Origin of the sequence: Nonomuraea glycinis, from assembly GCF_014646515.1 — a bacterium.
Classification (GTDB): Bacteria; Actinomycetota; Actinomycetes; order Streptosporangiales; family Streptosporangiaceae; genus Nonomuraea; species Nonomuraea glycinis.
The window spans coordinates 621,014-736,356 of record NZ_BMNK01000001.1 but is presented as its reverse complement, the minus strand read 5'-3'; the positions used below and the strand labels follow the sequence as shown (position 1 = coordinate 736,356).

Sequence of the window (115,343 nt, the reverse complement as noted above, 5' to 3'; positions counted from 1 at the left end):
TGGTCGGCGGAAACCCGTCCTGGAACACCGGCGTGGACTACGCGAAGCAGCTGCGCCTGGCCGATCCCGCCCTCCGGCGTGCCGTCGGGGAGCTGTACAAGGCGGCGGGCCTGGCACTCGCGGCCGACTTGAAGGACCTGGCCGCCGCGCCGCGCATCGCGGCGAACCCGGACGCCGTCAAGCGGTTCTCTCGCGGCATCGTCCTGGACGGCGACCTGCGGATCCCCGTGCTGACCTTGTCCGGCACCGGTGACCAGATCTCCACCGTCGCCCAGCAGCAGTCGTACGGGGAGAAGGTGCGCCGGGCGGGAGCGAACCTCCTGCTGCGCCAGACGTACACCGAGACCGTCGGCCACTGCGACTTCTCACCGGCGGAGCAGCAGGCGGCGCTGGCGACGATGCTCGACCGGCTGCGGAGCGGTCACTGGCCCGCGACGTCCGCCTCGGCGATGAACGCCCGGACGACGGCGCTGGGGGCCGGCCCCGTCCCTCGGTATGTCTCGTTCACCCCGCCCCGGTTCAACCGGCCCTACCCGGGCTGAGCCGTACGGGCCGCTGCCGGGGTCGCGTGGTCCAGGCAGCGGCCCACCCCGTCCACCGGCGCGGCTCGGTCAGGAGGTGAGTTCCACCCCGTCGATCTCAGGGCCGTTCGGCGGCTTCTGGTAGCCGTGCGCGGTCATGCGGGTCTCGGGCATCTTCTCGCACGGCACGCAGTCGGGCCAGAAACGCTCCGGCGTGCGACCGCTCACCGGATTGCGGTAGTGGAACCACATCGGCAGAATGGCGGGCCACTCGACGAACGTGCCCGTCCCCCCGCGGAACCCCTCCTGACGCCAGCCCAGGTCAGTGAGCGGGATGTCCGGCGGGTACGTGCTCAGCAGGCGGCTCGGCGGTGGCGGTGGCGCGCCTTCCGGTCGGGCCACCGCGGACGCCCAGCCGCCCTTCCAGTCGGGCGAGGCGAAGTAGTGTTCGTCGATGGTCAGGCTCCACAGCCGCCAGATGCCGTCCTCCAGCACGGCCTGATCGTTCGGATACATCCCGGAGTGCAGGCCGCCCATGTAGAAGGCGGTCGACGAGCTGTCCGGTTCCTTCGACGTCCGGGGCTGGAACAGCCGGGTGCGCAGGTTCGCCGACCGGCCGTCCTGCGACACGTGGATCACGGGCTGGGTGCGCCAGTGGAACGAGATCGCGGCACGGCGTGCGGGAGACGGGCCCCAGCTCGCGCCGGCCGCGCCGATGATCCGGTCGCGACCGACGAAGTAGCCCGCGAACGGCGACTGCTTGTGGCCGTCGACCGCGAAGATCGCCGCCATGTCGGACCATTGGAAATCGTCGAGGTAGTAGCCGTAGGCGGACGAGACGTTCTCGACCCCGTCGTACGCCTGGGAGCGGGCGAGCCGGCGCGCGAGGTCGGCCGGATCGAGCGGGGCTTCGTCCGGCCGGCGCGCGAGGTCGGCCAGATCGAGCGGGGCTTCGTCCGGCCGGCTCGGGGGCGTTTCGCCGGACAGCGCACCGGACGCCGCGTCGAGAAACGCTGGAATGTCGCCGTCCGGGGTGGACGGCTGTTCCGGGCCGTGGCCGCTCGGCGGCGCGATGCCGCCGTTGCCCCACCCCTCGGCGTAGTCGGCGCGAAGCAGCGGCGTCAGCGATACCTCCTTGAGTTTCCACAGGCCACCCTCCTTGACGAAGCGGTTGCGGAACACGGAGAACTCCCAGAAGCCCACGCGCTTCGCCGCATCGCCCACAAGCCCCAGCTCGATCCCCCGGCTCAACGCCTCCCGGCCCCCGGGCAGTACCTCGACGACGAGATCGAAGATCAGCCGCTCGTTGAGCAGGCCGTGGGCGAGGCCCTCCGGGCCCATCCGTTCCATGGCCCGGCGAACGCCGGCGCGTCCCGGGTGATCGCCCACACCGGCGACCGTGACGATCCCGTCCTCGGCGAAGAGATCGACGACATCGCTCCACATCCGGCGATCGACGTAGTATCCGTAGGCGTTCTGGAGGTTGCGAATCGCGTCCTCGTCGTTCAGCCTGCGGATCCTGCCGGCCAGTTCTTCGAGGGTCGCGCCGCTGCGCGGGGCGGCGCCGACCGGCGCCGGGATCGGCACCCCCGTCTCATCGCTGGTGAAGTGCTTCGGCACGATCGGCAGATCCTGGCCGCCGACGTTGGCCCAGCCGTCGTGATAGTCGCCTTCGAACTGGGGGTGGTAACGCATGCTCGCGATGAGCCAGCGCCCGTCCTGCACGACATAGTCGTTCTCGTAGATCCCCCCTTCGATGCGCGCCGTTCCTCTGCCGTCGCCGAGGAAGCGCATGGTCATCCACCGGGCCTGGGCCGTGCGCGCGTCGACCGAGAGGTTCGCCAGCGGCTCGTCGATGATCTCGGTGTGCAGCGAGCCCGGTGCGCGGCCGTTCATGTCTCCCGCACGGGCTTCCAGCCATGCCCTGATCGCCTCGCGGCCGGTCACGGTCTCCTCGCCCCACCGCAGGGTGCCGTCATCGGCGAAGAGCGCGGCCATCGCATGCCACTGCCCGAACTGACCGTGCTGCGCGTAGCCGCGCTGCACGTTCTTGACGGCGCGCAGCGACTCGACCCGCGCGACATCGCGCGCGAGCTCATCGATCGCCCGCCGCTCCTGCGTGCTCATCCCTGCTCGCTCCTCCTCCCTCTCACTCACTCAGCGACAAAGCTGCTGCGGGCGATATGACGGACACCGCCATTGGCCTGTACGGCATCGTCGCGGCTGTTGAAGTAATAGATCGCGCCGATCCGGCCCGGCTCGACCTCGAAGGCGTTCGGATAGCCCAGGTCCCAGCTGCCGCCGTCATCGCGGACGATGATCTCAGGACCCCAGCTCCTGCCTTCGTCCTCGCTCACCACGGCGCGGATGCCGTAGGGCTTGAGGCGGTATCCGTAGACGACGACCAGCCGTCCGTCCGCCATGGCGACCAGGCTGCCCGGCGCTCCGTAGTCGTTGACCCGCGACAGGAACTGCCACGTCAGGCCGCCGTCGTCGCTGGCGAACAGCTCCGTCCACATGACGCCGGTGGGGTCGCGCTGGGAGCGCAGCGTGCACAAAATGCGGCCGCTCGGCAGCATCACCGCGCGGGGATAGAACCAGCGGTGACCGCCGAAGCGATAAGTGCTCTTCCAGTCCCCTTCCGCCGAGGCGAAGGGATCCTGCTTGGGCGTGATGAAGGACAGGAAATGGAACTCCGTGCCGTCGTCGGTGCCGGCGTACACCACCGGCCGGCGGTTCCACCCGTCCTCGCTGATCAGGGTCAGGAACAGCAGACAGCGGCCGTCGGGTCTCACCAGCGCCGAGTTGATCGCCGACAGCGAGTGCAGGCCGTCCAGCGGCAGCTCGACGGGCGGCGTCCAACTGTGTCCCGCGTCCGTCGAGACGCGAACGAAGGAACGGCTCTCCGGCTTGCCGAAATCGATGCTGCTGTTGCCCACCAGGACGTCGCGATCCAGGAAGTCGAAGGGCCCCCACTGGGAAAGATCCCGAGGGCTGCCTTCCGCCGCCGGGGTCGGACGCGCGTAGACATCGAACGCGGGATCCCCCCACGTGCGTCCGCGATCGGCCGACCGCATCGTCACCAACCGGCTCCCGCGACCGCCACGCTCGCCGAGCTGATCATGGCTGATCTTGGCGGGGTCGCTGTAGTCGGCGTCCAGTGACATGAAATTGGCGACGAACTCGCCCGATGCCGTCTCCCAGAAGCCCATCGTATAGGGCCATGCGCAGAACTCCCCGTCGCGGCGATAGACGACCGCGTGATCCACGTCCTTGGCCGCGCGCGGCGGGCTGAATCTCCTCATCATCTTCCCTCCTCTCAGGCGTTCTTCGAATAGACGCGGGCGGCGTTGTCATGGAGGAACTTGCGCGCTTCTTCCGCCGTCAGGAAATCGGCCGCCCCACGGGCCATGGCCGCTTTCTCGGTGTAGTTCCAGAGCATGCTCTGGCCCACGTCGGAGCCCCACACGAGGCGGTCGGGGCCGAAGCTGTCGACCATCCGCCGCACGATGTGCGCCGGCCGCACGTCCTCCGCGACCAGCCGCTCCATGTTGATCTCGGTGATCTTGAAATGTACGTTCGGCACGTCGTCGAAGATGTCGATCGTCTGGTCGATCCCGAAATGCGGCGGGCCGGGCAGATGCACCTCCTCGCCCGCTTCCTGGGCGAGCCGGACCTCGTACTGCGTCATCCCGAACGGCATGCCGCCATGGTCGAGCAGGATCGGCAGGTCGGGGAACTGACGCGCGATGATCTTGATGAGCGGCAGCAGGTACGGGAGCTGCTTCATGAACAGGATCAGGGTCATCGGCGTCCCGAGCTCAGCGCACGTCCGCCACACCTCCATCGCCTGCGGCGAGCTCAGCCATGCGGTGTCCAGGATCCACGGCCGGGTATGCGCCATGCGGAATCCGCGGACGTGGTCGTTCTTGACCATTTCCCGATAACGCTCGGGAGTGGCCGGGTCCTGGGGGTCGAGTATCACCACCGGATGCAGTCGGCCAGGAAACTTCCGAGCCGATTCGAGAATATAACTGTTGTCATGACCGTAGAGATGACCGCGTTGCACGAGACACGCTTCGTTGACGCCGTGTTCGTCCATCATCGCGATCAGCGCTTCGGCCGTCACGGTGAAGTCGGTGCGCTTCGGTGTCGGCAGATCGGGCCTCAGGGCCTTGGGCCGGTACGTATCCCAATCGTCAGAGATCAGATGCGCGTGCGTATCGAAAAGCGGCGAGACCATGTTGCTCCGTTTCACTCGGATGGCTGGAACTGCGGACCGGATGACGCCGTGACCTGAATCGCGGGAGCGTCACTTCTTCGGCGACATCGTCAGCCAGGCCTTACGCTCCGGCGGCGATTGCGGCTTGTCATGCCCCTGCCAGCGCGCGGTGCTGATCGTCGAGAAGGAGCCGTTGAACCACGCGAGCGGCGCGTGGAACATCAGCTTCGCCGCCTTGGCCTGCATCTTCTTGAACGCCTCGGCCCGCTTGGCCTTGTCGTTGGTGTTGAGCGCGGCGGCAGCGGCGGCGTCGATCTCCGGATCGCAGACGCCGGACGGGTTCGCCGCGGCCGTCTTCTTCTCGTTGCACTCGTACCAGCGAGTGATGCCGATGCTCGGATCGGCCCCGAGGTTGGTCCGCAAGAAGGAGAGGTCGAAGTCGCCCTCGGTGTACATCTTCTCGTTGTAGACCGCGCCCGAGGTGCCGACGAGTTCGGTGCCGATGCCGACCTCCGCCAGCATGGACTTCGCCATCTCGGCCGTCTTGGCGACCTCGCTCAGCGGGGTGATGTAGCGCACCTTCAAGGTGAACCTCGTGCCGTCGGACCCTCGTTCGAAGCCGGCCGCGTCGAGGGTCTTGTTGATCGCGTCGAGATCGCGCGGGAAGTCCCTGCCGAAGTCGACGTCCGGGTTGATCGCCCAGTCCAGCGACTTCGGGAAGAACCCCTCGGTGGGAGTCCCCAGCCCCGACAGCGCCGTCTTGGCGATGGCGTCGCGATCGAGTGCCGCGAACACCGCGGCCCGCACGGCCGGGTCCTTGAGGTGCTCGCTCCGCGTGTTCTGCATCATGATGACCACCTGGGGGAACATCCCGTGCGTGAGCAGCTGGGCGTTCTCGTCGGTGGAGACCCGGCCCTGCTGCGACGGATCCAGCACGGCCTCGTCGATCTCGCCGGCGAACAGGGCCTCCGCCCGGCTGTTGGGATCGGCCATGACGGTGAAGACGGCGCGGTCGACCCGCACCTCGCCCTCCCAGAAGTCCGGGTTCTTCAGGAGCACGACCTCCTGACCCGGGGTGTAGGAGCCGAACTTCATCGGGCCGGTGCCGATCGGCTTCTTGTTCGCCTCGTTCGTGACGTAGTCGGTCCCGGCGTAGACGTGCTTGGGCAGCATGAACTGCTGCGCGACCGTTTCCAGCAGCGGGCCGTAGGGCTTGTCGAGGTGCACCACGACCGTGGACGCGCCGGTGATCTCGACCGACTTGATCCGCTTGGCGAGCAGCGCGCCGAAGGTCTGCAGCGGCACGATCTCCTCGAAGTTGAACTTCACGTCCTCGGCGGTGAACGGCTTGCCGTCGTGCCACTTCACGCCCTCGCGCAGGTGCAACGTCAGGTCCAGCCCGTCCGGGCTGACCTGCCACTCCTTCGCCAGGCCGGGCGAGATCTGGTAGTCGTCGGAGATCCGGATCAGGGGATCCATGATCTGCGAGCTGAACAGCAGCGAGATCGGGGCGCTGACGAACTGCGCGTTCAGCCCCAGGGTCATGGGGTCGCCGCCGACCGCCTGCACGTACACGCTGCCGTCCGCGCCGCTCTGTCCGGCGCACGCGCTCATCGTGAGCACGCCCGCCATCAGGGCCGCCGCGAGCGCTCCGCCGCGTCTGGTCCTCTTCGTCTTCAGCATCTGCACGAGCTCCTGTCCGTCTTACCGAGCCGGCGTCATCTTCGACCAGGGCAGGCGCTCCGCCATCACCCGCGGTGCGTCCTGTCCCTGCCAGCGCGTGGTGCTGATCGTCGGGAAGGCGCCGTTGAACCAGGCGAGCGGCGCGTAGTACATCAGCTCCGCCGCCCGGGCCTGCATCTTCTTGAGCGCCTCGGCCCGCTTGGCCTTGTCGTTGGTGTCGAGGGCGGCGGCAGCGGCGGCGTCGATCTCCGGATCGCAGATGTGGGTGGGGTTGGAGCCCGGGTTCCGCTTCTTGTTGCACTGGTACCAGTTGGCGATGCCGAGGCTCGGGTCGGGCCCGGTGGTCATCCGGACGAAGGCGAGATCGAATTCGCTCTTCTTGTACAGCTTCTCGCTGTACACCGCGCCGCCCGCGCTGGTGATCTTGGTGGCGATGCCGAGCTCCTTGAGCATCGACTGCGCCATCTGGACGGTCGCGCCGACCTCGGTCAGCGTGAAGATGTAGAGGATGTTCAGGGTGAATCTCGTGCCGTCGGGCCCTCGTTCGAAGCCGGCGTCATCGAGGGTCTTGTTGATCGCGTCGAGATCGCGCGGGAAGTCCTTGTCGAAGTCGACCTCGGGGCTGACCGCCCAATCGAAGGAGGGCGGGACGAAGCCGGTCGCGGTCTTCCCGATCCCGGACATCGCCGTCTTCGCGAAGGCGTCACGGTCGAGCGCCGCGAACAGGGCGGCGCGGACGGCCTGGTCCTTGAGGTACGTGCTCTGCGTGTTGAACATCATCGACACCATCTGCGGGAACATCCCGTGCGTGAGCAGCTCGGTGTTCTCGTCGGTGGAGATCCGCCCCTGCTGCGACGGGTCCAGCACGGCGCCATCGATCTCACCGGCGACCAGTGCCTCCGCCCGGCTGTTGGGATCGGCCATGACCGTGTAGACGGCCCGGTCCACCTGGGACTTCTCGCCCCAGTAGTCCGGATTCTTGACGAGCGAGACCTCCTGGCCCGGGGTGTAGGAGCCGTACTTCATCGGGCCGGTGCCGATCGGCTTCTTGTTCGCCTCGTTGGTGATGTAGTCGGTTCCCGCATAGATGTGCTTGGGCAGCATGAACTGCTGGGAGACCGTTTCCAGCAGCGGGCCGTAGGGCTTGTCGAGGTGCACCACGACCGTGGACGCGCCGGTGATCTCCACCGACTTGATCCGCTTGGCGAGCAGCGCGCCGAAGGTCTGCAGCGGCACGATCTCCTCGAAGTTGAACTTCACGTCCTCGGCGGTGAACGGCTTGCCGTCGTGCCACTTCACGCCCTCACGCAGGTGCAACGTCAGGTCCAGCCCGTCCGGGCTCACCTGCCACTCCTTCGCCAGACCGGGCGACATCTTGTAGTCGTCCGAGAGGAAGATCAGGGTGTCCTCCAGCTGCGCGCTGAACAGGATGGGGTACGTACCGCCCGTTAACTGAGCGTTCAAACCCGTGGTCATGGGGTCGCCATTGACCGCGTACACGTACACCTTGTCCTCCGCGCCGCCGCTCTCTCCGGCGCATGCGCTGATCGCGAGCACGCCCGCCATCAGGGCGGCGAGCACTCTGCCGCGTCTTGTCCTCTTCGTTCTCACGCTCTTCTGCCTCTCTGCCCGGTCCTCAGACCTCGCGGGCCGTGCTGTCCAGTGATCGATCGGAGCGCGCCCGGTGCAGGACCGGCGCGGCTGCCAGCAAGGTCTGGGTGTACGGGTGCGACGGGTCGGCGAAGATGGCCTCCTTGGCGCCCTCTTCGACGATCTCGCCCGATCGCATGACATAGACGTAGTCGGCCACCTTCCGCACGACCGGGAGGTCGTGGGTGATGAAGACGTAGCCGACGCCGAGCCGGTCCTTCAGGTCGGCCATGACCCGCAGCACGCCGGCCTTCACCGACGCGTCGAGCGCGGAAACGGCTTCGTCGGCCACGATGATCTGCGGATTCAGCGCGACGGCCCTGGCGATGAGCACGCGCTGGCGCTGACCACCGCTGAGCTCGTGGGGGAAGCGGTCGAGGAACTCCTCGGCGGGGTTCAGGCCGACCAGGTGCAGCGCCTCGCGAACCTTCTCGCGCACCTGTACGCGGGTCGTGGCGATGCGGTGCAACCGGATCACCTCGCCGACGGTCTGCTCGACGCGCTTGCGGGGGTTCAGCGACCCCGCGGGGTCCTGCAGCACCGCCTGCACGTGGCGCCGGTACTGGACGCGCTCCTTCTTCGTCATCGCCGAGATCGGCACTCCGTCCAGCTCGACCCCGCCGGAGCTGGGTGGGATCAGGTCGAGCAGGATGCGGGCCAGCGTGCTCTTGCCGCTGCCGCTCTCCCCCACGATCGCCACGAAGTCGCCCGGCCTGGCGCGCAGCGTGGCGTCCCGGACGGCGTGCACCGTCTCCGTTCCCCGTCCCGACCGGAAGGTCTTCGAGACGTTCTTGGCCTCAAGAAGCATCGACGGCCTCCTCGGCCAGTTGTCGCCGCAGCTCGGGCGATATGGAGTAGAGCTCCACGCCGTCATCTGTCAGGCTGCGCACGCTGCGCAACAGGGCTTGGGTGTAGGCGTGCCGTGGCTCGTGCAGCACCTGCTCGGTGGCGCCCTCCTCGACGACGCGGCCGCCGTACATGACGTAGATGCGGTCGGTCATGTTCGCGACGACGGCGAGGTCGTGCGAGATCAGCATCAAGGAGGTGCCCAGGTCGGCGACCGTGGTGTCGAGGGTCTTCAGCACGCGCTGCTGGACGGTGACGTCGAGGGCCGTCGTCGGCTCGTCGGCGATGATCAGAGCAGGGAGCTTGGCGATCGCGATCGCGATCAGCACGCGCTGGCGCATCCCGCCGCTCAGTTCGTGCGGAAACCTGGCGGCGACCTGCTCGGGCCGCTCCAGACCCGCCTGCTCCAGGAACCGGTGCACCGCCCGGGTCCGAGCGGAGCCGTCGCCTTCCCGGCCCGGCGGGATGGACTCGGCGACCTGCCTGCCGACCCGCATCGTCGGGTTCAGGAACGTCAGCGGGTCCTGGAAGATCATGCCCACGCGGCTGCGCCGGATCTCGTCCCACGCCGCGGGCGGCGCGCCGACCATCTCCTGCCCCGAGATGCGGATCGATCCGTTCACCCGTACCCGCGGTGAGGTCGGCAGCAGTCCGGCGATGGATCGTCCCGTGACGGACTTCCCCGATCCGGACTCCCCGACGACACCGACCCGTTCACCGTCCCTGATCACCAGGTCCACGCGCCGGACCGCCTCGACCTCGCTGCGCTCCCCTGTCGGAAGTACGACCTGGAGCCCTTCCACCGAAACCAGCGGCGCCTCGTCTTGAGGAGCGTTCACTTGACCCTCCCGATCGTCGGGTTGAACGCGTCGTTGAGCGCGTCGCCGAGCATGTTGACGGCGAGCACGACGAGGAAGATGCAGGTGCCGGGCAGGAGAGCGAGCCACCAGCTGTCCCGCATGTAGGACTGCGCCTCGTTCAGCAGTCCGCCCCAGCTCGGGTTGCTCGGGTCGCCGACCCCGATGTACGCCAGACCGGACTCGATCAGGATCGCGCGCCCCACGGTCATGGTCGTGGCCACGAGCACGGGAGGCATGGCGTTCGGGATCACGTCGGACCAGAGGATGCGCAGGCTGTGGAAACCGGCCGCCTTCTGCGACTCGACGTAGCCGAGCTTCGAGATCCGCATCGCCTCGGCCCGCACGATGCGGCCGACGCCGGGCCACATCGTGATCGCCAGCAGCGCGCCGACGATGACGATGTTGGAGCCGAGCACCGCCGCCGCGACCAGCGCGAGCACGAGGCCGGGGAGCACCTGGAAGAACTCGGCGATCTTGACCATGGCGGTGTCGATCCAGCCGCCGAAGTATCCCGCCAGGCCGCCGACGATCAGCCCGAACGTCATGCACAGCACCGCGACGCTGAAGCCCACCAGCAGCGAGATCTGCCCGCCGTAGACGACGCGCGCGAGGTAGTCGCGGCCGAGCATGTCGGTGCCGAACGGGTGCTCCGCGCTGGGCGGGAGCAGCTTCGGGAAGCTGGTCGCCACCGGGTCGGTCACGAAGAACGGACCGATCACCGCGACGAGCACGAAGATGATCACGAGCGGGAGGAACACCAGGGTGGAGGGCCGGCGCAGGAACGCGCGCCAGGCCGCGCCCTGCCCGCCATGGGAACGTTCCCGCACGGCGAGCGGGGCGGTGCGCGCGTCCGGCGCCGGCGAGGACGGCCCTGTCGTACGTGTCTCCTGACGGGTCATGTCGTCACCTCCTGCTTGGGCGCGAGCCGGGCGCGGAGCCGGGGGTCGACGATCCCGTAGATCACGTCAGTGATGATGTTGACGATGATGATCGTGATGGTGAGCATGATCGTGATCCCGAGCACGACCATGTTGTTCTTCCGTTCAATGGCGTCGACGAACAGCAACCCCATCCCCGGCCAGCCGAACACCCGCTCGACGAGCACGGAGCCCGCCAGGATGAACCCCAGGCTGTAGCCCGAGACCGTGACCAGCGGCAGCAGGCCGTTCGGCAGCGCGTGCCGCCACAGCACCCGCCGCGACGACAGTCCCTTCGACCGCGCCGTGTCGATGTAGTCCTGCCCCAGCGACTCGATCACCGCCGAACGCGCGATCCGGGCCTTGTACGCCAGCTCGGTGGTGGCCATCGTGATGATCGGTAGCACCATGTACTCCCAGTAGATGCCTGGCTGGCCGTACGGGCTCTTGCCATGCGTCGGCAGCCAGCCGAGCGTGATCGAGAACACCATGATCAGCAACATGCCGAACCAGAAGTTCGGAATGGAGAACAGGCCGACTGCGATGCCCGAGATGCCGCCGTCGAGCCAGCGCTTCCGCGTGCGGGCCGCGATCGATCCCAGCACGATCCCGCCCAGGGTGGACAGGATGAAGGAGGGCATCGCGATGGCGAGCGTGTTGCCCGCACGACTGAGGATAATGTCCAGGACCGGCTCGGCGTTGGTGGCGAACGAATATCCGAGGTCACCCCTGAGCACGTTGCCGAGGTAGATCAGGTAACGCTCCCAGAGCGGCTTGTCCAGGCCGTAGGCCGCCATGATGCGCTCGCGGAACTCCTCGGTGAGCGGCACGTCGCCCACGAGAGCCTGAACCGGGTCGCCGGGTGCGAGTTCGAGCAGGAAGAACAGCACCGTGATGACGACGATGAAAAGAATGAACGACGACAGCAGCAATCTGCCGTAATGGAGAAGCCCTGCCTTCATCGGTGACTCCTTGCGCTCTAGTGCGTTGTCGCGCCGAGGCCGGCACCTCGAGGGACGGTCAACGCGATGTGCTTCTACTCGCCGGGCTCGATGCTGTCGTCGGCTTCTGGCGGGGGATCGCTCCTCATCGCATCTCCACGAGGTTCCGTATTTTTGTTCATTTCACGATCTCACTGCGCGGAATACGAACATAAAGTGACGGAGCATCGACGTCAAGAGCGAGTCCCATCACGACGTCGCACCTCTCTCCAGGCCTATGACCACGGATGTAAGCCTCTTGCAGGCGTTCTCGACGAGGCGGTGAATAAACTCTGATTATTCTTCCGTATGGCGAAAGGAGGGTTGCATATGTCGAACACAGAGAGATCTTCGACTGGCACGCTCGCCTGACATCGGATGCCGAACGACGCGAGGGGGCATCGCACCGACGCTCAGGGTGGGTCTTACCCGTGCCTCGGCGGCTACGGAGCGCAAGAAGGCGGCGTTGACCAGGGACGATCCACGACCCGCCGGCCCGCCGACGCCTATCGGCGGCCTCACTCGATCGTAGACAGGGGCGTTGACGTTACGTATGATGAACAAAGAGTTCACATTGCGTACTATGAGACATGGCCGCGCCGCGCCCAGGCTCAGCTGCCCGCGCACCTTCCCGTAGGCGGTTCACGCCGCCGCATCGGTTGACCTCTCCACTGTTAGCGCTAACGAACCGCCGACCGGCCGAGCCCCCTTCGGGCCTGGCGCCGGTAGAAGCGGCGGAAACGTACTGTCAAGAGCTCCTTAACATGCAGCCGGTCGGCGGCGGTGGCGCCCCGGCGCGCTCATCTCGGATCATCGGGTCGAAACGCGGCCGATCAGCGGGAACGTCAGCCTGAAACTTTCATGCAAGCCTTGGCTCGGCAAACTCGGCCGAAAGTTTCAAGCTGTCAAGCCGGGTGCCTGGCCTGCATACGTGGCATAGCCGGATAGGACGGCACCGAAACTTTTCATTACATCCTTGACAATTTTCGGTGGGATTCCCACACTAAGGGCCCGAGGTGATCTCCCCTACCGGCTCGGTGGTGCCACGGGGGGACTGCCGCCCCGACGCGATGTGCGTCCCCACCGGGGCGTGACTTCGGTCTGCGGGTGTGTCCCGCGCACTCCTGTCCCCATGATTCGCTTACGGAGGCTCGAACATGCGTGTCAACGCCACGTCCCCACCCACCGCCCGACGGCCGCTCGGGGCGCGCCGGGCGCTGATCACCGGCGCGCTCGGCGCACTCAGCCTGATCACGGCACTGGCGACCGCGATTCCGGCCGATGCCGCGGCGAGCACGCTCGGCGCGGCCGCCGCCCAGAGCGGCCGCTACTTCGGCACCGCCATCGCCTCCGGCAAGCTCGGCGACTCCGCCTACACGACGATCGCCAACCGCGAGTTCGACATGGTGACGGCCGAGAACGAGATGAAGATCGACGCCACCGAGCCCAACCGGGGGCAGTTCAACTTCAGCGCCGGCGACCGGGTCTACAACTGGGCCGTGCAGAACGGCAAGCGGGTGCGCGGGCACACCCTGGCCTGGCACAACCAGCAGCCGGGCTGGATGCAGTCGATGTCGGGCGGCTCGCTGCGCCAGGCGATGATCGACCACATCAACGGCGTGATGAACCACTACAAGGGCAAGATCTACGCCTGGGACGTGGTCAACGAGGCCTACGCCGACGGCAACTCCGGCGGCCGGCGCGACTCCAACCTCCAGCGCACCGGCAACGACTGGATCGAGGTCGCCTTCCGCACCGCACGCGCCGCCGACCCGGCCGCCAAGCTCTGCTACAACGACTACAACATCGACAACTGGTCCTGGGCCAAGACCCAGGGCGTCTACAACATGGTCCGCGACTTCAAGTCGCGCGGCGTGCCGATCGACTGCGTCGGCCTGCAGTCGCACTTCAACGGCAACAGCCCCTACACCAGCAACTACCGCACCACCATCCAGAGCTTCGCCGCCCTCGGCGTCGACGTACAGATCACCGAGCTGGACATCCAGGGCGGCTCGGCGACCACCTACGCCAACGTGACCAACGACTGCCTGGCCGTCCCCCGCTGCACGGGCATCACCGTGTGGGGCGTCCGCGACAGCGACTCCTGGCTGGGCGAGAACACCAGCCCCCTGCTCTTCGACCGCAACGGCAACAAGAAGGCCGCCTACACCTCGGTCCTCAACGCGCTCAACGCCGCGGACCCGAACCCGGACCCCGACCCGGATCCGGACCCGACGCCCACCCCCGGCAACGGGCAGATCACGAGCACGGCCTCCGGCCGCTGTGTGGACGTGCCCGGCGCCGGCACCACCGACGGCACCGCGGTGCAACTGTGGGACTGCAACGGCCAGAGCAACCAGCAGTGGACGCGGACCTCGGCAGGGGAGCTGAAGGTGTACGGCAACAAGTGCCTGGACGCCGCGGGCACGGCCAACGGCGCCAGGGTCCAGATCTACTCCTGCTGGGGTGGCGACAACCAGAAGTGGCGCGTCAACTCCGACGGCACGATCGTGGGCGTACAGTCCGGGCTGTGCCTCGACGCCGTCGGCGCCGGCACCGGCAACGGCACGGGGCTGCAGCTGTACAGCTGCTGGGGCGGCAACAACCAGAAGTGGACCTACAACGCGAGCACCGCGTGAGCTTCACCTCCCGTGCGCCCGACGCCTGAGCCCCGGCCGCACCACGGTGTCACCTTCCCTCGGCCCCGCGAAAGGCCGAGGGAAGGCCCGTTCGGAACGTGAAAGCAGGCCCGTTCGGAGCTTGAATGTTAGCGCTAACGCGCCTTGTTTCCTGACCATGAACAGTGAATCGGAGAACACGGTGAAATCCAGACCCCTTGCCGTCCTCGCGACGGTGGCCGCCTTACTGGCGAGCCTGTTCGTCGCCCTTCAGGCGCAGTCCGCCCATGCGGCCACCATCGACACCAACGCCTGGTACGTCCTGGTCAACCGCAACAGCGGCAAGGCCCTGGACGTGTACAACCTGTCCACCGCCGACGGCGGCCGCATCACCCAGTGGACCAGGAACGACCAGAACCAGCAGCAATGGCGGTTCGTCGACGCCGGCGGCGGCTATTACCGCATCGCGTCCCGCCACTCCGGCAAGGTGCTGGACGTACATAACTTCTCCACCGCCAACGGCGGCGCGATCGTGCAATGGGCCGACCTCAACGGCACCAACCAGCAGTGGCGGCCGGCCGACAGCTCGGACGGCCATGTACGGCTCATCTCGCGCCACAGCAACAAGGCCCTGGAGGTCCAGGGCGCCTCCACCGCCGACGGCGCCAACATCGTCCAGTATGACGACTGGGGCGGCGCCAACCAGCAATGGCGACTCGTCCAGGTCGGCGGCGGCGGCGACCCCGGTGCGTGCGATCTGCCGTCGACGTACCGCTGGACGTCCACCGGCCCGCTGGCGAACCCGAAGTCGGGCTGGGTCTCGCTCAAGGACTTCACCGTCGCCCCCTACAACGGCAGGCATCTCGTCTACGCCACGACGCACGACACGGGCACGCGATGGGGTTCGATGAACTTCAGCCCCTTCACCAACTGGTCCGACATGGGCTCGGCCGGCCAGAACACGATGTCCGCCTCCACCGTCGCGCCCACGCTCTTCTACTTCGCCCCGAGGAACCTCTGGGTGCTCGCCTACCAGTGGGGCGGCACCGCCTTCTCCTACCGGACCTCCAGCGACCCCACCAACGCGAACGGCTGGTCATCGGAGCAGGTGCTCTTCTCCGGAAGCATCTCCGGCTCCGGGACGGGACCCATCGACCAGACCCTCATCGGTGACGGCACGAACATGTACCTGTTCTTCGCCGGGGACAACGGCAAGATCTACCGGGCCAGTATGCCCATCGGGAATTTCCCGGGCAGCTTCGGCACGACCTCGACGGTGATCATGAGCGATTCGACGAACAACCTGTTCGAAGGAGTTCAGGTCTACAAGCTCCAGGGCCAGAACCGCTACCTCATGCTCGTCGAGGCGATCGGCGCGCAGGGCCGCTACTTCCGCTCGTTCACGGCCACCAGCCTGAACGGTTCGTGGACCCCGCAGGCCGCGACGGAGAGCAATCCCTTCGCCGGCAAGGCCAACAGCGGCGCCACCTGGACCAACGACATCAGCCACGGCGAACTGGTCCGCAGCAACGCCGATCAGACCATGACCGTCGATCCCTGCAACCTGCAGTTGCTCTACCAGGGACGCAACCCCGGCTCCGGCGGCGACTACGGCCTCCTGCCCTACCGGCCGGGCGTGCTGACGCTGCAGCGCTGACGGCGTGACACGGGTCCGGCTCGGACACCGTTTCGGGGCGGCCCCGGCATTGCGGGCCGCCCCACACCGCGTGACTAGACTGCCGCCATGACCACGGAGTCGTCCCGTCTCACCATTGCTCAGCTCGCCGAGCTGGCCGGCGTTTCCACCGCGACGGTCTCCAAGGTCGTGAACGGCCGGTCCGAGGTCTCATCCGAAACCCGCGCCGCCGTGGAGGAGCTCATCCGCCGGCACGGCTACCGCCGCCAGCGCCGCCGCTCCACGCCGACGGCCCTGGTGGAGCTGGTCTTCCACGCGCTGGAGGGCGAGTATCCCGTCGAGATCACCAAAGGGGTGGCGCAGGTCGCGCGTGAGCACGACCTCACGGTGGGGTTATCGGATCTGCGCCGCGACCGCGCCGCCGCGGACGCCTGGCTGGAGCGCGTGCTGCGGCACCGCCCGAGCGGTGTGATAGCCGTGTTCTCCGGCCTGACCGAGCCCCAGCACGAACAGCTCGCCCGCGCGGAGATCCCACTGGTCCTGCTGGATCCGGCCGGCGCCCCCGCGCGGAACATCCCGTCGGTCGGCGCCGGCAACTGGAACGGCGGGCTCACGGCCACCCGCCACCTCCTGGAGCTCGGGCACCGCCGCATCGCCATCATCACCGGGCCCGACTCCGCGCTGGCCAGCCGGGCCCGGCTCGACGGTTACCGGACCGCCCTCGACATGGCCGGCCTGCCCGTCGACCCCGAGCTGATCGGCCGAGGGGACTTCTTCATCGAGCGCGGGCTGGCCGAGTCCCACCGCATGCTCCGCCTGCCCGACCGGCCGACCGCGATCTTCGCCACGAACGACGGCCAGGCCATCGGCGCCTACCACGCGGCCCATCAGCTCGGCCTGCGCATCCCGGACGATCTCAGCGTGGTCGGCTTCGACGACCTGCCGACGGTACGGTGGGCCATCCCGCCGCTGACCACCATCCGCCAGCCCTTCACCGAGATGGCCGCCGCGGCCACCTCGATGCTGCTGACGCTGAGCCAGGGCGAGCCGCTGTCCCAGAGCCGCGTCGAGCTGGCCACCGAACTCATCGTCCGCGAGAGCACCGCACCTCCCAGCCTCCCACCCGCCTGAGCCGAGGCGCGGCCCCGAAGCGTGGTGTCCGCCGTGCACGTGAACGGTCAGACGGCCCCTTTCCGAACAGGGCGGCCAGGAGCGCGGTGGTCCGGCGGCCCTATCCGGACAGGGCGGCCAGGAGTGCGGTGGTCCGGGCCTGTTCCTCTTCGGAACCGAGCAGCACCGCCACGAGCTCGGTCGCGCCGGCGTCGAACAACCGGCGGATCTGACGTTCGACAACGGCCTCGTCGCCGATGATCACCGTGTCCTGAGGGCCGGCGGCATGACCGCGGTCGAGCATGGCACGGTAGACGGGCAGCTGCCCGACCATCGCGAAGTTCTCGGTCACCCACGCCCGGTGATCGTCCTCGCGGGAGGTGACACAGACCACGGTGCTGGCCACCACGCGAGGCGTCCTTGCGCCCGCCGCCTTGGTGATCACCGGCACGACGTGCTCGGCGAGCGCGGACGCGGTGGCCCAGGTCGTGACGGTGCCATCGGCCAGCTCACCGGCCACCCGCAACATCGCCGGACCGAGCGCCCCGACCAGCACCGACGGCGGGGCCACCGCCACGTCGACCGCACCCACGGCCGTGAGCGTCTCGCTCCCGTAGGAGACGCTCTCCCCCCGCAACAGCGGAACCAGCACGGACAGATACTCACGAAGGTGACGGGCGGGCCGGTCGAAGGAATACCCGTACTGCTCCTCGATGATGTGCCGGTGGCTGACCCCCAGACCCAGACTGAGCCGCCCGCCCACGACCTCCTGCACGGTCAGCGCCTGCGCCGCCAGAACCAGAGGGTGCCGGGGATAGGTAGGCACCACCGCCGTACCGAGCTCGACCCCCGGCGTCCGGCACCCGGCCACAGCCAGGGTCGTCAGCGCGTCCCGGCCGGTGCGCTGACCCACCCACACCCCCGCGAAGCCCGCCTTGGCCGCGCCCTGAAACTGATCGACGACCGCCTCCAGCGACGGCCCCATCTCATCTACGAACACTGAAATACGCATCAAATCACCCCAAGGTTGTCGACAGTGAACTTCCTGGCCGTTGTCAGCCGACGTGGGCGATGTCCAGCTCCCTTTCCCGGATGGACCTGTTGTTGCTTCGCAGGGAGCGCAGGCCGTTACCGATCACCGGGAGCTGGAGGCCGCGCGCGATGAGGGGCCGCAGGGCGATCTGCCGCTGGTTGCCCGGGGTGAAGAAATGCCGCTGTTCGACACCGTTGGCCTGGTAGTAGGACATGTGCGGGCGGAGCTGTGCCTCCCAGGCGTGCAGCGCGCCGCGGATGTCGCCGGCGTGACGGTGCAGCATGGTGCCGAGCAGGTCGGCTCCGGCGAGCCCGGCGGAGATCCCCATGGCGGCGTACAGGCTGGGGCACCAGGCGGAGTCGCCGACCAGCACGACCCGGCCGTGCGACCAGGTGTCCATGCGGGGCTGCTCCACCGAGTCGAACAGGAACGCGTCGGTGGCGTCGAGCGCGTCGAGCGCCTCGCCGAGCAGCCGGCCCGTGAGCTGGGGCCCGTACGCGGCGCGGACCCGTTCGGCGGGCGGGCCGATGAACTCGGCGTCGACGTCGTCGGTGCGGTAGGAGAAGAGCACGGTGGGCGGGTGGTCGGCGAACGGAAAGACCCACGTGGCCCGGCCCGTCTCGAGAAGACAGGCCCCCTCGTGCGGGGAGAGCCCGCCGACCGGGCCAGGCAGCGTCGTCGCCGCGATCATGTAGCCGAGCCGGTGCAGAAATCTGTCGTGCGGGCCGAAGACGAGACGCCGGACCGTGGACCGCAGCCCGTCGGCGCCCACGACGAGGTCGTATCGCTCGGTCACGGATCCACCGTCGTGTTCGAGCGTCACCTCGGCGCCGGCGGCGTCCTGCTCGATGTGGGTGGGGGTCGTCGCGTAGCGGATCTCCACGTCGTCCGGGAGCGCGGCGAACGCGGCCCGTTCCACGTCGCCGCGGAGCATCATGCGCGGCGAGACCGGCAGATCCCCGAACCCCAGGCCGGGTCGGCGGACGTCGTGGCGATCCACCGTGTAGGTGATGCAGCCGGACGGCGATCGGTCGGGGAGTGCGTCGAGAATGCCGAGTCGCCGCGCCGCGGCCTGGCCGGCGCCGAACAACATGACGAAGTAACCGCCCGATCGACGGCCCGGCGCTCTTTCCACGATCACCGGTTCCCAGCCGATGCGCCGGAGGCCGATCGCCGTGGCGATGCCGCTGACGCCGAGCCCCACGACCAGGGCCCGCTTCCTGCTGCTGCTCAACGAAGTCATGGCTTCCTCCATTCGGATGGGCCGGCTAGGGGACGAAGACGATGCGGTCGTCGGTCTCGGCGGTCCACGCCCGCGCGACCTCTGCGAGGGGTACGGCGCGGGCTCGTACGTCGATCGAGCCCGCGGCCACCGCCGAGGCCAGCTCCGGCAACTCGGCGAGGATGTCGCGGGCGGGGACCGAGCCGATGCCGCTGCCGACGATCTGCACGCGGGCGGAGCGCAGGGCCGCGGAGGGGATCGGCGCGGTCTGGCCGGCGATCGATCCGATCTGGATCCAGGCCAGCGGGGCGGTGCGGTCGGCACGGAGGGTGAGCATCGGGATCAGGGCGCCGGCGGCGGGGTCACCCCACAGGTAGTCGATGACCACGTCGACGTCGGCCGCGCGGCCGATCTGGTCGAAGGTGATCGTCTCGTCGGCGCCGAGCGCGGCCAGCGCCTTCAGTCGGGTGGTGTCGCGGCCGGCGGCGATGACGTGGGCGGCGCCGAACAGTTTGGCGATCTGGACGGCCATCCGTCCGGCGTTGCCGGTGGCGCCGAGGACGAGGACGCGCTGACCGGCGTGGAAGTCGACGCGGCGGCGCAGCGCGATCCAGGACGACATGGCGGGGTTCATCGCGGCGGCGATCCGCACGGGGTCGATGCCGTCGGGCAGGATCACGCTGCGGCGAGGGTCGATGAGGGTCCGGTCGGCGAACGTCCCCAGAGCGGTGTCGTCGAGGACCACGTAGCGGAGGTTGCCCTCCTCGTCGCGTACCACGCCGTCGACGCCGGGGACGAGGGGTCGGGGTGGTCGCGGTAGACGGGCGTCGCGTCAGGGGCGGGGATGACAGCAGCGTGCATGGTGAACTCCGGAAATTGGTTTGTTTTGCCAACCACTTCATAATGGTTGGCAATGCAAACCATGTCAACCGGCACCGCACGATCACTCCCGGAGGGTCACGCGGAACCGGTGCACCGAGGGGTCGTTGACGCGGAAGGCCGGTCTGCCGGAGAGAGCGTTGACGAGCTCGACGGCGGCCTCGCGCCCGGCGGCCTCACGCGCCTCCACCGTCTGGCCGGCCATGTGCGAGTACACCGTGATGCCCTCGACACAGCGCAGCACGCTGTCCTGCGGGAGCGGCTCGACCTCGCACACGTCGAGGGCGGCACCGGCGATGGCCCCGTTGCGGACGGCCGCGGCCAGCGCGTTCTCGTCGACGATCGCCCCGCGTGCGGTGTTGACGAGCAGTGCGGCCGGCTTCATCAGGCTCAGGGCCCGGGCATCGATCAGGTGGCGGGTGGCGGGTGTCAGTGCGGTGTGGACGGACACGACGTCAGAGCGGGAGAGCAGGGTGTCGAGGTCGACGAACTCCACGTCAGGTGCTGGCGCGCCGGGGTCCGGTGCGATCGCGGTGCGGCACAGCACGGTCATCCCGAACGCGCGTGCCAGCGGCACCACCGCGCGTGCCGCCGCGCCGAACCCGACCAGGCCGAGTGTCGATCCCCGCAGCTCGTGTCCGTCCGTACGGGGCCAGCGGCCTTCGGCGACGCCCACGGCCAGCTCGACCAGACGCCTTGACGAGGCCAGGATCGCCCCCATCGTGAACTCCGCGACGGCGTTCGCGTTGATGCCCGGCAGGTTGCTGACCAGGATCCCCAGCTCCGAGGCTGCGGCGACGTCGACCGAGTCGTAGCCCACCCCCGACCGTACGACGGCCTTCAAGGTCGGCGCCGCGGCGAGGACGTCGGCCGTCATGGGCTCGTTGGCGATGAGCGCGCCGTCGACACCGTCGAGCAGTCCGACCAGCTCGTCGCGATCGCGACGCCCGCGCAGCGGCGCGTGCACCGTCTCGTGCCCATGCTCGCGCACGTACACGTCGACCGGATCGCCCGGCTTGAGGTAGTCGGTGGTGATGAGGATGCGGGACATCGGTCGAGCACTCACTTTCGGCGAAGACAGCGGAGGCAGCGGAAGCGGAGGTAGCGGAAGCGGAGGCGGAGGCGGAGGTAGCGGAAGCAGCGGAAGCGGCGGAGACGAAGGCAGCGGTCGCCGGCGTGGCCGTGACGGCACTCGCAGAAATGTAATGGCGGGACCTCGACGGGATAACCCCCGCCGGCGAAAGGTCACCTTTCACCAGATCGAGCTCAGCCCAGCCGCTCAGGCAGTCGTTCACTCATGAAGTCCAGGACCGCCGTCACCCGTGCGGGGACATGATCGGTGTCGGTGTGGAGCGCGTACACGTCCGCGGCGGGGGTGGGCACGTCCGCCAGCACCCGCACGAGCCGCCCGTCCTTCAGCAAGGGGGCCACCTGCCAGGTGGAGCGCATGATGAGGCCGCGGCCCTCAAGTGCCCAGCCGGTCACGATGTCGCCGTCGTTGCTGGACAACGTGCCGTTGACCCGGACGCGGAACTCCTCCGAGCCGCGGCCGAAACGCCACAGCGCGTAGTCACCGTAGTTCTCGCGAAGCAGGATGCAGTTGTGGTCGGCGAGCTCGTCCACCGTGCTGGGCGCGCCGTGCTCACGCACATATGCCGGGGACGCGCACACCACGCGCCGATTCTCCGCGAGCCGCCTGATCCGCAGGGTCGAGTCGGGCAGCGGACCCACGTGAATCGCCACGTCGAACTCCCGCCGATGCGGGCTGACCGGAAGGGGCGTCGTGGTCAGCTGCACGTCGAGATGCGGATGATGCGCGCCGAACTCCCCCAGCAGCGGGCCGACATGCGCCCGTCCGAACCCGAGGGTCGACTCCACGACCAACGACCCCCGCAGGTCCCCCGAGCCGCCGGAGATCTCCTCCTCCAGCCGCTGGACATCGGCGAGGATCGGGCCGATCCCCTTCGCGAGAACGGCTCCTTCGGACGTGAGCGCCAGCTTACGGGTGCCACGACGAACGAGCTGCACACCGAGGCGCTGCTCCATCGCGGCGAGACGCTTGCTCACCACAGGGAGGGAACACCCCAGCCCGCGTGCGGCCGCCGTCAGCGTCTCGCTCGCGGCGACGACCGTGAAGAATCTCAGGTCGTCGACAGACTCCGGCACAGCCGACCTCCGCCACCCGTCTTTCCTGGAGCGAAAGCCTACCTTCCTCGATGGACCCTAGGTCCGAGGTGACGACCTGCGTACGGTGATGATCCAGGCCGGTCAGGTGACCGGCGGTGACCCCCATCAGCGAAGAAGGTACGGATCCATGTCTCGCAGTTATCGCATCGCCGTCATCCCGGGTGACGGGATCGGCGTCGAAGTCGTGCCGGAGGGCCTGCGTGTCCTGCGCCGGACGGCGGAGCTCTACGGTTTCACCGTCGAGACCGAGCAGTTCGACTTCGCCAGCGCCGCGTATTACCAGGCGCACGGCGAGATGCTTCCCCCGGATTGGCACGAGACCCTCGTGGGGTTCGACGCGATCTTCTTCGGCGCGGTCGGCTGGCCCGAGGTGGTCCCCGATCACGTCTCGCTGTGGGGAAGTCTGCTGAAGTTCCGGCGTGAGTTCGACCAGTACGTCAATCTCCGGCCGGTACGCCTGCTGCACGGGGTGGTCAGCCCGTTGCGCGATCGAACGCCGGAGGAGGTCGACTTCTACGTCGTGCGGGAGAACACCGAAGGTGAGTACTCCAGCATCGGCGGACGGATCTTCGAGGGAACCGACCGGGAGACCGTGCTCCAGGAGACCGTGATGACACGGATAGGCGTGGATCGCGTCCTCCGATACGCCTTCGAGCTCGCACGACAGCGCGAGAAGAAGCATCTCACCTGGGCGACGAAGAGCAACGGGATCTCGATCTCGATGCCCTACTGGGACGAACGCGCGGAGACGATGGCCGGGCAGTATCCGGAAATTCGTGCGGACAAGTATCACATCGACATTCTCACCGCGAATTTCGTCCTCCACCCCGACCTTTTCGACGTCGTCGTGGCCAGCAATCTGTTCGGCGACATTCTCTCCGACCTCGGTCCGGCCTGTGCCGGCACGATCGGCATCGCGCCCAGTGCCAATATCAATCCAGAAAGGACTTTCCCCAGCCTTTTCGAGCCCGTACACGGCTCGGCGCCCGACATCGCGGGCCGCGGCATCGCGAACCCGATCGGCCAGATCTGGAGCGCCGCGATGATGCTCGACCACCTCGGGGAGCACGCCGCCGGCGAAGCCATCGTCGCCGCGATCGAGGACATTCTCGTGGACGGGTCGGTGGCGAAGACCCCTGACCTGGGCGGCAGCGCCACCACCGGCCAACTGGGAACCGCGATCGCGGAACGCCTCCAGGCCCCCTGAGCCGTCGGGCGGCGGCCCGACCGCCATCGCCACGCCCAACGAGTTGGTGGTCAGGGCTCCTCGCCGGGCCGGCCGGATGAGGACGATCCGGCGGCCGGCGGCGACCGTGACACAACCATGACACGGCGCTGACGAGGCGGGGACACGATCGGCCGACAGTGAAGGGCGTTGACCGGCGCCTGTGCCCCAGCGGCGGGTCCGGCTGTCTCCGCGCCACTGAGGAAGGCTGATCGATCGTGACTGAACGCATGCGCGTGGCCGTGCTGGCGGGAGGGCCGTCCGCCGAGCACGAGGTGTCGCTGCAGTCTGCGCAGGCGGTGCTCGACGCTCTGCCGAAGGACCGGTACGAGCCCGTCCCCGTCATCATCGACCGGCAGGGCAGGTGGCCGGTGGAGCTGCGGCGCGATCTGGCGGACGTGGTCTTCCCCGTGCTGCACGGGCCGTTCGGCGAGGACGGCGTCGTCCAGGGTCACCTGGAGACGCTGGGGATCCCGTACGTGGGCTGCGGCGTGCTCGCCTCGGCCGTGGCCATGGACAAGGTCGCGATGCGGCGCGCGTTCCTGGCGGAGGACATTCCTGTCACCCCGCATGTGTGGTTCACCGAGCAGGAATGGCACGCCACCACCGACCCCTGGAGTCTGGTGAAGCCGCTCGACTGGCCGATGTACGTCAAACCGGCCGCCATGGGCTCCTCCATCGGCATCTCGCGGGTCACCTCCATGGAGGACCTGTGCGCGGCCGTGGACCTGGCGCTGACCTACGGCCGGGTGGTCATCGTCGAGCAGGAGGTGATCGCGCGCGAGCTCATCTGCGGCGTGCTCGGCGGCTATGACACTCCGGACGCCTCGGTGCCCGGCGAGCTCATCGTGCCCGGGGACTGGCTGGACTATGAGGCCAAATACCTCAGCCCTGCCGAGATCGCCACCATCCCCGCCGTGCTGCCGGAGCGTGTGGCCGAGGACGTACGCGAGCTGGCCCTGCGCGCGTTCCGGGCGATCGGCGGCTACGGCCTGTCCCGCGTCGACTTCCTGTACGAGCAGGACACGGGACGCCTGTACGTGCTGGAGATCAACACGATGCCCGGTTTCACCTCCCGTTCCGTCTACGCCAGGGCCTGGGCCGCCAGCGGTGTCCCGTACCCGGACCTGCTGCGCCGCCTCATCGACCTGGCGCTCACCAGGAGCGGCTCGTGACCCCCATGACGCTGAGCGAGATCGCGCGGGTCGTCGGCGCGAGCCCGCACGACGTGCGCGACCCGCGGGCCCTGGTGACGGCGCCCTCGGCGGTCGACTCCCGCGAGGTGGTGCCCGGCGGCCTGTTCGTCGCGACGGCCGGCGCCCGCGTCGACGGGCACGCCTACGCGGCGGCCGCCGTCGCGGACGGCGCCGTCGCCGTGCTCGCCTCAAGGCCCACCGGCGTGCCCACCCTCGTGGTCGAGGACGTCCAGCTCGCGATCGGCCTGCTGGCCAAGCACGTGCTCGAACGGATCGGGCCGACCGTGATCGGCCTGACCGGCTCCGTGGGCAAGACCACGACCAAGGACCTGCTGGCCCAGGTGCTCGAACGGCACGCGGCGACGGTCGCCACCGACAGGTCGTTCAACAACGAACTCGGGCTGCCGCTCACCGTGCTGCGGGCCGACGCCGGCACCCGCTACCTGGTGCTGGAGATGGGCGCGGGCCGGAAGGGCGACCTGACGTATCTGACCGGGATCGCCCCGCCCCAGGTCGGGCTGGTGCTCAATGTCGGCACGGCGCACGTGGAGCGGATGGGCGGCGGGCAGGCCGACGTGGCCGAAGCCAAGGGCGAGTTGGTCGCGGCGGTCGCGGCGGACGGGTTCGCCCTGCTCAACGCCGACGACCCGTACGTCATGGGGATGGCCGGCCGCACCAAGGCCCAGATCTTGTTGTACGGCAGGTCGGCGAAGGCGCCGGTGCGCGCCGAAGACGTGCGGCTGGACGGGCGGGCGCGACCCGCGTTCGAGCTGGTGACGCCCGCCGGCCGCGCCCCGGTCGAGCTCGACCTCATCGGCGAGCACCAGGTGAGCAACGCCCTGGCCGCCGCCGCGGTCGCCACCGCGCTCGGCCTCGGCGTCGCCGAGATCGCCGATGGGCTGAACGCCGCGCGGCGGCGCTCCGGCGGCCGTCTGGAGATCGTCGAACGACCTGACGGCATCACCGTCGTCAACGACGCCTACAACGCCAACCCCGAGTCCATGCGGGCCGGACTGCGGGCGGTCAAGGCCCTGGCCGGCGCTCGTCGTACCGTCGCCGTGCTCGGCGCGATGGGGCAGCAGGCGGAGGCTTCGCGCGCCCGGCACGCGGACGTGGGCCGGCTCGTCGCCGACCTGCGCTTCGACGTGCTGATCGCGGTCGGAGCCGGAGATCCGCTCGCGATGGCGAGAGCGGCGGAGTCCGCGGGCCAGGGCGTGGCGGTCCATGCCGTCGAAGACGTGGCGGGGGCCATCGAGCTGGCCACCGCGCTCGTCGAGCCGGGAGACGTGGTGCTCGTCAAGGCCTCCAGCGAGATCGGGCTCAGCGCCTGCGCCCGTGCGCTGGCCGGCGCCTGACCGCCTGACCACCTGACCGCCTGACCGCCTGACCGTCGGCGCGTCGGCGCGTCGGCGCGTAACACCTACATCCGGTCCGGAGAAGACCCTGGCCGCCGGCGCGCGGGACCTGACCACGACCTATGCCCACATGCTGACGAAACGGAGTTCCATGCGCACCATCGGCCTCATCGGCGGGTTGAGCTGGGAATCGACGGTGATCTACTACCAGATCATCAACCAGCGGGTGCGCGAGCACCTCGGCGGCAGCCATTCCGCCGACAGTCTCATCTGGTCGGTCGACTACACGACCGTCGAGGACCTCATCTTCGCCGACCGCTGGGACGAGGTGAGTGCGTTGCTGACGGGCGCGGGCGGGAAACTGGAGGAGCTCGGCGCCGAGGTCCTGCTCATCTGCAGCAACACCTTCAGCCGGGTGAGCGACGACGTGGCGCGGGCCGCGAGCGTGCCCGTGCTGCACATCGCCGACGCCGTGGGCGCGGAGGTCCGCGCCAGGGGGATGCGCAGGGTCGGCCTGCTGGGCACCCGCTTCACCATGGAGCAGTCCTTCTACCGGGACCGGCTGGCCGCCCACGGCTTCGACGTGGTCGTCCCGGGGCGGGAGCAGCGGGAGCTGGTCCATCGCGTGATCTTCGACGAGCTGGTGCGCGGGGTGATCCGGGAATCGTCCAGGGACGCGTACGCCCGGATCGTCGCCGATCTCGCGGACGACGGGGCCGAAGGCGTCATCCTCGGCTGCACGGAGATCGAGCTCCTGATCAGTGAGAAGGACACCGCCATCCCGCTGCTGCCGAGCGCCCGGCTGCACGCGGAGGCGGCGGCCGGCTTCGCGCTGGCCGACTGACGCGCCCCCGGTCGCGGCACGACGACGTCCCTATCTCTGGTCCCCGTTCTCGCTCGCCTGGCCCACGCCAGGGTGGGGTCGTCGTCGTGGTGGCGTGCCGCCGTTGCCCGGACGGTACTCGAAGTGCCACCACTCGTTGTCGTAGATGCGGTAGAGGTCGTGGCACGCGCCGTGCTCCTCCAGCCAGCGCGCGCCTTCATGGGGGCGTACGTCCAGCGCGATGCCCTTGACGTGGTTGGACTCCGCCGGTGGGAGCACGAGCATGCGTGCCGAGGCCGGGGAGCCGGACCGTCGTACCTCCTCTTCGAACATCCGTAGTTGGACGAGGGGGTCGCGGTATCCCGAGGTGAGGCCGATGAGCTGGCCGTGCCGCCAGAGCGCCTCCGTGCGCGCCGCGGTGAACGCCGCCATGGCCCCGGCGGTCAGCCCGGTGAGGTCCTCGGCGGGGAACCGCATCCCCAGCGCCCAGCGGCAGGCCGTCTCGCGGGCCCGGCCAGGATGGCGGACGTACGCCGCGGGCAGCAGGAGCACGGCGAGCACCAGCGTGACCGCGGCGTACAGCCGGTCACGGGGCCGAGGTGGGATGGTGCGTGGTTCGTTCATGACGAACTACGATTGGCGTCCAATATGCGTGCGTTGTCCGCCGCAGGTCACCGTTTCTCGATGGTGGCCACCGCCGGCGCGACCGTGACACAACCATGACACGGCGCGGACGAGGCGGAGACACGGCCGGTCGACAGTGGACGTGTGGACCGGCGGGCGAGTTACGGAGCGTGCTGTTGATACTCGGCGGCGTGTCGCGAGTGTTGTTGATCGAGGACGACCCGGCCGTGCGGGAGGGCCTTGAGCTGGCCCTGACCCGGCACGGGCACCGGGTGCGCGCGGTGGAGTCCGGCGAACAAGGGCTGGACCGGCTGCGTACGGACCTTCCCGACGTCGTCGTGCTCGATCTGATGTTGCCGGGCATCGACGGGTTCGAGGTCTGCCGCCGCATCCGGGCCGCCAGGGAGCTGCCGATCATCATGCTGACCGCGCGCGGCGACGACATGGACGTGGTGGCCGGGCTGGAGGCGGGCGCCGACGACTACGTGGTCAAGCCGGTGCAGCCCAGGGTGCTCGACGCGCGCATTCGCGCGGTGCTCCGGCGGCTCGGCCGGGACCAGGCGGAGCTGGAGCGGCACGGGGACCTGACCATCGATCGGGCCAGCCTGGTGGTCGTCAGGCACGGCGTGCCGGTCAGCCTCGCCCCGACCGAGCTGCGCCTGCTGCTCGAGCTCTCCGGCACGCCGGGCCGGGTGCACAGCCGCCAGCAACTGCTGGAGTCGGTGTGGGAGCACGGGTACTTCGGCGACTCGCGGCTCGTGGACGCGTGCGTGCAGCGGTTGCGCGCGAAGATCGAGGACGATTCGGCGGCGCCCGTCTACGTGCAGACGGTGCGTGGGTTCGGATACCGGTTCGGGCCGGTGTGAGCCGCCGGTGTGAGCCGCCGGTGATACCTCGGCCGAGCCTGGGGCTGCGTGCCCGGTTGTTGTTCGCGTTCGCGCTGCTGTCCGTGGTCACCGCGGCGGCGGTGGCCGGCGGGATCTACGTTCAGGCCCGCAATGACATCCTGCAGCGAACCCAGGATGCCGCGGTGCAGGCGATGACGAGCCGACTGGAGACGCTCTTCCCGTTGCGGACCGCGACACCGGGCCCGGCCGAGCTCGGCGAGATCGCCGCCACCGTGACCGATGGGGACAACTCGGCGATCGCCGTCTACCACGGGATGCACTCGCTGCTCCGTCCGCGGCCGGGGGCGCCCGACCCACCACCGGGGGGCCTCAGGCCGGGCGGGGCCGCGCGGATCCTGGATCCCGGGGCGATTCCACCGGCGCTGCGGCGGGCCGTGGCCGGCGGTGACCTCGCGTGGAAACGTGTGGTCTGGCAGGGCGAGCCCATCCTGCTCATCGGCACGCCGTTGCTGATCGTCGAGCGGGACCGGACGGCGCGGATGTCCGGCATCGAGGTCTACAGCGCGCGCAGCCTGCTTCCCGAACAGCGCAGCATCGACGGGCTCGCCACCTCCGCCTGGCTCACCGGCGGGGCGGCCTTGGCGTTCGCGATCGTCCTCGCGCTGCTGGCCACCCGTGGCGTGCTGCGCCCGGTGCGCGAGCTCGGCCGGGCGGCATGCCTGCTGGGCCAGGGCGAGATGCGGACCAGGATCGCGGTCCGCGGCACCGACGAGCTGGCCGCCGTGGCACACACGTTCAACCACACCGCCGCGGAGCTGGAACGGCACGTCGAGCAGCTCCGCGAGATGGAGGCCGACGCCCGCCGGTTCGTGGCCGACGTGTCCCACGAGCTGCGCACCCCGCTGGCCGCGCTCGCCGCGGTCGCCGACATCCTCGACGAGGAGGCGGCCCGGCTGCCCGAGCCGGCCGGCCGGGCCGCCAGGCTGGTCAGCCAGGAGACGCTCAACCTCACCGGGCTGGTGAACGACCTCATCGAGATCAGCAGGTTCGACTCCGGCGTCGCGGCCCTCGTGCCGAACGAGGTCGACGTGGCCGAGCTGGTGCGCTCGACCCTGCGGACCCGGGGCTGGTCGGAGCAGGTGCGTACCGAGCTTCCCGCCGCAGTGACGGCACGGCTGGACCCGCGCCGGGTGGACGTCATCCTCGCTAACCTGGTCGGCAACGCCCTGCGGCACGGCGAGCCACCGGTGTCGGTACGGCTTTCCGACGACCCGCACTGGATCACCCTCAAGGTCCGCGACCACGGACCGGGCCTGGACGAAGTGGTGCTGCCGCACGTGTTCGACCGGTTCTACAAGGCCGACGCGACCAGGGCCAGGTCCGAGGGCAGCGGGCTCGGCCTCGCCATCGCGCGGGAGAACGCGCGCCTGCACCGAGGCGACCTCACCGTCGCCAACGCCCCGGACGGCGGCGCCGAGTTCACCCTGCGCCTGCCACGCCGGACACCCGATCCGGACGGAGGCCCCGCGTGAGAGCCGAGCTCACCCGCCGCCTGTTCACCCGCCGCCTGTTCACCCGCCGGGTGCTCGCGTGGCGGGTGCTCGCCGTGGGCCTCGTGTCGCTCGTCGCCGTGGCCGGCTGCGGCGTGCAGCCCAGCGACGTCATCCGGGCCGGCGACCCGCCGCGCGGACACGTCGTGCCGGCCATGACGATCACCCTCTATCTGGTGAGGAACGACCGGCTCAGCGCGGTGACGCGGCCCGGGGATCGTCCGATGTTCCCGGCGGACATGCTCGCGCTGCTGGCAGCCGGACCCACCGCGAGGGAACGGGCGCGCGGGCTCACCACCGAAGTCCCGCCCGAAGCCGGCCCGTTCGAGGCGACCGCCGACCCGGCCGGCCACCTGGTGGTGACCTTGTCCGTTCCGGCCGGCGAGCTGTCCGCACTGGCCGTCGAGCAGATCGTGTGCACGGCCGCCGTGACGGCGCCGGTAAGCCCCGCCCAGGTCACCGTCGTCGGCGCAGGACAGAGCGTCGGCCCCCGGACCTGCCCAGGGTGACGGCAGCGGCATCGCCATGGCCTTGGGCACCTTGCCGCGGTCGGGCCGATGTGGGTCCTGGACATCTTGCCGCGGTCCGGCCGATCTGGGGCTTGGGCACCTTGCCGCGGTCCGGCCGAGGTGCTCAGCGGGTCCTGGTGGCGAAGGGGCCGCCGTCGCCGAACGCGAGCCGCCCGAAGTTCTCGCCGATAAGGCGGTGCGCCGCGGGGTCGGGATGGACCTCGTCGGGCAGCGGGAACGCGGCGTAGTCCTTCTCGCCGTACAGGTCGCGGCCGTCGAGGTAGTGCAGGTTCGGGTCGTCGGCCGCCCGCTGCTCGACGATGCGGGCGAGCTCGTCCCGGATGACGTTGAGCGTCAGCCGCCCGGCGGCGCGATCGGCCGGATCGCCCGTGGCCTTGAACCGCAGGGTCCGGCCGTCGAAGTCGGGCATGAGCGGGCCGGGGGTGTCCTCCTGGATCGGGCACAGGATGGGTGACACGACCAGCAGCGGGGTGGTCGGATGCCCCTCGCGGACGGTGTCCAGGAAGCCGTGCGCCGCAGGGGTGAAGGCGCGCAGGCGCATCACGTCGCCGTTGACGACATTGATGCCGATCTTCAGGCTGATCAGGTCCGCAGGGGTGTCCCGGATCGCACGGGCGGTGAACGGGTCCAGCAGCGCGCTGCCGCCGAACCCCAGGTTGACCAGCTCCACCCCGCCCTGGGCGGCTGCCAGGGCCGGCCAGATGGCGCTCGGGTGGGTGGCGTTCGAGCCGTGGCTGATGGAGCTGCCGTGGTGCAGCCACACCTTGCGCCCCCGGTCCGGCGCCGGCTCGATGGGGGCATCGGTGCGCAGGGCGATCAGCTCGGTGATCTCCGTGTGCGGCAGCCAGATCTCGACGTCCTTGTCCCGCGCCGGCAGGCCGGTGAACCGGGCGGTGCCGGCGAGCCCCTCGGTCAGCTCGGCGGTCTGCGTGACCATGTCGATGATCGTGCGCACGTTTCCGCCGGCCACCGTGGCCTGGGCGGCGAGACGGCCGTCGACCAGCAGGTCGTACACGCCGTCCGCCGGGGCCGGGAACCCCCGGTAGACCCGCTTGGTCGGCAGCGTGTCCAGCTCGATGGTCGTGGCCCGGGTGCGGAAAGCCAGCCGCACGCCGGAGGGCTGGGCCTCGGCCACGGCCAGTTGGTCGTCCGGGATCTGCCGGCGAGCTCGGGCGGGCAGCCGATGCGGCAGCAGCCCGTGCGCGGTCGCCTCCACGTCGAGGTGACCGCGCAGGATGTCCACGGTGACAGGTGTGGTGATCCAGTCTTGCTCGGGGTTCATTGCCTCAGCCTCTGTCAAGATCTCCGCTATCAGACTAATATTATTATGCATTTACCTAATACTTTTAGGCAAATCGGCCTGCGTCGCGTAGTGCCAGAAGGGCCGGACGGCGATGGCCGCGATGAGGACGATCACGAGGCCGAGGATGGCCGTTCCCGACCATGCGATGGTGAGGCCCATGGCCGAGGCCATGATTCCGGCTCGGAGGTCGCCCATGCCGGGGCCGCCGGCGACAACGACGGTGTAGACGCCTTGCATACGCCCGCGCATGTGGTCGGGCACGTAGGTCTGCAGGATGGTCTGCCGGTAGACGGCGCTGACGAGGTCGGCTCCGCCGGCGAGGACGAGCAGCGGGACGGTGAACCAGAGGGTGTGGGTGATTCCGGCGAAGGCGATGGCGGCGGACCACAGGGCCACGGCGATGGTGAGTGCGACACCCTGGCGTCGCACTCGGCCGATCCATCCGCTGACGAGCCCGGCGAGCAGCGATCCGGTGGCGATCGACGCGTACAGGAGGCCGACGCCGCCATGGAAACGCGTGGCGGCGGCTTCGGGGAAGAGCGCCTCCGGCATGGCGAACAGCATGGCGATGATGTCGACCATGAACGCCATGAGCAGAACGGGCTTGCCACCGAGGAAGCGCAGGCCGTCGATGACGGCTCGGATGCCGATGCGCCCCCCGGGTGCGAGCGCGGCTCGGGGCAGCGGTGGCAGCCGGAAGACGGCGTAGAGCGCTGCGGTGAACAGCAGCGCATCGATGCCGTAGGCGTACGCGAAGCCGTTCGGAAGCATGATCAGCGCACCGGCGATGAGCGGGCCGAGGACCTGCCCGACGTTGCCGGCGGTGTAGGTGAGTGCGTTGGCCGCCGGGATCAGCTCGACAGGCACGAGCGCGGGGATGATGGCGCCGCGAACGGACGCGGAGACCGCGAAACCGGCGGATTGGACGGCGACCAGCACGAGGATCAGCCCCACGGACTGCACGCCGAGAGCGGCCTGCGGCAGCAGAGCGAGCGTTCCGGCCCAGGTCAGGGCGGACGAGCAGAGGTAGAGCAGCCGCCGGTCGGCCAGGTCGGCGAGAGCTCCGCCGTAGAGACCGAAGACGACCATCGGGACGAGCATCGCCAAACCCACGAGGCCGACGTCCAGGGACGAACCCGAGATCGAATAGACCTGGACGGGGACGGCGACCCGCGTCACCGTCGTTCCGATGACGGCCGCCGCCTGCCCGAGGAAGGTGCGGCGGTAAGCCGGAAAAGCCAGGGGCCGCGTGTCGACGATCGCCTGCCGAAGGCTCCCGAAACGGTTCATGCATTGACGTTCTCGCCCGCGGGGAGGGTTGCGCTTCCGATAATCTGACTAGATATGTTGCAAAGCCGCCATCATCACGTGCCCGGGGAAGTGATCCACGGGCATCGGCATGACGACCACCAGCTCATCTACGTCGCTCGTGGAGTCCTCGCCGTACAGACCGAGCATGGGGCGTGGGTGGCTTGCGCGGATCGCGCGGTCTGGGTCCCCGCCGCCGCCTGGCATGAGCACCAGGCCTACGGCGACACCATCGCCCACACGCTGATGTTCCCGGTCCAGGACCCTCCGCTCCCCGGTGATTCGCCGACCGTCGTCGCCGTCTCGGCCCTGCTGCGTGAGCTCCTCATCGCCTGCACCGAACCGGAGCTCACCGCCGGGGAGATCCATCGCATTCGTGCCGTGCTCGGCGATCGGTTGCGCCGAGCCGACGTCCGCGCCCTCACCCTGCCCAGCGCCCACGATCCGCGACTCGCGTACGCCTGCCGCCTCGTCCTCGACGACCTCAGCCGGCCCCGGACCATCGCCTGGCTGTCCCGGCAGGTCAATGCCAGCGAACGCACCCTCGCGCGCCTGTTCCGCACCGAATTCGGAACTACCTACCCTCAATGGCGTACGAACGCGCGCATCATCCACGCGATGATCCGCCTCGCCGAGGGCGCCACCGTCACCGAGACAGCGCACCTCTGCGGATGGGCCACGACCAGTGCCTTCGTCGACATCTTCGCCCGCACCATGGGCCAGACTCCCGGCTCCTACCGCTCCACCTCGGCCTCCTAGCCACGCTTCGCCGCGCCGTAGCGCAGCCCGTCGTACAGGATCGTGACGATGCGCAGCGCGTCGTCCTTCCAGCCTTTGGCGCGCAGGCCGCAGATGCCGCCGAGGGCGCGCAGCACGACGCGCCCGCTCATGCCGCCGCGGACGAGGCCGGCCGCGACGCCTGCGGCGAGAAGTTCGTCGAGGGCGCGGGCCATCTCGTCGCGCGCGTCGTCGAAGACCGGCGAATCGGTCGCCATGATGCTCTCCAGCGCCTCACCCATCCCTCTGCCCACGGCCGCATGCTCCACGAGCAGCAGCAGGAAGGTGCGCAGCGCTTCGTCCGGGGCGTGTCGCGTGAGCAGCCGGGCGGGGGTCGCGCAGAGCTCGGCGACCTCCTGGCGGTACACCTCCGCGACGAGCGCCTCACGCGTCTCGAAATGGCGGTACAGCGTGCCGACGGCCACACCGGCTCGCCGGGCGATCTCCTCCACGTGGGCATCCTCGTCGGCGAGGAGCGCCTCACGCGCCGCGACCAGGAGTGCTTCGCGGTTGCGGCGGGCATCGGCGCGCAGTGGACGTGATGACGACAACGGTCCTCCATAAGGTGAATCGGACTCCGTTTGTGTGTACAGTTACCGGAGTCGGGTTCACCTTACCGAAGGAGTACAACCATGACGATCGAGCACGAGAAGCTTCCCGGCCTGCGAGTGCTGGTGACCGGCGGCAGCCGGGGGCTCGGGGAGGCGACGGCTCGCCGCTTCGCCGCCGCCGGCGCCACCGTGCTGACGGCCTCGCGAACACCGCCCCCGGCGGACCTGCCCGCCACCTTCATCCCCGCCGACCTGCGCTCCGAGGAGGGGGCGGCGGAGCTCGGCCGGCGCGTGGTGGACAGCGTCGGAGGCATCGACGTCCTGGTCGACAACGCCGGAGCCGCGACCGCACCGATGCCCACCCTGAAACGGTCGGACGCGTCCTGGCTCGCCGACCTGGAGATGAACCTGCTCAGCGCGGTCCGGCTCGACCGGGCCCTGGTTCCCGGGATGGTCGAGCGTGGCTCCGGCGTCGTGGTGCACGTCTCCTCCATCGCCAGCCACCTCCCTCAGTCCGCCGAGGCGTCGTACGCGGCATCGAAGGCGGCGCTCAACGCCTACAGCCGCGAGCTGGCGACGGCGGTGGGCGAGTACGGCGTACGCGTGGTGTGCGTTCTGCCGGGCTTCGTCGTCACCGAGGGCGCGGTCGACCATCTTCAGCAGCTGGCCGACCTCCAAGGCGTGGGCGTCGACGAGGTCAAGCAGCAGATCGTGGACCATCTGAAGGTGCCGATGGGGCGCCCCGGCGAACCCGAGGACGTCGCGGAGATGATCGCGTTCCTCGCTTCCGGGCGCGCCAAATGGCTCACCGGGGCTCAGTTCCGGGTCGACGGCGGCATCATCCCCGTGGTCTGAGCCGCCCCCGTACGCGCTTCGAGGAGAACCCACGGAAGGGGCCTGCGCGGGGTTCTCCCAAGCCCCGCCTCTCGGAAAGGAGGCGTGGCCGGTCAGGACTTCGGCGAAGCGAACGGATTGGCGTCGGCGTGGTGGTGTCCCCAGACGTCCGAGACCCCGAAGTCGTGCGGCGTCCAGTCCTCGCCCACGTCGATTCCGCCGCAGCCGATCTCGAGATGGAACCCGCTGGGGTTGCGCACGTAGAACGAGATCGCCTTGTCGTTCATGTGCCGGCCGAGGCTGATCGAGATCGGCACCCCGTTGGACTTGGCCCGGTCGTACGCGCGCCCGACGTCGTCGATCGAGCCGTGTTCGAACTCGAGGTGGTGGATCGACGGCGCGTCCGCCTTCGCGAGCGCGATGCTGTGGTGGGTGGGGTTGCAGCGGAAGAAGAACAGGCCGGGGGCCCGGTAATCGGTCAGTTTGAACTCGAGCACCGACTCGTAGAGCTCGCGGAGCTCGTCGAGCTTCGGGCTGGCCAGGACGAAGTGGCCGAGACCGGTCGTGCCGTGAAGCGGACCGTCCCGGCGCGCCTTGGCCTCACCGACCGCCAGTTCCACGCGGTAACCGACCGGGTCGGTGAACCAGCGGAGACGGGTGGCGCCGCGCAGCTCCACCTCTTCCGGGGAGCCGTCCTCGACGGCGAAGCCGGCGTCCGTCAGCCGTTGGCTGAGCCTGTCGAGCTCGCGCGGCGAATCGACGATCCAGCCCAGCTCGTGCGGGCTGTCCTGGGTGGACGGGTAAAGGGCCACGCGGTATTTGAACTCGTCGAGTTCCGCCAGAGCGACTTCGTCCGTGCCGAACTTCACTCGGGTGACACCGATGCCCAGGGTGCGCCCGAGCAGGTCGGTCCAGGCGTCGACGTCTGTGACGTTGAGTCCGACGTAACCCAGCTTGCGGATACCCACGGTGTCATCCCTCCGATGGGGCGGCGGCTGCTCCGCCCTGCAGAAACTCGCGAACAATGTGGTTGAACTCGGGTGCGCGCTCGTACTGCACCCAGTGCCGGCAGTGCGGCAGCACGCGGAGCTCCGCGTTGGGTATGCCCTCAAGGATCTTGGGCGCCCAGGTCAGCGGAACGGTCTGGTCCTCCCGCCCCCAGACGAGCAGCGTGGGGGCGGCGATGAGGGCCAGGTCCGGGGTCAGGTCGCCGAAGTTCGGGGGAATCGGCAGTTCGGGGTGGGCCCGGAGGCTCGACTCGTACCGCTCGTCGATGAGGGACTCGGTCGCCAGGGTCTCGTCGAACACCATCAGCCGCACGAACTCGGCCATCGCGGCACGCGACGGCTTCTCGGCCGCCATATAGGCGAAGAGGCGGTCGAGCCCGATCGGCCACGCCGGCGCGTCCACCGGGAGAACTCCGCCCGGGGCCATGAGGACGAGCCGGTCCACCCGGTCGGGATGGCGCATCGCCATGCGCATCGCGACGGCGCCGCCGTAGGAGTTCCCCACCAGGTGGGCGCGTTCGATCCCGAGAGCCGTCAGCGCGCGGCTCACCCGTTCCGCCGCGTGGAAGATCAGCGGCTCGTCCGTCGCGGGCCGCGGGGAGCTTCCCCACCCAGGGAGGTCCACCACGATGTTCCGATAATCCTCGAAGGCCGGCAGGTTGCCGCCGAAATTGCTCATGCCCGTGGCCCCCGGCCCCGAGCCGTGCAGCCACACGACCGGGGTGCCCGACCCGACGTCGGTGTAGGCCAGCCGCGCGTCCCCAACATCCAACGTGCTCATCGCTCTGACGCCTCCTGTGTATGTAACGCTCACTATACAGAGGTCGGCGGCGTCGGGCCAGGGGCGCGGGCTCAGCTGCCCGCGTTCGTCGGAAGCCGGCGAGCGCGGAACAGGCACTCAGCCCGGCCGGTCAGCGGCCGTAGGCTTCCAGCAGCCGCAGCCAGACCTCGCTGACCGTGGGATAGGCCGGGACCGCGTGCCACAGCCGGTCCAGGGGCACCTCGCCGACCACGGCGATCGTCGCCGCGTGCAGCAGCTCCGCGACGTCCGGGCCGGCGAGCGTGAAGCCGACGATCACCTTCCGGTCCTCGTCGACGACCATCCGGGCGTCGCCCCGGTATCCGTCGGCGTGCAGGGCGGCGCCGGCGATGGCGCCCAGGTCGTAGTCGATGACCCGGATCCGCAGTCCGGCGGCCTCGGCGGCCGCGGCGGTCAGTCCCACCGAAGCGATCTCCGGCTCGGTGAAGACCACCTGAGGGACCGCGCGCTCGTCGGCCGTCGCCGCGTGCCGGCCCCACCGGCCATCCTCGACCGCTTCGCCCTTCGCGCGCGCCACGATGACGTCCCCCACGGCCCGAGCCTGGTATTTGCCCTGGTGGGTGAGCAGCACGCGCCGGTTCACGTCCCCGGCGGCGTAGAGCCACCCGTCATCGATCGGCGCGCCGTCCGGCCCGACGACCCGCATCGTGTCGTCGACCGCGAGCCAGGCGCCCGGCGTCAGGCCGACGTGGTCCAGCCCGATGTCCTGGGTGTTCGGGGTACGGCCGACCGCGACGAGGAGTTCGTCGGCCTCGATCTGCCCGCCGTCGGTGAGGGTGACGTGCACCGTGCCGTCGTCGTCGCGCTGCACGGATCCGGCCTCCGCGCCGAGCCGGACCGAGACACCCGCGTCGCGCAGCGACTCGATGACCCGTTCGCCGGCGAACGGCTCCGCCAGGGGCAGCACACCGTCACGAGCCAGCATCGTCACCGAGGCGCCGAGCGCGGCGAACGCGGTCGCCATCTCGGCCGCCACCACGCCACCGCCGATGATGGCGAGCCTGCGGGGAACCGCGGTCGCGGCGACCGCCTCCCGGCTCGTCCACGGCGCCGCCTCGCGCAGACCGGCGAGGTCCGGGACCAGCGCGCCGCTTCCGGTCGCGATGACGACGGCGTGCCGCGCGGTCAGGGTGGTCTTGACGGCGTTGTCGCCGGTCACCTCGACGGTCCGGGCGGACGTGATCCGCCCCTGTCCGCGGTGAAGCGGAATCCCCACCTGCTCCAGCCAGGCGACCTGCCCGTCGTCCTTCCACTGTGAGGCGAAGGAGTCGCGACGGTGGAGGACGGCGGCCACGTCCAGGTCACCCGTGACCGCCTCGCGTGCGCCGGGCACCTGCCGGGCCGCCCGGAGCGCCGCCGCGCTCCGCAGTAACGCCTTGGTCGGCATGCACGCCCAGTAGGAGCACTCACCTCCGACCAGCTCCCGCTCGACGATGGCGGCGCTCAGACCGCCCTGCACCACCCGGTCGGCGACGTTCTCCCCGACCGGGCCCGCACCGATGACGATGACGTCGTACGTAGTGGCGTCCATGTCACTTTCCCTTGGCGGCGCGGCCGAGGCGCAGCGCCGAGACGAGGAAGAAGATGCCGCCGAGGACCGCGTAGCCGGCCACGTTGGTCAGCATCGGATTCGGCGCGGAGGCGCCCAGGTAGAACGACGACCCGGCCAGCACGGAGATGCCGCCACTGAGGATCATCGGCCACTGGCCGCCCATCGAGCGCCGGCTGACACCCACGATCAGCTGAACGATCCCGGAGACGATCGCCCAGACGCCCCACACCCGCAGGACCCCCGGCACCCCGGAGGTGCCGGCGACGGCCAGGCCGGCGGCGGCGAGAAGGCTGACCGCGATGTTCACGTACAGTCCGCGGGCCGGGCCGGTGGTGCGGGACGAGCGCGCGTCCACGACCGCCGCGGCGACGTCGAACAAGGGGTAGAGGACGATCAGGGCGATACCGAGCGGCCCGAGCTGCGACGCGGTGACGACCAGCAAGGCCGCCCAGACGATGGCGAACCCGAACCGCACGAAGTACAGCCGGCGCAGAGCCTGCGCGATCCCGCTGGTAGCGGGTGAGTCAACGGTGGTCACGATGATCCTTTCAACGGTGGGGCGAGGGGGAAGAACGCTCGGCGTCGGGCGCGAGAGTCCCGGTGCTGCGAAAGCCGCCAAAGCCCCCTACAAGACCGAACGTTCTATCTTGTTTGAGTATGGCACGTTCATGCGCGCTGTCAAGACAGAACGTTCTCTCTTGTCCGTTGGGCACCACGGAACGCCGCCGAGAGGATCACGGTCCTCAGGACTGTGATCCTCTCGGCGGGCACAGGTCACCCACTGGCCCCCGCTGACAAGCGCGTCGTGTCTCAGGCCCAGCTTCGGTAGTCGTCGGCGGGAAGGGGGTGGTCGACGGGGACGACGCGGGAGTTGACCGCGGTCAGGCAGCCGGGGCAGAACAGCTGACGGAAGACGATCTCCGCGTCGACGTACTCGGACGGGTCGTGCCAGATGTGCGGTCCCGCTTCCGTCGGGGCAGCGTCACGACGCGCCAGCGCCGCCATGAACGCCCCACCGGCGAGCGGGCCGATCTGGGTGCCGCAATGCAGACACACGACGGTCCCGCCCTCCGGCGACTCCAGGACGGCGAGGTTGTCGTCGAGACGGCGCGCCCCGGCGAGCTCCGGAGCACCGATCCCGGCAAGGTCCGGAGCGCCGACCCCGGCGAGGCGCGCCTCGGACAGGCCGGCGCCGGAAGCGCGCCGGCGTCGCAGCTCCGCACGGGTCTCGCCGGTCGCGACCGCGTCCACGTCGCCGTCCGCGCCGAGCACGACGCCGTAGACGTCCGTCGCGGCCTCCGGCGAGACGCGGGCTTGCCGTACGTCTTCGCGTACGTTCCCGGCTGGCCGCAGCAGGGGGTCGCCGTACCCGCCGCCCGCCTGCCAGTGCAGGTAGAGGGCATCGCCGGGGCCGAGATCCGACTCACCCTCGCAGGGCAGGACCTCGATGTCCCCGCCGAGCTCGCCCAGGTCAGCGGGGATGGCAGCCGCCTGGACCAACTGCGGGTCGCTGATGCCGCGCACCACCAGGTCGAGCTGGGAGTTGCCCGGATAACCGCCGGCCAGTCCGACGTTCTGGTTCGCGACCTTGCCGGTCCCGGAAACGATCAGCGACATCGTCCCCTTCTGGTCCGGGTGCTGCACGTAGCAGACCGAGCCGCTCATCCCGCCCCGCTGCCGGCCGGGCCCGCCGGAGTCGGTCTGCTCGCGGCGCCACAGCGCGACGAGGGGGTAGAGGTACTCGGTCATCTCGACGTCCGGTGCCCGCGCGGAGGGGATGATGAGCCGGCCGCCGGTGTCGACGCCGTCGTGGTAGACCTGAGCGCCGTAACCACCGGCCATGACGTCGAACACCGGGGACACGAAGCCCTTGCTGCCACCGCCGCGCACATCGACCCCGGACACCACGCAGAGGTCGGTGGTGCCGTTGCAGATCGACTGCACGTCGCCGCGGCGGTCGGGTTCGGCGTCCAGCATCCTGGCGATCACTTCGGCGACCAGGTTGCCCGATCCCCAGGCCGGCCCGAAGGGCCCCTTGCCGACCGCGGCCGGGAAGGACGCGTTGGTGATGGTGTCCTCGTCGGTGATGATCTCGAAGCAGCGCATCAGCCCGCCCGCCGCCCACGGGATGTCCCCGGCCAGCAGGGGCAGCATCGTGAAGACGATCCCGGCCCGCAGGCCCGGGTAGGGGCAGTTGATGATGCCGGTCTGCTCGGCGGTCCCCCGGAAGTCGAAGACGAGCCGGTCGGCTTCCTTGGTCATCGCGACCTTGATCGCGTGCAGGCCGCGGTCGCCGGTCCGCGACTGCTCCTGGTAGCCGACCGCGGTCCAGGTCCCGTCGGGCAGGGTCTTGAGCTTGGCGCGCAGCCGGCGTTCGGCGTCGTCCATCATCCGGTGCATCACGACCTTGACGGTGTCGGCGCCGTACTTGGTGATGAGCCGGAGGATCTGCTCGGCCGCGTTCTTGTTGGCGGCGATCTTGGCGCGGAGGTCGAGTCCCACCAGGTGCGGGAGCCGCGACCGCCGGACCCAGGCGTCGGCGACGTCGCGCTGCAGCACTCCCCCGCGGACGACCTTCATCGGCGGCGTGGGGACCGCCTCGCCGAACACGTCCTGGGCCGACGGGCTGAAGGAGCCCGGCCGCGGCCCGCCCAGGTCGATCTGGTGGGCGATGGCCGTCGTCCAGCCGAACAGCTTGCCCTCGTGGAAGATCGGCGCCAGGATCGCGGCGTCGTTCTGGTGCAGCCCGCCGCCGATCCACGGGTCGTTGCACAGGAACATGTCGCCCTCGGCGATGCCGGGGTTGTCGCTGCGGTGGCGCAGCGTCCAGACGATGGCCAGGTCCATCGAGCCGATGAGGCCCACGTTGTAGGTGCCGACCTGGACCTGCTCGCCGAGCTCGTCGCAGATGGAGAAGTTGAAGTCGTTGGACTCGGTGACGACGTGCGAGCCCGACATCCGCCGCAGCGTCTCCCCCATCTCCTGGGTGATCGCCCAGAGCCGGTGCCGGACGACCTCGTAGGTCAGGGCGTCGACCTGCTCCGCCTGCTCATCGTCGACCTGGTGCAGCGGCAGGGCCGGTGAGATCTGCCGCAGCAGTTCCGCGCGGGGAAGGGGACGGCTGGTGAACTCGTCCGCCCCGGGGATCCTGGATGTCATGGACGCTCTCCTCACTGGTAGCTCAGCACGAGGTTGCCGAGGCGGTCGACGCGGCCGGTGACCCCGGCGGGGACCACGACCACCGTGGTCGGCACCTCGACGATCGCCGGCCCGACGAGTTCGTGGCCCGCGTGCAGCCGGGCGTAGTCGTAGACGGGGGTCGGCACGAAGCCGAGCCGCGCGTCGAGGCAGACGGAGCGTTCCCCGACGAGAGCCGCCGCCGGGTCCGGGCCGGTGGCCTCCGGGATGTCCGGCAGCACGACCGGGAAGCCGAGGCTCGCCTTGACCCGCATCCGGTAGGTGATCGCCTGTACGCCGGCCTCGCGGTATCCGGCGCCGCTGCCGTTGATGCGCTCGTACTGTTCCTCGAAGCGCTCGAGGATCTCCTCGCCGGTGCTCTCGGTGAACTTCTCGTCCGGGACGGCCGTGGCGAGCTCGGTGACCTGCATCGAGTAACGCAGGTCGACCTCGCGCTGCAGCGTCACGTCGTGGAACTTCACCTTCTGCCGGTCGAGCGCACGCTGCAGGTCGGCCTCGAGCCGGGCGTAGTGGGCCTCCAGCACCGTGTGGTCGACCGGGAAGGAGGAGGGATCGGAGAGCTCGGCGCTCAGCATGACGTCCGAAGCCGCGAGCCCGTAGGCCGAAAAGGCGGACGCGACAGGGCCGAGCGGCACGACGACCTCGCGTACGCCCAGGTCCTGGCAGTAGCCGGCGCAGTGGGCGGGCCCGGCGCCGCCGAAGGCGTAGACGACGAAGTCGCGGGAGTCGTACCCGGCCTGTACGACGGCGCGGCGGAGGAGGTCGCCCGCCTGCGCGTTCTGCACCTCGTAGATCGCGACCGCGGCTTGTTCGACGGTGAGGCCGAGCGGCTCGGCCACGTGCTCGCGGATGGCTTGTCTGGCCAGGTCGAGGCGGAGCGGCTTGCGGCCGCCGAGCAGTCCGCGCTCGCTCAGGATGCCGAGCACCAGGTTGGCGTCGGTGTTCGTGGGCCGCGTGCCGCCGTTGCCGTAGCAGGCGGGGCCGGGGACGGCCTCGGCGCTCTGCGGGCCGAGCCGCAGGTTGCCGCCGGCGTCCACCGACGCGAGCGCCCCACCGCCGGAACCGATGGTGTGCACGCGGATGGTCGCCGCGTTGATCGGGAACTGGTTCACGATGGAACCCGGCGCCATGACCGGCTCCCCGTCGACGATCAGCCCCGCCAGGAACGTCGTGCCTCCCACGTCGGTGGTGATGACGTTGCGGTGGCCAAGCTGCTCGGCCAGGCGCATCCCGCCGATGACGCCGCCGGACAGGACGGACCCGACCGTGGTGATGGCGTGCTCCGGAGCCCGGTCGGCCGTGATGGTGCCGCCTTCGCTCTGCATGACCAGCAGGGGCCCCTTGAGCCCGCCCTCCTCCAGCTGCTTGCGCAGCGGGAGCAGGTAGGTGCGCAGCCTCGGCCCGATCTGGGCGTTCATGATCGTCGTGGAGGTGCGGGCGAACTCGCGGATGCGCGGGCTGACCTCCGAGGAGAGCGTGACGTACATGTCCGGCGCGATCTCGTGGATCAGCTCGCGGACGCGCCGCTCGTGCGTCCCGTTCTTGAACGACCACAGCAGGCAGACGGCGATCGCCTCGACCCCCTGGTCCACCAGGGACCGGGTGACCCGGCGGACCTCGTCCTCGTCCAGGGGGACCAGGACGTTCCCGGCGTAGTCGATGCGCTCGGTGACTTCGAGCGCCCGGTACTTCGGGATCAGCGGCGCGGGCTTGCGCTGCCGGAGCGTGTCCTGGATCTCGTGGGCCGACCGGCCGAGGGTGCGGCCCTCGGCGTTCATGATGTAGATCGAGTCCCGGTGCCCCTTGGTGGCGATGAGCCCGACCTCGGCCACCTGTCCCTGGACGAGGGCGTTGATCGACGCGGTCGTGCCGTGGGCGATGTAGTCGGTCTGCGCGAGCAGCTCGCCGACGCCGATGCCCAGCTCCGCCGCGAGGTCCTCGATCACGCGCATGACGCCGACCTCGCGGTTCGGCGGGGTCGTCGGCGTCTTGGCCGACACGATGCGGCCGGCCCCGTCGGAGGCGACGGCGTCGGTGAACGTGCCGCCCACGTCGATGCCCAGTGCGTATGGCATGTGGTTCTCCTGGTGTTCTTTACCGCTGGTGGACGGTGAGGTGTCCGGTGACCGTGTGCAGGAGCTCGTCGGGACGGGCGTCCGAGCCGCCCATCCAGGCGACGTGCTGGTCCGGGCGGACGAGCAGGAGCGCGGCGGGATAGCGGCCGTCGTGGTCCCCCGGCAGGTCGACCACGACGAGGGGGATCCCGAGCTCACGCGCCGCCTCGGTCCAGGGCGTCACGCTGACGTCCGGGTCGGTCCGCACCAGGGTGAAGTCGGGCCCGAGCACGTCGAACACCGAGCGGCCGTCCTCCAGCCAGACGTGCGGCAGCCGGAAACCGGCCTGCGCCCGGTCCTGGTAACCGCCCATGGAGATGGCGGCCTGGTCCGCTCCGCCGACCACGAGGGGCGAGCCCGCGTAGTGGTAGCCGAAGCTGAAGCCGTCGGGCGAGTACCGGTGCGGCTCGGTGACCGCGAACCGCTCGGCGAGCTCGGCGCGGGCCCGCTCACCGGCTGGGCCGGACAGGTGGATGTCCGGCGAGACGTCCGCGAAGGACTTGCGCGCGGCCGATCCCACCGCCTGGGCGAACTGCTCCCCCACCGGCTTGCGCTCCTGTTCGTAGGCGGTCAGCAGAGCCGGTGGCGCCCACCCGTGGCAGACCGCCGCGAGCATCCAGCCCAGCGTCGCCGCGTCCTGGATCCCGGCGTTCATGCCGAATCCCCCGACGGGGATCCAGATGTGGGCGGCGTCGCCGGCCAGGAACACCCGGCCGTCCTGGTACCGCTGGGCGACCAGCCGACGTCCGGTCCAGCGCACCACGCCGAGCACCTCGTGCTCGACCGGGCCGCCCACGGCTTCCCGCAGGAGCTGTTCGGGATCCTCGCCCTCGGTGTCGTGGTCGGGCGCGAAGGTGACGTGGTTGAGCCACAGCGAGTCCCCGTCGATGGCGATCATCGAGGCGGGCCGGCGGCCGTAGGTCCAGTACGTCCAGGCCCGGTCCCGGGCGGCCAGCCGCCCGAGCTCGGGTGAGCGGACGAAGGTCGACACGAACCGCTGGATCGCGTCGACGCCTTCGTAGCGAATGCCCAGGTGACGGCGGACGGCGCTGTGCGCCCCGTCGCAACCGACCACGTAGGCGCAGCGGAGGGTGCGACGGACGCCCTCGGTCTCCACGACCGCCTCGACATGGTCCTCGTGCTGCCGCAACTCGACCAACCGGGTGCCGCGCTCCAGGGTCAGCCCGGGGAGCCCGCTCGCATGCCGCTCGAGGATGGGCTCCAGGAACAGCTGCGAGATCCGGTGCTGCGGCTCCGGCGTGATCCAGCCGTCCCGGCCGGCCCCGGCCAGCACGTCGCCCGCCGAGGGCAGGTCGAGGCGGAAGATCTCCTCGCCCCGCAGGGTTGTCCGGTAGTGGATCGAGGTGGGGTAGTCCTCAGGCAGACCGGCCCGCCGGATGTCGTCGGCGAGGCCGAGCCGCCGGAAGATCTCCATCGACCGGGCGGAGGTGGTGTTGCACCGGGGATTGACGCCCCGCTCTTCGGTCGCCTCCACGACGTGGCACGCCACCCCCCGCCTGGCGAGGTCGATGGCGAGGGTCAGGCCGGTGGGGCCGGCGCCGACGACCAGGACGCCGACTCGGTCCGCACGACCGCTGGTTTGCTGTGTCATGCGCTCAGGAACTCCCCTACCAGGCTGCGGAACTCATCCGGTCGATCGACGTGGATCCAGTGCCCGGCCCCCGCCACCACCGCCAGGCGGCCGTGGGGCAGGGCTTCGACGAGCCGCTCGGAGACCTCGACCGGCGAGACCCGATCGCGCTCCCCGTGCAGGGCGAGGACCGGGTTGACGATCGTGGCCGGATCGACGGGAGGCGGCCCGTCGGCGACGTGGGCGAACATCGATCGGAAGGCCTCCTCGGCGCCGGGCCGCAGGGCCTGCTCCAGCCGGACACCGGCCAGGTCGTCGAGGAGATCACGGTGGACGCCCTCGTCGGCGACCAAACGGCCCAGAGTGGCGCGCATCGACTCCCTCGTCGGCTCGTCGTAGAAGGGAACGGCAGGAGGCGGCGGCCCAGTGCCCGCGCCCCCCATGAGAACCGCGCGCCCGATCCGGTCAGGCGCCATGGCCAGGAGCGCCACGGCCGCGGCGCCGCCCGCGGCCGAGTTGCCCACGAGGTGCGCGCGTTGCAGGCCGTGGCGATCGAGCAGGGCGAGGATCTGCTGGGCACGGGCCCGCGCCCAGGCTCGCGGTCCCCTGAGGCCGGCTGTCCCCGCGCCGATGATCCGCGTGCCGAAGCCGAGCAGGTCAGGGGCGAGGCAGCGGAACTCCGCCGAGAGCTCGGAGTGTACCGCCGCCCAGTTGCTCGCGGCGTCGACGCCGGGCCCGCCCCCGTGCAGCAGCACGAGAACGGGGCCAGCGCCCGCCTGGGCGACATCCGCCGATGTGGCCGTCACCTTAAGCCTCCTCAATGGGTCGTACGTGGGGTCGCGCTGCGCGGCTGCCGGGAGCGGGACTCGCCGGCGCCGGGGCTCATGCCTCGGCCGCCGCGCCTTCCACGGCTCTGGTTTCGGTCGAGGAGCTCCGGGACGCGCGCCCGAATCGGGTGAGGACGATCAACGCGAGAGCGCCGATGACGCCCGGGATCGCGAAGACCTGGAACATCGATCCCGGGGCCCAGCCGGCTTGCAGCAGGAAGCCGGCGAGCAGTGGCGCCAGCACGGCACCGAGCCTGCTCACGGCGACGGCCAGGCCGAGGGCCGTCGCCCGGGCTTCGGCCGGATACATGCTCGGGACGATGACGTTGATCCCGGTCACCGTGCCGTTGAGGAACAGTCCGACGAGCACCGCCACGACCAGTGCGGCGGCCAGCGTGCCGAGCGACACGGAGAAGAGGATGAGCATGAGCGCGCCGATGCCGAAATAGGCCGCGGTCAGCCGCCGCGGCTCGATCCGGGACGCCAGGACACCCAGCAGGACCGCACCCGAGACCCCGCCGAGGCTGAACAGCACCCCGCCGCTGATGCCCTGCTGGCTCGACATACCCGCCTGCAGCAGCAGGCTGGGCGTCCACGAGCTCGCGAAGTAGAACATCAACTGCGCCGCGGTGAACGCCACCCAGATCAGCACCGTCCGGACGGCGTTGCTCCCGCTGAGCACCGAGGCGAGGGCCATCTTGCGCGACGCCGACGCCGAGGCGGGCAACTCCTCGACGGGGGCACGGCCCATCGAGACGAGAATCCGGTTGAACCTGGCCAGCGCCTGAGGGGGACGGCGTGCGACGAGGTAGTCCATCGACTCGGGCAGAAAGCGCAGCCCGACCACGAACAGGATCGCCGTGGCGACGGCGCCGAACACGAAGACCGACCGCCAGCCGAGCGAGCCCACCAGCAGGCTCGAGGCGACCCCGGCGATGACGGAGCCCAGGCCGTATCCGGTGGTGATCAGCGCGACGACGAGGCCCCTGCGCCGGTTGTTCGCGTATTCGGAGGTGAGCACCGGCAGGCTGGCCGCCATCGCCCCCACGGCCGCGCCGGTCACCAGCCGGCAGACGAGAAGCTGGCCGAAGTCCTGCGAGACGGACGCGGCGAGCATGCCCAGCGCGGCCAGGGCGAGACAGCCGAGACTGAGCCGGCGGCGCCCGATGCGGTCGGCGAGTGGAGCCAGGAAGAGCGCGCCGGTGGCCATGCCGGCCAGCCCTCCGCTGAGCAGCACCCCCACCCCCGACGGCGACAGGGCCCATTCGCGCGTGATCGCCGGCCCGACGTACGAGGTGACCAGAAGGTCGAACCCGTCGATCAGGTTGATCACGAGACACAGGGCGACCGCCCTGATCTGAGCGCGACTCATCGGTGAATTCTTGACCTGCTCAAGAACGTTCAAGGGAAACCTCGCTTTGTTGCGACGGTCGGTCAGGCCCCCGAGAGAGCCCTGCACCAGCGCCGGAAGCGCGCCGGGGACGGGACACTCCGTGTATGTAGCGTTCACTCTATAGATTTCGCGACGCGTTGGCTACAGCCAAATGTGACCGTCGCCACTCTGGATCACGCCGCAGGTGGACGCCACAGATAAACGGGGGGCGGCTTGCCGCCCCTTGCGTGATTCCTACGGAGTGGAGCTAGTCCGACGCGGAGTCGCCACGGAACCGAAGAAGCCCTTCGACCGCCTGGCGGAACGTGGCGGAGACCTCCGCCGGGTCGGACAGGCAGCCCGCGACCATCGCGCCGTCGCGAAGCATGATGAAATGCCGGCCCGCGAGCTCGGCCGGCATCTCCCCGGCCTCGGCGAGCAGGTCCGTGACGGTGCGCAGGAACCAGTCGCGGTGGCCGAGAACGGCCTTGTGCACGGGATGCTCGGGGTCCGGATATTCCGCGACGGCGTTGAGGAAGGCGCACCCACGGAACCCGGCCGACTCGATGCCGTCCACGATCGTCTCGGCGATGGCCCGCAGGACGTCGGCCGCCGGTCGGCCGCTGCCGATGACCTCGCCGATCCGGTCGCGCTCCATCTGGTGGATTCCCTGCAGATAAGCGACGACGAGGTCGTCCTTGCCGGGGAAGTGCCGGTAAAGCGTGGCGCGGGTGACCTTCGCCTCCGCGACGATCCGGTCGATCCCCACGGCGTGGAGACCTTCCGCATAGAAGATCCGGGTAGCCGTGCCGAGCAGGCGCGATCGCGCCTCGGATACTCGGCCTCGAGCGTTGTGTGTCATCGTCTCAAGTGTAGCAGGTAGAACGTTCTGTATGCTTTCACTGTCCTGCACGTTCCTTTGGTCCGGCTTTACGTCGCGCGTGCCTGCGGCCCCCCGCCGCCGCGGTGCTCCGCCAAGCCACTGATCAGGGAAACGAACGGGGCGACCTGCGAGCTGTAGGACAGGTCGTCGAAGCTCTCGGACACGGAAAGGCCGTCCGTCAGGGCTCGCCCGAGGACGGCCAGCCGCTCGACGAGAGCTTCGTCCTCTTCGCCGCCGTTCGGCGCGAAGATCGGCGTGAGCGCTTCCACCCAGGACGCGTGGGCGTAGTCGCGGATGCGGCGCACGGTCCGCCGGACCACCTCGGAGTCCTTCTGCGGGCCCACGCTGATGGCGACCAGAAGGCGAAGATAGTCAGGCCGCCGGTCGAGGGAACTGCACGCCGCCGAGAACCACGCTTCAAGACGCTCGAGCGGCGCCAGGTCGTCGAAGGAGGACGGATTGGGGAACAGGGCGTGCAGCTCCTCGAAGGTGCGCTCAAGGAGCGCCGCCAGGATGCCGAGCTTGTTCCCGAAGTGGTAGTAGATCGAGCTCGGTGGCAGCCCGGACTGCGCGCACAGGTCCGAGATGGCCATGCCGTCGTAGCCTTTTTCGCCGATGAGGGTGCGGGCCACGGTCAAGATGACCTCACGACTGCTCAAGCCGGCGGCGGTCGGCGTGGAGCCGGAATCCCTCACCATGCGGCCATGATAGATCAGCTTCGGCGCCCCTCCCCACCGGCCGGTCCGGCGTGATCCGGCCGCGGCGGTCGGGCCGATGACGCACATCGGCCCGACCACCGGTATCAGGCGACGGTCGCGTCAATGGTCACCGGAATGTTGCCGCGGGTGGCGTTGGAGTACGGGCAGACCGCGTGGGCGGCTTCGACGAGCTCGTCGGCCACCGCCTGCTCCACCCCGGACAGTTCGACGTGCAGTGCGGCACCGAGGTTGAACCCGCCTTCCGGCGTCGCGTACACCTGCACCTCGGCGATGACCGCGGAGTCGGCGATCTTCATTTGCCGCTGGGCCGCGACGGCCTTGAGCGCCGAGTGGAAGCACGACGCCCATCCCGCCGCGAACAGCTGCTCCGGGTTGGTCGCCCCGCCGGGACCACCCATCTCCTTCGGGATCGCCAGGGAGATGTCGAGGACGCCGTCGTCGCTTCTCGCCTGGCCTCCCGCCCTGCCGTCGCCGGTGGAGGTGGCAATGCCGAGATAAAGCGCTTTGCTCATGATGATGCGGTTTCCTTTCACGGCCAACAAGACAAGACCGAACGTTCTATCTCCAGCTATCGTGGCCTTTCGCCACGCACATGTCAAGACCGAACGTTCTATCTCGAAAGAGTGCCGACCCGAGCGTCGGTGGCGGGGCGCGCGTCCGGCCGCGGCTGTCAGTGCGGTGACGTCGTGCACAGGCCGAGCGCGAGCAGGACCTCCGCGATGCGGGCCCCGGCGGCTGTATCCGCCGACAAGGCCTCGACGGGCAGCGGTCCGCCGTCGAGCAGCCGGCGGCAGGCGTCGGCCACCTCGGGCGCGACCTGGAACGCCCGGCCGCCGACCTCGATACGGACGGCCTCCCCCCGGCCCCGCGCACCGGGTGTCACGCCGGATGCCGCCCCGGGCGCCGCGCTAGGTGTCGCGCCGGGGCGTTCCGTCGTTGCGTCCGGGTTGGCGATGATCGGCCAGGTGCCGGGGCGCAGGGTGATGCGGTCCGGTCGGCCGGGTGGCGGGGTGTCGAGCAGCGCGTCGCGGAGCAGCCCGGTCCGGTGGCCCTCGGCGAAGGCGGGGCGGCTGTAGATCGCCCGGTGCAGGGCGGCGGCGTCGCTGTCGGCGAGCCTCGCCGCGAGCTCGTCCGCATACTGCTTGAGCAGGGGCTCGGCCTGGCGGGCGACATCGCGGCCCATGGGCAGGGGACGGCTGTAGGCGTCGGAGCGCAGGATCCGCGCGGTGAGGTCGGTCAGCAGGTCCGCCCACGTCAGCGTGTTGATGCTGAGGGTGACGTGGACGGAGGACGAGGTGTCGGTGCGCACCAGGTGCGGCATACCGCGCGGAACGTAGAGGACGTCGCCGGCGCGCAGGTCGTACACGGTGGAGGGGGCGTCCAGGCCGGGGAGCATCCGGCCGCCGCCGGGGTTGGGGACGATGTGGTCGAACAGGGTCCATCGCTTGCCGCCGTACACCTGGATGACGAGGATGTCCTGCGCGTCGCAGTGGACCTGGAAGGCGTTCGCGCCGGGCGGGGCGATGTAGACGTTGGCGTCCACGGGATGGCCGACGTCCATCTCGACGTTCTTGCACAGCTCGTGCAGGCGGGGCAGGAGAAGGTCCACCGTGCCGAGCACGATCGTGGCCCCGCCCCGGAAGAGGCGCGTCACCTTGGCGGGGTCGACGACGTCCGTGAGGCCGGCGTAGCCGAGGGTGGAGGGCGAGGTGTAGCGGTCCTGGGGCAGGACCGTGCCGTCCTTCACGACGCGTACGCCCGGGGCCCGAAGGCCGCTGCCGGTGATGACGCGGTCGATGTCGTCGAGAGAGGCGATCGCGCGGACGTCGGCGATCGCGCCGCCGCGCAGCAGCGGCCTCTTCCCGAGGTGACGGGTGAAGAACTGCTCGACGTCGCCCACGAGGGCAGCCAACCCCACCATGCGATACGGTCCTTTCGCTTGCCGATGATCGGTCAGTTCAGCAGCAGGGCGGTGTCCCAGCCGGTCGCGGAGGACTTGCCGCTGCTGTGGTGATGGAGCGCGAGCGCGATGCCGGCGGCGCCTTCGAGCAGCCCGACCCGGTCAGGAGAGACCTCGGCGTCCCCGGAGGCGGCGTAGCGGAATCCGAACGGCGCGTCCTCGGCGAACGCGTCCAGCACGCGCCCGGCCAGCGCGTCGGCGTGGGCCAGGAGCCGTTCGTCACCGCTGTCGCGGCCGATCTGCCCGACGATGTGCAGCATGCCCGCCCAGCCGTGGCACAGCCCGGCGTCCACCATCCCCCAGGTGTCCCAGGGACGGGCCAGCGTCTCGTGCAACGACCGGATCGCCGCCTCCCGCCAGCCGGGCCGGTCCAGCGCCTGCCCGGCGAGGTAGAGCGCGCGGGCCACGCCGGCCGTGCCGTAGCACCAGGCGGGGCGGATCGGCTCCCGGTGATCGTGCGGCCGTCGTCCCGGTGCGGCCGCCCGCTCGCGTTGCACGTGCAGCGGCACCGTCGGCGGCCACGACCCGCCGCGCGCCCAGTCGAGCAGCCAGTCCGCGACGCGCTCCATCGCCTGCGCGTGGCCCGGCAGGCGCAGGCCCCGGCCGTACGCGATCGCCAGCAGGGCCAGCGGGCCGGGGACTCCGTGCGCGAGACCGAGATTGAAGTGCCCGTCCCCCGCGTGGTCGCCCCTGACCGCGGCGTGCGTGACCAGCCAGCCCGGTACGGACGTGCCCGCCCTCTCGATGGGCTCGGTCAGGGCGATGAGGTAGGACAGCGGCTCGGTGTCGCCGTACTCCAGCACGAGGCGGCCCAGCCCGGCGAGCCCTTCGACGATGTCGTAGGCGGCGAACTCGACGCCGTCGCGCCCGGGTCGCAGCCGGGTGTGCTCGGCGGCGGCGCGCTCCCGGGTCAGCTCCCGCACCGCCGGCTCGGCCCGGCTCAGCAGGCTCGCGTAGTCGCCGGGCCTGGTGGCGGCGGCCCTCACGGTGAACAGCAGGGCGGGCAGGCCGTCGAGGAGGGCGTGCCGAGCGGGCCGGGTGCGGGCCGCGGCGCTCAGGAAGGCGTACGCCCGGTCGCGGTCCCCCCGTTCGCTGTGCAGGAGGGCGATCCCCAGGTAGCCCTCGTTGAGCGACATCGGATGCCAGACCAGCGGGCGCCGCCCGTCCGCGAGCTGATCGGTGTTGGCCGCGGCCACCCGCTCGACCGCGGCCGGGTCGGCCAGCCGCCGCGTCACCTCCTCGGCGACCTGGGCGGCCCGCTCCCGGGTCGCCGTCATCGCCCGTGCCTGGCCCGGTCACGCAGAGCCTGCACGGCGCCGCGGGCGATGGCGTAGGAGATGCCCTCGGACAGCTTCGACACCCCGATCAGCCGGTTGTGGTGCATGTGGAGCAGCGCGGCCAGGGGTGTCCGGCGGTGCAGGGATCTGATCAGCTCGCCGTACTCGGTGGCGACGCGGGCGCGCGGGCGCCAGATCTCCGCCAGGCGGGGGTCTCCGTCGGCGATCAGCTCCACGGCGGTGCGCCGGACCGACTGGAACGCCCGGTGGTGCTCGCCGACCGGGTAGGCGGCCAGCAGCCAGTCCTGCCAGCCCTCGCCGTGGAAGGCGCGGGCGAGGTCGGCGTAGTTCGCCGCGGCCAGCAGCTCCGGGGTCAGGTCCGGGCGCAGCCGCAGCTGGGCCAGCACGGCGTCGCTGTCCGCGGCGAAGACCCGCTCGGCCGCCTCCAGCGCCTCCACCCCGCCGTACCTGTCGGCCTCGGGCTCGTAGGTGTCGAGCTGGAGGGACCGGGCCAGCCCGGCCCGGCGCAGGTCGGCGGCCCAGTCGTGCACCAGGGGCAGCACCTCCCGACGCAGCGTGGCCGGCTCGGCGTGCACGCGGATGCGCAGGTGCGGGCCCGGATCGAAGTAGCGGATGAAGAACCAGCGGTCCACCTCCGGCGGCAGCGCCGCGCGCAGGGCGGGCAACCACTGCCTGATGAGGTCGGTGTGCCGGTCGGCCGAGGCGTAGAGCTTGGCGAACAGCCACTCGCCGCCCGGCTGGTGCCGTGGCGGCGGCGGGACCGGCCGGGCCGCGGTGCGGATCGGCGGCTCCTGCGCCGTCGAGCGGAGCGTCGCGGTGACCTCGTTGGCGCGCCCGCCGAGCCAGCCGGCGCCGAAGCCGGCGCCGCCGGGCGCCTCCACCAGGAGCGTGCTGGGGCGGCGGTCCAGCTCGCGGCGGAGGATGTCGCGGTGCAGCGGCGCGTCCAGGTCGAGCCCGATACGGTTGTCGCCGTTGGTCAGGTAGACCTGCGACGGCACCCGCCACCGCTCCCGCCAGGCGTCGAACCGCCGGCCCCAGTCGGCCTCGGGCGCCTTGACGTCGTTGAGCTCGGCGGCCGGCCGCCAGATGGCGGAGGCCAGGATCGAGCGGCCCCGGCGCACCCGTGGCAGGTAGGGCAGCAGCCGGCCCGCCAGCCCCCAGTCCCACCCCTTGCAGACCCGGTGCCTGGCCTCGCCGATCTCGTACACGAAGCGGACGGCGTCCAGGGCCACCCGGGGGACGACCAGCATGTGCGGGGTGGCCGGCACGATCTCCGACTCCAGCCGGGTGGACCACAGGAACAGCCGGTCGCCGGAGGCGCCCACCGCCAGCTCGTCCAGGGTCAGCACCGCCTCGTCGCCCGGATCGGCGAACCTGCCCACCGGCAGGGTGCGCTCGATCAGGGACGGCACCCGGGCCACGTTCATGATCCGGGTCCAGGCGGGCTGGAACGTCACCTGCGCCGGCACCGCGTCCGCGCTCTCCCGCCACATGCGCGCCGTCTGCTCGCGCAACTCATCCAAGAAGTACGTGAATCGTCCCGTCATGGCCCCCAGCCTGCGCGAGAGCGGCATGTTGGCCAGCACGAGCCGGAAGTCCCCGTCGTTCAGCTCTTCCATCGAGTCGGCGAGCAGGTGGACGCCGAGCTCCAGGACCTCGGGCAGGCGGCCGTCGTCGCGGTCGGACAGCCGGTCGAGCGTGGCGTCGTCCAGCTCCACCTCGAGCCGGCCGTCCAGCACGGCCCCCTGGGCCAGCTCGCCGAGCACCCGGTTGCGGTAGCGGTCCTCCTCGGGTTCGATCTCGGCCCGCTCGGACGCCCGGTAGCCGGCCGGGCCCCCGAGACCGAGCTCGCCGTCCAGCAGCTCCTTCAGCGGAACGAGGCGGGCGGTGCCGTACCTGTCGAGGAACTCGTCGTAGTAGCGGCGCAGGTGCTCGATGCCCGCGTCGGGCGGCGTGATGCGGACCAGGGTGCGGCCCAGCTGCGCCAGCTCCTGCGCGACCACCTGCGGAAGGCGTACGTCGGCGTCCATCCTGAGGTCCACGTGCGGCGCGTGATGGCCGGCGCGCACGGCCTCGGCGCTGCTCAGCGCCTCCCGCAGGGCGGGCAGGCCACTGCCCGCCGGGACGGCGGCGTAGGCGCGCAGCGCGGCGGCGCTCGCCTCCAGCCCGGCCCGCGCGGCCGGGGGCAGCCGGGCGGTGACGTGCGCGATCTGGTCGGGAGCGTCGTCCGGCGGCACCAGGTCGGTGAGCAGGAACTCCCGCTCCACCATGGTGGCCAGCGCCTGCTCCGCCTTCTCCTTGGCGCCCTGCGGGAAGGAGAGGAGCAGGTGGTCGACCAGCTCGGTGTAGGCGACGGGCCGCCGGGCGTACGCCATGACGGAGCGCACCAGCGGGCTCATGCCGACCGACAGTTCGCGCACCGCGGCGTCGCCGTCGCGGGGCATGTGCGGCAGGGACAGCCGATCGCCGCGCACCTGGCACAGGCCGTTCAGCACGACGCGCAGCCGGCGGAGCACCTCGGGGTCGCGTTCGTGGCCGCGGACGACGTCCAGGAGCCAGGCGGTGTCGGGCCGGGTCAGCTTCTGGTGCCGGTCGCCCAGCCGGAGCTTGCCCAGGTCGTCGAAGCGCACCTCCGTCACCCCGGCCATCAGCCCGAACGGGGTGGGCCTGGTGGCCATCCGGAGCAGGTAGCGGGTCGTCGACACGACGGCGCGCCGCAGCTTCTTCCCTTCGACGGCACGCCCGTCGTGCACGAGGTCCAGTGTGCGGGCGAGCGACGGGCTGGACACCGCGACGGCTTCCCGGACCAGGAGGTCGGCGGTGATGGACCGGAGGTAGGCCGCCGGGTCGCCGCTGTCGGTCCGGGTCTGGGCCGCCCGTCCTGCGGGCAGCGTGCTCATGCGCAGCAACGCGAAATCGGCGACCTCGAACTCTGCCATTCCTTGCCTTTTCATCAGTGGCCGGTGCGAGTAATACGGCTTCGCCGGACTCGGCTGAACGAGGACGAGAGCATAACACCGGCGAAACACGCGGGCCGGACACTTCGACTTTTGTATAAGTGGACGATATTCCGTCGTCGGCACTGGATACGCTTCTTTCCCGATGAGCCCGATCGGGGCTCTTCGAAGGAAGGAACACGAAGTGAGCCCAGTCGCCCAGGCCGACCTCGCCGAGGACGTCTTCGACCTCGACATCGAGCAGCTGTTCGAGACCGACGCGATCCCGCCCGTCTACGCGTGCAGCGGCAGCGACTACACGTGTGGTACGCAGGTGTCGTGGAGCGGGACGTGCAGCGGCACCCAGAACTGCGGGACGTGCTCGCCCACCTATGGGGCCAAGGCCCCGGGCATGTGCTACTGACGAGCGCCTCCCGGCGAGCCACCGCCCTGTCCATCGCGCAGGAATTGGCGGCCCGTCTCGCCGCCGAACCATTCACGCGGCGTCATCCCGCATCGCTGTCACAGGGCGGTGCGGGTTTCGCCATGCTTTATGCCGCACTTGGCAGAATTTCCCCGGAAAATGGCTGGAATACAGTGGGTCATCGTTTTCTCGCGGACGCGGTGAAAGCAGGAGCGGCGGGAAGAGCGGGCCTTTTCGACGGCGGAATCGCGGGGCTGGGCGTGGCCGCCGCGTCGCTCCGCGGAAGCACCGGCGCCTACGAGCGGCTGCTCGGCCGGACGGACGCGGCGGTGGCGGCGGTGCCCGACCACGACCTCGTCTCAGGAACGGCGGGCGCGGGCCTCTACCTGCTCCTCAGACCGCCTGGTGCGAAACGGGAGGACCTGCTGGCCGCCCTGGTGCGGTCCGGGGGCGCGAGCCCGCCCTACCCGATGCCCGCGCACCGGATCCCCGCCGGGTGGACGGTCGCCGCCGACTACGCCGACTGCGGCCTGGCCCACGGCGTGGCCGGCGCGCTGGCCGTACTGGCGCTGCTCGCGCGGGACGGCGGCGGCGCGGGAACGGACATCGCGGGAACGGACATCGCGGGAACGGGCGGCGCGGAAACGGGCGGCGCGGAAACGGGCGGCGCGGGAACGGGCGGCGCGGAAGCGGGCGGCGCGGGAACGGGCGGCGCGGGAACGGGCGGCGCGGAGCGGTCCGGGACGATTCGGCAGGTCGCCGACTGGCTCCTGGCCCAGGCTGGGCAGGACGAATGGGGGACGTTCTGGCCGGCGGGCGTCGACGGCGCGACCCGGTATCCGTCGGCTCGCCGCGCCTCCTGGTGCTACGGAGTGCCGGGGGTGGCCCGCGCCCTGTGGCTGGCCGGCGACGCCGTCGGCGAGCCCCGGTACCGGCGCGTCGCCACCGAGGCGATGGAGCGCCTGCTGGCGGCCCCCGCGGTGTGGGGGCTGGATACGCCGGGGATCTGCCACGGCTGGGCGGGTCTCATGCTGATCAGTGCCGCCTTCGGCCTGGACGCGGCAGCGAACGAGCTGTTCGATCGCCTCTGCGCCGGCTATGACGGCCGGCGGCCGCTCGGGTTCGACGTGCCCGACCCCGGACTGCTCACCGGCGCCGCCGGAATCGCCCTGGCCCTGCTGACGGTCACGGCCGGGGACCGGTTCGCGGCGTCGTTGTTCCTGGCCGCCTGATGGGACGCCACCGCACCGGGCACGCGCCCGACGAGGTCCGCGACCCGCTGTTCGGCGGTGGCATCCGGGCCTCGAACGGCCAGCTCAAGCACGAGGGCGCCGGGGTGCGGACGGGACTGCTGTCCATGGTCCGCGAGTTGCCCGGCCTGATCGCGGTGACGGTCCGCCTGGCCAGGAAGGCCGCGCCCAGGCAGCTCCTGGCCGTGGTGGTGGCCGAGTCCGTCTCGGCGGTGGCGACGGTCGTCACGCTGCTGTCGACGTACCGTGTGCTGGTGCCGCTCATGACGGGCGAGCCGTCGGCGGAGCGGCTGCGGTCGGCGGTGCCGGCGCTGCTGGTGATGGCCGCCGCCGCGGCGGCGGGCAGCCTGGCGCGCGCGGCCGGCCGGGCGGCCGTCAGCCGGCTCGGCCCCACGGTCGAACGCCTGGCCTACACCCGGCTGCTGGCCCTGGCGGCCGACGCCGAGCTGAGCGCGCTGGAGTCGCCCGACTTCCACAACCTCCTGGAGGCCGCCAGGCAGGGGACCAGGGCGGCTCGCGTCGTGATCACGCAGGCGGCGCAATTGCTGAGTGGTCTGTCCACCTTGGTCGCGGTGGGGGCGGTGCTCGGCGTGCTGCACCCGCTGCTCCTGCCGCTGCTGCTGGCCACGGTGGTGCCGAAGGGGTGGAGCGCGGTCCGCTCGGCCCGGGCCAGGTTCGCCTCCGCCAAGCGGCACATGGAACTCGGCCGTCAGCTTGACGTACTCAGCGGTCTGCTCACCGGCCGCGAAGTGGCCACGGAGGTGCGCGCGCACGGCGCGGGGGCCTTCCTGCTGCGGCACTACGACCGGCTCTCCGCGCAGGCCGAGGCCGAGCAGGGCAGGCTGGGCCGCGAGGAGGCCCGGCTGGGGCTGGCGGGTGACGCGGCCTCGGGGGCCGCCGCCGTGCTCACCTACCTCACGCTCGGCCTGCTGCTGGTCTCCGGCACGATCCCGCTCGCCGTCGCCGGCGCGGTCGTGATCGCCATCCGCACCGCGAAGGCGAGCCTCCTCAGCCTCGTCATGTCCACCAACCAGGTGTACGAGCAGGGCCTGTACGTCCTGGAATGGGAGCGCGCGTGCGAGGAGGCCGGCCGGCACCGGATGAGCAGCGGGCCGGTGCCGCTGCCCGCCGGCCCGGTCGAGATCCGCGCCGACGCGCTGACCTTCGCCTACCCCGGCCAGTCCCGGCTCGCCCTGGACCGCGTCGACGTGCTGATCCGGCCAGGCGAGATCGTCGCCTTCGTCGGCGCCAACGGCTCGGGCAAGAGCACGATGGCCAAGCTGCTCAGCGGCCTGTACCTCCCGACGGCCGGGCAGGTGAGCTGGGGCGGCGTGCCGATCGAGCGGCTGCGCCGGCGAGAGGTGTTCGACAGCGTGGCGCTGGTCGCCCAGGACTTCGCCCGCTGGCCGGCCACCGCCCACGTCAACGTGACGCTCGGCCGTCCTGAGGACGCCGGGGACCGCGAGCGGCTGTGGCGGGCGAGCGTGGCCAGCGGGAGCGACGCCGTGGTCGCCGCCCTGCCCGACGGCTGGGAGACCCTGCTGGCGCGGGAGTTCATGGGCGGGACCGAGCTGTCCGGGGGTCAGTGGCAGCGCATCGGCCTGGGCCGGGCCTGGTTCAGGGACGCGCCCGTGGTCGTCTTCGACGAGCCGACCTCGGCGCTCGACCCCAGGGCGGAGATCGAGATCTTCGAGCAGGTCGCCGGGCTGGCGACCGCCGGCCGGACGGTGATCCTCGTGACCCACCGGCTGGCGTCGGTGTCGCGGGCCGATCGCATCTACGTGTTCGACGCCGGCCGGGTCGTCGAGCACGGGCGGCACGCGGAGCTCATGCGGGCCGACGGGCCGTACGCGTCCATGTACCGGCTGCAGGCGGCGCAGTACACGATCGTCTGACCTGTTCGCGGCGTCCGGATACTTCAAACATCGTTGAAGCATTCCGAGAAGATATCTTCGCTGTCTACAGTCCTACCTGTGCAGGCCCAGACAACAACGAAGACCAGAGTGTGGAGCGAGTTGCGGGTGAGCTCCACACCTCAGCTCCAGATCTCGATCTCGCCCAACCTGACCGCGCTCGCCATGATCGCCGACGCCCTCGCGGGGCGCCGCCGTGGCCTGCCCGAGCCGTGGCGCAAGGCGATCGCCGCACAGGTCGGCCCGCTCGGCCAGGACGCCGTGCGCCCGCTGGCCGTACCCGGCAGCTCGATCGCGCCGGACAGCATCGTGCCGCGCTCCCCCGTCGACGGCGATGTCAGCGTGAGGTCGCAGATCAGCGCCCTGCACGACACCTCGCCCGACGCGCTGATCGAGGACCTGGAGCAGGCGTTCGGCCCGGGCACGCCGCCGCCGCACTGGCGCTCGGCGGCCGAGCGGCCCGCGCACTGGCTGCGCGGGTACGCCAGCGCCCTCACCGACGTCTGGACCGCCACGCAACCCGTGTGGGAACGTGCCCGCCCGCTCCTCGACAGGGAGATCGAGCGGGTGGGCGTCGCGGCCGTGCGGGGCGGCCACGAGCTGCTGCTGGGCACGCTGAGCGACCGCATCGTGTACGGCGAGCGCGGCCTGCTCATCTCCGACCTGGAGTCGAGTACGTTCGAGCTGGGCGACAGGAAGCTCGTTCTGGTGCCCATGCTGGCCGGCAAGGACGCCGTGATCGTCAGCCTGGACGGCCCGGACGCCGTCTGGATCGCCTACCCGGTGCCCGGCGCGGACTCGTTGTGGCGCAAGCCCGCCGCGCCCGCCGTGGACGAGCTGTCGGCGCTCCTGGGCCCGGTCCGCGCGCACCTGCTCTGCGCCCTGGACCAGCCCATGACGATGAGCATGCTGGCCCTGGACCTGCGGATCGCGCCCAGCGGCCTGACGTACCACTGCGACCGGCTGAGCGCCGGACGGCTGATCCAGCGGGAGCGCCGGGGCCGCGAGGTGTGGATCGCCCGCACCCACCGGGCGGAGGAGCTGCTGGAGCTGTTCTGCCGCTGACCGGCGACTCCCGTGGCGAACGAGACCTGGGGCGTTCACGCCGTCCTGGCACCCGGCGCGATCACCTGACCGCCGTCCGGCGCGTACGGTGCGGCCGCCGTCAGCGCCAGCCGAGTGCCGGGGCGACCTCGGTCAGGACCGATGAGAGCAGGTGGGCGTTGTAGTCCACGCCGAGCTGGCTGGGCACCGTCAGCACGAGCGTGTCGGCCGCGGCGATCGCCTCGTCGGCGGCCAGCTCCTTGACGAGCACGTCGGGCTCGGCGGCGTACGTGCGGCCGAAGATGGCCCTGGTGGTGGCGTCGATGAAGCCGATCTGGTCGGAGCTGGCGCGGTCGTGACCGAAGTACGCGCGGTCCGTCTCGTTGACGATCGGCATGATCGAGCGGCTCACCGACACCCGCGGCTCGCCCTCGTGACCCGCCTCCTTCCACGCCTCCCGGTAGGCCGCGATCTGCTCGGCCTGCTGCACGTGGAACGGCTTGCCGTTCTCGTCGTCCTTGAGCGTGGAGCTCATCAGGTGCATGCCCAGCCCGGCGGCCCACTTCGCGGTGGCGTTCGAGCTGGAACCCCACCAGATCCGCTGCCGCAGCCCGGCCGAGTACGGTTCGAGGCGCAGCGGTCCGGGCGGGTTGGGGAACATCGGCCGCGGGTTCGGCTCGGCGAACCCCTCGCCCTCCAGCATCTTGAGGAAGACCTCCGCGTGCCTGCGCGCCATGTCCGCCTCGGTCTCACCCTCGGCCGGCTCGTGGCCGAAGTAGCGCCAGCCGTCGATCACCTGCTCGGGTGATCCACGGCTGATGCCGAGCTGAAGCCGCCCGCCCGCGATGAGATCGGCCGCGCCCGCGTCCTCGGCCATGTAGAGAGGGTTCTCGTACCGCATGTCGATGACGCCCGTGCCGATCTCGATCCGGCTCGTCCGCGCGCCGACCGCCGCCAGCAGCGGGAACGGGCTCGCGAGTTGCTGGGCGAAGTGATGGACGCGGAAGTAGGCGCCGTCGGCGCCGAGCTCCTCGGCGGCCACCGCCAGCTCGATCGACTGCAGCAGGGTGTCGGACGCGCTGCGCGCCTTCGAGTACGGCGACGACGACCAGTGCCCGAAGCTCAGGAAACCAATCTTCTTCATACGCTCTTCAACCTTCCCCCCAGCAATGACATTCCGCCTCAAGCTCCAGGACAGTGCGGAGACACATCCCTGGTGTCGATGAGTCCGGACCTGCCGCTCGTCAGGCGGGGGTCTCGGCGGTGGCGGTCAGGACCGCGCGGCCGAGGATGTGGCCGGTCATGATGAAGCCGAGAAGAGCCGGGGTGGCGTCGGCCGGGACGCCGATGGACGCGACGTCGAGGGCGTGCACCACGACGACATAGCGGTGCGGGCCGTGCCCGGCGGGCGGGGCGGCGCCCAGGAAACGGGCCGCGCGGGCGTCGTTGGGCAGCTGGAAGGCGCCCCCGGGCAGGCCCGAGCCGGTGTCGTCGCCGGCGCCTTCGGGCAGCTCGGTGACCGAGGCGGGGATGTCGGCGACCGCCCAGTGCCAGAAGCCGGACCCGGTGGGGGCGTCGGGGTCGTAGACGGTGACGGCGTAGCTCTTGGTGCCTTCCGGGGCGCCGCTCCAGGACAGCTGCGGGGAGACGTCCTTGCCGCCGGGGACGCCGGAGGAGAACTGCTCGGGCGACCAGGCGGCGCCGTCGGCGACGGTCGTGCTGGTGACGGTGAAGGAGGCCGCCTCGGGAAGGCGGGCGAAGGGGTCGTTGGCGCTCATCGCGTCGTTCCTTTCAGGCCGTGCTGTGGGGTGACGGTGATGCGGAGACAGAGGGGCAGACCACCGTCTTTCATCACCACTGAATCGACCATAACATAGATAATCGATTATCTGTCGGATCGTCTATGGCAAGGGCATGACTCAGGCAGCGTCGACCAGCGCGAGGGCTGGTCGCTTTTGGGATGTACGGTCGCCGTCCGGGATCCGCGGCATGACGAGCTCGGTCAGCGGGCGGTCTGCCGGCCCGGCAGGCAGCGGCTGGTCCGGCTGCGCCATCCGAGCGGGTGTGCCGACGGCCCCATGGCACGCGGCGGCTGGAGGAAGATCCCTCTCCTCTCCTAACGTATAGCGCACCGGGGGGCTTGCGGCAAGACCCGGGTCATACCGCAGAATCATCGGCCGAAGCCACAACCTGCGGAAAATGGGGGCACGACGTGCGTGTGTGTTGGGCGATGTACGGGGGACGCGGTGACGTCGAACCAGCGACGGGACCGGCGGCGCGATCATGGGCGCACGGCACGCGGGTGCGGGTGTCCGGCTCGGAGGTGGCGCGATGATCGAGCCGTACGTGCTGGGTCTGGACGAGGTCGACGAGACGCGGGGCGCGGTCGTCGGCGGCAAGGGCGCGCACTTGGGCGGGCTGTCGCGGATCGACGGCGTCCGCGTGCCGGCCGGCTTCTGCGTGACGACGGACGCCTTCCGGCGGGTCCTGGCGGAAGCGCCGTCGATCGGCGACCGGCTCGATCAGCTGTCCCGCCTGGACCCGGCGGACCGGGAGGCGATCCGCACGCTCAGCGCGGAGATCCGCCGGACCATCGAAGAGATCGCCATCCCCCGCGACATCGAGACGGCGATCACCCGCGCTCTCGCCCGGCTCGGCGAGCAGGCCGCCTACGCCGTCCGGTCGAGCGCGACGGCGGAGGACCTGCCGACGGCCTCCTTCGCGGGCCAGCAGGACTCGTACCTGAACGTCATGGGGCCGGCGGCGGTTCTCCGGCATGTCAGCCGGTGCTGGGCCTCGCTGTTCACCGAGCGGGCCGTGACCTACCGCCGGCGCAACGGCTTCGACCACCGGAAGGTCCACATGGCCGTCGTCGTACAGCGGATTGTCGACCCCCAGGCGGCCGGCGTCCTGTTCACGGCCGACCCCGTCACGGGCAACCGGAAGGTCGCCACCGTGGACGCCGGCTTCGGCCTCGGCGAGGCCCTGGTCTCCGGCCTGGTGAACCCGGACGTGTTCACCGTACGAGACGGCGAGGTCGTCGCCAGGACGGTCGCCACCAAGAAGCGCGCCCTCCACTCCCAGCCGACCGGCGGGACGCGGGAAGTGGCGATCGACCCGGGACGGCAGGAGCGGCCGGCACTGACGGATGCGCAGGTCGTGCGGCTCGTACGGCTCGGCCGGCGGATCGAAGCGCACTTCGGCCGCCCGCAGGACATCGAATGGTGCCTGGTCGACGACGGTTTCCAGATCGTGCAGGCCCGGCCGATCACCACGCTGTTCCCCATCCCCGCGGCCGACGACCAGGACAATCACGTCTACGTCTCCGTCGGTCATCAGCAGATGATGACCGACCCCATGAAGCCCCTGGGGTTCTCCTTCTGGCAGTTGACGGCCATGGTGGCGATGCACGAGGCCGGCGGCCGGCTGTTCGTCGACGTCACCCGGCGCCTGGCCTCGCCCGCGAGCCGCGCCGCCCTCCTGGACCTCTCGGGGCGATCCGATCCGCTGATCAGGGACGCGCTGGAGACCGTCCTGGACCGCGACGGCTTCGTCCCGTCGCTCCCGGACGCGGGTCCCGGCGGGCCGCCGGCCGGGGGCCCGCCCGCCCCGATCGAGACCGATCCGGCCATCGTCACCGAGCTGATCGAGCGCAGCGAGGCGTCCGTCGCCGCCCTGCGGCGCGACATCCGGGCGAAGACCGGACCGGCGCTGTTCGACTTCCTGCTGGAGGCCTTCCAGGAGCACAAGCGAGCCCTCGCCGATCCGCTGGTCCTCCAGGTGATCATGGCGGGCATGGAGGCCACGTGGTGGCTCAACGACAAGCTGCATGAGTGGCTAGGGGAGAAGAACGCGGCCGACACGCTCACGCTGTCCGCCCCCGGCAACATCACGTCGGAGATGGGCCTGGCGCTGCTCGACGTCGCGGACATGATCCGCCCCCATCCGGAGGTGGTGGCGTTTCTCCAGAGCGTCGAGAACGAGGGCCTCCAGGACGGGAGCTTCCTGGACGAGCTGCCGAAGCTCGCGGGCGGGGCCGAGGCGCGCGACGCCATCACGGCCTACCTCGACCGGTACGGCATGCGCTGCGTCGGCGAGATCGACATCACGAGGCCGCGGTGGAGCGAGCGCCCTGCCACGCTCGTGCCCGTGATCCTCGACAACGTCAGGAACTTCGAGCCGGGCGCCGCCGAGCGCCGCTTCGAGCACGGGCGGCAGGAGGCGGCGAAGAAGGAGCAGGACGTGCTGGCACGCCTGCGGGCCCTTCCGGACGGGGAGCGGAAGGCCGACGAGGCCAAGCGGATGATCGACCGGGTCCGGACCTTCATCGGCTACCGCGAGTATCCGAAGTACGGCATCATCAGCCGCTACTTCGTCTACAAGCAGGCCGTGCTGGCAGAAGCCGAGCGCCTCGTCCGGGCCGGCGTGCTGGCCGAGCGGGAGGACGTCTACTACCTCACGTTCCAGGAGCTCCACGACGTCGTACGCTCGCACAGCGTGGATGACCGGCTCATCCAGCGGCGCAAGGACGCGTTCCGGTCCTACCACGCGCTCACCCCGCCCCGGGTGCTCACCTCGGACGGCGAGGCCGTCAACGGCGCGTACCGGCGCGCCGACGTGCCGGCCGGCGCCCTGGTCGGCCTGCCGGTCTCCGCCGGGACCGTCGAAGGGCGGGCCCGCGTCATCCTGGACATGGCGCAGGCCGATCTTCAGCCGGGCGACATCCTGGTCACGGCCTACACGGACCCCAGCTGGTCGCCCGTGTTCGTCGCGATCACGGGCCTGGTGACGGAGGTGGGCGGCCTGATGACCCATGGCGCGGTGATCGCCCGGGAGTACGGCTTGCCGGCCGTCGTGGGCGTGGAGGGGGCCACCCGGCTGATTCAGGACGGGCAGCGGATCCGCGTCCACGGAACCGACGGGTACATCGAAATCCTGCCTTGACCCACCACCCCGGCAAGCCGCCGATGGCTCGACCGTGGCAGATGTCCTGCCACGGCGCCCGGCCACAGGGATGCGCGCGATGACCTCCGCGTCGCCGCTGCCGGCGGCTATCTCTGCCGGCCGCGGTCGGCCATCTCTTCTGTCTGCAACCTGGCGTAGACGTGCTGGAGCAGGCCGACGAAGCGTTCGAGGTCATCGTCGTCCAGCTCCCGCAGCAGCAGTGCCTCCGTGTCGCGCAGCTTCTCCCGCACCTTCGTGTACAGGCTGCGCCCCTTGTCGGTGATGGAGGTGTCGATGACGCGGGCGTTCTCCTTGCGCACCCGGCGTACCACGAGCCCCTCCGCGGCCAGCTGCATGATGGCCGCACCCATGGACTGGGCGGTGATGTGGCTCTTCCTGGCCAGATCAGCGGCCGACATGTCGCCCTCGCGGGCGAGGTGGCTCAGGGCGCCGAGTTGCGCACGGGTGAGGCCCAGCGGCCGCAGGACGCGGTCCAGGTCATGGCCGATGAGGAAGCCGAGCTGGTAGATCAGATAGTAGGGCCGGGTGAGCGGATCGACACTGTTCACATCGTCAGAGGCCATTTGACAACTCCGTATTGAATCCTGTGATGGCCTCAAGTAAGCTGTCTTATATAAGACAGCTTCCATCAGAAGCTCATGTTCAAACCCATGTCCACCCAGCGATGGTCAGGAGGCGCGGGCTGTCCATCATCTCCTGTGTGCCCTCCGGCACGGGACTTCGCCCCTGCGGGGCGCGCTGACCGGCGCCGCCGGGGACGGGCACCGATGGGCCCGTGTCGTCGTGACGTTCAGGGCATTCGATGGCGGTGGCCACGCGTCTGATCGTTGAACGAAAAAATTCCATATCCGGGCCGCTCGACTCGAGCGCTCTGATCCCCTCTTGTTCATGGCCGGTCACCGGCCGATCTCGAATGAATCTGGGCCCACTCTTACCTTCCGGTAGAACCAGAATCACCTACCAGCCTTCGCAATCGGCGCTTCCGCCGATGGTTCGCCCGGCAGGTTTTTTCGCAAGCACGGCAATCCCGACTCTGCCTGGTTCGTGTCCCTGGGGCGCGTTCCGGCACTGGCGTGCGAAAGGACAGGTCAATGCGCCCACGCCTCATAAATGGTGTTCGCCATGTCGAAGGCAAGGAGGGTTCGTCCATTCACGACTCGGCGGGACGGCGCTTCCGGCAGGTGCGTGACGCATGGGTCCTGCCGTACGGGCGAGGGCCGGTGCTGACCGCGGTCGCCGGATGACCGAGACGCGAGCGGACACTCCCCCGCCGCGGGCGCAGGCCCGGCCGTCCACCGCCGTCGCCGTACTCGGCCCCGGGCAGGTTGCCGAGGCCATCGGCGGCGCGGGCCGGATCCCGTACGTCGCCGTCGGGTCGGTGGACGACCTGACGGGCAGCAGGGCGGGCGCGTACTCGGCGGTCGTCGTGGTCTCGCACGGGATGGAGCACGCTTCCCAGCGGGCGGTCCAGGAGTACGCGTCGGCCAGGCGGACGCCCTGGCTGCCCGTCAGCCTCGACAGCGGGTGGATCACCATCGGCCCGCTGGTGCGTCCGCCGCGCCCGGGTTGTCCCCTGTGCGTGCGGCGCAGGCAGAGTCGCAACCGGCAGGACGCGTCGGCCCGTCGCCTGCTGCGCGAGCGGCCGGGGTCCGCGCCACGGGAGACCACCGACTCGATGGTCCCGCCGATGCTGGCGGCGGCCGTGGCCCGGCTGGTGCGGGGCGAGCTGGACGGGTTGGTGCGGGACGAGCCGGACGGGGCCCTGCTGGTGCGGAGCGAGCTGGACGGGTTGGTGCGGGACGAGCCGGACGGGGCCCTGCTGGTGCGGAGCGAGCTGGACGGGTTGGTGCGGGGCGAGCCGGACGGGGTGCCCGAGGGCCCGGACGCCGCCCGTACCGACGGCGCGATCTTGCGGCTGTCCGTGCTGGACGGGTCGGCGCGCAGGCATCGCTTCCTCGCCGACCCGTGGTGTCCGTGGTGCGCGGACCTGCCGCCGGACACCGGCGCGGGGGCGATCCCGGGCGACCGTCCGCTGCCCAAGGACAAGGCGTCCCCCGGCTTCCGGCTGAGCGACCTGCGGAGCAGGGACGCCGAGCTGCGGGGCCGGTACGTCGACGCGGAGACCGGGCTGATCGGCTCCGTGGCCACCGGATCGGTCGGCGGCATGCCCACCGCGGTGGCCCGGCTGGCTCCGGGCCGGGTCGGGCACGAGTCCCAGCACGGCTACGGCCGCGCCGCCGACTACCGTTCGGCCGGGCTCACCGCGCTGGCGGAGGCGCTGGAACGCAGCGCGGGCGAGCGTCCAGGAGGCCGCCGGACGACCGTGCACGGCTCGTACGAGCAACTCGCCGCCGACGCGATCGACCCCCGCACCCTCGGCACCCACCCGGAAGAGCTGTACCGGCTGCCGGACTACCCCTTTGTGCCGTTCGCCCCGGATCAGAAGACGAGCTGGGTCTGGGGCTATTCGTTCGCCAGGGCGGCTCCGGTGCTCGTCCCGGAATCCGCCGTCTACTACGGCCCGCCGACCGGGGGCGGCCCGAGGTGGATGTTCGAGTCGTCGAACGGCTGCGCCGCGGGCTCCTGCCTGGAGGAGGCGATCCTGCACGGCCTGCTGGAGTTGGCCGAGCGGGACGCGTTCCTCATGACCTGGTACGCGCGTCTGCCCGTGCCGCGCGTCGCGCTGGACTCGGCGGCAGACCGCAGGATCCCGCTGACCGAGGAACTGCTGACCCGGCGGTACGGGTACCGGGTGACGGTCTTCTCGACCATGCTGGAACAGCGGGTGCCGACCTTCATGACCTTCGCGGTGAACGACACCGACCCGGCCCGGCCGGCGATGGCGTTCGGGGCCGCGGCCCACCTCAGCCCCGAGCGCGCGGTGCTGTCGACGCTGTGGGAGATCACCAGTCTCATGGAGGCGCTGGGCGACGGGTTCGATCCGGACGCCGTCGCGCCGATGGTGACCGATCCCCTGCTGGTGCGTGAGATGGCGGACCACGCCGCGCTGTACACCCACCCCGCGACCCGGTCCCGGGCCGGCTTCCTCGACACCGGCGGCCCACCGCTCTCCCTGGGCGCCGTCGCCGCGCGGGCGGGCTGGCCGAGCCACCCCGACCTGTCCGACGACCTGCGCGAACTCACCTGGCGGTACCTGGCCACCGGCCTGGACGTCATCGCGGTGGACACCACCTCCACCGAGCAGGCGGCCGGCGGGTTCGCCTCCGCCAAGGTCATCGTCCCCGGCATGCTGCCGATGACCTTCGGCCACGCCTACCGCAGGACCGAGGGCCTGCCGCGGCTGCTGACCGTGCCCCGGCAGCTCGGCTACCGGGACCGTGACCTGCGCCCCGACGAGATCAACCCGCACCCCCATCCGTTTCCGTGAGCCACGCCGACCGGCTGGAGGACCGTCCCCGAGCCGTACGAGAGGAGTCCCCAATGGCACGGGCCCCGCCGCTCGCTCCGGTGCGGTGACCGTCATGACCTCTCGGACGAGAGGAAACCCCACCAACAGGAGGTTCCCATGCACAACGATTCCCTGTTCGACCTGTCCACCCTGGCCATCGAATCGGTCAGCGTCATGCCCGTGGAGTCGGTCGAGCGGATGACCGAAGGCCACGCCATGACCGAGCTCGCCGGCTCGCAGACCACCACCATCTGCGGCACCAACAGCACGCCGAGTTTCGTGCTGGAGGACGAGTTCGAGAACGAGATCTAGTCCCTGACGGCCGTCGGTGACCAGCCGGCGGCGGGCGGCGTCCGGGTGTCTCCGGCCCCACGGGACACCCGGGCCCCGCGCACGACGGGAGCGGACGACAGGAGCGGATGACAGGTGGGATCGGTGAGGGATCGGTGGTCATGACGCCCGGTTCGGGAGCGCGCGCGCCGCGAGGTGCGGGATACGCGGCGGACACGATCTTCGGGGTGCGCGTCGCCGGCATCCCGGCGGAGCGGGTGGCCGCCCTGCGCTTCCGCCGTACGTGGTCCGAGGTGGACGAGGCGGTCCGGCTGGCCGGGCGGGTGACGGCCGAGGGCGAGCGCCTCGCCGACGTCCTGCACGCGCTGATCGGAGCGGGCCGGCGGCCGGAGCTGAAACCGGCCCTCGTCGCCCTTCGACGCGATCTCTTCGCCGGGCGCAGGCCGCGGGCCCGGGTCCTGACTCCGGCGATCATGGATTTCCTCCCGGGGCCGGTGGCCGGCGAGCTGTCCGCCTGGCTGGACGATCTCGATCGCCTGGCCCGGGTGCGGGCGGGGATCTCCGGGCTGCTGGATCACGAACTCACCGAGAAGACGGCCGTGCTGCGTGATGCCACCCGGCTCTTCGAGTTCCGTCAGGGCCTGGCGCAGAGCAGCCCGGACCTGTCGGAGCGCCTGGACGCGTGGCTGGACGCGCCGGACGACCGCGCACCCGGCCGGCAGACGCTGCTCCGGCTCGCGAAGTACCTCGCCCGCGCCGCCATGAAGACCAGCCCGTACGCGACGTTCGCCGCCAGCGGCCTGGGCCGGTGGAGTCCCGAGGGCGACGCCGCCGCCCCCGCCCGGGACCTCCCGGCGACCGGGGCCCGTCGTCGCCGGCCTGGTCCAGCGCCGGCCACCGACGACCTTCGCATGGTGGGGGTCGCCGAGGCCGACCGGTCCGTCGTCTACGCCTCCTGGCTGCGGGCGGCCCGGCAGCCGGGACTGCGGGACGCCGTCGTGTTGCGGGTCAATCCGAGCGCCGTCGAGGAGGACGGCCGCCTGTGGTTCCTCGGTCACCTCCTCGCCGAGCCCATCAACTCCCTTCCGGCGAGCGCGTCCCTGCGCGCCGTCCTCGACGTCATCCGCTCGGATCCGGGCGCCACGTACGGCGCGGTCGCCGAACGGCTCACCTTCGCCGGCGACGCCGCGACGGTCGACCGGCTCCTCACCACCCTGATCGACGGCGGCCTGGTGGAACGGTGCCCGCCCTTCTCCGACCGGACGGCCGACGCCCTGCCGAGACTCATCGACTGGATGGCGCGCGCCCTGCCGGAGCCGACCGGCGAGCCGGCCCGCCTGCTGGCGTCCCTGCGGGCGATCGACGCGGCCGTAACGGCGTACGCGCTGCACCCGGCCGAGCGGAAACGTCAGTGGCGGGCGGACGCCGACCGCCTGGCGGAGAAGCTGGCGCCCGCCGGCACCGGGGCCGGATCCCCGCGGCTCATGCACGAGAGCTACGTGCTCGCGGGCACGGCCGTGCGCCGGCCGAGCGCGAGCCTGCGGCCGATGTACGACGACCTGAACCACGTCCGCCGGTTCCTCGCGCTACTCGATCCCAGCCTCCCCCTGAAGATCGCCCTCGCCGACTACTTCCTCCAGGTCTACGGCCCGGCCGGCTCGGTGCCCTTTCTCACGTTCTACCGGCGGATCCACGACATGGACCCGCAGGCAGGAACCGGCGCGGAGCGGGCAGTGCGGAGATTCCTGGAGGTCGCACCGCGTCCCCTCGGGCCGGGGGCGGGACGCGTGCGGGATCGCTACGGCCCCCGCGTGGCCCGGCTCGGCGAGCTTCGCCGTACCTTCTGGAAGGTTCTGCACGCGGCTCAGGAGAAGGCGGGCGAGGGGAACCCGATGCCGGTCGCGGTGCTGGACGAGCTGACGGCCTCCTGGCCGCCCTTCGTGCCCCCCGCCACGTCGATCTCGGTGTACGGGCAGGTGATGACCGCGCCGGACGGGCCGCGCCTGGTCGTCAACGGGGTGGTGACGGGCCCGCGCAGGGGGATGGGCCGGATCCGTCACCTGCTGGGCGTCGCGGGTGACCAGGCCGCCGATGCCGGGGAGCCGGTGGTCGTGGACCCGGCGTTCGCGGAGTTCCGGGTCAGCGGCGGGAGCAATCTCGACCTGCGCCCGCGGGTGTCGCCGGTCATCGACTATCCCTTCACCGGTGGCGACGACGCCGAGCCGGGGATCCCGCCGACCGAACTGCTCGTCGAGTACGACGGGGACCGCGAGCTGCTGGTGCTGCGCGGGCCCGGCGGTTCGCCGCTCCGCCCGCTGCATCTGGGGCTGACGTCCGAGGTGTTCCTGCCGCCCGCACAGTCGTTGCTGGTACGCGGCTTCGGTGCGAATCCGACCGTGATGATGCCCGGCTGGGTGCTGCGCGGCGGACTGCGCTACCCACCGGCCTCGGCCGTGGAGTACGCGCCCCGGCTCACCGTCGGCGCCGTGGTGCTGGCGCGGGCGCGCTGGCGGATGCGCGCCGGGGAGTTCCCGGCCCCCGCCAAGGGCGAGGACCGGGGGGTCTACCTGATCCGGCTGGCGCGATGGCTCGGCGAGCGGGGAATACCGCGCGCGTTCTTCGCGCGGGTCATGGAGGACCGCTACGGCTACGGCACCCAGGGGCCCATCAAGAGCAGAAAGCCGCTGTACGTCGACGTGACCAACTGGTTCCTGCTCCAGGACTTCGTCCGCGCGCTCGGCCACCCGGACCGGCTGGTGGTGCTGGAGGAGGCGCTTCCGGCCCTGCCGGACGTGCCCCGCTACGGGGAGCACGGGTCGCGGGTCACCGAGTACATCTTCGATCTGGCGGCCACCGAGGACAGCGGTGAACGGTGAGGGCCCCGGCCCTCGGGAGAAAGGTGATGGGATGACGATGCGGCCCGCCGGGGACGCCGCGGTGCGATGGCACAGCGCGTACGTCTACTACTACGACAAGGACAAGTCCGGGCTCCTGGTCGACGCCGTGCGCCCGCTGCTCGATCGGCTGACCGCGGTGACGGAGGCCGTCTTCGTCGTCCCGCACTGGCGTCAGGGACCGCATGTCCGCATCAACATCCGCGCGGCCGACCACGATTGGGCCGGGGTCATCCGCCCGGCGATCGAGGAGGCGATCGGGGCCTACCTCAGGGACCATCCGTCCACGGCCCGGCTCGACGAGCGGGCCCTGCTCCCCCGGCACCGGGTGCTCGCCGAGGCCGAGGAGGAGATCGGGCCGCTCACCCCGTGGCAGCCCGACAACACGATCACCTTCCCGCCGTACCGGTCCCGGGCGCACGCGGTGGGAGGCAGCCAGGAGGTGGCGGACCTGGTCACGGACTTCGCCGTGGAGAGCAACGGGCTATACCTGGACATGTTGCGATATATCAGGGAAGGGGACGATCGCCGGGATCTGCTCATGCTGACCTTGCTGTTCACCACCGCCCACGCCGAGGGCGGGCTCCGGCGCAACGTCGGCTCCTTCCGGGCGCACGCGGAAGGCTTCCTCAACCGGTGCGCCGAGCCCGAGACCTGGCGGTCGGCGTTCGAGGCGAAATACCAGGAGAATCGCGACCTGGTCGTCGGCCGCATGCGCGCCGTGATCCACACGCTGGACGGCACCTCCGCGCCTCTCCCCTTCGTCCTCGATTGGGCCGACCTGATCGTGAGCCACGCCGAGCGCGCCGATCCGATCATCGAAGGCGGCGTGGTGGCCTCGCCCTTCGCCCCCGGCCGGCGCGTCCCCCCGGCACCGGGCGGCAGCGAGTACCTGCGCCTGGCGTACAGCAATGACGAGTATCTGGCGAGAGGGTTCGGCAACCCGGTGTTCCAGCGCTACCGCGTCGTGCTGAACTACACGTACTCGTTCCTGACGCGTTCGGGCATCGCGCTGCGCGAACGCGGCCTCCTGTGCCACCTGGCGGCCAACGCCATCGAGGACGTGTACGACGTGTCCGCGATCGAGTTCCTGCGCAGGTTCGTCGCCGAGCATCCGAGGCCGCCCGTCGAGTCGCCCGTCGAGTCGCCCGTCGAGTCGCTCGGCGAGGAACGGTGACCGGGCCGGTGTGGGAGAGCGTCCACGTCTTCCGGCACGACGACCATGACGACCTGCTGCTGACCCAGGTCGCCCCGCTCATGGCCGAACTCGTCGCCGACGGTCTCGTCCTCGGCTTCTTCTATCTGCGCTACTGGGACGGCGGCCCGCACCTCCGGCTCCGCATGCGGGCCCCGGCCGCGCGCACCGGCGAGGTGCGCGCGCGGGTGACCGATCGGCTCGGCGCCCACCTGCGCGCCCACCCCTCCCGCCACCCGATGGACCCGGCCGGCTACGAGCGCTTCGCCGCCGACTTCGCCGCCGCCGAGAGTCTCTCCGTGTACGAACGCCACCTGCTCCCGCCGGACACCATCCGAGCCGTCCCCTACCCGCCCGAACACGCCTCCTTCGGCCACGGACCGTCGCTGGCCGCGGTCGAACGCCACTTCTGCGCCTCCACCGCGATAGCCCTCGACACGCTGCGGACACCCCCGTCCCAGCGGCTGTCCGCGGCGATGACGATGACCCTGGCCACCCTGCTGAGCCTGCCGACCGCGCCCCCCGGCACTCCCGTCCCCGACCGAGCCCGGATGATGATGAACGGCGCCCCTCCGGCTCCTTCCCCCACCGCGACTTCCCCCACCGCGACGTCCGGCACGACTTCCGACACGACTTCCGACACGACTTCCGGCACGACTTCCGGCACGACTTCCGACGCACAGCAGACGAAAGCGGCCTGGGCCCGCTCCCGGGACGAGCTCACCGCGATGGCCGAGCGCCTGCGGACCACCGACCCCGCCACCGCGCCGCACGTCCCCGTCCTGGCCTGGCTGGGCTCCGTCCGCGAACTACGCGACCGGCTGACCGCTCTCCAGCTCCAGGGCGCCTTCTCCCCCGCCTACCCCCGGCCCATCACCCACGCGCTGAACCGCTGCCTGCACCTGCACCTCAACCGGCTGGGCACCTCATTGAGCCAGGAGGCGCGGCTACGCCGCATGGCGGCCCTCACCGTCGACAGCCTGCGATGAGTCCACGCGTGCCTACCATCGGGGCCGGGCGGCGACGGTGACGGGCACGATGAGCAGGGCGATCACGCCGACCAGCCCCATCGCCACGGTCAGGTCGGCCAGTGTCGCCACTCCCCCGATCATCGGCGGCCCGGCGAGCAGGCCGGCGTAGGCGACGGTGGTGACGAAGCCCAGCTCGCGGTCTCCGCCGGTGCCGCCCGGCTCATTGCCCGCCGCCCCGGCGAGGTCCATGGCGAGCGGGAAGCAGAACGCCAGCCCGATCCCCGCGATCGCGAACCCGGCGTACCCGGCCACGGCGGACGGCACCACGGCGGCCAGGAACAGTCCGGCGGCGGCCAGGATGCCGCTCAGCATGAGCAGCCGGTACGGCCCGAACCGCCGCTGTGCCCTCTCGCCGGTCAGCCGGGTCACCGCGATCGCCACCGCGAACCCCGAGTGGGCCGCCGCCGCGGCCGCGTCGCCGGCCGACCGCTCGGTCACCAGGAACAACGCCGACCACTCGGCGCACGCGCCCTCGGCGACCGCGGCGCACAACGCGACGCCCGCCAGCAGCCACAACCTGCCCCGGGACATCACCTGCAGGAATCCACCGGCGGGCCGGTCCTCGCCCGGCGCGTGGTTGTCGGGGATCGCGCGCGCCGTCACCGCGACCGTGGCCAGCGCCGCGACGCCGACCACGGTGAACTGCGCCATGGGCGGCGACGACAGAGCCGCCGCGCCCGCCGCCCCGAGCGAACCCCCCAGCACGCCGAAGCTGAAACCGGCGTGGAACACCGGCATCAACGGCCGGTCCAGCCGGCGTACGACGGCCACGGCGGCGATGTTCATCGACACGTCCACCGCCCCCATCAGCCCGCCGAGCAGGGCCAGCGCCAGCCCGAGCGTCCACACCGAATCGGCCAGGCCGAGCACCGGCAGCAGGAGGCAGGCCGCCGTCAGGCAGGTCACGAGCACCCGCCGCGGACCCCAGTGGGCGCACGCCCTGGCGGCCGGGGAGGTGGTGAGGACCATGGCCACGGCCGGCCCGAGCAGCGCCAGCCCGACGCCGTCCACCCCGGCGCCGACCTGGTCGGCGAGCGCCGGAACGCGGGCGGCCCACGATCCGTAGAGCGCGCCGTTGACCACGAATGACACGGCGACCGCGATTCGCGAAGATGTCAAAGTTAGCTCCCCGTTGTGCTGTCGATGTATTCGGACGTAACATTAACTTCACCGATTAACCATTTGTTAACGGTGTGTAAGGGAGCGTGGACGCATCCATGTCAGCCCTGTGGGGGATCTCCTTCGACGCCACGCCCATCTCCGGGGTAATCGTCGAGTTCGTCAAGGTGGCGCGACTGTTCCGAGCCCAGGGGCTCCGGGTGCACCTGGATCTCGGTTACGACATCAAAGCAGATAAGAACGCTTTCTTCAGGCCGTACCGAAACGAGGCGGAGCTGCTGCCCGAGTGGGTTGAGCTGGGCAGGATCGACGGCATCGAGCACATCGACGGTTACACTCCGGCGCTGGTTTCGGCCGTGCTGGCGGAAGTCATCGGACGGAACGACGACACCCGGCTACGTTCGGTGATGAATACGATCGCCGCCGAGCTGCAAAGTCGGATTATTGCTCAGTGGGAGAATAATGACGTTTCTTTCGTCGTCGTCGAGAATGGGACGCTGCCCGAGAACGTCATATACACCACCGCGCTCTACCGGGCGATCGAAGAATACGGCAGCCGTCACCGGCTCGGTCGCTTCGTGTTATGGCGGGACCACGATCTGATGTGGCAGAGCGAGCCGAGCACCGGCAGGTACGGCCGCTTTCCCTATCCGCACACGCCGGTCCCGGTGAACAGCCCGTTCATTCACTATGTCGCGCTGCACGAGGAGGCCAGGCGGCGGACCCTGGAGTGGGCGCCGCACCTGCGGGAGATCAGCGTGCTGCCGAACACCTTCCGCCATCGGCGGGCCGAGGTGGACCAGGGCAACGCCGCTTTCCGCGCCGACCACGGCATTCCCGAGCACGCCCCGCTGATCGCGCGCTACACGAGGATCGTGCCGCCCAAGCGGATCGACCGCGACCTCCACCTGCTCGCCGCGCTGCCGGGCGCCTACCTGTTCGTGGCCGGCGATCGGGCGGAGGACCCGGCGGAGTTCGCCAGGCTCACCGCGTTAGCCGCCGAGCTGGGCGTCGCCGACCGGGTGGTGTTCGGCGGGCGGCTCCGGCCGTACGACGCCGACCCCGGCGGGTCCGGCTACTCCGTGCGGGACCTGCTCGCGCACGCCACCGTGGCCTCCTTCCTCACCTCCTACGACTACGAGAGTTACGGCAACCCGATCGGCGAGGCCATCGCCGCCGGGGTGCCGTACCTGACCAGCGAGTACGAGCTCTACGACACCATCTACGGCACCAAGGGCTTCCGCGCGCCCGTCCTGGACGTGCGCGCCACGGATCTGCCCACGCCGTCCTTCGTGGACGAGGTGGCCGAGCTGCTCACGGACGAGACGGAACGGGCGAGGATGGCTGAGCACAACTACGCACTGGGGCAGCGGCACTTCCGCGAAGGGCAGGCCGAGCGCCTGCTGGACCGGCTCTTCTTCACCCCGATGGGCGGACGTACGAAGGCCAGCGTGGTGTTGCCGGTGTACAACGAGGCCGCGGACCTGCCCGCCGTGCTCGACTCGCTCTACCGCCAGCGCGGCATGGACCGCGCCGAGTACGAAATCGTGGTGGTCGACAACAACTCCACCGATGACACGGTGGCCATCACGCGCCGGTTCGCCGAGGAACATCCGGATCTGGCCGTACACGTGCTGTCCGAGCCCGAGCAGGGCGTCGCCTGCGCGCGCCGCACCGGGATGGACTTCGCGAGCGCGCGCAGCAAGGGCCGCGGCTCCGGCGCGGACCAGCGGCTCCTGCTGGTGTCCGCGGACGCGGACTGCCGGGTGGACCCGGACTGGCTGTTCGAGCTGTGCCGCGCGATGGAGTCCGGCAAGGCGGCCATCGGCGTCTGCGACTACTACTACGCCGCCGAGCGCTTCGCCGGCCGGCCGCGGCTGTGGGACGCCATCTCCCGGACGCTGCGCTGCCGCGCGGTCACCTTCGCGCTGTTCGGCGGCTTTCCCGACGGCAAGGGCTTCGCCGTGGACCGGGGCACCTACGACCGCGTCGGTGGCATCGAGATCTTCTATCAGCTCAGGGACGGCCGGTTCGTCAACCACCTCTCCGACGACTGGGATTTCGGCATCAAGGTGCGCGGCTCGGGCGAGGAGATCCTCTACGCGCCGAAGTCCCGGGTGGAGATCAACGCCAGGCGGGTCGACCATGCCATCGACGAAGTGATCACCGGCCGTGCGTACGGCTCGGACGGCATCATCGTGATGCGCGACATCCGGATCGCCGACCCCGGCCCGGCGGACGAGGATCTCACCGAGGAGGAGGCCAGGCAGGCGTGGGAGTTCTCCATCAAGGACTTCACCCCGAAGAACACCATCCTGCCGGTGCTGCTCACCCCGTCTCTGCTGGAGGACGACGCGGTGATCGAGTTCTTCGGCGCGGACCTCGCCGAGCGACTGGGCCGCCGCATCGCGGAGATCAAGGACGAGATGCGGGTGGTCGACTTCACGCCGATCCACTCGTACAAGACTCCTTCTTTCCGGCTGTACTTCGAGTTCGCCGAGGAGATCTTCGCGCGGTTGCGCGCCACCGTCGGGGCGGACATCGGCTACCCGCCTCCGCTGCCGCCCTGCCTGCGGGACGTGCCGCCGGACCGGTTCGCCGAGTTCGTCAAGTACTACTGCGAGGATCGCGAGTCCGGCGAGGCGCACAACTACTTCGGCAACGGGGGCGTCTTCTGATGACGACGAGCTACCTGGACGCGCTGGCCTCGCTCCGGCAGACCGACCGCTCCGCGCCGGTGCCCGCCGTCACGGAGGTGCTGTCCGCGCCGGAGAACCGGCACCTGCTGGAGTACGTCGTCGAGGATCCCTTCGGCGCGCATGTCTTCCCGGGCAACGAATCCGGCTACTCCCCCGAGTCCTTTCTCGACGATCTCGACGCGCAGCTGTCCGGCACGGCCCCGATCCACCTGTGGTCCTACATTCCCACCTGCGCCTACCGCTGCCGGTTCTGCCAGTACCCGGTCGTCCTGCTCAAGGGGAGCCAGGAGGTGACCGAGGCTCAGGCGAACCAGTGGGTGGACTGGAACATCCGGGAGGGGAAGCTGTGGCTGGCCCGGGTTCCCGCGCTGGCCTCGGCGCCGGTCGGCGAGTTCAACGTGTTCGGGGGCACGCCGTCGCTGCTGCCCAAGGACGCCATCCGCAGGCTGCTCGACTTCTACCGGGAGAACTTCGGCTTCGGCCCGGACACCACGATCCGCTTCGAGGGCGACCCGAGCACGTTCACCCCGGACAAGCTCGACCTGCTCGCCGAGCTGGGCTGCACCAAGCTGTCCAGCGGGGTGCAGTCATTCGACGACCCGGTGCTGCGGCAGTCAGGGCGGGAGCACACCGCGGACATGTGCGTGGAGTTCATCCGCAACGCGCACCGCGCCGGCTTCGACTGGGTCAGCATCGACCTGATGTACGGCCTGCTGGACCAGAGCGTGGACAGCGTGCGCCGCGACCTGGAGGTGGTGCTCACCGAACGGCCGACCGCGGTGGTCTGCACCAAGCTGCACCTGAAGTCCTATACGGACACCCGGACCGGGGTCGCCGGGGTGCAGCCCGCCGCCTGGCAACTGCCCGACTACCGCGACCGGCTGGTGCGCGCCGGGCACCGCTGGCCGCCGCTGGGCGAGCAGTACCAGATGCGCGAGATCCTCACCGAGGGACTGCGGGCGGGCGGCTACACCGAGCATCCGACGATGTACTTCGCCCGGGACGGTCTCGGCCCGGAGAAGTGGAAGTCGATCATGGTCGACCAGGACCGGCAGGAGGCAGAAGTGGCGATCGGCCTCGGCGGCAGCTCCAGTTGCCGAGCCTCGGAAGCGATCACCGACGTGAACTGGAAACGCTACGCCGAACACGTCGAGGCAGGCCGCATCCCACTCGGCTCGGCCACAGGCTTCTCCGGCCGGGCACGAGAGGCCCGCTCGATCAAAATGGCCCTCTCCACCCTCCGCCCCCTCGACGACCGCCCACACCGGGAGCGCTTCCCCGGCGAATCCCTCTTCGCCGGGCCGTGGCGTGAGCAGTTCGGCTCACTGGCCGACCGCGGCCTCCTCCGACTGAACGAACCGACCGGCCACATCGAACTGACCCCGAACGGCGAAGTCCTGGTCGAAGCGATCATCAACACCGAACTCAACGCCCGATAATCGACGTTCGCGGCGCCACGTCCGGCCTCAGGGGAACGCGGAGCTCACATACTCGCGCCGACGGATCTGGCGAACTCCTTGAAGGCCTCGATTTCCCGCATGATGGCGTCCGCCTTCTCTCGGATCGTCTGCGCCATCTCGGGGTGGCCGCCGGCTTCCAGGCAGAGAGCCACCTTCCCCAGGGCGATGCCGTATCCCGCACACGTCGTCAACCACCCAACGGCGACGGCGAAGAAGGCGGGGCCGGTCGCGGTCGACGCGATGAGCCCGGCGCCGCTGGCGAGAACGGCGGAGCCGGCGACTCCCGCGGTCAGCTTCTCGGTCATGCAGACCATGGCGATCCTACCTTTCAGACGATGTCATCACCGCTCAGGACAGAGGGGTCGACCCCGATGTCGGTGAGGTAGGCGTCGATGTCGCCACCGAAGGTCGTCGCGCGTACCAGTTCGGGAAACTGACTCCAGTCGACGGGAGTGTCGAGGCTGCTTTCCCCAGGTATTCCGTCCTCGGACATTGCGTCCTCCCTTCATCCCCGGGTGGATCGGATCAATCGATCCGCACCGCGTTGGCGTGCCATGACATCGCCCGTTCTCCAAGACCCAGGGAAGTTACCAAGTTGTCCTTCTTGGAGAGCGCTCAGATGAATACGAACAATTCCCTCTTTTCCCCTCGTATTGAACGGTGACCCGATGCGGGGCTAGGCGGTCCTTCCCAGCGTGACCTGGAGCGCCGAGGTCAGGGCGGTCTCCGTTTCCTCGCCGTACACGTGAAGGGTCGGCAACTCCGGTCGTTGCCCAGGGCCGCCTACGGATAAGGGCGGCCGGCTCGCTCGACAATGGCCTACTGCCTATTCCTTACGATGCGACTGTTTTCAGGCCATTCGCGATGTTTCACCACCACGATAGCTGATAATCAATAAATATCCGTATCAGGCATGTTAATGATGATTTGGTGGTTTTGAGTGTATAAGCCCGGTCGGTAGGCTCGCAGTTCCTGCGGGAACCGTGGTGCAACATGGCCATCACCTACTGGGCACGGCACTCCGACAACGCCACGGCGGTCCTGCCGAAGGGCGATCGCGCCTACACGGTGTGGCACGCCCAGGACGGCGAAGGGCTGGGCCGCTGGCATGCGGGGACCACCGCCGAGATCAAACAGCACGCGCGGCCCGGCGCGCTGGTGTTCTTCGACTGGGACGGCACCGACTCCATCGGCCGGATCGACCACATCGGGATCGTCGAGAAGAACCTGCAAGATGGTCGAGTGCAGACAATAGAAGGTAATGCGCAGCCTTACAGCGCGCCCGTGCTCACGCCTACCGGGTGGACGACCATAGGGCAGCTGAGGATCGGAGACTTGGTCATCGACCCGATGGGGCAGTCGTCGAAGGTCACCGGCATTCACCCCAAGGGGATGCGTGACATCTACCGGGTCACAACTGCGAGCGGACAGTCTGCGCTCGCCTGCGACGAGCACCTGTGGGAGGTCACCACACGTGACGGAGGGGCGCCCGTCGTACTGACCACAATGGACGTGAAGGCGAAGGTCGATGCTGGCCGCCGCGTTCGTCTCCCAGCCCTCGCGCCGGTCGAGTTCGACGCGCCAGGCGCGCCGCCCGCCGCCCCGTATCTCCTCGGAGCTCTGCTGGGCGATGGTTCCCTACGTGCCGATCAGGTGAAGATCACTACCGTCGAGCAGCAGATCGTGGATCACCTCGCTGGGCTCCTTCCTGAGGGGTGCGAGTTCGGGAACACCACTCGGAAGAGCTACCGGGGCGCTGTGACTGCTACCTACCTGGTTCGCGGCCCAAGCCGGTGGAAGGCCAACCCTCTTCTCGCCGCTCTTGGGGACATGGGTGTTCTGGGGCTGCGCTCCTGGGAGAAGCACATCCCAGAGACCTACCTCACCGCCTCGGTCCCGGTCCGGCTAGAACTGCTCCGCGGGCTCATGGACACAGACGGCTCGATCGACAGCATCGGCCGCGCGGAGTTCTGCACGGTGTCCGAGCGCCTCGCGCGTGATGTGCAGGAGCTCATCCGTTCGCTTGGCGGGAACTGCAATGTTCATGCCAAGCGGGGGATTACCTGGACCTCGCCGGCGCAGGCCGAGAAGCAACCCGGCAGGAACGCGTGGATTCTCCGCAACATCTACCTTCCCGAGAACCCGTTCCGCCTGGCGAGGAAAGCCGAGCGTTGGGTCATGGCCAAGAAGCGGTCAGGCGCGTATCACCGCCGCATCGTCTCGGTGGAATCGGCAGGCCGTGAGGGAGTCATGTGCATCTCGGTGAGCGCTTCGTCTCATCTGTACGTGACGCAGGACTACATCCCGACGTACAACACCGGCGACGTGTGCAAGCGGCGCGTCGGTGATCGCCGGGTTCTGGAACCCCGACTACGAACAGACCGAGAGCTGGATGGAGGCCATCGTGAACGAACTCCCGCTGCTCAAGCAGGGCGACCAGGGTCCGCACGTGCGTACGATGCATCACCTGATGCTCGCCAGGGACGTCCAAGGGCTGGAAGGCATCGGTGACACCCTCTTCGCCCCGGCCCATTCCACGGGTATCCGCGCCCTGCAGACGGCCGCGGGGCTCGAGGCCGACGGCGTCGTCGGGCCGCAGACCTGGCCCGTCCTGCTCGCCGTGCGCTGACGGCCCCCGCGGGTTCGCCGGACCCGCCCGAACCCCCGCCACCGCGCGGGGGTTCTGTCACGGTGACCGCTCGTGAACCGATGGTCACCTGCGTTCCGTGTGGAGGACCGCCGGCGCGGCTCACCGTGCTTCCAGTTCGTCGGCCCTGGCCCGGATGAGTCTGCGGACGATGAGCGCGGACTGCGAGGGCAGGCTGTCCTGCCGCTGGGTCAGGCACAGGTGGACGGGTTCCGTGTCGCGGAGCGGGAGCCAGACCAGGTCGGCGATGTCGGCCGAGGTGTCGAACCGGGCGAGGATGCCCAGCCCGGCCCCCTGACCGACCATCACCTTGACGGTGCGTGCGGACATGGCCTGGACGACGATGCCGGGACTGGGCAGGTGCCGGTGCAGGACCTCCCACATCACGGTGCCCGCCCGCATGGTGACGATGGGCCAGGTCTCCAGGTCGCGCCACTCGACCTGGTCACGACCGGCGAGCGGATGGTCGGTGCGCGCGTAGACCCCGACGGGCGCGGAGAGGAGCGGCAGACGGTGCAGCCCCGTCGCGGCCGGGCCCATCGGCATGGTGATCACCCCGAAGTCCAGCTCGCCATCGAGGACGGCACCCTCGATGTCGGCCGAGGCCCCCTCGCGGACGGTGAACCGCAGCCCGGGATGGTGGGCCCGGAGCCGGCCCACGACCGGCGCGATGATCGTCTCCGCGGACACCGAGACCGCGCCGATCTGGACCCGGCCGTGGTAGGCGCCGCCGGCCTGCATGGCCGATTCGCGCACCGCCTCCTCGGCCGCGACCAGCTGACCCAGCGGCGCGAGGAGCGCCTGGCCGGCCGGTGTCAGCCGCACGCCGTGCCGGCTGCGGGTGAGCAGGACGACGTTGAGCTCCTCCTCCAGCAACCCGATCTGCTGGCCGACGGTGGGCTGGCTGACCCCGCACCGGACGGCCGCCGCACGCAGCGATCCGGTCTCGACGGCGGCCAGGAAATAGCGTGCTCGCTCCACCCGCATCGGCCCACCATAGAAGGAAAACCTTTCACCCGTGAAGTCGAATCCTGCCTTCCCAGCGCTCCGACGGCGGAGCGATAGTGACGTGAGCCTCGTACCGGCCCGATGCGAGGTCCACGATGTGAAAGGAATTCCTGGTGTCCGACGGCCCGATGAGCGGAGTGCGCGTCCTGGACGTGTCGACGATCCTGGCCGGCCCGCTGGCGTCCGCACTGCTCGGCGAGTTCGGCGCCGAGGTGATCAAGATCGAGCATCCCGCCGAGGGCGATCCGGCGCGGCTCTACCCGCCGCTGGAGGACGGCGTGTCGGCCGCCTGGACGATGCTCGGCCGCACCAAGCGGAGCGTCACGATCGACCTGCACCACCCCGAGGCGGCCCACCTGGTCGGCAGGCTGGCCGCGGCCTCGGACATCGTGGTGACCAACTTCCGCCCGGCCACCCTGCGCCGGTTCCGCATCGACTTCGACGACCTGCGGGCCTACCGGCCGGACCTGGTGATGGTCCACGTGAGCGCGTTCGGCCGTACCGGTCCCTACGCCGAGCGGCCGGGCTTCGCCCGGGTGGCGGAGGCCTTCGCGGGTCTGACCTACCGCACGGGTGACCCGGATCGGCCGCCGGTCTTCTCCGGCTATCCCGTCGCCGACGGCGTCACCGGCATCTACGCCGCGTTCGCGGCTCTGCTGGCGCTGCGTCAGCGGGATCTCACCGGTGCGGCCCAACTGGCCGACATCCCCTTGTACGAGCCGTTGCTGCGGATGATGGAGGACTTCGTCGTCGAGTACGGCGCGACCGGTGCGAGCCGGGAGCGTCAGGGCAACGAGAATCCGCACATCAGCCCCAACAATCTCTACCGCACCCGCGACGGCCGCTGGCTGGCCCTGCCCGCCTCGACCGAGCAGATGTGGCGGCGGCTGGTCGGCGTCATGGACGCTCCGGACCTGGCCGTCCACGACTCCATGACCGCCCGGCTGGAGCACCGCGAGGAGATCGAGGCGCGCGTCGCCGCCTTCGTCGCGGCTCACGACCTGGAGCCGCTGATGGCCTCGCTGATCGGGGCCGGGGTGGCGGCGGGGCCGGTGAACTCGGCGGCGGACGTCTGCGCCGACCCGCACATCCGCGCCCGCGGGTCGGTGGTGGAGGTGCCGGGCGAAGGCTCGGGGCGGCCGCGTCTCATGCAGGCCCCGGCCGGCCGCTTCTCCGGCTTCGACGCCACGATCGGCCACGGCGCACCGGCTCTCGGTGAGCACACCACCGACATACTGCGGGATCTCGTCGGGCTGACCGAGCCGGAGATCGATGACCTGCGTGACCGAGGAGTGGTCTGACATGACCATGGCAGTCTTATCCATCATCGTGCTGGTCGCCCTCTTCGTGGCGACCCTGAGACCCGGGTTCGACCTCGGACTGGCCGCCCTGTCCGCGGCGTTCCTCCTCGGGCTGGCCGCCGGGGTGCCGGCGAACGAGGTGACGGGGTTCTTCCCCGCCGATTTCTTCGTGCTCATCGTCGGGGTGACGGCCCTGTTCGCCGCCGCCCAGCTCAACGGGACCCTCGACTGGCTGCTCGACCTGTTGCTCCGCCTGGTCGGCGGCCGGCTGTTGCTGGTCGCGCTGGTCCCCTTCGTCGTCGGCGCGGTGCTGACCGCGGTCGGCACCCTGCCCGCGGCCGCCACCGCGATCGTCGCCCCCATCGCCCTGGGCCTCGCCGCGCGGTACGGGATCTCGCCGCTGCTGGCCGCCGTCCTCGGCGTCACCGGCATCATCAGCGGACTGCTCTCACCGCTCGCCGTCTACGGCGTCACCGCCCGCGAGCTGAGCACCAAACTCGGCATCGACCTGCCCGGCTCGGCCCCGGTGACCTTCCTGCTGGGCGGGCTGCTCACCGGGCTGGCCGTATGCGTGGCCTGCCTGCTCGTCGGGTCGCGGACCGGCGCCCTGCCACGTGGCCGCGCCACCGCCCCGGCCCGGCTCACCGGCCTGACCGGCGCCTCACCGGACCCACAGGACGCGACGACCGGCCCGTCCGACGACACCGCCGTCCCGGCCGCGCCGGGAAGCCGTAAGGCCCGCGCCCTCACGGTGTTCTCCCTGCTCGCCGTCGTCGCCCTCTCGGTCGGCTTCGACATGAACGTGGGCTACCTCGGCCTGACCGCGGCGATGATCCTGCAACTGGTGCTCGGCCTGAAGCCTGGCGCGATCGTCTCGATGATCCCGTGGGGCGTCGTCCTGCTGATCGGCGGTCTGCTGACGTACGTGGGGCTGATGCAGCATCTGGGCGCGTTCAAGCAGATCAGCGACCTGCTGCAGGTCGAGGGGTCGACGGCGCTCAGCCTGCTGGTGCTGTGCTACATCGCCGGTGTCACGTCGTTCGCCGCCAGCTCCATCGCGGTGTTCGTGACCGCCATGCCGCTGCTGCCCCCGCTGGTGGCCGGCGGCCTCTCCCCGGTCGGCGGCGTGCTCGCCCTCGCCCTGGCCTCGGTGCTGGTCGACATCAACCCCCTCGGCATCACCGGCGGACTGATCCTCGGCGCCGCCGAACCGTCGGCCCGGCCCCGCCTGTTCCGCCAGCTTCTCACGTACGGTGTCATCTCGATCTTCGTCGCACCCCTCCTCGCCTGGCTCGCGTTCGCCTGGTGGTAGGCACGGCGCCGAGATATAGGCGCGATCGGTTTCGATCCCACCGAGAGCCTGATCGTCACCAACCCCGATCCCGTCCAGGGGCCGTGCGCGCTGTCGATCGACACCGGCGAGGTGGCCTGGCACTTCCCGGACGCACACCGTACCGACCGCTGGGACACCTGTTTCTCCTGGGCTTACGCCGCTGACCGTACGCAAGATCGCCACCTGACGCCGGACGCGACATTCATGATCAATACCGCACCCGGCTCTGGAGCCGCAACGGCATGACGGTACGGGCGCTCCGGTCAGCTGAGGGCGCAGGTGTTGGCCACGTCGCCGGAGGTCTGGCGGGGGATGGTGGCGCTGGGCGGGGGCTGGTGGCCGCCGCCCGGGGCCGTCCAGCGTTCGAGGGTCTCGAAGGCCGTCCGCATGCAGGGCAGCAGGGGCCGCATCCGGTCCGGGAACAGGTCGTATTCGAGGTCGAGGTGGGAGGCGCCGTCGATCCTGTAGTAGCGGTGCCGCCAGGCCATCCCCTGTGAACGCACCAGGGAGGCGTACGCGTCGCCGTGGACCTTGATCGGGAGCAGGGTGTCCAGCGTTCCCTGGACGGTGATCAGCGGCTTGCCGATGCGGCCGTTCATCGAGGCCCGCCGCACCGCCTGGTGCACACTCCTCGGGCGCGCGTAGTAGTCGTAGTCGGTGTCGCAGTTGGGCGTACCGCTCTGGCAGTACGGGATCCCCGCCTCCAGGTCACCGTCGAAGCCCGGGTCGATCTCCTCGCGATATCTGCGCTGCGTGCCGTCCCAGAGGATGCGGTAGTTGAAGTCCCACAGGAACTCCGAGCCTGGTGCGAAGCCGGCCCGCAGCATCGCGGCGTGCGCCTCCGGGTCGCCGGTCGCCGCGTACTTGGGGTAGTTGCGCAGCGCCACCGGCAGGTAGACCAGCGCGTTCGAGCCGTTGTCGGGCGGCCAGAGGGTGCCTTCCGAGTCGACGCCGCCGTCGTACAGCTCGGGGTGGTTCTCCAGCGCCCAGCGCACCAGCTGGCCGCCGTTGGAGATGCCCATCGCGTACGTCCTGCGGGCGGATCTGCCGTAGTGGCGGGCGACGGTCGCCTTGGCGGCCACGGTGACCTGGGTCATCCGGTGGTACCACTCGACGATGGCGTCGCCGGGCCGCTTGCCGTCCCGGTAGAACTCCAGGTCGACGTTGCCCTTGTCGGTCGAGGCGTAGGCGTAGCCCTTGGCCAGCACCCAGTCGGAGATCGTGAAGTCGTTGGCGTACTGGCGGCGGTTCCCCGGCGCCCCCGCGACCACCAGCCCGCCGTTCCACCTCTTCGGCAGCCGGATCACGAACTGGGAGTCGTGGTTCCAGCCGTGGGTGGGGTTGGCCGTGGAGGTGTCCGGGAAGTAGCCGTCGATCTGGACGCCCGGCACCCCGCCCGGGTTGCGGGTGGCCGCCGAGTGCAGGCCCGCCCAGTCGGCGGCGTCGGTGTGTCCCGAGGCGACCGTGCCGGCGGTGGTCAGGTCGTCCAGGCAGGCGGCGACCTGGTGCTGCGCTCCCGGGACGTCGGCCCTGCCCATGCGGGCGCAGGGGGTGTCCGCCTGCGCGGGCGAGGCCACCGGCAGCAGGGGGAGCGTCAGGAGCGACGCGAGCAGGGCGGAGAGGACAGCGGATCTGCGACGGAGGAGGGGCATGTGCGACTCCCATGCGAGGGGGAACGGAACTCGTCGGTAGGCCTGTGGCGGACGGTGTTTCGATCTCGATTCCCCGAAGTTACTAAGCGCATAGTCAGCTTGTGACGGCCGCTTGTCAACCGGTGATTCCGGCGGCGGGGCCGCCCCGGACCACTCCCGGGTGGCGGGGCGCCCCGGGCTAGTCGCGGGGCCCGGTGACCAACCGCAGCGCGAGGTCGGCGTAGAAGTCGCCCAGTTGCTCCGGCGAGTCGGCGCCGTCGAGCCGGTACCAGCGGACCAGGTCGATGCTCAGCGACAGCATCGCGCGGGTGATGCGCTCGACGTCGACCTGCGCGAACGTCCCGTCGGCGACGCCGCGCGCGACCGCGCCCCGGAAGTAGGCGTTGGTCCGGTGGCGCACCTCCACGATCTCGGCGTAGTGCTCGGCCGTGAGACCGTTCAGCTCCATCTGGCAGACGCGGGCGGTCACGTGGTGGCGGGCGTGCCACACGGTGTAGGCCGCGACGATGGCGCGCAGCCGATCCGCCGAGCTCCCCGAGCCCACGATCGACGGGTCCTGGACGTGCGCCAGGACCCGCTCGTGGCCGACCCGGATGATCTCGTACAGGACGAGCTCTTTCGAGGGGAAGTGGACGTAGAGGGCGGCGGGGCTGAGCCCGACGCCCTCGGCGATGTCGCGCGTGGTCGTGGCGTGGAATCCGTTCGCGGCGAAGCAGCGGACCGCCGAGGACAGCAGGCGGCGCTGCACCTCCCCCAGCTCCGGTCGCCACAGCTCGGGAGAGTGGTCCCGCAGCCGGGGATCGTCCGCCAAGTCCTGTGCGGTGAATCGGGCCTGCCGTCTGGCCATCCGCGCCCCACGCCCCTTCGACTCCGGGCGCATGCCCGCCACGGGCATTCTACGGATGGCCATGAAGCCTTGTGGATCACTCACTCAGTGAGGAAGGCGCACAGGGCGTCCGTCACGTCGTCGAGCGAGCCGGCGCCGTCGACCACCAGGTCAGGGTGCTCCGGCGGCTCGTAGACCTGACCGAGGCCGGTCATGTTCGGCAGCGTGCCGGCCTTGGCCTTGGCGTACAGGCCCTTCGGGTCCCGGCGCGCGCACACCTCGGCCGGTGTGTTCACCCAGACCTCGGCGAAGTCGCCCGGCTGGAACAGGCTCTTGGCCACCGCCCGGTCCGTCCGGAACGGCGAGACCAGCGCGACGACCACGATCAGCCCGGCGTCCAGCAGGATGCGGGTCAGCTCGGCGACCCGGCGCACGTTCTCCGCGCGGTCCCCCGGGGTGAACCCGAGGTCCTTGTTCAGCCCGCTTCGGACGTTGTCGCCGTCGAGCACGTAGGTGTGCAGCCCCATGGCGTGCAGCCGCCGCTCCAGCGCGTCGGCGATCGTCGACTTGCCGGCGCCCGGCAGGCCGGTCAGCCACAGCACTCTGGCCCGCTGCCCCTTCAGCCGTTGCCTGGCGTCGCGGTCGACGGTGTAGGCGTGCGGGACGACGTTGCGACCGCGCCGCAGCGCGTGCCGGACCATGCCGGCCGCCACGGTCTCCTTGCTGACCCGGTCCACGAGCAGGAAGCTGCCCGTGTCCCGGCAGGCGCGGTAGCTGTCCAGGCAGAGCGGGGTGTCGGTGGTCAGCTCGACCGTGCCGAGGTCGTTGAGGTCGAGGGTGCGCGCGGCGAACTGCTCGCCGGACACCACGTTCAGCCGGCCGCGCACGCTCGTGACCACGGCGGGCACCGTCCGCGACCCGGCCCGCAGCAGGTAGGAGCGGCCGTGCCGCAGCGGCTCCTCGGCGGTCCAGACCAGCGTGGCGGAGTACGCCGACGCCGGTGACAGCCCGTCGTCCAGGGTGCCCGGCGTGGTCAGCAGGTCCCCGCGACGGACGTCGACCTCGTCGGCCAGCGTCACCGTCACGGGGGTGCCGGGCGCGGCCCGGTCGAGGTCGACGCCGCCGGGGCCGAGCACCCGCTCGATCCGCGACGCGACGCCGCTGCCGGCGACCGCGACGGCGTCGCCCGGTCGGACCGGGCCGCCGACCACCGTGCCGGCGAAACCGCGCAGGTCATCCGCGCGGATGACGTACTGGACGGGCAGCCGGTAGTCACCGGGAGCGTCCGGTCGCGGCGGCTCGGGCGGCTCCCACGCGGCCAGCGCGCCGAGCAGGGTCGGCCCGTCGTACCAGGGGAGGTTCGGCGACGGGGCGACGACGTTGTCCCCGCCGAGTGCGCTGGCCGGTATGACGCCGGCCGTCATGTCGAAGCCGGCCGCCGCCGACCGCACCTCGCTCGCGAGCTTGTCGAACACCGCCTGGTCGTAGTCCAGCGCGTCGAGCTTGTTGACCACCGCGATGACGGTCCGCACGCCCATCAGCGCGCAGATCGCCAGGTGCCGATGGGTCTGCTCGCGGATGCCCTTCGTGGCGTCGACGAGTAAGACGGCGACGTCCGCGGTGGACGCCGCGACCGCCATGTTGCGGGTGTACTGCTCGTGTCCCGGCGCGTCGGCGATGATCACCCGGCGCCCGGACGGCAGATCCAGGAAGCGGTGGGCGACATCGATGGTGATGCCCTGCTCGTGCTCCGCCTCCAGCCCGTCGGTCAGCAGCGAGTAGTCCACCGCGCCGGCCGGGATCGTGGAGCCGCCGCGCCGGGTCCGCCGCGCGTAGTCGAGCTGGTCCTCGGTGGCGCCGCCGGTGCTGGCGAGCAGCCGGCCGATGAGGGTGGACTTGCCGTCGTCGACCGAGCCGCACGCGACCATTCGAAGCACCGCGACCATCAGAAGTACCCCTCAGACTTCTTGCTCTCTATGGATGTGCCGCCCTCACCGTCGATGAGCCGGCCGGCGCGTTCGGATCTGCGGTCGAGCCGCATCTCGTCGATGACCTCGTCGAGGTTCTCGGCCTTCGACTCGACGGCCGCGGTCAGCGGGTAGCAGCCGAGCGTGCGGAACCGTACCTGGCGGGGCTGTGGTCGCTCGCCGGGCTCCAGCGGGAAGCGCTCGTCGTCCACCATGATCAACGAGCCGTTCCGCTCGACGACCGGGCGTGGTGCGGCGAAGTACAGCGGCACCACGGGGATGTCCTCCCGCCTGATGTAGCGCCAGACGTCCAGCTCCGTCCAGTTCGACAGGGGGAACACCCGCATCGACTGACCGTCGGCCAGCTCGGTGTTCGCCCACCACCAGAACTCCGGACGCTGTGAGCGCGGCTCCCAGCGGTGGCCGGGCTCGCGCAGCGAGAAGATCCTTTCCTTGGCCCGCGACCGCTCCTCGTCGCGTCGCGCGCCGCCGATCGCCGCGTCGAACCCGTTGTCGTCGAGCGCCTCGCGCAGCACGACGGTCTTCATGAGCCGCGTGTACTCGTGCGCGCCGTGGGTGAACGGCGTCGCCCGCTCCGGGTTGGTGCGCACCTGGAGGTCGAGCCCCAGCCGCCTGGCCGTGTCGTCCCGGAAGGCGATCATCTCGCGGAACTTCCAGCCGGTGTCGATGTGCAGCACGGGGAACGGCATCCGGCCGGGCGCGAACGCCTTGGTCGCCAGGTGCAGCAGCACCGAGGAGTCCTTGCCGATCGAGTAGAGCAGCACCGGCCGGCGAAAGGCCCCGGCGACCTCGCGCAGTATGTGGATCGCCTCGGCTTCGAGCACATCCAGGACGTCTTCTTCGGCCACGTCTCGGCCCTCCGTCGTCGCTTACCAGACCAACCTGATGGACGATCTTCTGGTCTTCGTGATCCCGCCACTGGCCGCCGGCGGATCAGACCCTGATCCCCGCGACCCTGTCCGCCTATAGTAACCTATAAAGAGGCTATATCGGTTACTAGATGGCGTACGGCGCTCGGCCGCGTGGCGGAGGGAGCAACTCACCTGCCCGAGACACGCGGCCGGGAACAGCCTTTTCGACGCCAGATCGGCGGTGCGGTGATGAGCGGCCATGACTCCCTGACGGTGAAAGAGCTGTCCCAAAAGACCTGGATCGACTTCGAGACGGTGCTCGGGGCCAACGGAGGCGCCCGCGGGTGCTGGTGCATGCACTGGCGGCTGTCCATCGCGGAGTGGATGGAAGGAAAGGGCGAGGGGAACAAGAAGGCGATGAAACGCCTCTCCCAGCGCGAACCGGCGCCGGGCGTCGTCGTCTACCAGGAGGACGCGCCGGTAGCCTGGTGCTCGCTCGGGCCGCGTTCCTCGTTCCCGAGGCTGGAGCGCTCGCCGCTGCTCGCCGAAATCGACGACGAGCCGGTCTGTGCGATCGCGTGCGTCCTCGTCGAGAAGAAGCATCGCGGCTCGGGGCTGCTGCCGGCCATTCTCGAAGCCGTCTGCGACTACGCGGCCGGCGCCGGTTACCCGGCCGCCGAGGGCTACCCGATCGAGCCTCGCGACGGGAAACGCGCCGGCTCGGACACGGCGATGACGGGCATAGCCAGCGCCTTCCTCGACGCGGGATTCACCGAGGTGGCCCGCCCGCGCGGCGATCGGCCGATCATGCGGCGCAAGCTCCGCGCCACCCGATGACGTCGGTCAGCGGCGCAAGCTCCCGCCGCCCGATGACGTCGGTCAGCGGCGCGGGCGGCCGCGCCGCCGGGTGACGTCAGTCAGCGGCGCGTCCGCCATGACGGTGCCGGCGCGCCTTCTCGCGGTTGCCGCAGGTGCTCATGCTGCACCAGCGGCGACGCCCGCCCCGCGAGGAATCCAGGAACAGCCAGCCGCATCTCCCGCACGCCCTGATCCGGTCGGCCGGCAGGGCGAACAGTGCCTGAACGGCCAGCAAGGACAAGGTCGCGGGAATCGCTCCCGGCGCCGTCCAGTCCACGGTGAAGCGGTCCAGCGCGGCACTGATCCGCTGAACCTGCTCGGCTCGTACGCCCATCCCGGCCTGCTGCAGGAGTGCGCCGAAGGGTTCGGCCGGCACCGGCTCCCCGCCCGCGACCGCGCTGAACACGGCCCACGCCTGCTCGCGAACGGCCTGGACCTCTGACACGAGGGCACGCGCGGCCGCCTCCGTCAGCGGCGGCGGCTCCTCGAACAGGCCCGCGGACGCGCACCAGGTCAGGACGTCCGAGGGCGTTCTCAACAGCTCGCCGTCCTCGGCGGGATGCAGCCGATCGAAGACGGTGTTCGTGAGGTCCAGGACCGGGTGACCGCCGATGAAATGGCCGTCTTGCCAGGGCGGCCGGACCTCGGAAGTGAGAGTAACCATTGAGCCGAGCATATATGGTTACTCGGCCGGTCGCCAGGGCAGGTCTAGGTGATCTCTCCGATGAAGCGCCTCCGGAAGAGGACGGTCGCGACGATCGCCGCGGCCGCGAACCCGACCGCGCACCACAGCGACCAGCGCCAGCCCACGACGTCGGCCCCGGAGGCCGCGGTGAAGTGAGCCGCCACCGAGGCCAGCACGCCCACGCCCACGGCCAGCCCCAGCTGCTGGGAGACGTTGATCAGCGCGCCGGCCGTGGCCCGCCGTCCCTCGTCGGCGCCGTTCGTGCCGGCGATGCTCGTCGTGATCAGCGCGAGGATGTGGCCGAAGGCGTTCACGGAGGTGCCGATCAGGACGAGGGCGAGTCCGTAGTCCTCCGGCAGGCCCACCATGAGGAGAATGCCGAACGTCTCGATGACGATCCCGGACAGGAGCACCCGGTAGAGCCCGAAGCGCTCGATGAGTTTCCCCGCGTAGATCCCGGTAATGATCGCGATCGCGCCCGAGACGGCGAACGTCAGGCCGGTCGCGAGCGCGCCCAGACCGAGATGCGTCTGCAGGTAGAGGGTGAGAATGAACAGCATTCCACCGTACGAGCAGATCAGCAGGACGCTGACCAGGTTGGCGGCGCCGATGGCGGCGGTGCGGAAGATGGAGATCGGCACGAGGGTGTCGTCCTTGCGGGACTCCACCCAGATGAACAGGGCGATGGCCGGCACCGCGATCCCGGCGGCGAGCAGGATCGGCGCGGACGACCAGCCGTACCTCTCCCCCTCGGTGAGGGCGAACACCAGCGCGACCATGCCCGTGGTCGCCAGGGCGACGCCGGTGATGTCGAGGCGACGGGAGGCGTGCGTGTCCCGGCTCTCGTCGAGATACGTTCTGGCGAGAAGACCGGCGACCAGGACGATCGGCACGTTGATCAGGAAGATGGACCGCCAACCGGCGAACTCCGTGAGCACGCCCCCGAGCACCATGCCGGAGACGAACCCCGCCGACAGCGCCGACCCATAGATGCCGAGCGCGCGTTCGCGTTGCGCGCCTTCCGGGATGGCCGCCTGGAGCAGCCCCAGACCCGCCGGCGCGATGAACGCGGCGGCGACCCCCTGCAGGGCGCGGCCCGCGAGGAGCACCGCCGGCGACCAGGCGAGGCCCGCGAGGACGGAAGCGAAGGCGAAGCCGGCGAGACTCCAGATGAACACCCGCTTCCTGCCGTACAGATCGGCGACCCTCCCCCCGAACAGGAGAAAGCCGCAGAAGGCGAGGGGGTAGGTGGACAGGACCCAGGCGACGCCACCGGAGGTGAAGGCCAAGCCCTCGCGAATGCTCGGGGCGGCCACGTTGATGATCGAATAGTCCAGAGCGACCAGGAACTGGGTGCCGCAGATGACGGCGAGCTGCCAGAACCGCCGGGACCGGAATCCGCTCTCGGCCTCTCCGGTCGTGCGCACGGATGCTTCCTTCATCGTCCCTTCCTTTCGCTTCTGCCGGCCATCAGCCCGGAGATCTCGGACAGCGGGCGGCCGAGAAACGTGCGGTGAAGGTGCGCCACGGCCGTGAGCACGTCATGCTCGGCGCACGTGATGGAGACGCGTCGCCCGTGAACGGTCATGTCCCGCACCCCGATGCCGTGGGCTCTGAGGGTGTGCAGCACCTGGAGAAGGCGGCCACCGAACCCGCGGCCCACCAGCGACACCTTCGCCACCGGCCCGGACCAGCGGCGCCCGGTGAAGGCGCCGGCCGCGTGCAGGTCCGTGAGCACCTCGTCGACCTGGTCCCGGTCGCCGGCCTGCACGATGAACCGCAGCGAGCCGGGCACATGGTCGAGCATGTCCACCGACAGCATCGGATCGGTCAGCGCGGCGGCGACCGGGGTCAGGGCAGCGGGGTCGAATCCGTCGAGCCGGCAGCGGAGCTGGCCGGTCTGGTGGGCGACGCCGACGGCGGTGAGCCGCTCGCGGTCGAGCAGGGCGGCCTGGTGGAAGCCGGTCACCCAGGTGCCGGCGGTCTCGGTCGTGCTGGATCGGACGTGGATGGGCACGCGATGGCTGCTGGCGTACTCCACGCTGGAATGGGCGAGGACCGTCGCGCCGCTGGCGGCCAGCTCGGCCATGTCCTCATAGGAGAGGTGGTCCAGCTTGCGGGCCTCGGCGACGTGGCGCGGATCGGCGGTGAACACCCCCTCGACGTCGGTGAATATCTCGCAGGCCTCGGCCTGTAACGCCGCGGCCAGGGCGACGGCGGTGGTGTCCGAGCCGCCCCGGCTCAGCGTGGTGAGCTCGCCGCTGTCGGCGGCGACGCCCTGGAAGCCGGTCACCACAGGGACGTGCCCGGTCTGGACGCATGCGCGGATCCGCGCGGGGTCGACGCTGACGATCCGGGCGCTGCCGTGCACCCCGTCGGTGACGATGCCGCCGTCGCGGCCGCTGAACGAGCGGGCGGGCACGCCCAGCTCGTGCAGCGCCATGGCGAGCGCCGCCGCGGCGGCCTGCTCACCGGTGCTGAGCAGGAGATCCAGCTCCCGGGCGTGCGGCGCATCGGTGAGGTTACGCGCCAGGTCGAGGATGGCGTCGGTCGTGCCGCCCATCGCGGAGACCACGGCGACCACGGATCCATCCGCAGCGGCGATGCGCTGTGCCGCGTGATTGATCTTGTTCGCGTCACCCAGTGATGTTCCGCCGTACTTCTGGATCACCAGGCTCATCGGCTTACTCCTGCGCCACGTAGGTCTCGCGGCGCAGCTGGGACGGCGTGCCGAGCCGCACCGATTCGACCGCCGCCCGCCGGTAGTACAGCTGGGCGTCGTTGTCGGCCAGCATGCCGGCGGCGCCGTGGATCTGCATGGTCCGCGTCGTGACGGTGCGGGCCAGGTCCGACGCCGCCGCGAGGCCGGCCGCCGCGTGCTCGGCCGCGTCGCGGTCGTGCACCAGCATGCGGGTCGCGTCGATGTGCATCGACAGCTCGCTGAGCCGGAACGCCAGGCCCTGAAACTTGCCGATGGGCTGGCCGAACTGGCGGCGCGTCTTGGCGTAGGCGACGGCGTGATCGAGTGCCGCCTGGGCCAGGCCCACCAGGTACGCCGCCTGGCGCACCCGCGCGTGGGCCAGCGCCGCCGCCCACGCGGTGGCGGAGCCGGCCCACGCGGCCACGGTCGCGTCCGCGAACTCGACCTCGTACGCCTCACCCCGGCTCGTCTCCTCGTAGCGCCGCAGGGTGATGGACGGCTGCCCGGCACGTACGAGCGCGAGGCGCGGTCCGGCGGAGTCGACGCCGCCCACGACGAAGTGGTCCACCTCCGCCGCGAACCCGACGAAGGTCCGCCGCGCGGAGATCGTCTCGTTCGTCACCGACCAGGGCTCGGCCGCGACGGCCAGCGCCACCGGCGCCTGGCCGAGGTCGACGTCCCACGCCAGCTCCCGCGCGGTGAGCGTGTCGAGCAGCGGCCCCTGGTACAGCGCCGACCCGAGCAGCTCGGCCAGCCGCACGGGCTCGGCGGTGTCGAGCGCGCCGAGCCCGGCCAGCCCTTGCCACACCATCGCGCGCATCTCGCGGCTGTCCTCGTCGCTGCCCCCGCCTTCCCCGCGCGGCCGATCGGCCATCCGCCGGACCAGCGGCGCCAGATCGTCGTCGAAGAAGCCGGCGATCGCCTCGGTACCCACTGTGGTCATGACGGCAGCCCCAATTTCGATGTGGCGACGAAGAAGAGCATGATCTCCGAAGAGCCCTGGGCGAGCGTGAGCCCCGGAGCCTCCCGGAGCGCGGCGTCGAAGACGCCATCGGCGATCGCCTCGGGATCTCGTGCGTCCAGCAGCGCCTGCGGCCCGAGCAGCTCGACCGCCGCCACGGACACCTCCTTGGCCGTCTCCGACGTGTACCACTTGGCGGTCGCCGAGTGCACCTCGTCGGGCCGGCCGTCGTGCAGGTTGGCCACGCACCGCCAGGCCAGCAGCCGCGCCGCGCGTACCCGCGTCTCCAGCTCCACCAGCCGCTGCTCGCACCCGGGCGGCGCGTGCGCACGCAGCGCGGCCAGGGTGCGCTCCGCCTTGGCGGAGTGGTCGAGGCCGGTGCGCTCTAGCGGCAGCACCTTGCCGAGCACCTGCCAGCCGTCGTCGACCTCGCCGAGCACGTCCTCGGGCCCGACCCGGATCCCGTCGAGCGTCACCAGGTCGAAGCGCTCCTCCGACAGGTTCCACACCGGCTCGATGACCACGCCCATGCTCTGCAGGGGCACCAGGAACAGCGTGATCCCGAAGAAGTTCACCGGGCCGGTCGACGTGCGGGCCGCGCACAGCGCGAACTCGCTGTGCTGCGCCTTCATGTTGTAGATCTTCCGGCCGGACAGCCGCCAGCCGTCGCCGTCCGGCTCGGCGCGCGTGGTCAGCGACGCCAGGTCGGAGCCGACACCCGGCTCGCTGAACAGCACGTTGGCCGTGATCTCGCCGCGCGCGAGGCCCGGCAGGTACCGCTCCCGCTGCTCCTGCGTGCCGAACAGGTGGATGGCCATCCCGACGATGTCGATGCCCAGCGAGTGCACGTTCTCGGGGACGCCGTGGCGGATCATCTCCTCGGTGACGATCGCCTTCTCCACGATCGTGGCGTCCGCTCCGCCGTACCGCTCGGGCCAGTTGATCGCGAGCCGGCCGAGCTTGCCCAGGCGCCGGTGCACGTCGAGCAGACCGCTCTCCTGCCCGTACGGCATCCGCCTGGACCGCGCGATCTCCCCGCGTACGTCGTCCTCGCACAGCAGCTTGCAGAGCTCTTCCCGGAAGCCGTCCTGCTCCGGGGTGAAAGCCGGCATCATCGGGCGCTCACCTCCCTCAGTCCGTCGCGCATCGTCCGCGCCAGCGCCTCTATGTGCGGCGGCTGGAGCATGGTGTAGTGGTCGCCCCGCACCACCTGGATCTCGTCGGCGTAGGCCCGCCATCGGTCGAGCTTCTCCGGCCCCGACTCCTCGGCGCACAGCAGCAGCACCCGGCCGGCCACCCGCGAGGGACGGAACGTCAGGAGCGCGCGCACGTTCGCGGCGAACATCGGGAACCGCTCGGCCACCTCGGCGGCGTCCGGTTCGGCGCCCATGTCCGCGACGTCGGCGGCGAACCACGCGCGCAGCTCGTCCTCGCCGGGATGGGACGGCGCGTCCGGGACGGCGGTGTCGAGCACGAACGTCAGCGCGACGTCGCCGTCCTGGCGCGCCATGTCGAGCGCCACCGCCCCGCCGACCGACCAGCCGCCCACATGCAGCGGCCCGTCGGGCTGGACCTCACGGACCGCGGCCAGATAGGCGGCGGCGAGGTCGGGCAGCCGCCGGCCCTCGACCGGGTCGCCGTGCAGGCCCGGATCCTCCAGCGCGTAGACGGGCCGGTCGTCGCCCAGCAGCGCGGCCAGCGGCACGTAGGGCGCCACCGATCCGCCCGCCGCGTGCACGAGGAACAGCGGCGGCTTCGTGCCCGCGGGCCGGAGCGGCACCAGCGGGGACACCGTCTGCTGAGACACCGTCTGCCGAGCGGGGCGCGGCCGGGCGAGGGCCTCCTCCCGTCTGCGCCGTAACCGCAGTCGCAGTAGCGCGCGTCGTTTCCCCTCCAGGGTGGAGGGCTGTGCGCCGGCCATCAGCTCGTCTCCTTCAGCAGCCGGTCGAGTTCCTCCTCGGACAGATCGGCGACCTGATCCTCCAGCTGCGCCACCTCGTCCTCGCCCAGCAGGGCCCGCTGCGCGTCGTCGATCTGGGCGGCGAACTGGCTGAGCAGCGGGTAGCTGAACAGCCGCCGCGGGTCGAGCGTCACCTGGAAGGCGTCGCGCACCCGCGAGATCATCTGGGTCACCTGCAGCGAGTTGCCGCCGAGGACGAAGAAGTTGTCCTGCGCGCCGATGCTGCCGGCGTCGAGGCTCAGCAGGCCCTGCCAGATCTCGGCCAGCCGGCGCTGCGTCTCGCTGGTCAGCTCGACCTGTCCCCCGCCGCCGTCGGGGCGCGGGTCGGGCAGCCGGGCGTGGTCCACCTTTCCGGTGGAGGTCAGCGGGAGCTGCTCCAGCTGGACGTAGTCGGTGGGCACCATGTGCAGGGGCAGCCGCCCGGCCAGGTGCTCGCGCAGTTCCTCGGGCTCGAACGCGCCGACCACGTACGCGGCCAGCCAGGCCGAGGGCGTGCCCGGGTCGCGCACGGTCACGACGCACTGCCGTACGCCGGTGAAGCTCTCGATGGCGTGCTCGATCTCGCCGAGCTCCACACGCAGGCCGCGCAGCTTCACCTGGCGGTCGACCCGGCCGAGGAATTCCAGTTCGCCGTCGGCGTTCCAGCGCACCAGATCGCCGGTGGCGTACATGCGCTCGCCCGCGGTGGCGGCGAACGGGTCGGGCAGGAACTTCTCGGCGGTCTGGTCGGGCCGGCCGAGGTAGCCGATGGCCAGACCGGCGCCCGCCATGTACAGCTCGCCGGGCACGCCGGGCGGCACGGGCCGCAGTGCCTTGTCCAGGACGTAGGCCCGCTGGTTGGCCATGGCGCGGCCGATCGGCGGCGGCCCGTCCAGCGGCTCCGGCGGGCACAGGTAGTCCACGCAGGTGACCGTGACCTCCGTCGGCCCGTATCCGTTGTGGAACTCGCGCCCCGGCTTGCGCCACCGGTTGACCAGATCGGGGCCGAAGGGCTCCATGCCGATGAAGCACACCCGCAGGTCGTCCAGGACGGACGGATCGAGCAGCCCCAGCACCGCGGGCGGGATGTCCACCATCGTCACCCGCTCGCGGGCCAGCAGCCGCTGCAGCGCTTCGGGGTCGAGCAGCTCGGCGCGCGGCGCGCCCACGATGGTCCCGCCGGCGGTCAGCGTGGAGAACACGTCCGAGACGCTCACGTCGAAGGCCGGGTTGGAGAACTGCAGGATCCGGTCGTCCGGCGTCACCGAGAACATCCGCTGGAAGGTGGTGCAGAAGTTCACCACGGCCCGGTGCGGGACCATGACGCCCTTGGGGGTGCCGGTCGAGCCGGAGGTGTAGATGACGTACGCCGTGTCCTCCCGCGTCACGCGCACCGAGGGCGGCGTGACCGGCCGGTCGTCGAGGGTGTCGGTGTCCAGCAGGATGCGCCCCACGTCGGCGGGCACCCGGTCGGCGAGATCCGACGTCGTCACCACCGCGGCCACGTCGGCGTCGGCGAGCTGGTAGGCCAGCCGCTCCGGCGGATATTGCGGGTCGAGCGGCAGCCAGGCCCCGCCCGCCTTGAGCACGCCGAGCTCGGCGGCCGGCAGGTCGAAGCCGCGCTCCAGCAGCACCCCGACCACGCGCCCCGGCGCCACCTTGAACTCCTCGACGAGCGCGTGCGCCAGCCGGCTGGACCGCTCGTCCAGTTGCGCGTAGGTCAGGTCCCGTTCCGCGAAGCGCATCGCGACCGCGTCGGGCGCCTCGGCCACGCGCGCCGCGAACAGCTCGTGCAGCAGGCGCTCGTCGGGCTCGCCGGGCGCGGGGTTCCATTCGGTGAGGACCCGTAGGTATTCGCCGTTGGACATGATGTCCAGCGCGTCCATTCGGGCGTCCGGCCGGGACAGCGCGTCGGCCATGACCGTGGAGAAGTGCTCCACCAGCCGTTCGACCCGCTCGTGGTCGAACAGCTCGGAGGAGTATTCGATCCACACGCCCAGGCCGCCGTCCGGCAGGTCGTTGATCTGGAACGTGAGGTCGAACCGGGTCGTGCCCGGTTGCGGGGTGAGCATCTCGACCTCGACGCCGGGCAGCCGCCAGCGGGCGATCATCGGCTCGGGCAGCAGCGTGAACAGGTGCGCGACCAGCGGGTTCCGGCCTGGCAGCCGCTCCGGCTTGAGCTCCTCCACCATGCGGCCGAACGGCACGTCCTGGCGGGCCATCCCTTCGAGGATGGCGTTGTTGGTGGTGTGGACCAGGTCGCGGAACACGGGATTGCCCGAGAGGTCGCCGCGGACCGCCACCGTGTTGGCGAAGAACCCCATCATGGGCTCGGTCTCCGAGCGGGTCCGGCCGGACAGGACCGACCCGAGCCCGATGTCGTGCTGACCGGTGTAGCGGTTCAGCACGATCTGGTACCCGGCCATGGTCAGGGCGAGCAGGGAGACGTTCTCGGCCTGGGCCAGCTCGCGGATCCCCCGGGCGAGCTCGTCGGGCAGGCGGGTCTCGTAGATGCGGCCGGCCCCGGTGGGCGCCGACGGGCGCTGCCGGTCGGTACGCCACTCCAGGGGTTCCATCCCGTCCAGCGCGGCCCGCCAGTAGTCCATCTGCTTGGCAGGCTCCTCACTGAGCAGCCAGAGCCGCTGCCACGCCGCGAAGTCGGCGGGCTGCAGGGGCAGCGGGGGGAACTCCGCGCCGCTCGGATCGGTGTAGCGGGCCGTCAGCTCCTCGGCGAACTGGCGCGAGGACCATCCGTCGATGACGATGTGATGCCAGACGATGGACAGCACGTGCTCCTCAGGGCCCAGCCGCAGCAGCGCGAACCGGTACGGCGGGCTGTTGCGCAGGTCGAACTCCTCGCGCACCTGCCCGTCGATCCAGTCCTGAACGGACTCCTCGGTCCCGTCGGTCACCGGCAGGTCGAAGGTCTCGGGCGGCGGATCGACCGTCTGGAAGGGCACGCCGTGCTCGTCGCCGAACCGGGTGCGCAGGCTCTCGTGCCGCGCGACTATCCCGCGCAGCGCCTCGGCGAGGGCGGCCACGTCGAGCTGCCCGCGCAGGCGCATCGCGAACGGCACGTTGTAGACGGGTGCGCCCGCGACCATCTGGTGCAGGAACCACAGGAACCGCTGCTGCTCGGCGATGGCCATCTTGCCGGTGCGCGGGACGGCGACGATCCGCTCCCGCTCGGCCTTCTCCGCCACCCGCTGGCGGACCTTCATCTCCAGCAGGGCGCGCCGGATATCGGCGACGTTACGTTCGTCGGGTGTAGCCATGATCTCCCTCTCTTCCTTCACCGTCGCACGCTCAATGGGCGCAGATCGGTCCACACCCGCGCGATGTGTGCCAGGCAGTCGCTCCTGCCGCCCTCGACGCCGGCCTCGCGCCAGCCGGTGGGAATCTCCCGGCCGGCGGGCCAGATCGAGTACTGCTCCTCGTGGTTGATCACCACGACGAACTTGTCTTCCATGGCGCTTACCTTTCCTGAGCTACGAAGGCGGGAATGTCGGTCAGTTCACTGAGGTAGCGATCGAGCGTCCTTGGCCCGGTCGCCGTCGGCCGCGCCAGCGAGGGCGCGTGCCGGCTGAACCGCTGGGTGTCGAAGTGACGGGAGCCGTCGGTGAACATCCGGTCGAACTCGACCGGCGCCGCGTCACCGTCGGCGGCCGGAGGCGGCAGCAGCAGGCGCAGCCCGGCGAGCCTCCCGTCGGGCTCGGCGAGGGCGTCCAGGCGGTCGCGGAACCGCGCGTAGCCGACCCGGTCGAGGCCGCACCGGTCGGCGAGCTCGCCGAACGCCTCGGCGAAGCGCAGCCTCGACGGCCACAGCACGTGCATCGCGCCGTCGGGCACCTCGAGGTCGCCGGTCGCGGCGCGGGCCACGAACTGGCCGACCACGTCCACCGGGGTCACGTCGGTCGCGGCTTCGGTCGGGAACACGCATCCGGTGCGCGCGCACGCGTACAACAGGTTGTGCGCCAGCGAGTCCGGGTTGGCCACGCCTGTCGCCCGGTGCGGCCACACCTCGCCGAGGCGGTACACCACCGAGCTGACGCCCTGCCGTTGCGCGTCGGCGAGCAGGCTCTCCGCGACGTACTTCGACCTGTTGTAGCCGTCCGCGGCGACCTGGTCCGGCGCCGGGATCTGACTCTCGGTGATGCGCGGGGCGGCCGGCCCGGGGGGCGGGAAGATGCTCAAGGTGGACAGGGTGTGCAGGCGGGCGCCGCCCGAGGCGAGTTTGATCAGCTCCTGTACGCCGAGCACGTTGGCCGGGCGGTGGTCCAGATAGCCGGACAGGAAGTTCACCGCGCCCGCGGCGTTGACGACGCCGGACACGGTCGAGGCGATCGTGTCGAACCGCCGCTGCGACAGGCCGAGCAGCTCGCTGCCCAGGTCGCCGGGGACCACCTCGACCCGTCCGGTCTTGAGTGCCATGGGCAGCTGCTGCCAGGCGGACGTCAGCCCGTACTGCTCAAGGGCCTCGGTCAGCCGCCGGGCGCCGTCCGGTGGGTCGGCGCACCGTACCAGGCAGATCAGTGCGGCGTTGGAGCGCATCAGCAACTCGGCGAAGATGTGCGCCCCGACGAACCCGGTCGCGCCGGCGAGCAGCAGGGTCTGCGGCGGGCGCCACGCCAGGTCGTGCTTGATGTAGGCCAGTTCGGCGCTGTCGTCGTCGACGCCCTTGGTCAGCCGCGCCGCCTGGGCGCGCACGGTGGAGGCGACGAGGAGGTCCCTGGGCCGCACCGGCCTGCCCAGCCGCCGGCTGACCTCGGCGGTGAGCCGGTAGGCGATCAGCGAGGTGCCCCCGTAGTCGGAGAACGGCACGACCACCGAGACCTGCTCCTGCTCGAGCACTTCACGCCACGCCGAGCAGATCAGCTCCTCCATCGGGTCGGCCGGCGGTTCGACCCGCTCCACCGGGCCCGGCTGCCGCGCCGTCTCGGCCACGATGAGCGCGGCCAGGGTCTTGCGGTCGGCTTTGCCGTTGCCGTTGAGCGGGAGCGCGTCGAGCACCACGATCTGCTGCGGGACCTGCTCGGCCGGCAGTTTCTCCGCCGCGTAGCCGCGGAGAAGCTCCACGGGCGGCGGATCGTCCGGCGATCGCGGGGTGACGCAGCAGACCAGCGTGGACTCGGGTGCCTCACCGAGCACGATCGCCACCGCGCTGCCCACGAGCGGATGGTCGGCCAGGGCCGAGGCGACATCGCCCAGCTCCACCCGCACCCCGCCGACCTTGACCTGCTCGTCGCGGCGGCCGATGAAGTACAGCAGCCCGTCCTCGCCGGCCCGCGCCAGGTCCCCGGTCCGGTAGAGCTCGTCGCCGGGGATCTGGGGGAACGGGTTGGCCACGAACGCCCGCGCGGTGCGCTCGGGATCGTTGAGGTAGCCCGCTCCGATGCACTCACCGCCGAGGTACAGCTCGCCGGGCGTGGTCGCCGGGACGGGCATGAGATCGTCGTCGAGCACGATCGCGGCGGTGTTGTCGATGGGGCGCCCGAGCGGGATCCGGTCGACGTCGGCGTCCGTGACGTCGTGGAACACCGATCCGATCGAGCACTCCGTCGGCCCGAACGTGTTGGTGACCTTGAGCTCGGGCAGCAGCGCGCGCAGCCGGTGCACCGCGCCGGGACCGGCCGCCTCGCCGCCGATGAGCATGCGCCGCAGGCTCGACGTCGCCTCGCGCAGGTCCTCGCGCACCTCCAGCAGCGACACGAACGCCGCGAGCACCGACGGTACGAAGTCGGTCATCGTGACGCCGTAGCGGCCGATGGTCATCGCGGTCTCCTCAAGGTCGAGGATCCCGTCGCGGTGCGGCAGCACGACCTGCCCGCCGGACACCAGCGGCCACAGCACCTGCCACATCGAGGAGTCGAACGTGGACCGGCTGTTCTGCAGCGTCACGTGCCCGGCCCCGTCACCGAACCGGCGCGACATCGTGGTCAATCGGTTGACCAGGCCGCGGTGGTGGTTCAGCGCGCACTTGGGCGTGCCCGTCGAGCCTGAGGTGTAGAACCCGTAGATCAGGTCTTCGGGACCGGGTGCCCGGCCGGCCGGTGGGGGCGTCAGCTCGGCTGGATCGTGCGGCGGCTCCGCGCAGTCGACGATCACCGTCGGCAGGGACGCATCCAGCTCGGCGACGGTCTCCGCGGTCGCCCGCGATGCCACGATGACGGGCGGCGACAGCTCGGCCATAATCGCGCCGAGACGTTCGATCGGCCAAGCGGGATCCAGCGGCACGAATGCCGAGCCCGTCTTCATCACCCCGAAGAGTGCGGTCGGAAATTCGGGCCCGTCCGCTATCAACACGGGTATCAATTGTCGCGCCAGGACGCCGTGACCGATCAGTCGATTGGCCGTCACATTGGCCGCGGCGTCCAGCTCGGCATAGCTCATCGTAGTGTCGCGATAGCGGATCGCGGGACGGTCGGGCGCGTTCTCTTTTTGTGCGCAGAACAGGTCGAGTACTGTGCTCCGCCGAGGGAACGCGTGCTGCGGACCCAAAGATAAGTGAATTGTGGTTAAGGCATTTTCGCTCGGGTGCGACTGCTGGTGGCGTGGCATCGTGCTCCCATGGTCTCGACTGGTAAAGATCCTTCGCGTCGCGGAAAAGTCACCGGTCATGCCGGTGCGTCTCAGGCGGCCAGGGCGGCCCTCGGCGAGCGTGACGAGGAGGCGTTCACCGTGTCCTGCGGCTGTGGGCAGGCGACTGCGCAAGGCGTGCGATGAGCCTGGGAACTGCGGTGACCATGTGTTTTCTCCCTGGACCTAATGACCTGAGCACAGCTTGAGTAACCGATAACAAGTTGGATACGGGTTACTACCATACTGAGCACAGGTGGCTGGGATGTGCAACCCCGGCTGTCGCCGCCGCCCGCGCGGCCCGTCACCGATATCGGTCCGAGGTCGAGCCCGAATCTCCGGGCCGACCACTCGAATGGCCTCCGCCCGTGCCGACCGAAGAAAGTTCGGCGCAGGTTTTTCGAATGGCGAGTTAGGCAATGACGAGTGGGGGCAGGCCCTCTACCCAAGCCGACGCCTGCCAATCACCGAATCGGCCGCACCAGCAGCACCCGGGGCAGAAGGGCGTTCACGCTTGTCACCGAGGTCGATATCGCGCCCCGCCCACCAACGAAGGAGGAGGCCGTGGGCCAAGTCAATGACAACGTACGGGCCGGATTATTGCAGTCGGGAGGACTTTCCTCCCTGGCCGTCGGCGTCTGGCTCCGTGAACTGCACACCGAGACGAGGCACTATATTGCCGATATCGGTCAGTCGGATCGTACGAATATGGACGCACTTGTATCTGCGCTGCGCGGATTCGGCGATGAAGTCGTCCTGCTGGATCTGCGATCATCGATGGCCGCCGTGGCGTCGGATCTGCTGAAATATCGTGCCCGCCACGACGGCGGCTACTGGAACACGACCGGCGCCGCGCGCCTCGTGCTCGTCAGCGAGGTCGCACCGCTGATGCGGGCGGACGGCTGCCGGATGCTCACGCACGGCTGCGTCGGCGGGGGCAACGACCAGCGCCGCTTCGCCCGCTACGGCCCCCGGATCGCACCGGAGCTGCCGGTCATCGAGCCGTGGACGGATCCGCAGGCGCTCGAGCGATTCCCCGATCGCGAGACCATGCTCAAGGCCGTCGCCGAGCACGGGCTGCCGCTCGACCCGGGCAGCGGCGCCGAGCGGTCCACCGACGCCAACCTCGCCGGCATCTCGCACGAGTCGGCCGAGCTGGAAGACCTCGCGACGCCGGTCACCAGGCTCCAGCCGAGATGGAGCAGGTGGCCTGAGCAGGCCCCGGCCGAGCCTCAGACCGTCACGGTCACCTTCCGCGACGGACGGGTCGCCGATGTCAACGGCAGCGGGCCCAACCCGGTCGCGTGGATGACGCGGGCCAACGACATCGGCGCACGGCACGGCGTCTGGCTGCGCGACGTGGTCGAGCGGCGCATCATCGGCACGGTCTGCCGGGGCATCTACGAGGCGCCCGGCCTGGAGCTGCTCGAACGCGCGTGGACCCGCATCCTGCAGGCGAGCCTCGACGCGGCGAGCCGCGAACTCTACGACCGGCTGGCCGCCGGGCTGGGCGCCGCGATGTACGAGGCCCGGTGGCTCGAACCCGCCGCGCGGGCGGCGCGAGACGCGATCGACCGCCTCGTCGGCGAGATCAGCGGCAGCGTGACCCTGTCCGTCCACCGGGGCATCGCCCGGGTCGAGGGGATGACGGTCGACAGCCGCGTGGTGCAGCAGACCCGGTTCGGCTCGGGCGGCAACCGCTGGAGTTCGGGCCTGGAAGGAGAGAGCGATGCGTGAGCGTCGATTCGGCCGGCTCGGCTGGATGATCAGCGACGTCGGCTATGGCATGTGGGGCATAGCCGGCGGCGAAGGCGGATGGACCGGGGCCGACGACGAGACCGGTGACACCGCGTTGGACGAGGCCGTGCGGCTCGGGTGCAACTTCTTCGACACCGCCTGGATCTACGGCCGCGGCCGCAGCGAAGGGATGCTCGGGAAGCTGGTCAAGCGGCACCCGGACCGCCGGCTGCACCTCGCGACCAAGCCCCCGCCCAAGGACCGCGCCTGGCCGTCCACCCGCGACTCCAAACTGTCCGAGGTCTACCCACCGGATCATCTCTGGGAATGCCTGCACCGCAGCCTCGAAGCGCTCGACCTGCCGTCCGTCGACCTGTTCCAGTTCCATGTCTGGGAGGACGCCTGGGCGCACGACACCGCCTGGCAGGACACCGTCACCGAGATGAAGGAACGCGGGCTGATCAAGGGCGTCGGCATCAGCGTCAACCGATGGGAGCCCTGGAACGTCCTGCGCACCCTGAACACCGGGCTGATCGACGCGGTGCAGGTCATCTACAACATCTTCGACCAGGCCCCCGAGGACGAGCTGCTCCCCGCCTGCCGTGAGCTGGACGTCGCGGTGATCGCCCGGGTGCCCTTCGACGAGGGCACGCTCACCGGGACCCTCACCCGCGACACCCGCTGGCCCGAAGGCGACTGGCGCAACACGTACTTCGTCCCCGAGAACCTCGTCCCGAGCGTGGAGCGCGCCGAACGGCTGGCGCGGATCGTGCCCGAGGGCATGACCATGCCCGAACTCGCGCTGCGCTTCATCCTCCAGAACCCCGACGTCGCCACCGTCATCCCCGGCATGCGCACCCTCACCCACGTCCGCGCCAACCTCGCCACCAGCGACGCGGAGCCGCTGAGCGAGGAGCTGATGGCCCGGTTGCGCGAGCACCGCTGGGACCGCCGGCCCACCGCGTGGTCGCAATGAGCGCCGCGCCGAAGCCCATCGTGCTGTGGGCCGTGCCCCGATCGCGCTCCACCGCGTTCCTGCGCATCATGCTGGAGCGCGGCGACCTGGAGGTGGCCCACGAGCCGTTCTCCTACCTCCAGGTGGACGGCCACTACGAGCTCGCGGGCCGGCGCGTCACGTCGACGGTCGGTCTGCTCGACGTGATGCTCGAGGTCAACGCCACCGAGCGCCGGGTGTTCGCCAAGGACACCACCGACTACACCTACCCGCCGCTGCTCAAGGACGAGCGCCTGTTCAACGACGTGATCAACACGTTCATGATCAGGGAGCCGCGGGGCGCGATCTCCTCGCACTACGCCATGAATCCGGGGGCCACCCTGGACGAATACGGATTCGAATACCTGCACGCCATCTTCGACGCCGTGCGCTCGGCCACCGGTGAGGTCCCGCTGGTGATCGACGGCGACGATCTCGTGGCCGATCCGGAGACGATGGTCCGGGCGTACTGCGAGCGGGTCGGGCTCGCGTTCAAGCCCGAGGCGATGCGCTGGGATCCCGGCCGGCAGTCGAACTGGCAGCGCACCGACCGCTGGCACGCGGAGGTCGCCGAGAGCAGCGGCCTGGTGGCCAAGCCGCCCGGCCGGCGCGAGACCCCCGAAACCAACGAACACCTGCGCCGCATAGCCGACCACCACCAGCCCTTCTACGACGCACTCGCCCACCACCGCCTCACCGGCTAGGCCATATTCGGCACCGCGTCCTCAATGCCGCGGGAGCAGGTCAGCCCTCCCCCGTAAGGTCCGATGGCGGGGCGGCGCCGCCGGTGTGAAGAGTCAGGCCGCCACCGTTCGCGGGCCGGAACCCCAGTGCGTGGAGTTCGGGAGTCTCGAGAGCGGTGACCACGCGCAGGGCACCGCTCTCGGCCGCCTCGCGGACCACGAGACGCACCAGCGCGGCGCGTACCTCCGAGGGGACGCCGGGCCGGATGTGCACGAGATCGAGACGGACGGTGGTGCGCTGCTCGTCCTCCCAGGACGCGGCCACATGACCGACGAAGGGTCGTCCGCGAGCGTTGTCGACGTAGGCCTGAAGCCAGCAGGCAAGCGTCCCCTCGGCGATCAGCCGTCTGGGAATGACGACATCCATCCCCGCCTTGGCCAACCAGGAGCCGGCCTTGGACGCGAGCGGGGATACCGCCTCCCGGTCATGCCTCCGCAGCGGGGAGAAGGATTGCACGATCTCGTCGTCGAGGTGAACCGAACTGACGAAGAACCCGGCCGGGCAGAGATCCGGCGCATCGTAAGTGTCCAACACGACGTACCCGTTCCGGATCACCCGCCGGCTTCGACTGACCAGCCCGGTCGCGAATTCCTCCGTCAGTCGAGCCGCGACGTCCGCGGCCCATTCATCCGCCGAAGCCACCGCCAGGCCGGTCCACGGACTCTCCGGCACCGTCGGAAACGCGACCTCGATGGCGTACACGTTCGGATCTCGCCGCCAGCGAAAGATCACTAACATACCGTCGGGCTCCGCCTTGACATCGACGGCGGAGTACCCGTCTGTCACAGCGCCAGTACGCAGTACACAGGCCCTGACCGCTCCGAAGATCTCCTGCCGGGACCACTCGATCGCCACCCGCGAAGACTCCCACGATCTCCCCCCATTGGTCGATGGCGACCACCACCTGATCGCGAGTGCGGGGGCTCGAAGCTCATGTGCTCGGCCAGGGCCTGATCGCCGTAAATGGCCAGCACCGTGTCCACGTCGCTGTTGTCGAACTCCCGCAGACCGAGCCGCGGGGAAATGATCGATACTGGGTACATGAGCGGACCCTATTGGCCGCGCGGCAACGCGGCCAGGTTCGGTAGCGACAGGGCGTTCAGAAGTCGAATTCACCCTTCTTGGCGCCATCGATGAACGCCGCCCAGACTGACGGCGAGAAGACGTAGGGTGCTTTCTCGGGATGGTCGGAGTCGCGCAGGCCCACTTGTCCATCGCCCAGGGGAGCCACTTCGATGCAGTCGCCGGCCTCGCCGGAGCGAGTCGCCTTACGCCATGCGGCGCTCTGCAGCAGTTCTTCGGTCACGTCGTCCATTGCTCTGCCATCTTCCCCATCAATTGGAGTGAAGCCCGTCGGGGCAGGGCCTCGTTGTGCAACATCTCGTACCTTGACTTGATCTCGCGGACTCGCCCGCTGTCGGCGGTGATCTGGCTGAGTGTGATCGACTCAAGGTAAGCCATGTCCGGCATCCCTGGCCCATCGGCGAGAACGAAAGCTCCTTGCAGGCCGGTGGTCAGCCAGGAGTCGCGTGGGAGTACGCGAACGTTGATGCGAGGATGCTCGTCCAGCGCGACCAGGTGCGCCATTTGTTCAGCCATCACCGCCTCGCTACCGATGGGCCGATTCAGAACCACTTCGTCCAGTATTACCCATGCCGTAGGCCCGTTGTCGCGCTGAAGAACACGCTGGCGCTCCATGCGCGCAGCGACATTCTGTTCGACCTCTTCCGAGGTGGTGGCGGGCTTGCCGCGAAAGATGGCTCGCGCGTACTCCGGGGTTTGCAGCATGCCAGGCACGATCAGCGGCTGCCACAGGCGGAGCGTGGCCGCCTCCTGCTCGATCTCCGCCAGCCGAGCCAGCCAGACCGGCCAGCGCGAGGAGTGTTCGACCGTCTCGCGCCAGCGCGCCAGCAGACCCCCCTCCGCCCCCAGCGCGGTATCGGCGGCGCGGGCGAAAGCTTCATCGGCCGTCCGTTGTCCCCGTTCGACCATACTGATCTTCGATACCGACCAGCCGAGCATCGCGGCGAGTTCTTTCTGTCGCCTCCCTGCCGTCATGCGGTATTCGCGGAGATAAATGCCGAATTCTGCTCTCGGCGTTTTCAGAGCGGGTTCCAGTTCGGCGTCTTTCAAAGCGGAGCGCCTCCTTCTCGATGGCGCACAACAAATGCACGCGCCATGTGTAGTAGCACACCTGGTTCGTGCGTGGGAAGTGCTTTGCCTTACCCCCTATGGGCAGGGGATTTCTGGGATGGTCACTTCAGGCCCGCTCGATGAAGCATCGGTCCGCACGAAAAGACAGACGGGCGTGCGCAACGGTGCTCGCATCATTCACATAAAGGACGTGGCCAGCGATCGAGAAGCAGCGAGGCGAATACGGTGATCCAAATCCCTGTACCGACCGAACATCAGGAACTCGGTGTTATCCAACTAGCGCGCGATGATCGGGCACCGTATCGGGCACGGGAGGCGGTCACCGCCTGGACGGAAATTACGCACCCCGCCCGAGAGACCTTGACCTTGGTGGCATCCGAGCTGGTCACCAACTCCGTCAAACATGCCGCCAGCCTCGGCCCGAGCGGCGATCTCGACTGGATCGAGCTCACGTTGTCCCAGGGACCGGACTTCCTCCGGCTGGTGGTGACCGATCCAGGATCGACCCGCTCGACGCCCTCATACATCCCAATGCAGGCGTCGAACCTGTACGCGGAGCAGGGCCGGGGGTTGGCGATCGTGGACAACCTGTCGCGCGGGCGGTGGGGAAGCTACCGGCTACCCGCGAGTGGGCACCGTGTCGTCTGGTGCCACCTCGACCTCAGCCCTACCCCGGCGCAACTCGAAGAGCTCTTCCACGGGCCGACCCCCCTCCCCGCCACCTATCCCATCCACTCCCGGAGTCAGCCATGCCCGACCCCATCACCCCCGCTGTAGCGGCCCAAGCCGCCACCCACCTCACCAACCTGCAGGAACTGCTGCAAAACCTCGGCCTGCACGCACGCCTGCTCACCCAGGACGAACGGCTACCGCGCCTTCGCGTGATCAACCCTGAAGCCGCCACCCTGTCCGAGGTCATCGCCGCAGCGCCGAAGGACGACCAATGGCTGTTTTGGTGGTCATGGGCCGAACCGATCGTCGAGGTCTCCCAGCCCGCCACGGCAGCCGCTCGTATCCGCCACGTATTGGCCGCAGCCCGCCCGAGCGCCGCGTAACCCCGATCAGCGATCGGTGGTTCTGGGTCTTGGGCCGAACGGATCACCCCCGTCGACGGACTCACCGCATCCGGCACGTCCTGACGCCGGCAGGCGGATCCTCTCCTGAGATCCAGCGCCCCACTCAGGGCCATCAAGGGCGGACTCCGTCAGATCGCGGCTTCCGACGCGACCTGGAGCATGCCACCCACCCATCACACGTCCGGCAGCAGTCCTTCCCTTCCAAGAGCTGCCGCCGGATCCAGGCCCTGCCGATCGATGCCCCCTACCGACGCGCAGGGCCGTTCCTCCTTCGCCGGGAGAAGGAAGGAGGGAGTTGCTGAGTCCTGCGGTGCCGAGGGTGGTCTGGGACGCACCTTGCAGGTCCTCGTCCTGCGTTGCCGCCGAGGGTGGGCCGGTAACGTTCCTCCGACTTCCAGCTACGGATTTTTCTGGCCCCGGTCGAAGGCTCCTGTGTTGTTCATGATTGATGTGACGAGGGTCGCCGTCGCGATGAACGTTCCTCCGCTCCATACAAGAGCTCCGACCATCAGTACCCCGTTTTCCCGCGCAACGATGAGTGCGATGAGTGCGATCACCAGCGAGAGCAGTATGTCGATGACTAAGCAGAGCGCGATGCGCATGGTGACGCCCATTACTTCTCATTTCGGTCAAATGTATCGAAAATCGGAGAAACTGGTGCAAAGTCCACTGGCCTCGACCTCCCGAGATGCTCAAGTTCGTAGCAACTGAGAGCCGCAACGGGGGTTCGACTGGAGGCGCAAGGCGGGCATGGAGATCGACAAGATCAGGGTCCGGACCTGACGAGCTGCTAGGGCTTCTCACAACGTCAGGGGCCGAAGGGGGATCGAAGCGCGATGAAGATCCTCGCTATGGGCGGGGATCGCAGACCGCTCCTTTCTTCCACTGGTGCGCCGAATGGCATGCTTAGTGCAGCGATGCGGCGATGTTGCCATTGCCGCGTCTCACATCCATCGTCGCCCCAGATTATTACGGTTCAGAGGTCCCGACGCATGTGCAAATGCATGTGCAGGTGGATATTTCCTCCTGCGGATAAGGATTTTCTTCCGCTATGCCACATATGGACGCGTCGTACTGTCCGATTTGAAGCTCTTACTCCCATTTGATGGCATCATCGGTAATGTATAACTACTGAGAGCGACTGCACGTGCAAGCGAGCGGATCGAGTTGAGAGCTGTTCTAGCGCCTCTCACGCCGCGTGGGTAGCGTCAGTCGATCTTTCTTAATGCGCCGTAGATCTTTGCAGGGTGGCCCTTCCGAGCCACGAGACAGGAGGTGGTGAAGCGGGGGACAGCGCCCGTTCGATGCGCCGATTGCTCTGCGGGGGGCGCGGTCCGACCGTTTGACCTGCTGAATGGTGCGCGGGCGTAGCTGGTGACGGGGTTCAAGGAGGCCCGTACGGTGCTGTCGGACGCGCGTTCAGCGCCGACAAGCGCTCGAACCCCGCCGATGACCTGCCGTCCGGGCTCACCCACGACGCCGACCCGCCCCTGACCGACTCGCAGTTGGTCGATGTCGCACTCATCATGCTCAACGTGGGCCATGAGAGCACGGCGAACATGCAGGCGTTCGCGCTGTTGGAAGCATCCCGGCCAGCGCAACCGTCGTGGTCGCCACGCCCGAGGTCAACCGGGATTTCCGACACTGGTCCGGATCGAGATACGGATAGGGATGGGCCAACTGCTCTCCCGCCTGCCGGACCTGCGCGTGGCGATGCTGGTCGAGCATGCCTGGAGCGACGCTACCTGCGCCTGGGGGTCGCTCTGAACCTGAACTGACCGAGGTTTCCGTGCGCCCTTCGAATATGCGGTCCTGGCCGGTCAGAGGCTCTGTCCTAGAAGCACGGCAAGCTGTACCGGTGATCCTTCACATGGTCGTAGATCGCACGCAACCACGGCTCCTGAGCAGCCGGTAGCCGTGCCAGCGTGCGGAGGAACACGTCTGGATCAGGTCGGAAGGGCTTCCACGGCAGCAGCGGGGGCGGATCGTCGCGGCGGACGATGTCGGGCATCCCTGCCGTCGCTGGGGCAAGACGCCGATCGTCATTGAAGGCCAGGTACATCCACACGTCAGTGGCCAGCGGCACCACCGCTCCCGCGCCGCACTGCCATACCTCGCCGGTCTGCGGATGCCGCGGCACCAGGGCGATGTCCGGGACCACGGCGGACAGGCCAGGCCCGGCCAAGACGAGTTCCCGTGCCGACGGGCCTGTTGGGAGCAGCGTGTCGAGCGCCTTGCGGAACGCCTCGGCGACCGGTCCGTCAGGGACGACAACCTGCTTGCCGCCCGACAACGCCAACAGGTATGCCAACGCCGCCGCGATCGCCACCTCCCACCGTGGGCTCCACCACCCGGGCTGCTCAACGGGGGGCGTGCCCGGATACACCTCCCGCAGTGCCCCCCAGCCGACTACGGGGTGAGCCGGACCATCGACGCCGACCGGGCGCACGGCTCGTGGATCCAGCCACACCACCTGCCAGAACCCGCAGTCGTCAACGCGGGTCGCCACGGCCAGCCCGATTCCACGCACGCCAGATTGGAACCGCTCCGGCCGTCCAGACCACAGCAGCAGCCGTCACACCGCTCCCGGATGAGGGCGGTTCCGCGAACATCGCCCGGCGCGACCCCGACCAGTCCCGGAGGTCCGTACGACAGGGAATACACCTGCAGGTGCACGCCACGGGCCTCCGCGTCCACCTCCCATGGCGGTTCGGAGTGTTCGGACCGCACCGAGTACGTTCCCGGCTCCAGAAGTGCGGGGAGCAGGTCATGGCCGTACTTCTGGTCGGCGTGGTCGGGAAGCGCGACCCGCGACAGTCTCGCGGTCAGCACGGCACCGCACCCCGCACATGTGAAAACGACCAAGCGTCCCTCCCCGGCCGCAACCAGTCGATCATGCTGCCGCAAACGACAGGACGCAAGGCGTGAGCGCTGGGACTCCAGCCGACGTCGGGTACGACGCAGCCGTTTCGGTTGCAGGTTTCAGAACTTGAAATCTGTCACCTAGCACCTATAGAGTCGGCGTCATGAAGATGCGACAGCTGGGGACAGGGCTGCGGATTCCGGCGATCGGCCTGGGATGCGATGCGATGTCGGGCTCCTACGGTCCGGCGGACGAGGCGGAGAGCGTCGCGACGATCCACGCGGCGCTCGACGCGGGCATCACGCTGCTGGACACGGGCGACTTCTACGGCATGGGCCACAACGAGATGCTGATCGGCCGTGCCCTGCGCGCGGGCGACAGGGACAAGGCGATGCTGAGCGTCAAGTTCGGGGCACTGCGCGGCCCCGACGGGAGCTGGCGGGGCATCGACACACGCCCCGCCGGGGTGGCGACCTACCTCGCCTACTCACTGCGGCGGCTGGGCACCGACCACGTGGACATCTACCGCCCGGCCCGGCTGGACCCGGCCGTGCCGATCGAGGACACGATCGGCGCCATCGCCGAGCTGGTCAAGGCGGGGTACGTACGCGGGATCGGGCTGTCGGAGGTGGGGCCGGAGACGATCCGCCGGGCGCACGCCGTACATCCCATCACCGACCTGCAGATCGAGTACTCCCTGTTCAGCCGGGGCATCGAGGACGGCATCCTGGCCACCTGCCGCGAGCTGGGCATCGGCATCACCGCCTACGGGGTGCTCGCCCAGGGCCTGCTGTCGGGCACCTGGCGGCCGGCCGCGCGCGCGGGCACCCGCGCGCACCTGCCGCGCTTCGCCGACGGCAACGTCGAGAACAACCTCGCGCTGGTCGAGGAGCTTCGGACGATCTCCGACGCGCTCGGGGTCACGGTGGCGCAGCTGGCGATCGCCTGGGTGCTCGCGCAGGGCAGGAAATATAACGACATCGTGGCCCTGGTCGGGGCGAAGCGGCCGGAGCGGATCACCCAGGCCCTGCCCGCGGCCGGCCTGGAGCTCACCGACGCGGACCTGGCCGCGATCGAGCAGGCGGTGCCGAGGGCGGCCGCGGCCGGCGAACGGTACGCCCCCGCGCTGCTCGCCCTGCTGGACAGCGAACGCTGATGGCGGCGAAGGCGCCGCTGGACGCGGACACGAT

General features: G+C 70.2%; 96 protein-coding genes (2 of these 96 running past the window's edge). 37 read left to right on the top strand and 59 right to left on the bottom strand.

The genetic code is table 11. From position 1 onward, the window contains the following. Positions 1-542, top strand: the final stretch of a protein-coding gene (locus IEY87_RS03390) for an alpha/beta hydrolase family protein (RefSeq protein ID WP_225276788.1). It extends 841 nt beyond the left edge of the window; 542 of the gene's 1,383 nt are visible here — the last part of the coding sequence; its start codon lies off the left edge, out of view; the stop codon is at positions 540-542. 69 nt (positions 543-611) lie between these two features. Here the strand turns inward: IEY87_RS03390 and IEY87_RS03385 are convergent, their stop codons facing one another. From IEY87_RS03385 to IEY87_RS03345, 9 genes are all read right to left on the bottom strand, one after another. Further along, positions 612-2,648, bottom strand: coding sequence for a nuclear transport factor 2 family protein (locus IEY87_RS03385; protein WP_189136957.1), 2,037 nt, complete (start codon positions 2,646-2,648; stop codon positions 612-614). A gap of 26 nt (positions 2,649-2,674) precedes the next feature. Further along, positions 2,675-3,829 (bottom strand): sialidase family protein, encoded by a 1,155-nt coding sequence (locus tag IEY87_RS03380; RefSeq protein ID WP_189136956.1) that lies wholly within the window; start codon positions 3,827-3,829, stop codon positions 2,675-2,677. Positions 3,830-3,840: 11 nt separating this feature from the next. Further along, on the bottom strand, positions 3,841-4,764 hold the full coding sequence (locus IEY87_RS03375) for an amidohydrolase family protein (RefSeq protein WP_189136955.1): 924 nt from the start codon (positions 4,762-4,764) through the stop codon (positions 3,841-3,843). A gap of 69 nt (positions 4,765-4,833) precedes the next feature. Beyond that, positions 4,834-6,426, bottom strand: a complete 1,593-nt coding sequence (locus IEY87_RS03370) for an ABC transporter substrate-binding protein (RefSeq protein ID WP_189136954.1) — start codon at positions 6,424-6,426, stop codon at positions 4,834-4,836. A gap of 21 nt (positions 6,427-6,447) precedes the next feature. Next, positions 6,448-8,037, bottom strand: coding sequence for an ABC transporter substrate-binding protein (locus IEY87_RS03365; protein ID WP_189136953.1), 1,590 nt, complete (start codon positions 8,035-8,037; stop codon positions 6,448-6,450). A 25-nt stretch (positions 8,038-8,062) separates the two neighbouring features. Then, on the bottom strand, positions 8,063-8,884 hold the full coding sequence (locus tag IEY87_RS03360) for an ATP-binding cassette domain-containing protein (RefSeq protein WP_225276789.1): 822 nt from the start codon (positions 8,882-8,884) through the stop codon (positions 8,063-8,065). After that, positions 8,874-9,761 carry an ABC transporter ATP-binding protein gene (locus IEY87_RS03355; protein ID WP_189136951.1) on the bottom strand — a complete coding sequence of 296 codons (888 nt, stop codon included), beginning with the start codon at positions 9,759-9,761 and terminating at the stop codon, positions 8,874-8,876. The genes IEY87_RS03360 and IEY87_RS03355 overlap by 11 nt, the downstream gene beginning before the upstream one ends. Next, positions 9,758-10,681, bottom strand: coding sequence for an ABC transporter permease (locus IEY87_RS03350; protein WP_189136950.1), 924 nt, complete (start codon positions 10,679-10,681; stop codon positions 9,758-9,760). Before IEY87_RS03350 ends, IEY87_RS03355 begins: the two co-directional genes overlap by 4 nt. Further along, positions 10,678-11,661: an ABC transporter permease gene (locus IEY87_RS03345; RefSeq protein WP_189136949.1), complete on the bottom strand. Its 984-nt coding sequence runs from the start codon at positions 11,659-11,661 to the stop codon at positions 10,678-10,680. Before IEY87_RS03345 ends, IEY87_RS03350 begins: the two co-directional genes overlap by 4 nt. A 1,175-nt stretch (positions 11,662-12,836) precedes the next feature. On the opposite strand from IEY87_RS03345, the gene IEY87_RS03340 reads away from it, so the two are divergent. The 3 genes from IEY87_RS03340 to IEY87_RS03330 all read left to right on the top strand — a co-directional run bounded on the left by IEY87_RS03340 (position 12,837) and on the right by IEY87_RS03330 (position 17,064). Next, the gene (locus IEY87_RS03340) at positions 12,837-14,318 is read left to right on the top strand and encodes an endo-1,4-beta-xylanase (RefSeq protein ID WP_189136948.1); all 1,482 of its coding nucleotides are present in this window, start codon (positions 12,837-12,839) and stop codon (positions 14,316-14,318) included. 181 nt (positions 14,319-14,499) lie between these two features. Next, positions 14,500-15,954 (top strand): non-reducing end alpha-L-arabinofuranosidase family hydrolase, encoded by a 1,455-nt coding sequence (locus IEY87_RS03335; protein WP_372462237.1) that lies wholly within the window; start codon positions 14,500-14,502, stop codon positions 15,952-15,954. 87 nt (positions 15,955-16,041) lie between these two features. Then, the gene (locus tag IEY87_RS03330; RefSeq protein WP_189136946.1) at positions 16,042-17,064 is read left to right on the top strand and encodes a LacI family DNA-binding transcriptional regulator; all 1,023 of its coding nucleotides are present in this window, start codon (positions 16,042-16,044) and stop codon (positions 17,062-17,064) included. Positions 17,065-17,164: 100 nt separating this feature from the next. Here the strand turns inward: IEY87_RS03330 and IEY87_RS03325 are convergent, their stop codons facing one another. The 5 genes from IEY87_RS03325 to IEY87_RS03305 all read right to left on the bottom strand — a co-directional run bounded on the left by IEY87_RS03325 (position 17,165) and on the right by IEY87_RS03305 (position 22,343). Further along, positions 17,165-18,055: a TIGR03564 family F420-dependent LLM class oxidoreductase gene (locus tag IEY87_RS03325; RefSeq protein WP_189136945.1), complete on the bottom strand. Its 891-nt coding sequence runs from the start codon at positions 18,053-18,055 to the stop codon at positions 17,165-17,167. A gap of 43 nt (positions 18,056-18,098) precedes the next feature. Continuing rightward, on the bottom strand, positions 18,099-19,319 hold the full coding sequence (locus IEY87_RS03320) for an FAD-dependent monooxygenase (RefSeq protein WP_189136944.1): 1,221 nt from the start codon (positions 19,317-19,319) through the stop codon (positions 18,099-18,101). 25 nt (positions 19,320-19,344) lie between these two features. After that, on the bottom strand, positions 19,345-20,076 hold the full coding sequence (locus tag IEY87_RS03315) for a quinone oxidoreductase family protein (RefSeq protein WP_225276790.1): 732 nt from the start codon (positions 20,074-20,076) through the stop codon (positions 19,345-19,347). A 165-nt stretch (positions 20,077-20,241) separates the two neighbouring features. Then, on the bottom strand, positions 20,242-21,228 hold the full coding sequence (locus IEY87_RS03310; protein WP_189136943.1) for a phosphoglycerate dehydrogenase: 987 nt from the start codon (positions 21,226-21,228) through the stop codon (positions 20,242-20,244). Between the two features lie 215 nt (positions 21,229-21,443). Further along, entirely contained in the window at positions 21,444-22,343 is a 900-nt protein-coding gene (locus IEY87_RS03305; protein ID WP_189136942.1) for a LysR family transcriptional regulator, read from the bottom strand. A 148-nt stretch (positions 22,344-22,491) separates the two neighbouring features. On the opposite strand from IEY87_RS03305, the gene IEY87_RS03300 reads away from it, so the two are divergent. The 4 genes from IEY87_RS03300 (at position 22,492) to IEY87_RS03285 (ending at position 26,984) form a co-directional block, all read left to right on the top strand. Further along, positions 22,492-23,571 carry a tartrate dehydrogenase gene (locus IEY87_RS03300; protein WP_189136941.1) on the top strand — a complete coding sequence of 360 codons (1,080 nt, stop codon included), beginning with the start codon at positions 22,492-22,494 and terminating at the stop codon, positions 23,569-23,571. A 236-nt stretch (positions 23,572-23,807) separates the two neighbouring features. After that, positions 23,808-24,764 carry a D-alanine--D-alanine ligase family protein gene (locus IEY87_RS03295; RefSeq protein WP_189136940.1) on the top strand — a complete coding sequence of 319 codons (957 nt, stop codon included), beginning with the start codon at positions 23,808-23,810 and terminating at the stop codon, positions 24,762-24,764. Between the two features lie 5 nt (positions 24,765-24,769). Continuing rightward, complete coding sequence (locus tag IEY87_RS03290; RefSeq protein WP_225276884.1) at positions 24,770-26,140, top strand: UDP-N-acetylmuramoyl-tripeptide--D-alanyl-D-alanine ligase; 1,371 nt, start codon at positions 24,770-24,772, stop codon at positions 26,138-26,140. Between the two features lie 151 nt (positions 26,141-26,291). Continuing rightward, positions 26,292-26,984, top strand: a complete 693-nt coding sequence (locus IEY87_RS03285; RefSeq protein WP_189136938.1) for an aspartate/glutamate racemase family protein — start codon at positions 26,292-26,294, stop codon at positions 26,982-26,984. Positions 26,985-27,014: 30 nt separating this feature from the next. On the opposite strand, the gene vanY-N is transcribed toward IEY87_RS03285, so the two are convergent. Beyond that, a complete protein-coding gene (vanY-N, locus tag IEY87_RS03280) occupies positions 27,015-27,587 on the bottom strand; it encodes a D,D-peptidase/D,D-carboxypeptidase VanY-N (RefSeq protein WP_189136937.1) in 573 nt (190 codons plus the stop codon). Between the two features lie 191 nt (positions 27,588-27,778). On the opposite strand from vanY-N, the gene IEY87_RS03275 reads away from it, so the two are divergent. From IEY87_RS03275 to IEY87_RS03265, 3 genes are read left to right on the top strand one after another with little or no spacing between them, the layout of a single operon-like run. Continuing rightward, positions 27,779-28,453 carry a response regulator gene (locus IEY87_RS03275; RefSeq protein WP_189136936.1) on the top strand — a complete coding sequence of 225 codons (675 nt, stop codon included), beginning with the start codon at positions 27,779-27,781 and terminating at the stop codon, positions 28,451-28,453. A 20-nt stretch (positions 28,454-28,473) separates the two neighbouring features. Beyond that, positions 28,474-29,967 (top strand): ATP-binding protein, encoded by a 1,494-nt coding sequence (locus IEY87_RS03270; protein WP_189136935.1) that lies wholly within the window; start codon positions 28,474-28,476, stop codon positions 29,965-29,967. Beyond that, on the top strand, positions 29,964-30,494 hold the full coding sequence (locus tag IEY87_RS03265) for a hypothetical protein (protein ID WP_225276791.1): 531 nt from the start codon (positions 29,964-29,966) through the stop codon (positions 30,492-30,494). The genes IEY87_RS03270 and IEY87_RS03265 overlap by 4 nt, the downstream gene beginning before the upstream one ends. Before the next feature lie 124 nt (positions 30,495-30,618). Here IEY87_RS03265 and IEY87_RS03260 read toward each other — a convergent pair whose 3' ends face one another. Next, positions 30,619-31,797, bottom strand: a complete 1,179-nt coding sequence (locus IEY87_RS03260; RefSeq protein ID WP_189136934.1) for a GDSL-type esterase/lipase family protein — start codon at positions 31,795-31,797, stop codon at positions 30,619-30,621. A 51-nt stretch (positions 31,798-31,848) separates the two neighbouring features. After that, on the bottom strand, positions 31,849-33,108 hold the full coding sequence (locus tag IEY87_RS03255) for an MFS transporter (protein WP_189136933.1): 1,260 nt from the start codon (positions 33,106-33,108) through the stop codon (positions 31,849-31,851). 78 nt (positions 33,109-33,186) lie between these two features. Here IEY87_RS03255 and IEY87_RS03250 point away from each other — a divergent pair, with 78 nt between their 5' ends. Then, the gene (locus IEY87_RS03250; RefSeq protein ID WP_225276792.1) at positions 33,187-33,885 is read left to right on the top strand and encodes an AraC family transcriptional regulator; all 699 of its coding nucleotides are present in this window, start codon (positions 33,187-33,189) and stop codon (positions 33,883-33,885) included. Here IEY87_RS03250 and IEY87_RS03245 read toward each other — a convergent pair. Further along, positions 33,882-34,454 carry a TetR/AcrR family transcriptional regulator gene (locus tag IEY87_RS03245; RefSeq protein WP_189136931.1) on the bottom strand — a complete coding sequence of 191 codons (573 nt, stop codon included), beginning with the start codon at positions 34,452-34,454 and terminating at the stop codon, positions 33,882-33,884. The genes IEY87_RS03250 and IEY87_RS03245 overlap by 4 nt on opposite strands. Positions 34,455-34,535: 81 nt before the next feature. On the opposite strand from IEY87_RS03245, the gene IEY87_RS03240 reads away from it, so the two are divergent. Further along, positions 34,536-35,309, top strand: coding sequence for an oxidoreductase (locus tag IEY87_RS03240; protein WP_189136930.1), 774 nt, complete (start codon positions 34,536-34,538; stop codon positions 35,307-35,309). 92 nt (positions 35,310-35,401) lie between these two features. On the opposite strand, the gene IEY87_RS03235 is transcribed toward IEY87_RS03240, so the two are convergent. From IEY87_RS03235 to IEY87_RS03165, 15 genes are all read right to left on the bottom strand, one after another. Further along, on the bottom strand, positions 35,402-36,256 hold the full coding sequence (locus IEY87_RS03235; RefSeq protein WP_189136929.1) for a VOC family protein: 855 nt from the start codon (positions 36,254-36,256) through the stop codon (positions 35,402-35,404). Positions 36,257-36,260: 4 nt separating this feature from the next. Continuing rightward, positions 36,261-37,076, bottom strand: coding sequence for an alpha/beta fold hydrolase (locus tag IEY87_RS03230; RefSeq protein WP_189136928.1), 816 nt, complete (start codon positions 37,074-37,076; stop codon positions 36,261-36,263). A gap of 130 nt (positions 37,077-37,206) precedes the next feature. Then, the gene (locus tag IEY87_RS03225) at positions 37,207-38,646 is read right to left on the bottom strand and encodes a dihydrolipoyl dehydrogenase family protein (protein ID WP_189136927.1); all 1,440 of its coding nucleotides are present in this window, start codon (positions 38,644-38,646) and stop codon (positions 37,207-37,209) included. Between the two features lies 1 nt (position 38,647). Next, a complete protein-coding gene (locus IEY87_RS03220; protein WP_189136926.1) occupies positions 38,648-39,205 on the bottom strand; it encodes a hypothetical protein in 558 nt (185 codons plus the stop codon). A gap of 272 nt (positions 39,206-39,477) precedes the next feature. Continuing rightward, the gene (locus IEY87_RS03215) at positions 39,478-41,826 is read right to left on the bottom strand and encodes a hydantoinase B/oxoprolinase family protein (RefSeq protein ID WP_189136925.1); all 2,349 of its coding nucleotides are present in this window, start codon (positions 41,824-41,826) and stop codon (positions 39,478-39,480) included. An 11-nt stretch (positions 41,827-41,837) separates the two neighbouring features. Continuing rightward, positions 41,838-43,940 carry a hydantoinase/oxoprolinase family protein gene (locus tag IEY87_RS03210; protein WP_189136924.1) on the bottom strand — a complete coding sequence of 701 codons (2,103 nt, stop codon included), beginning with the start codon at positions 43,938-43,940 and terminating at the stop codon, positions 41,838-41,840. 19 nt (positions 43,941-43,959) lie between these two features. Then, positions 43,960-45,591, bottom strand: coding sequence for an FAD-dependent monooxygenase (locus IEY87_RS03205; RefSeq protein ID WP_189136923.1), 1,632 nt, complete (start codon positions 45,589-45,591; stop codon positions 43,960-43,962). Next, a complete protein-coding gene (locus tag IEY87_RS03200; RefSeq protein ID WP_189136922.1) occupies positions 45,588-46,376 on the bottom strand; it encodes an alpha/beta fold hydrolase in 789 nt (262 codons plus the stop codon). Before IEY87_RS03200 ends, IEY87_RS03205 begins: the two co-directional genes overlap by 4 nt. 76 nt (positions 46,377-46,452) lie before the next feature. Then, positions 46,453-47,769, bottom strand: coding sequence for an MFS transporter (locus tag IEY87_RS03195; RefSeq protein WP_225276793.1), 1,317 nt, complete (start codon positions 47,767-47,769; stop codon positions 46,453-46,455). 268 nt (positions 47,770-48,037) lie between these two features. Beyond that, a complete protein-coding gene (locus IEY87_RS03190) occupies positions 48,038-48,631 on the bottom strand; it encodes a TetR/AcrR family transcriptional regulator (protein WP_189136920.1) in 594 nt (197 codons plus the stop codon). 68 nt (positions 48,632-48,699) lie between these two features. Further along, on the bottom strand, positions 48,700-49,437 hold the full coding sequence (locus tag IEY87_RS03185; RefSeq protein ID WP_225276794.1) for a TetR/AcrR family transcriptional regulator: 738 nt from the start codon (positions 49,435-49,437) through the stop codon (positions 48,700-48,702). A gap of 17 nt (positions 49,438-49,454) precedes the next feature. Continuing rightward, positions 49,455-49,883 carry an organic hydroperoxide resistance protein gene (locus tag IEY87_RS03180; RefSeq protein ID WP_189136919.1) on the bottom strand — a complete coding sequence of 143 codons (429 nt, stop codon included), beginning with the start codon at positions 49,881-49,883 and terminating at the stop codon, positions 49,455-49,457. A 158-nt stretch (positions 49,884-50,041) separates the two neighbouring features. Further along, entirely contained in the window at positions 50,042-51,292 is a 1,251-nt protein-coding gene (locus tag IEY87_RS03175; RefSeq protein ID WP_189136918.1) for a cupin domain-containing protein, read from the bottom strand. Positions 51,293-51,324: 32 nt separating this feature from the next. Continuing rightward, positions 51,325-52,608: a lanthionine synthetase C family protein gene (locus IEY87_RS03170; protein WP_189136917.1), complete on the bottom strand. Its 1,284-nt coding sequence runs from the start codon at positions 52,606-52,608 to the stop codon at positions 51,325-51,327. Further along, positions 52,605-55,568 (bottom strand): lantibiotic dehydratase, encoded by a 2,964-nt coding sequence (locus tag IEY87_RS03165; RefSeq protein ID WP_189136916.1) that lies wholly within the window; start codon positions 55,566-55,568, stop codon positions 52,605-52,607. Before IEY87_RS03165 ends, IEY87_RS03170 begins: the two co-directional genes overlap by 4 nt. Before the next feature lie 202 nt (positions 55,569-55,770). Here IEY87_RS03165 and IEY87_RS03160 point away from each other — a divergent pair, with 202 nt between their 5' ends. The 4 genes from IEY87_RS03160 (at position 55,771) to IEY87_RS03145 (ending at position 60,217) form a co-directional block, all read left to right on the top strand. After that, positions 55,771-55,989: a hypothetical protein gene (locus tag IEY87_RS03160; protein ID WP_189136915.1), complete on the top strand. Its 219-nt coding sequence runs from the start codon at positions 55,771-55,773 to the stop codon at positions 55,987-55,989. Then, the gene (locus tag IEY87_RS03155; RefSeq protein WP_268241351.1) at positions 55,887-57,221 is read left to right on the top strand and encodes a lanthionine synthetase LanC family protein; all 1,335 of its coding nucleotides are present in this window, start codon (positions 55,887-55,889) and stop codon (positions 57,219-57,221) included. Before IEY87_RS03160 ends, IEY87_RS03155 begins: the two co-directional genes overlap by 103 nt. Further along, positions 57,221-59,134, top strand: a complete 1,914-nt coding sequence (locus IEY87_RS03150) for an ABC transporter ATP-binding protein (RefSeq protein ID WP_189136913.1) — start codon at positions 57,221-57,223, stop codon at positions 59,132-59,134. Before IEY87_RS03155 ends, IEY87_RS03150 begins: the two co-directional genes overlap by 1 nt. Before the next feature lie 126 nt (positions 59,135-59,260). Then, positions 59,261-60,217: an ArsR/SmtB family transcription factor gene (locus IEY87_RS03145; RefSeq protein WP_189136912.1), complete on the top strand. Its 957-nt coding sequence runs from the start codon at positions 59,261-59,263 to the stop codon at positions 60,215-60,217. A 100-nt stretch (positions 60,218-60,317) separates the two neighbouring features. On the opposite strand, the gene IEY87_RS03140 is transcribed toward IEY87_RS03145, so the two are convergent. After that, the gene (locus IEY87_RS03140; RefSeq protein WP_189136911.1) at positions 60,318-61,340 is read right to left on the bottom strand and encodes an LLM class flavin-dependent oxidoreductase; all 1,023 of its coding nucleotides are present in this window, start codon (positions 61,338-61,340) and stop codon (positions 60,318-60,320) included. 100 nt (positions 61,341-61,440) lie between these two features. After that, the gene (locus IEY87_RS03135; protein ID WP_189136910.1) at positions 61,441-61,974 is read right to left on the bottom strand and encodes a YbhB/YbcL family Raf kinase inhibitor-like protein; all 534 of its coding nucleotides are present in this window, start codon (positions 61,972-61,974) and stop codon (positions 61,441-61,443) included. 553 nt (positions 61,975-62,527) lie between these two features. Here IEY87_RS03135 and rph point away from each other — a divergent pair. Then, complete coding sequence (gene rph, locus IEY87_RS03130) at positions 62,528-65,140, top strand: rifamycin-inactivating phosphotransferase (protein ID WP_189136909.1); 2,613 nt, start codon at positions 62,528-62,530, stop codon at positions 65,138-65,140. A 107-nt stretch (positions 65,141-65,247) separates the two neighbouring features. Here the strand turns inward: rph and IEY87_RS03125 are convergent, their stop codons facing one another. Next, positions 65,248-65,724, bottom strand: coding sequence for a MarR family winged helix-turn-helix transcriptional regulator (locus IEY87_RS03125; protein WP_189136908.1), 477 nt, complete (start codon positions 65,722-65,724; stop codon positions 65,248-65,250). 677 nt (positions 65,725-66,401) lie between these two features. On the opposite strand from IEY87_RS03125, the gene IEY87_RS03120 reads away from it, so the two are divergent. From IEY87_RS03120 to IEY87_RS03100, 5 genes are all read left to right on the top strand, one after another. Further along, positions 66,402-68,549 carry a TOMM precursor leader peptide-binding protein gene (locus IEY87_RS03120; RefSeq protein WP_189136907.1) on the top strand — a complete coding sequence of 716 codons (2,148 nt, stop codon included), beginning with the start codon at positions 66,402-66,404 and terminating at the stop codon, positions 68,547-68,549. A gap of 138 nt (positions 68,550-68,687) precedes the next feature. Continuing rightward, positions 68,688-68,882: a hypothetical protein gene (locus IEY87_RS03115; protein WP_189136906.1), complete on the top strand. Its 195-nt coding sequence runs from the start codon at positions 68,688-68,690 to the stop codon at positions 68,880-68,882. Positions 68,883-69,022: 140 nt separating this feature from the next. Then, on the top strand, positions 69,023-71,737 hold the full coding sequence (locus tag IEY87_RS03110; RefSeq protein ID WP_189136905.1) for a lantibiotic dehydratase: 2,715 nt from the start codon (positions 69,023-69,025) through the stop codon (positions 71,735-71,737). A 31-nt stretch (positions 71,738-71,768) separates the two neighbouring features. Next, positions 71,769-72,932, top strand: a complete 1,164-nt coding sequence (locus IEY87_RS03105; RefSeq protein WP_189136904.1) for a thiopeptide maturation pyridine synthase — start codon at positions 71,769-71,771, stop codon at positions 72,930-72,932. Then, a complete protein-coding gene (locus IEY87_RS03100) occupies positions 72,929-73,939 on the top strand; it encodes a lantibiotic dehydratase C-terminal domain-containing protein (RefSeq protein ID WP_189136903.1) in 1,011 nt (336 codons plus the stop codon). Before IEY87_RS03105 ends, IEY87_RS03100 begins: the two co-directional genes overlap by 4 nt. Positions 73,940-73,951: 12 nt before the next feature. Here IEY87_RS03100 and IEY87_RS03095 read toward each other — a convergent pair whose 3' ends face one another. Beyond that, entirely contained in the window at positions 73,952-75,100 is a 1,149-nt protein-coding gene (locus tag IEY87_RS03095; RefSeq protein WP_189136902.1) for an MFS transporter, read from the bottom strand. Between the two features lie 98 nt (positions 75,101-75,198). Between IEY87_RS03095 and IEY87_RS03090 the strand changes: the two genes are divergently transcribed. Both IEY87_RS03090 and IEY87_RS03085 read left to right on the top strand, forming a co-directional pair. After that, on the top strand, positions 75,199-77,778 hold the full coding sequence (locus tag IEY87_RS03090) for a glycosyltransferase (protein WP_189136901.1): 2,580 nt from the start codon (positions 75,199-75,201) through the stop codon (positions 77,776-77,778). After that, positions 77,778-79,238, top strand: a complete 1,461-nt coding sequence (locus IEY87_RS03085) for a radical SAM protein (RefSeq protein WP_189136900.1) — start codon at positions 77,778-77,780, stop codon at positions 79,236-79,238. The genes IEY87_RS03090 and IEY87_RS03085 overlap by 1 nt, the downstream gene beginning before the upstream one ends. Before the next feature lie 44 nt (positions 79,239-79,282). On the opposite strand, the gene IEY87_RS03080 is transcribed toward IEY87_RS03085, so the two are convergent. After that, positions 79,283-79,564 carry a hypothetical protein gene (locus tag IEY87_RS03080; protein ID WP_189136899.1) on the bottom strand — a complete coding sequence of 94 codons (282 nt, stop codon included), beginning with the start codon at positions 79,562-79,564 and terminating at the stop codon, positions 79,283-79,285. Positions 79,565-79,587: 23 nt separating this feature from the next. Then, positions 79,588-79,752 carry a hypothetical protein gene (locus tag IEY87_RS03075; RefSeq protein WP_189136898.1) on the bottom strand — a complete coding sequence of 55 codons (165 nt, stop codon included), beginning with the start codon at positions 79,750-79,752 and terminating at the stop codon, positions 79,588-79,590. A gap of 500 nt (positions 79,753-80,252) precedes the next feature. On the opposite strand from IEY87_RS03075, the gene IEY87_RS03070 reads away from it, so the two are divergent. Both IEY87_RS03070 and IEY87_RS03065 read left to right on the top strand, forming a co-directional pair. Further along, a complete protein-coding gene (locus IEY87_RS03070; RefSeq protein ID WP_189136897.1) occupies positions 80,253-81,770 on the top strand; it encodes a CHAP domain-containing protein in 1,518 nt (505 codons plus the stop codon). Continuing rightward, the gene (locus tag IEY87_RS03065) at positions 81,730-81,888 is read left to right on the top strand and encodes a peptidoglycan-binding domain-containing protein (protein ID WP_189136896.1); all 159 of its coding nucleotides are present in this window, start codon (positions 81,730-81,732) and stop codon (positions 81,886-81,888) included. Before IEY87_RS03070 ends, IEY87_RS03065 begins: the two co-directional genes overlap by 41 nt. Before the next feature lie 120 nt (positions 81,889-82,008). On the opposite strand, the gene IEY87_RS03060 is transcribed toward IEY87_RS03065, so the two are convergent. Next, complete coding sequence (locus IEY87_RS03060) at positions 82,009-82,893, bottom strand: LysR family transcriptional regulator (protein ID WP_189136895.1); 885 nt, start codon at positions 82,891-82,893, stop codon at positions 82,009-82,011. Positions 82,894-83,027: 134 nt separating this feature from the next. On the opposite strand from IEY87_RS03060, the gene IEY87_RS03055 reads away from it, so the two are divergent. Both IEY87_RS03055 and IEY87_RS03050 read left to right on the top strand, forming a co-directional pair. Continuing rightward, complete coding sequence (locus tag IEY87_RS03055) at positions 83,028-84,215, top strand: CaiB/BaiF CoA transferase family protein (protein ID WP_189136894.1); 1,188 nt, start codon at positions 83,028-83,030, stop codon at positions 84,213-84,215. A gap of 1 nt (position 84,216) precedes the next feature. Beyond that, the gene (locus tag IEY87_RS03050; protein ID WP_189136893.1) at positions 84,217-85,527 is read left to right on the top strand and encodes an SLC13 family permease; all 1,311 of its coding nucleotides are present in this window, start codon (positions 84,217-84,219) and stop codon (positions 85,525-85,527) included. 284 nt (positions 85,528-85,811) lie between these two features. Here IEY87_RS03050 and IEY87_RS03045 read toward each other — a convergent pair whose 3' ends face one another. The 4 genes from IEY87_RS03045 to cysD form a co-directional block, all read right to left on the bottom strand. Next, complete coding sequence (locus tag IEY87_RS03045; RefSeq protein WP_189136892.1) at positions 85,812-87,200, bottom strand: tannase/feruloyl esterase family alpha/beta hydrolase; 1,389 nt, start codon at positions 87,198-87,200, stop codon at positions 85,812-85,814. A gap of 178 nt (positions 87,201-87,378) precedes the next feature. Then, on the bottom strand, positions 87,379-88,110 hold the full coding sequence (locus tag IEY87_RS03040) for a TetR/AcrR family transcriptional regulator (RefSeq protein WP_189136891.1): 732 nt from the start codon (positions 88,108-88,110) through the stop codon (positions 87,379-87,381). 17 nt (positions 88,111-88,127) lie between these two features. After that, positions 88,128-89,954 (bottom strand): adenylyl-sulfate kinase, encoded by a 1,827-nt coding sequence (gene cysC / locus IEY87_RS03035; protein ID WP_229699290.1) that lies wholly within the window; start codon positions 89,952-89,954, stop codon positions 88,128-88,130. Between the two features lie 17 nt (positions 89,955-89,971). Further along, positions 89,972-90,862, bottom strand: coding sequence for a sulfate adenylyltransferase subunit CysD (gene cysD, locus IEY87_RS03030; RefSeq protein ID WP_189136889.1), 891 nt, complete (start codon positions 90,860-90,862; stop codon positions 89,972-89,974). Between the two features lie 252 nt (positions 90,863-91,114). On the opposite strand from cysD, the gene IEY87_RS03025 reads away from it, so the two are divergent. Beyond that, positions 91,115-91,702, top strand: a complete 588-nt coding sequence (locus tag IEY87_RS03025; RefSeq protein ID WP_189136888.1) for a GNAT family N-acetyltransferase — start codon at positions 91,115-91,117, stop codon at positions 91,700-91,702. Between the two features lie 76 nt (positions 91,703-91,778). Here the strand turns inward: IEY87_RS03025 and IEY87_RS03020 are convergent, their stop codons facing one another. Genes IEY87_RS03020 through IEY87_RS02980 form a run of 9 tightly spaced genes read right to left on the bottom strand, consistent with a single transcriptional unit; the run spans position 91,779 to position 104,567 of the window. Continuing rightward, a complete protein-coding gene (locus IEY87_RS03020) occupies positions 91,779-92,387 on the bottom strand; it encodes a CGNR zinc finger domain-containing protein (protein ID WP_189136887.1) in 609 nt (202 codons plus the stop codon). A gap of 44 nt (positions 92,388-92,431) precedes the next feature. Next, positions 92,432-93,850 (bottom strand): MFS transporter, encoded by a 1,419-nt coding sequence (locus IEY87_RS03015; RefSeq protein ID WP_189136886.1) that lies wholly within the window; start codon positions 93,848-93,850, stop codon positions 92,432-92,434. Then, positions 93,847-95,088 (bottom strand): aspartate kinase, encoded by a 1,242-nt coding sequence (locus tag IEY87_RS03010; RefSeq protein ID WP_189136885.1) that lies wholly within the window; start codon positions 95,086-95,088, stop codon positions 93,847-93,849. The genes IEY87_RS03015 and IEY87_RS03010 overlap by 4 nt, the downstream gene beginning before the upstream one ends. A 4-nt stretch (positions 95,089-95,092) precedes the next feature. Beyond that, the gene (locus IEY87_RS03005; protein WP_189136884.1) at positions 95,093-96,052 is read right to left on the bottom strand and encodes an acyl-CoA dehydrogenase family protein; all 960 of its coding nucleotides are present in this window, start codon (positions 96,050-96,052) and stop codon (positions 95,093-95,095) included. Next, positions 96,049-97,185 (bottom strand): acyl-CoA dehydrogenase family protein, encoded by a 1,137-nt coding sequence (locus IEY87_RS03000; RefSeq protein WP_189136883.1) that lies wholly within the window; start codon positions 97,183-97,185, stop codon positions 96,049-96,051. Before IEY87_RS03000 ends, IEY87_RS03005 begins: the two co-directional genes overlap by 4 nt. Continuing rightward, positions 97,182-97,991, bottom strand: a complete 810-nt coding sequence (locus tag IEY87_RS02995; RefSeq protein ID WP_189136882.1) for a thioesterase domain-containing protein — start codon at positions 97,989-97,991, stop codon at positions 97,182-97,184. The genes IEY87_RS03000 and IEY87_RS02995 overlap by 4 nt, the downstream gene beginning before the upstream one ends. Then, positions 97,991-101,284 carry a non-ribosomal peptide synthetase gene (locus tag IEY87_RS02990; RefSeq protein WP_189136881.1) on the bottom strand — a complete coding sequence of 1,098 codons (3,294 nt, stop codon included), beginning with the start codon at positions 101,282-101,284 and terminating at the stop codon, positions 97,991-97,993. Before IEY87_RS02990 ends, IEY87_RS02995 begins: the two co-directional genes overlap by 1 nt. Before the next feature lie 17 nt (positions 101,285-101,301). Continuing rightward, the gene (locus IEY87_RS02985; protein ID WP_189136880.1) at positions 101,302-101,478 is read right to left on the bottom strand and encodes an MbtH family protein; all 177 of its coding nucleotides are present in this window, start codon (positions 101,476-101,478) and stop codon (positions 101,302-101,304) included. Positions 101,479-101,483: 5 nt separating this feature from the next. Further along, positions 101,484-104,567 (bottom strand): non-ribosomal peptide synthetase, encoded by a 3,084-nt coding sequence (locus IEY87_RS02980; protein ID WP_225276797.1) that lies wholly within the window; start codon positions 104,565-104,567, stop codon positions 101,484-101,486. A gap of 444 nt (positions 104,568-105,011) precedes the next feature. Between IEY87_RS02980 and IEY87_RS02975 the strand changes: the two genes are divergently transcribed. Genes IEY87_RS02975 through IEY87_RS02965 form a run of 3 tightly spaced genes read left to right on the top strand, consistent with a single transcriptional unit; the run spans position 105,012 to position 108,020 of the window. Continuing rightward, complete coding sequence (locus tag IEY87_RS02975; RefSeq protein WP_308426443.1) at positions 105,012-106,322, top strand: argininosuccinate synthase domain-containing protein; 1,311 nt, start codon at positions 105,012-105,014, stop codon at positions 106,320-106,322. Then, positions 106,315-107,298, top strand: a complete 984-nt coding sequence (locus IEY87_RS02970) for an aldo/keto reductase (RefSeq protein ID WP_189136877.1) — start codon at positions 106,315-106,317, stop codon at positions 107,296-107,298. Before IEY87_RS02975 ends, IEY87_RS02970 begins: the two co-directional genes overlap by 8 nt. Then, positions 107,295-108,020, top strand: coding sequence for a sulfotransferase-like domain-containing protein (locus tag IEY87_RS02965; protein WP_189136876.1), 726 nt, complete (start codon positions 107,295-107,297; stop codon positions 108,018-108,020). The genes IEY87_RS02970 and IEY87_RS02965 overlap by 4 nt, the downstream gene beginning before the upstream one ends. Before the next feature lie 40 nt (positions 108,021-108,060). Here IEY87_RS02965 and IEY87_RS02960 read toward each other — a convergent pair whose 3' ends face one another. The 3 genes from IEY87_RS02960 to IEY87_RS02950 all read right to left on the bottom strand — a co-directional run bounded on the left by IEY87_RS02960 (position 108,061) and on the right by IEY87_RS02950 (position 110,193). Then, positions 108,061-108,915, bottom strand: a complete 855-nt coding sequence (locus IEY87_RS02960) for a hypothetical protein (protein WP_225276798.1) — start codon at positions 108,913-108,915, stop codon at positions 108,061-108,063. A 244-nt stretch (positions 108,916-109,159) separates the two neighbouring features. After that, complete coding sequence (locus IEY87_RS02955; RefSeq protein WP_189136875.1) at positions 109,160-109,375, bottom strand: DUF397 domain-containing protein; 216 nt, start codon at positions 109,373-109,375, stop codon at positions 109,160-109,162. Then, positions 109,363-110,193: a helix-turn-helix domain-containing protein gene (locus IEY87_RS02950; RefSeq protein WP_189136874.1), complete on the bottom strand. Its 831-nt coding sequence runs from the start codon at positions 110,191-110,193 to the stop codon at positions 109,363-109,365. The genes IEY87_RS02955 and IEY87_RS02950 overlap by 13 nt, the downstream gene beginning before the upstream one ends. 246 nt (positions 110,194-110,439) lie before the next feature. On the opposite strand from IEY87_RS02950, the gene IEY87_RS02945 reads away from it, so the two are divergent. Together IEY87_RS02945 and IEY87_RS02940 are read left to right on the top strand one after the other, a co-directional pair. After that, complete coding sequence (locus IEY87_RS02945) at positions 110,440-110,991, top strand: ATP-binding protein (protein ID WP_189136873.1); 552 nt, start codon at positions 110,440-110,442, stop codon at positions 110,989-110,991. Further along, positions 110,964-111,269 (top strand): hypothetical protein, encoded by a 306-nt coding sequence (locus IEY87_RS02940; protein WP_189136872.1) that lies wholly within the window; start codon positions 110,964-110,966, stop codon positions 111,267-111,269. Before IEY87_RS02945 ends, IEY87_RS02940 begins: the two co-directional genes overlap by 28 nt. A gap of 419 nt (positions 111,270-111,688) precedes the next feature. Here the strand turns inward: IEY87_RS02940 and IEY87_RS02935 are convergent, their stop codons facing one another. The 3 genes from IEY87_RS02935 to IEY87_RS45415 all read right to left on the bottom strand — a co-directional run bounded on the left by IEY87_RS02935 (position 111,689) and on the right by IEY87_RS45415 (position 114,122). Next, positions 111,689-111,904 (bottom strand): hypothetical protein, encoded by a 216-nt coding sequence (locus IEY87_RS02935; protein WP_189136871.1) that lies wholly within the window; start codon positions 111,902-111,904, stop codon positions 111,689-111,691. A 1,220-nt stretch (positions 111,905-113,124) separates the two neighbouring features. Then, positions 113,125-113,619, bottom strand: coding sequence for a hypothetical protein (locus IEY87_RS45420; protein WP_225276799.1), 495 nt, complete (start codon positions 113,617-113,619; stop codon positions 113,125-113,127). Between the two features lie 80 nt (positions 113,620-113,699). Next, entirely contained in the window at positions 113,700-114,122 is a 423-nt protein-coding gene (locus tag IEY87_RS45415; RefSeq protein ID WP_225276800.1) for a hypothetical protein, read from the bottom strand. A gap of 194 nt (positions 114,123-114,316) precedes the next feature. On the opposite strand from IEY87_RS45415, the gene IEY87_RS02925 reads away from it, so the two are divergent. Next, a complete protein-coding gene (locus tag IEY87_RS02925; RefSeq protein WP_189136870.1) occupies positions 114,317-115,309 on the top strand; it encodes an aldo/keto reductase in 993 nt (330 codons plus the stop codon). Then, positions 115,309-115,343: the 5' end (the start) of a TetR/AcrR family transcriptional regulator gene (locus IEY87_RS02920; RefSeq protein WP_189136869.1), read on the top strand. Its footprint extends 589 nt past the window's final position; only the first 35 of its 624 coding nucleotides appear in the window; the start codon lies at positions 115,309-115,311; the stop codon falls past the right edge of the window. Before IEY87_RS02925 ends, IEY87_RS02920 begins: the two co-directional genes overlap by 1 nt.

Bases quoted from the DNA above. Each gene is read 5' to 3' on its own strand.
- IEY87_RS03385 (WP_189136957.1), bottom strand. From the start codon at position 2,648: ATGAGCACGCAGGAGCGGCGGGCGATCGATGAGCTCGCGCGCGATGTC.
- IEY87_RS02925 (WP_189136870.1), top strand. From the start codon at position 114,317: ATGAAGATGCGACAGCTGGGGACAGGGCTGCGGATTCCGGCGATCGGC.
- IEY87_RS03105 (WP_189136904.1), top strand. From the start codon at position 71,769: ATGACGATGCGGCCCGCCGGGGACGCCGCGGTGCGATGGCACAGCGCG.
- IEY87_RS03010 (WP_189136885.1), bottom strand. From the start codon at position 95,088: ATGAGCCTGGTGATCCAGAAGTACGGCGGAACATCACTGGGTGACGCG.
- rph (WP_189136909.1), top strand. From the start codon at position 62,528: ATGATCGAGCCGTACGTGCTGGGTCTGGACGAGGTCGACGAGACGCGG.
- IEY87_RS03345 (WP_189136949.1), bottom strand. From the start codon at position 11,661: ATGAAGGCAGGGCTTCTCCATTACGGCAGATTGCTGCTGTCGTCGTTC.
- IEY87_RS03180 (WP_189136919.1), bottom strand. From the start codon at position 49,883: ATGAGCAAAGCGCTTTATCTCGGCATTGCCACCTCCACCGGCGACGGC.
- IEY87_RS03120 (WP_189136907.1), top strand. From the start codon at position 66,402: ATGACCGAGACGCGAGCGGACACTCCCCCGCCGCGGGCGCAGGCCCGG.
- IEY87_RS03330 (WP_189136946.1), top strand. From the start codon at position 16,042: ATGACCACGGAGTCGTCCCGTCTCACCATTGCTCAGCTCGCCGAGCTG.
- IEY87_RS03360 (WP_225276789.1), bottom strand. From the start codon at position 8,884: ATGCTTCTTGAGGCCAAGAACGTCTCGAAGACCTTCCGGTCGGGACGG.
- IEY87_RS03005 (WP_189136884.1), bottom strand. From the start codon at position 96,052: ATGACCACAGTGGGTACCGAGGCGATCGCCGGCTTCTTCGACGACGAT.
- IEY87_RS03380 (WP_189136956.1), bottom strand. From the start codon at position 3,829: ATGATGAGGAGATTCAGCCCGCCGCGCGCGGCCAAGGACGTGGATCAC.
- IEY87_RS02935 (WP_189136871.1), bottom strand. From the start codon at position 111,904: ATGGGCGTCACCATGCGCATCGCGCTCTGCTTAGTCATCGACATACTG.
- IEY87_RS03310 (WP_189136943.1), bottom strand. From the start codon at position 21,228: ATGTCCCGCATCCTCATCACCACCGACTACCTCAAGCCGGGCGATCCG.
- IEY87_RS03205 (WP_189136923.1), bottom strand. From the start codon at position 45,591: ATGACACAGCAAACCAGCGGTCGTGCGGACCGAGTCGGCGTCCTGGTC.
- IEY87_RS03185 (WP_225276794.1), bottom strand. From the start codon at position 49,437: ATGTGCGTCATCGGCCCGACCGCCGCGGCCGGATCACGCCGGACCGGC.
- IEY87_RS03135 (WP_189136910.1), bottom strand. From the start codon at position 61,974: ATGAGCGCCAACGACCCCTTCGCCCGCCTTCCCGAGGCGGCCTCCTTC.
- IEY87_RS03230 (WP_189136928.1), bottom strand. From the start codon at position 37,076: ATGAGCACGTTGGATGTTGGGGACGCGCGGCTGGCCTACACCGACGTC.
- IEY87_RS02955 (WP_189136875.1), bottom strand. From the start codon at position 109,375: ATGGACGACGTGACCGAAGAACTGCTGCAGAGCGCCGCATGGCGTAAG.
- IEY87_RS03060 (WP_189136895.1), bottom strand. From the start codon at position 82,893: ATGCGGGTGGAGCGAGCACGCTATTTCCTGGCCGCCGTCGAGACCGGA.
- IEY87_RS03110 (WP_189136905.1), top strand. From the start codon at position 69,023: ATGACGCCCGGTTCGGGAGCGCGCGCGCCGCGAGGTGCGGGATACGCG.
- IEY87_RS03210 (WP_189136924.1), bottom strand. From the start codon at position 43,940: ATGCCATACGCACTGGGCATCGACGTGGGCGGCACGTTCACCGACGCC.
- IEY87_RS03125 (WP_189136908.1), bottom strand. From the start codon at position 65,724: ATGGCCTCTGACGATGTGAACAGTGTCGATCCGCTCACCCGGCCCTAC.
- IEY87_RS03375 (WP_189136955.1), bottom strand. From the start codon at position 4,764: ATGGTCTCGCCGCTTTTCGATACGCACGCGCATCTGATCTCTGACGAT.
- IEY87_RS03175 (WP_189136918.1), bottom strand. From the start codon at position 51,292: ATGGTGGGGTTGGCTGCCCTCGTGGGCGACGTCGAGCAGTTCTTCACC.
- IEY87_RS03015 (WP_189136886.1), bottom strand. From the start codon at position 93,850: ATGAAGGAAGCATCCGTGCGCACGACCGGAGAGGCCGAGAGCGGATTC.
- IEY87_RS03085 (WP_189136900.1), top strand. From the start codon at position 77,778: ATGACGACGAGCTACCTGGACGCGCTGGCCTCGCTCCGGCAGACCGAC.
- IEY87_RS03045 (WP_189136892.1), bottom strand. From the start codon at position 87,200: ATGCCCCTCCTCCGTCGCAGATCCGCTGTCCTCTCCGCCCTGCTCGCG.
- IEY87_RS02990 (WP_189136881.1), bottom strand. From the start codon at position 101,284: ATGGCTACACCCGACGAACGTAACGTCGCCGATATCCGGCGCGCCCTG.
- IEY87_RS03170 (WP_189136917.1), bottom strand. From the start codon at position 52,608: ATGACGGCGACCCGGGAGCGGGCCGCCCAGGTCGCCGAGGAGGTGACG.
- IEY87_RS03075 (WP_189136898.1), bottom strand. From the start codon at position 79,752: ATGTCCGAGGACGGAATACCTGGGGAAAGCAGCCTCGACACTCCCGTC.
- IEY87_RS03150 (WP_189136913.1), top strand. From the start codon at position 57,221: ATGGGACGCCACCGCACCGGGCACGCGCCCGACGAGGTCCGCGACCCG.
- IEY87_RS03325 (WP_189136945.1), bottom strand. From the start codon at position 18,055: ATGCGTATTTCAGTGTTCGTAGATGAGATGGGGCCGTCGCTGGAGGCG.
- IEY87_RS02965 (WP_189136876.1), top strand. From the start codon at position 107,295: ATGAGCGCCGCGCCGAAGCCCATCGTGCTGTGGGCCGTGCCCCGATCG.
- IEY87_RS03285 (WP_189136938.1), top strand. From the start codon at position 26,292: ATGCGCACCATCGGCCTCATCGGCGGGTTGAGCTGGGAATCGACGGTG.
- IEY87_RS03140 (WP_189136911.1), bottom strand. From the start codon at position 61,340: ATGAAGAAGATTGGTTTCCTGAGCTTCGGGCACTGGTCGTCGTCGCCG.
- IEY87_RS03050 (WP_189136893.1), top strand. From the start codon at position 84,217: ATGACCATGGCAGTCTTATCCATCATCGTGCTGGTCGCCCTCTTCGTG.
- IEY87_RS02985 (WP_189136880.1), bottom strand. From the start codon at position 101,478: ATGGAAGACAAGTTCGTCGTGGTGATCAACCACGAGGAGCAGTACTCG.
- IEY87_RS03080 (WP_189136899.1), bottom strand. From the start codon at position 79,564: ATGACCGAGAAGCTGACCGCGGGAGTCGCCGGCTCCGCCGTTCTCGCC.
- IEY87_RS03065 (WP_189136896.1), top strand. From the start codon at position 81,730: ATGCTCGCCAGGGACGTCCAAGGGCTGGAAGGCATCGGTGACACCCTC.
- IEY87_RS02970 (WP_189136877.1), top strand. From the start codon at position 106,315: ATGCGTGAGCGTCGATTCGGCCGGCTCGGCTGGATGATCAGCGACGTC.
- IEY87_RS03225 (WP_189136927.1), bottom strand. From the start codon at position 38,646: ATGGACGCCACTACGTACGACGTCATCGTCATCGGTGCGGGCCCGGTC.
- IEY87_RS03165 (WP_189136916.1), bottom strand. From the start codon at position 55,568: ATGGCAGAGTTCGAGGTCGCCGATTTCGCGTTGCTGCGCATGAGCACG.
- IEY87_RS03240 (WP_189136930.1), top strand. From the start codon at position 34,536: ATGACGATCGAGCACGAGAAGCTTCCCGGCCTGCGAGTGCTGGTGACC.
- IEY87_RS03190 (WP_189136920.1), bottom strand. From the start codon at position 48,631: ATGACACACAACGCTCGAGGCCGAGTATCCGAGGCGCGATCGCGCCTG.
- cysC (WP_229699290.1), bottom strand. From the start codon at position 89,954: ATGGTCGCGTGCGGCTCGGTCGACGACGGCAAGTCCACCCTCATCGGC.
- IEY87_RS03260 (WP_189136934.1), bottom strand. From the start codon at position 31,797: ATGAACCCCGAGCAAGACTGGATCACCACACCTGTCACCGTGGACATC.
- IEY87_RS03255 (WP_189136933.1), bottom strand. From the start codon at position 33,108: ATGAACCGTTTCGGGAGCCTTCGGCAGGCGATCGTCGACACGCGGCCC.
- IEY87_RS03215 (WP_189136925.1), bottom strand. From the start codon at position 41,826: ATGACATCCAGGATCCCCGGGGCGGACGAGTTCACCAGCCGTCCCCTT.
- IEY87_RS03320 (WP_189136944.1), bottom strand. From the start codon at position 19,319: ATGACTTCGTTGAGCAGCAGCAGGAAGCGGGCCCTGGTCGTGGGGCTC.
- IEY87_RS03020 (WP_189136887.1), bottom strand. From the start codon at position 92,387: ATGGTTACTCTCACTTCCGAGGTCCGGCCGCCCTGGCAAGACGGCCAT.
- vanY-N (WP_189136937.1), bottom strand. From the start codon at position 27,587: ATGAACGAACCACGCACCATCCCACCTCGGCCCCGTGACCGGCTGTAC.
- IEY87_RS03090 (WP_189136901.1), top strand. From the start codon at position 75,199: ATGTCAGCCCTGTGGGGGATCTCCTTCGACGCCACGCCCATCTCCGGG.
- IEY87_RS03070 (WP_189136897.1), top strand. From the start codon at position 80,253: ATGGCCATCACCTACTGGGCACGGCACTCCGACAACGCCACGGCGGTC.
- IEY87_RS03290 (WP_225276884.1), top strand. From the start codon at position 24,770: ATGACGCTGAGCGAGATCGCGCGGGTCGTCGGCGCGAGCCCGCACGAC.
- IEY87_RS03195 (WP_225276793.1), bottom strand. From the start codon at position 47,769: ATGAGTCGCGCTCAGATCAGGGCGGTCGCCCTGTGTCTCGTGATCAAC.
- IEY87_RS03000 (WP_189136883.1), bottom strand. From the start codon at position 97,185: ATGATGCCGGCTTTCACCCCGGAGCAGGACGGCTTCCGGGAAGAGCTC.
- IEY87_RS03370 (WP_189136954.1), bottom strand. From the start codon at position 6,426: ATGCTGAAGACGAAGAGGACCAGACGCGGCGGAGCGCTCGCGGCGGCC.
- IEY87_RS03350 (WP_189136950.1), bottom strand. From the start codon at position 10,681: ATGACCCGTCAGGAGACACGTACGACAGGGCCGTCCTCGCCGGCGCCG.
- IEY87_RS03025 (WP_189136888.1), top strand. From the start codon at position 91,115: ATGAGCGGCCATGACTCCCTGACGGTGAAAGAGCTGTCCCAAAAGACC.
- IEY87_RS03040 (WP_189136891.1), bottom strand. From the start codon at position 88,110: ATGGCCATCCGTAGAATGCCCGTGGCGGGCATGCGCCCGGAGTCGAAG.
- IEY87_RS02980 (WP_225276797.1), bottom strand. From the start codon at position 104,567: ATGCCACGCCACCAGCAGTCGCACCCGAGCGAAAATGCCTTAACCACA.
- IEY87_RS03115 (WP_189136906.1), top strand. From the start codon at position 68,688: ATGCACAACGATTCCCTGTTCGACCTGTCCACCCTGGCCATCGAATCG.
- IEY87_RS02995 (WP_189136882.1), bottom strand. From the start codon at position 97,991: ATGGCCGGCGCACAGCCCTCCACCCTGGAGGGGAAACGACGCGCGCTA.
- IEY87_RS03300 (WP_189136941.1), top strand. From the start codon at position 22,492: ATGTCTCGCAGTTATCGCATCGCCGTCATCCCGGGTGACGGGATCGGC.
- IEY87_RS03340 (WP_189136948.1), top strand. From the start codon at position 12,837: ATGCGTGTCAACGCCACGTCCCCACCCACCGCCCGACGGCCGCTCGGG.
- IEY87_RS02940 (WP_189136872.1), top strand. From the start codon at position 110,964: ATGCCCGACCCCATCACCCCCGCTGTAGCGGCCCAAGCCGCCACCCAC.